The 112,407-nt window shown below is 58.6% G+C and carries 116 protein-coding genes and 5 pseudogenes (1 of these 121 only partly in view); 60 read left to right on the top strand and 61 right to left on the bottom strand.

Features of this window, described 5'->3' with window-relative positions:
• The 4 genes from VWY34_RS03360 to VWY34_RS03345 all read left to right on the top strand — a co-directional run.
• Positions 1–636, top strand: the 3' portion of a protein-coding gene (locus VWY34_RS03360; RefSeq protein WP_024099315.1) for an ATP-dependent nuclease. It extends 1,596 nt beyond the left edge of the window; 636 of the gene's 2,232 nt are visible here — the last part of the coding sequence; its start codon lies off the left edge, out of view; the stop codon is at positions 634–636.
• Positions 633–2,477, top strand: a complete 1,845-nt coding sequence (locus VWY34_RS03355; protein WP_024099314.1) for a UvrD-helicase domain-containing protein — start codon at positions 633–635, stop codon at positions 2,475–2,477. Before VWY34_RS03360 ends, VWY34_RS03355 begins: the two co-directional genes overlap by 4 nt.
• A gap of 67 nt (positions 2,478–2,544) precedes the next feature.
• Complete coding sequence (locus VWY34_RS03350) at positions 2,545–3,723, top strand: metallophosphoesterase family protein (RefSeq protein WP_096873515.1); 1,179 nt, start codon at positions 2,545–2,547, stop codon at positions 3,721–3,723.
• Positions 3,720–7,124, top strand: a complete 3,405-nt coding sequence (locus tag VWY34_RS03345) for an AAA family ATPase (RefSeq protein ID WP_024099312.1) — start codon at positions 3,720–3,722, stop codon at positions 7,122–7,124. The genes VWY34_RS03350 and VWY34_RS03345 overlap by 4 nt, the downstream gene beginning before the upstream one ends.
• A 159-nt stretch (positions 7,125–7,283) precedes the next feature.
• Here the strand turns inward: VWY34_RS03345 and VWY34_RS03340 are convergent, their stop codons facing one another.
• From VWY34_RS03340 to VWY34_RS03270, 15 genes are all read right to left on the bottom strand, one after another.
• Positions 7,284–7,820 (bottom strand): hypothetical protein, encoded by a 537-nt coding sequence (locus VWY34_RS03340; protein ID WP_024099311.1) that lies wholly within the window; start codon positions 7,818–7,820, stop codon positions 7,284–7,286.
• Positions 7,821–7,976: 156 nt separating this feature from the next.
• Positions 7,977–8,705 carry a DUF736 family protein gene (locus VWY34_RS03335; protein ID WP_024099310.1) on the bottom strand — a complete coding sequence of 243 codons (729 nt, stop codon included), beginning with the start codon at positions 8,703–8,705 and terminating at the stop codon, positions 7,977–7,979.
• A gap of 124 nt (positions 8,706–8,829) precedes the next feature.
• The gene (locus VWY34_RS03330) at positions 8,830–9,135 is read right to left on the bottom strand and encodes a hypothetical protein (protein WP_024099309.1); all 306 of its coding nucleotides are present in this window, start codon (positions 9,133–9,135) and stop codon (positions 8,830–8,832) included.
• An 18-nt stretch (positions 9,136–9,153) separates the two neighbouring features.
• The gene (locus tag VWY34_RS03325) at positions 9,154–13,422 is read right to left on the bottom strand and encodes a strawberry notch family protein (RefSeq protein WP_096873514.1); all 4,269 of its coding nucleotides are present in this window, start codon (positions 13,420–13,422) and stop codon (positions 9,154–9,156) included.
• Between the two features lie 102 nt (positions 13,423–13,524).
• The gene (locus VWY34_RS03320) at positions 13,525–13,677 is read right to left on the bottom strand and encodes a hypothetical protein (RefSeq protein WP_024099307.1); all 153 of its coding nucleotides are present in this window, start codon (positions 13,675–13,677) and stop codon (positions 13,525–13,527) included.
• Positions 13,667–13,831 carry a hypothetical protein gene (locus VWY34_RS03315; RefSeq protein WP_009819683.1) on the bottom strand — a complete coding sequence of 55 codons (165 nt, stop codon included), beginning with the start codon at positions 13,829–13,831 and terminating at the stop codon, positions 13,667–13,669. Before VWY34_RS03315 ends, VWY34_RS03320 begins: the two co-directional genes overlap by 11 nt.
• Before the next feature lie 94 nt (positions 13,832–13,925).
• Complete coding sequence (locus VWY34_RS03310) at positions 13,926–14,444, bottom strand: type II toxin-antitoxin system YhaV family toxin (protein WP_024099306.1); 519 nt, start codon at positions 14,442–14,444, stop codon at positions 13,926–13,928.
• Entirely contained in the window at positions 14,441–14,767 is a 327-nt protein-coding gene (locus tag VWY34_RS03305) for a type II toxin-antitoxin system PrlF family antitoxin (RefSeq protein WP_005668772.1), read from the bottom strand. The genes VWY34_RS03310 and VWY34_RS03305 overlap by 4 nt, the downstream gene beginning before the upstream one ends.
• A 124-nt stretch (positions 14,768–14,891) precedes the next feature.
• Complete coding sequence (locus tag VWY34_RS03300; RefSeq protein ID WP_024099305.1) at positions 14,892–15,545, bottom strand: DUF6927 domain-containing protein; 654 nt, start codon at positions 15,543–15,545, stop codon at positions 14,892–14,894.
• Complete coding sequence (locus VWY34_RS03295) at positions 15,545–16,138, bottom strand: hypothetical protein (protein WP_024099304.1); 594 nt, start codon at positions 16,136–16,138, stop codon at positions 15,545–15,547. The genes VWY34_RS03300 and VWY34_RS03295 overlap by 1 nt, the downstream gene beginning before the upstream one ends.
• 72 nt (positions 16,139–16,210) lie before the next feature.
• Positions 16,211–18,193 (bottom strand): ParB/RepB/Spo0J family partition protein, encoded by a 1,983-nt coding sequence (locus tag VWY34_RS03290; RefSeq protein WP_024099303.1) that lies wholly within the window; start codon positions 18,191–18,193, stop codon positions 16,211–16,213.
• A 156-nt stretch (positions 18,194–18,349) separates the two neighbouring features.
• Positions 18,350–18,739 carry a DUF3768 domain-containing protein gene (locus tag VWY34_RS03285; protein ID WP_024099302.1) on the bottom strand — a complete coding sequence of 130 codons (390 nt, stop codon included), beginning with the start codon at positions 18,737–18,739 and terminating at the stop codon, positions 18,350–18,352.
• Positions 18,740–18,825: 86 nt separating this feature from the next.
• Positions 18,826–19,035, bottom strand: a complete 210-nt coding sequence (locus tag VWY34_RS03280) for a DUF6330 family protein (RefSeq protein WP_040182663.1) — start codon at positions 19,033–19,035, stop codon at positions 18,826–18,828.
• A gap of 23 nt (positions 19,036–19,058) precedes the next feature.
• Entirely contained in the window at positions 19,059–20,000 is a 942-nt protein-coding gene (locus tag VWY34_RS03275; RefSeq protein ID WP_096705139.1) for an ArdC family protein, read from the bottom strand.
• 40 nt (positions 20,001–20,040) lie between these two features.
• Complete coding sequence (locus VWY34_RS03270) at positions 20,041–20,526, bottom strand: hypothetical protein (RefSeq protein ID WP_040104442.1); 486 nt, start codon at positions 20,524–20,526, stop codon at positions 20,041–20,043.
• 277 nt (positions 20,527–20,803) lie between these two features.
• On the opposite strand from VWY34_RS03270, the gene VWY34_RS03265 reads away from it, so the two are divergent.
• Positions 20,804–22,006 carry a Fic family protein gene (locus tag VWY34_RS03265; RefSeq protein WP_024099297.1) on the top strand — a complete coding sequence of 401 codons (1,203 nt, stop codon included), beginning with the start codon at positions 20,804–20,806 and terminating at the stop codon, positions 22,004–22,006.
• Positions 22,007–22,218: 212 nt separating this feature from the next.
• Here VWY34_RS03265 and repC read toward each other — a convergent pair whose 3' ends face one another.
• The 4 genes from repC to VWY34_RS03245 all read right to left on the bottom strand — a co-directional run bounded on the left by repC (position 22,219) and on the right by VWY34_RS03245 (position 26,930).
• Positions 22,219–23,274, bottom strand: a complete 1,056-nt coding sequence (gene repC / locus VWY34_RS03260; RefSeq protein WP_024099296.1) for a plasmid replication protein RepC — start codon at positions 23,272–23,274, stop codon at positions 22,219–22,221.
• A gap of 238 nt (positions 23,275–23,512) precedes the next feature.
• Positions 23,513–24,481: a plasmid partitioning protein RepB gene (gene repB, locus VWY34_RS03255; protein ID WP_024099295.1), complete on the bottom strand. Its 969-nt coding sequence runs from the start codon at positions 24,479–24,481 to the stop codon at positions 23,513–23,515.
• Positions 24,481–25,680 (bottom strand): plasmid partitioning protein RepA, encoded by a 1,200-nt coding sequence (gene repA, locus VWY34_RS03250; protein WP_024099294.1) that lies wholly within the window; start codon positions 25,678–25,680, stop codon positions 24,481–24,483. Before repA ends, repB begins: the two co-directional genes overlap by 1 nt.
• A gap of 341 nt (positions 25,681–26,021) precedes the next feature.
• Positions 26,022–26,930, bottom strand: coding sequence for a recombinase family protein (locus tag VWY34_RS03245; protein ID WP_416548786.1), 909 nt, complete (start codon positions 26,928–26,930; stop codon positions 26,022–26,024).
• A 226-nt stretch (positions 26,931–27,156) separates the two neighbouring features.
• Between VWY34_RS03245 and VWY34_RS03240 the strand changes: the two genes are divergently transcribed.
• Entirely contained in the window at positions 27,157–28,236 is a 1,080-nt protein-coding gene (locus VWY34_RS03240; RefSeq protein ID WP_092465192.1) for a hypothetical protein, read from the top strand.
• Between the two features lie 280 nt (positions 28,237–28,516).
• Here the strand turns inward: VWY34_RS03240 and VWY34_RS03235 are convergent, their stop codons facing one another.
• Positions 28,517–28,711 (bottom strand): hypothetical protein, encoded by a 195-nt coding sequence (locus tag VWY34_RS03235; RefSeq protein WP_123618725.1) that lies wholly within the window; start codon positions 28,709–28,711, stop codon positions 28,517–28,519.
• 103 nt (positions 28,712–28,814) lie between these two features.
• Here VWY34_RS03235 and VWY34_RS03230 point away from each other — a divergent pair, with 103 nt between their 5' ends.
• Positions 28,815–29,477 carry a L,D-transpeptidase gene (locus tag VWY34_RS03230; protein ID WP_092465193.1) on the top strand — a complete coding sequence of 221 codons (663 nt, stop codon included), beginning with the start codon at positions 28,815–28,817 and terminating at the stop codon, positions 29,475–29,477.
• Positions 29,478–29,525: 48 nt separating this feature from the next.
• Here VWY34_RS03230 and VWY34_RS03225 read toward each other — a convergent pair whose 3' ends face one another.
• Positions 29,526–29,810 (bottom strand): hypothetical protein, encoded by a 285-nt coding sequence (locus VWY34_RS03225; RefSeq protein WP_092465194.1) that lies wholly within the window; start codon positions 29,808–29,810, stop codon positions 29,526–29,528.
• 182 nt (positions 29,811–29,992) lie between these two features.
• On the opposite strand from VWY34_RS03225, the gene VWY34_RS03220 reads away from it, so the two are divergent.
• Complete coding sequence (locus VWY34_RS03220) at positions 29,993–32,347, top strand: heavy metal translocating P-type ATPase (protein ID WP_092465195.1); 2,355 nt, start codon at positions 29,993–29,995, stop codon at positions 32,345–32,347.
• Positions 32,348–32,410: 63 nt separating this feature from the next.
• A complete protein-coding gene (locus tag VWY34_RS03215) occupies positions 32,411–32,923 on the top strand; it encodes a L,D-transpeptidase family protein (RefSeq protein WP_009807972.1) in 513 nt (170 codons plus the stop codon).
• On the opposite strand, the gene lnt is transcribed toward VWY34_RS03215, so the two are convergent.
• The 10 genes from lnt to VWY34_RS03165 are packed head-to-tail and all read right to left on the bottom strand — an operon-like array spanning position 32,904 to position 40,356.
• Complete coding sequence (lnt, locus tag VWY34_RS03210; RefSeq protein ID WP_102856007.1) at positions 32,904–34,511, bottom strand: apolipoprotein N-acyltransferase; 1,608 nt, start codon at positions 34,509–34,511, stop codon at positions 32,904–32,906. The genes VWY34_RS03215 and lnt overlap by 20 nt on opposite strands.
• Positions 34,478–34,981, bottom strand: coding sequence for a signal peptidase II (lspA, locus tag VWY34_RS03205; RefSeq protein ID WP_211003343.1), 504 nt, complete (start codon positions 34,979–34,981; stop codon positions 34,478–34,480). Before lspA ends, lnt begins: the two co-directional genes overlap by 34 nt.
• On the bottom strand, positions 34,965–35,747 hold the full coding sequence (locus tag VWY34_RS03200) for a ZIP family metal transporter (protein ID WP_027238629.1): 783 nt from the start codon (positions 35,745–35,747) through the stop codon (positions 34,965–34,967). Before VWY34_RS03200 ends, lspA begins: the two co-directional genes overlap by 17 nt.
• A 12-nt stretch (positions 35,748–35,759) precedes the next feature.
• Positions 35,760–36,215 (bottom strand): DUF411 domain-containing protein, encoded by a 456-nt coding sequence (locus VWY34_RS03195; protein WP_009807976.1) that lies wholly within the window; start codon positions 36,213–36,215, stop codon positions 35,760–35,762.
• 3 nt (positions 36,216–36,218) lie between these two features.
• On the bottom strand, positions 36,219–37,592 hold the full coding sequence (locus tag VWY34_RS03190) for a M23 family metallopeptidase (RefSeq protein ID WP_009807977.1): 1,374 nt from the start codon (positions 37,590–37,592) through the stop codon (positions 36,219–36,221).
• Positions 37,589–38,215, bottom strand: a complete 627-nt coding sequence (locus VWY34_RS03185; protein WP_009807978.1) for an SCO family protein — start codon at positions 38,213–38,215, stop codon at positions 37,589–37,591. Before VWY34_RS03185 ends, VWY34_RS03190 begins: the two co-directional genes overlap by 4 nt.
• Positions 38,215–38,682 carry a copper chaperone PCu(A)C gene (locus tag VWY34_RS03180; RefSeq protein ID WP_009807979.1) on the bottom strand — a complete coding sequence of 156 codons (468 nt, stop codon included), beginning with the start codon at positions 38,680–38,682 and terminating at the stop codon, positions 38,215–38,217. The genes VWY34_RS03185 and VWY34_RS03180 overlap by 1 nt, the downstream gene beginning before the upstream one ends.
• 23 nt (positions 38,683–38,705) lie before the next feature.
• Positions 38,706–39,365 carry a DsbA family protein gene (locus tag VWY34_RS03175; protein WP_009807980.1) on the bottom strand — a complete coding sequence of 220 codons (660 nt, stop codon included), beginning with the start codon at positions 39,363–39,365 and terminating at the stop codon, positions 38,706–38,708.
• On the bottom strand, positions 39,362–39,784 hold the full coding sequence (locus VWY34_RS03170) for a disulfide bond formation protein B (protein ID WP_009807981.1): 423 nt from the start codon (positions 39,782–39,784) through the stop codon (positions 39,362–39,364). Before VWY34_RS03170 ends, VWY34_RS03175 begins: the two co-directional genes overlap by 4 nt.
• A 5-nt stretch (positions 39,785–39,789) precedes the next feature.
• On the bottom strand, positions 39,790–40,356 hold the full coding sequence (locus tag VWY34_RS03165; protein ID WP_040182672.1) for an SCO family protein: 567 nt from the start codon (positions 40,354–40,356) through the stop codon (positions 39,790–39,792).
• A gap of 208 nt (positions 40,357–40,564) precedes the next feature.
• Between VWY34_RS03165 and VWY34_RS03160 the strand changes: the two genes are divergently transcribed.
• The 7 genes and pseudogenes from VWY34_RS03160 to VWY34_RS03130 all read left to right on the top strand — a co-directional run.
• The gene (locus VWY34_RS03160) at positions 40,565–40,993 is read left to right on the top strand and encodes a MerR family transcriptional regulator (RefSeq protein ID WP_039965742.1); all 429 of its coding nucleotides are present in this window, start codon (positions 40,565–40,567) and stop codon (positions 40,991–40,993) included.
• Position 40,994: 1 nt separating this feature from the next.
• Complete coding sequence (locus tag VWY34_RS03155) at positions 40,995–41,321, top strand: YnfA family protein (protein ID WP_009807984.1); 327 nt, start codon at positions 40,995–40,997, stop codon at positions 41,319–41,321.
• Between the two features lie 198 nt (positions 41,322–41,519).
• Positions 41,520–42,116 carry a cation transporter gene (locus tag VWY34_RS03150; RefSeq protein WP_009807985.1) on the top strand — a complete coding sequence of 199 codons (597 nt, stop codon included), beginning with the start codon at positions 41,520–41,522 and terminating at the stop codon, positions 42,114–42,116.
• A 95-nt stretch (positions 42,117–42,211) separates the two neighbouring features.
• Positions 42,212–42,967: a transglutaminase-like domain-containing protein gene (locus VWY34_RS03145; protein WP_092465208.1), complete on the top strand. Its 756-nt coding sequence runs from the start codon at positions 42,212–42,214 to the stop codon at positions 42,965–42,967.
• A complete protein-coding gene (locus VWY34_RS03140; RefSeq protein ID WP_009807987.1) occupies positions 42,957–43,874 on the top strand; it encodes a cation diffusion facilitator family transporter in 918 nt (305 codons plus the stop codon). The genes VWY34_RS03145 and VWY34_RS03140 overlap by 11 nt, the downstream gene beginning before the upstream one ends.
• Positions 43,871–44,428: a methyltransferase family protein gene (locus VWY34_RS03135; protein WP_009807988.1), complete on the top strand. Its 558-nt coding sequence runs from the start codon at positions 43,871–43,873 to the stop codon at positions 44,426–44,428. Before VWY34_RS03140 ends, VWY34_RS03135 begins: the two co-directional genes overlap by 4 nt.
• Before the next feature lie 140 nt (positions 44,429–44,568).
• Positions 44,569–45,022, top strand: a pseudogene (locus tag VWY34_RS03130) (L,D-transpeptidase); the annotation flags it as partial.
• 25 nt (positions 45,023–45,047) lie between these two features.
• On the opposite strand, the pseudogene VWY34_RS03125 reads toward VWY34_RS03130, so the two are convergent.
• From VWY34_RS03125 to VWY34_RS03115, 3 genes and pseudogenes are all read right to left on the bottom strand, one after another.
• Positions 45,048–46,664: pseudogene (locus tag VWY34_RS03125) on the bottom strand (ISL3 family transposase).
• Between the two features lie 77 nt (positions 46,665–46,741).
• Positions 46,742–47,065: pseudogene (petA, locus tag VWY34_RS03120) on the bottom strand (ubiquinol-cytochrome c reductase iron-sulfur subunit); the annotation flags it as partial.
• Between the two features lie 106 nt (positions 47,066–47,171).
• Entirely contained in the window at positions 47,172–47,696 is a 525-nt protein-coding gene (locus VWY34_RS03115; protein WP_038008363.1) for a hypothetical protein, read from the bottom strand.
• 27 nt (positions 47,697–47,723) lie between these two features.
• Here VWY34_RS03115 and VWY34_RS03110 point away from each other — a divergent pair, with 27 nt between their 5' ends.
• On the top strand, positions 47,724–48,338 hold the full coding sequence (locus VWY34_RS03110; RefSeq protein WP_052068523.1) for a Crp/Fnr family transcriptional regulator: 615 nt from the start codon (positions 47,724–47,726) through the stop codon (positions 48,336–48,338).
• Between the two features lie 5 nt (positions 48,339–48,343).
• Here the strand turns inward: VWY34_RS03110 and VWY34_RS03105 are convergent, their stop codons facing one another.
• From VWY34_RS03105 to VWY34_RS03075, 7 genes are all read right to left on the bottom strand, one after another.
• Positions 48,344–48,796, bottom strand: a complete 453-nt coding sequence (locus VWY34_RS03105) for a DUF411 domain-containing protein (RefSeq protein ID WP_009807995.1) — start codon at positions 48,794–48,796, stop codon at positions 48,344–48,346.
• Positions 48,793–49,704, bottom strand: coding sequence for a sterol desaturase family protein (locus VWY34_RS03100; protein ID WP_009807996.1), 912 nt, complete (start codon positions 49,702–49,704; stop codon positions 48,793–48,795). The genes VWY34_RS03105 and VWY34_RS03100 overlap by 4 nt, the downstream gene beginning before the upstream one ends.
• Positions 49,705–49,710: 6 nt before the next feature.
• Positions 49,711–50,697, bottom strand: a complete 987-nt coding sequence (locus VWY34_RS03095) for a cation diffusion facilitator family transporter (protein ID WP_038008366.1) — start codon at positions 50,695–50,697, stop codon at positions 49,711–49,713.
• A gap of 1 nt (position 50,698) precedes the next feature.
• On the bottom strand, positions 50,699–51,361 hold the full coding sequence (locus VWY34_RS03090; RefSeq protein ID WP_038008367.1) for a TVP38/TMEM64 family protein: 663 nt from the start codon (positions 51,359–51,361) through the stop codon (positions 50,699–50,701).
• Between the two features lie 3 nt (positions 51,362–51,364).
• Complete coding sequence (locus tag VWY34_RS03085) at positions 51,365–51,814, bottom strand: DUF6010 family protein (RefSeq protein ID WP_024099407.1); 450 nt, start codon at positions 51,812–51,814, stop codon at positions 51,365–51,367.
• A 161-nt stretch (positions 51,815–51,975) separates the two neighbouring features.
• The gene (locus VWY34_RS03080) at positions 51,976–52,413 is read right to left on the bottom strand and encodes an ion channel (RefSeq protein ID WP_040104431.1); all 438 of its coding nucleotides are present in this window, start codon (positions 52,411–52,413) and stop codon (positions 51,976–51,978) included.
• Positions 52,414–52,502: 89 nt separating this feature from the next.
• Positions 52,503–52,976 carry a rhodanese-like domain-containing protein gene (locus VWY34_RS03075; protein WP_024099405.1) on the bottom strand — a complete coding sequence of 158 codons (474 nt, stop codon included), beginning with the start codon at positions 52,974–52,976 and terminating at the stop codon, positions 52,503–52,505.
• 188 nt (positions 52,977–53,164) lie between these two features.
• Between VWY34_RS03075 and VWY34_RS03070 the strand changes: the two genes are divergently transcribed.
• The 7 genes from VWY34_RS03070 to ccmI all read left to right on the top strand — a co-directional run bounded on the left by VWY34_RS03070 (position 53,165) and on the right by ccmI (position 59,853).
• Positions 53,165–53,887, top strand: coding sequence for a response regulator (locus VWY34_RS03070; RefSeq protein WP_058123704.1), 723 nt, complete (start codon positions 53,165–53,167; stop codon positions 53,885–53,887).
• Positions 53,887–55,353: an ATP-binding protein gene (locus VWY34_RS03065; protein WP_024099404.1), complete on the top strand. Its 1,467-nt coding sequence runs from the start codon at positions 53,887–53,889 to the stop codon at positions 55,351–55,353. Before VWY34_RS03070 ends, VWY34_RS03065 begins: the two co-directional genes overlap by 1 nt.
• Positions 55,289–55,594 (top strand): SHOCT domain-containing protein, encoded by a 306-nt coding sequence (locus VWY34_RS03060; protein WP_233486461.1) that lies wholly within the window; start codon positions 55,289–55,291, stop codon positions 55,592–55,594. The genes VWY34_RS03065 and VWY34_RS03060 overlap by 65 nt, the downstream gene beginning before the upstream one ends.
• A 65-nt stretch (positions 55,595–55,659) precedes the next feature.
• Positions 55,660–57,660, top strand: coding sequence for a heme lyase CcmF/NrfE family subunit (locus VWY34_RS03055; RefSeq protein WP_096873523.1), 2,001 nt, complete (start codon positions 55,660–55,662; stop codon positions 57,658–57,660).
• An 8-nt stretch (positions 57,661–57,668) separates the two neighbouring features.
• Positions 57,669–58,235 carry a DsbE family thiol:disulfide interchange protein gene (locus tag VWY34_RS03050; protein WP_024099401.1) on the top strand — a complete coding sequence of 189 codons (567 nt, stop codon included), beginning with the start codon at positions 57,669–57,671 and terminating at the stop codon, positions 58,233–58,235.
• Entirely contained in the window at positions 58,232–58,705 is a 474-nt protein-coding gene (locus VWY34_RS03045; RefSeq protein ID WP_024099400.1) for a cytochrome c-type biogenesis protein, read from the top strand. Before VWY34_RS03050 ends, VWY34_RS03045 begins: the two co-directional genes overlap by 4 nt.
• Positions 58,702–59,853: a c-type cytochrome biogenesis protein CcmI gene (ccmI, locus tag VWY34_RS03040; protein ID WP_096873522.1), complete on the top strand. Its 1,152-nt coding sequence runs from the start codon at positions 58,702–58,704 to the stop codon at positions 59,851–59,853. Before VWY34_RS03045 ends, ccmI begins: the two co-directional genes overlap by 4 nt.
• Before the next feature lie 28 nt (positions 59,854–59,881).
• Here ccmI and VWY34_RS03035 read toward each other — a convergent pair whose 3' ends face one another.
• On the bottom strand, positions 59,882–62,104 hold the full coding sequence (locus VWY34_RS03035; protein ID WP_254684024.1) for a protein-disulfide reductase DsbD family protein: 2,223 nt from the start codon (positions 62,102–62,104) through the stop codon (positions 59,882–59,884).
• A 191-nt stretch (positions 62,105–62,295) separates the two neighbouring features.
• On the bottom strand, positions 62,296–62,598 hold the full coding sequence (locus VWY34_RS03030; protein WP_058123700.1) for a DUF2933 domain-containing protein: 303 nt from the start codon (positions 62,596–62,598) through the stop codon (positions 62,296–62,298).
• A 156-nt stretch (positions 62,599–62,754) separates the two neighbouring features.
• Here VWY34_RS03030 and VWY34_RS03025 point away from each other — a divergent pair, with 156 nt between their 5' ends.
• From VWY34_RS03025 to VWY34_RS02995, 7 genes are all read left to right on the top strand, one after another.
• Positions 62,755–63,315 (top strand): L,D-transpeptidase, encoded by a 561-nt coding sequence (locus VWY34_RS03025; RefSeq protein WP_058123699.1) that lies wholly within the window; start codon positions 62,755–62,757, stop codon positions 63,313–63,315.
• Between the two features lie 28 nt (positions 63,316–63,343).
• Positions 63,344–63,802, top strand: coding sequence for a c-type cytochrome (locus tag VWY34_RS03020; RefSeq protein WP_058123698.1), 459 nt, complete (start codon positions 63,344–63,346; stop codon positions 63,800–63,802).
• Between the two features lie 372 nt (positions 63,803–64,174).
• The gene (locus VWY34_RS03015) at positions 64,175–64,768 is read left to right on the top strand and encodes a c-type cytochrome (RefSeq protein WP_058123696.1); all 594 of its coding nucleotides are present in this window, start codon (positions 64,175–64,177) and stop codon (positions 64,766–64,768) included.
• Positions 64,769–64,770: 2 nt separating this feature from the next.
• Positions 64,771–65,688, top strand: coding sequence for a c-type cytochrome (locus tag VWY34_RS03010; protein WP_058123695.1), 918 nt, complete (start codon positions 64,771–64,773; stop codon positions 65,686–65,688).
• A 43-nt stretch (positions 65,689–65,731) separates the two neighbouring features.
• Positions 65,732–67,126: a multicopper oxidase family protein gene (locus VWY34_RS03005; RefSeq protein WP_096873521.1), complete on the top strand. Its 1,395-nt coding sequence runs from the start codon at positions 65,732–65,734 to the stop codon at positions 67,124–67,126.
• The gene (locus VWY34_RS03000; protein ID WP_058123693.1) at positions 67,123–67,605 is read left to right on the top strand and encodes a c-type cytochrome; all 483 of its coding nucleotides are present in this window, start codon (positions 67,123–67,125) and stop codon (positions 67,603–67,605) included. The genes VWY34_RS03005 and VWY34_RS03000 overlap by 4 nt, the downstream gene beginning before the upstream one ends.
• 1 nt (position 67,606) lies before the next feature.
• Positions 67,607–68,338 carry a DsbA family protein gene (locus VWY34_RS02995; RefSeq protein WP_058123692.1) on the top strand — a complete coding sequence of 244 codons (732 nt, stop codon included), beginning with the start codon at positions 67,607–67,609 and terminating at the stop codon, positions 68,336–68,338.
• 42 nt (positions 68,339–68,380) lie between these two features.
• Here VWY34_RS02995 and VWY34_RS02990 read toward each other — a convergent pair whose 3' ends face one another.
• Positions 68,381–68,581, bottom strand: a complete 201-nt coding sequence (locus tag VWY34_RS02990) for a heavy-metal-associated domain-containing protein (RefSeq protein ID WP_024099389.1) — start codon at positions 68,579–68,581, stop codon at positions 68,381–68,383.
• A 152-nt stretch (positions 68,582–68,733) separates the two neighbouring features.
• Between VWY34_RS02990 and VWY34_RS02985 the strand changes: the two genes are divergently transcribed.
• Entirely contained in the window at positions 68,734–71,244 is a 2,511-nt protein-coding gene (locus VWY34_RS02985) for a heavy metal translocating P-type ATPase (RefSeq protein WP_416549004.1), read from the top strand.
• A 12-nt stretch (positions 71,245–71,256) separates the two neighbouring features.
• Positions 71,257–71,656, top strand: a pseudogene (gene cueR, locus VWY34_RS02980) (Cu(I)-responsive transcriptional regulator).
• 21 nt (positions 71,657–71,677) lie between these two features.
• Here the strand turns inward: cueR and VWY34_RS02975 are convergent.
• Positions 71,678–72,442 (bottom strand): MauE/DoxX family redox-associated membrane protein, encoded by a 765-nt coding sequence (locus VWY34_RS02975; RefSeq protein WP_012187037.1) that lies wholly within the window; start codon positions 72,440–72,442, stop codon positions 71,678–71,680.
• A gap of 12 nt (positions 72,443–72,454) precedes the next feature.
• Positions 72,455–73,291, bottom strand: a complete 837-nt coding sequence (locus VWY34_RS02970) for a DUF305 domain-containing protein (protein WP_416549005.1) — start codon at positions 73,289–73,291, stop codon at positions 72,455–72,457.
• A 179-nt stretch (positions 73,292–73,470) separates the two neighbouring features.
• On the opposite strand from VWY34_RS02970, the gene VWY34_RS02965 reads away from it, so the two are divergent.
• The 4 genes from VWY34_RS02965 to VWY34_RS02950 all read left to right on the top strand — a co-directional run bounded on the left by VWY34_RS02965 (position 73,471) and on the right by VWY34_RS02950 (position 76,774).
• Entirely contained in the window at positions 73,471–74,052 is a 582-nt protein-coding gene (locus tag VWY34_RS02965) for a L,D-transpeptidase (protein WP_416549006.1), read from the top strand.
• Between the two features lie 125 nt (positions 74,053–74,177).
• Positions 74,178–75,440, top strand: coding sequence for a multicopper oxidase family protein (locus VWY34_RS02960; RefSeq protein WP_092465203.1), 1,263 nt, complete (start codon positions 74,178–74,180; stop codon positions 75,438–75,440).
• Between the two features lie 140 nt (positions 75,441–75,580).
• Positions 75,581–76,066, top strand: coding sequence for a disulfide bond formation protein B (locus tag VWY34_RS02955; RefSeq protein ID WP_040104428.1), 486 nt, complete (start codon positions 75,581–75,583; stop codon positions 76,064–76,066).
• Between the two features lie 42 nt (positions 76,067–76,108).
• A complete protein-coding gene (locus VWY34_RS02950) occupies positions 76,109–76,774 on the top strand; it encodes a L,D-transpeptidase (protein ID WP_024099381.1) in 666 nt (221 codons plus the stop codon).
• Positions 76,775–76,861: 87 nt separating this feature from the next.
• Here VWY34_RS02950 and VWY34_RS02945 read toward each other — a convergent pair whose 3' ends face one another.
• Positions 76,862–77,419 (bottom strand): hypothetical protein, encoded by a 558-nt coding sequence (locus VWY34_RS02945; protein WP_233486466.1) that lies wholly within the window; start codon positions 77,417–77,419, stop codon positions 76,862–76,864.
• A gap of 397 nt (positions 77,420–77,816) precedes the next feature.
• Here VWY34_RS02945 and VWY34_RS02940 point away from each other — a divergent pair, with 397 nt between their 5' ends.
• From VWY34_RS02940 to VWY34_RS02920, 5 genes are all read left to right on the top strand, one after another.
• A complete protein-coding gene (locus tag VWY34_RS02940; RefSeq protein WP_237455013.1) occupies positions 77,817–78,425 on the top strand; it encodes an EF-hand domain-containing protein in 609 nt (202 codons plus the stop codon).
• A gap of 141 nt (positions 78,426–78,566) precedes the next feature.
• The gene (locus VWY34_RS02935) at positions 78,567–78,953 is read left to right on the top strand and encodes a DUF302 domain-containing protein (protein WP_046212135.1); all 387 of its coding nucleotides are present in this window, start codon (positions 78,567–78,569) and stop codon (positions 78,951–78,953) included.
• 105 nt (positions 78,954–79,058) lie between these two features.
• Positions 79,059–79,979, top strand: coding sequence for a prolipoprotein diacylglyceryl transferase (gene lgt / locus VWY34_RS02930; protein WP_058123688.1), 921 nt, complete (start codon positions 79,059–79,061; stop codon positions 79,977–79,979).
• Positions 79,980–80,114: 135 nt separating this feature from the next.
• Positions 80,115–82,403: a copper-transporting P-type ATPase gene (locus VWY34_RS02925; protein WP_394379490.1), complete on the top strand. Its 2,289-nt coding sequence runs from the start codon at positions 80,115–80,117 to the stop codon at positions 82,401–82,403.
• Between the two features lie 48 nt (positions 82,404–82,451).
• On the top strand, positions 82,452–83,777 hold the full coding sequence (locus tag VWY34_RS02920; protein WP_096873520.1) for an APC family permease: 1,326 nt from the start codon (positions 82,452–82,454) through the stop codon (positions 83,775–83,777).
• 11 nt (positions 83,778–83,788) lie between these two features.
• On the opposite strand, the gene VWY34_RS02915 is transcribed toward VWY34_RS02920, so the two are convergent.
• Entirely contained in the window at positions 83,789–84,493 is a 705-nt protein-coding gene (locus tag VWY34_RS02915) for a hypothetical protein (protein WP_237455014.1), read from the bottom strand.
• Between the two features lie 128 nt (positions 84,494–84,621).
• Here VWY34_RS02915 and VWY34_RS02910 point away from each other — a divergent pair, with 128 nt between their 5' ends.
• The 12 genes from VWY34_RS02910 (at position 84,622) to VWY34_RS02855 (ending at position 94,956) form a co-directional block, all read left to right on the top strand.
• Positions 84,622–84,924 (top strand): hypothetical protein, encoded by a 303-nt coding sequence (locus VWY34_RS02910; protein WP_123618724.1) that lies wholly within the window; start codon positions 84,622–84,624, stop codon positions 84,922–84,924.
• Between the two features lie 178 nt (positions 84,925–85,102).
• A complete protein-coding gene (locus VWY34_RS02905) occupies positions 85,103–85,519 on the top strand; it encodes a hypothetical protein (RefSeq protein WP_027238590.1) in 417 nt (138 codons plus the stop codon).
• A 73-nt stretch (positions 85,520–85,592) separates the two neighbouring features.
• Positions 85,593–85,814 carry a hypothetical protein gene (locus VWY34_RS02900; RefSeq protein WP_226892491.1) on the top strand — a complete coding sequence of 74 codons (222 nt, stop codon included), beginning with the start codon at positions 85,593–85,595 and terminating at the stop codon, positions 85,812–85,814.
• Positions 85,814–87,277 (top strand): TolC family protein, encoded by a 1,464-nt coding sequence (locus tag VWY34_RS02895; protein WP_027238592.1) that lies wholly within the window; start codon positions 85,814–85,816, stop codon positions 87,275–87,277. Before VWY34_RS02900 ends, VWY34_RS02895 begins: the two co-directional genes overlap by 1 nt.
• Before the next feature lie 11 nt (positions 87,278–87,288).
• The gene (locus tag VWY34_RS02890; protein WP_027238593.1) at positions 87,289–88,647 is read left to right on the top strand and encodes a multicopper oxidase family protein; all 1,359 of its coding nucleotides are present in this window, start codon (positions 87,289–87,291) and stop codon (positions 88,645–88,647) included.
• 46 nt (positions 88,648–88,693) lie between these two features.
• Entirely contained in the window at positions 88,694–89,410 is a 717-nt protein-coding gene (locus tag VWY34_RS02885) for a copper-binding protein (protein WP_027238594.1), read from the top strand.
• Between the two features lie 109 nt (positions 89,411–89,519).
• Entirely contained in the window at positions 89,520–90,053 is a 534-nt protein-coding gene (locus VWY34_RS02880) for a cupredoxin domain-containing protein (RefSeq protein WP_027238595.1), read from the top strand.
• A gap of 9 nt (positions 90,054–90,062) precedes the next feature.
• On the top strand, positions 90,063–91,367 hold the full coding sequence (locus tag VWY34_RS02875; protein WP_027238596.1) for an ABC transporter transmembrane domain-containing protein: 1,305 nt from the start codon (positions 90,063–90,065) through the stop codon (positions 91,365–91,367).
• On the top strand, positions 91,364–91,822 hold the full coding sequence (locus tag VWY34_RS02870) for a c-type cytochrome (RefSeq protein ID WP_036783961.1): 459 nt from the start codon (positions 91,364–91,366) through the stop codon (positions 91,820–91,822). Before VWY34_RS02875 ends, VWY34_RS02870 begins: the two co-directional genes overlap by 4 nt.
• Positions 91,823–91,898: 76 nt before the next feature.
• Positions 91,899–92,351: a c-type cytochrome gene (locus VWY34_RS02865; protein WP_027238598.1), complete on the top strand. Its 453-nt coding sequence runs from the start codon at positions 91,899–91,901 to the stop codon at positions 92,349–92,351.
• 154 nt (positions 92,352–92,505) lie between these two features.
• The gene (locus VWY34_RS02860) at positions 92,506–93,576 is read left to right on the top strand and encodes a sialidase family protein (RefSeq protein WP_096708181.1); all 1,071 of its coding nucleotides are present in this window, start codon (positions 92,506–92,508) and stop codon (positions 93,574–93,576) included.
• A 633-nt stretch (positions 93,577–94,209) separates the two neighbouring features.
• Positions 94,210–94,956, top strand: a complete 747-nt coding sequence (locus tag VWY34_RS02855; RefSeq protein ID WP_416549008.1) for a hypothetical protein — start codon at positions 94,210–94,212, stop codon at positions 94,954–94,956.
• Positions 94,957–95,098: 142 nt separating this feature from the next.
• Here VWY34_RS02855 and VWY34_RS02850 read toward each other — a convergent pair.
• The 7 genes and pseudogenes from VWY34_RS02850 to VWY34_RS02820 all read right to left on the bottom strand — a co-directional run.
• A pseudogene (locus VWY34_RS02850) lies at positions 95,099–95,308 on the bottom strand (cysteine hydrolase family protein); the annotation flags it as partial.
• Positions 95,309–96,471: 1,163 nt separating this feature from the next.
• Positions 96,472–97,317, bottom strand: coding sequence for an energy transducer TonB family protein (locus VWY34_RS02845; protein ID WP_416549009.1), 846 nt, complete (start codon positions 97,315–97,317; stop codon positions 96,472–96,474).
• Positions 97,314–97,703 carry an ExbD/TolR family protein gene (locus VWY34_RS02840; RefSeq protein WP_260113478.1) on the bottom strand — a complete coding sequence of 130 codons (390 nt, stop codon included), beginning with the start codon at positions 97,701–97,703 and terminating at the stop codon, positions 97,314–97,316. The genes VWY34_RS02845 and VWY34_RS02840 overlap by 4 nt, the downstream gene beginning before the upstream one ends.
• A complete protein-coding gene (locus tag VWY34_RS02835) occupies positions 97,703–98,086 on the bottom strand; it encodes an ExbD/TolR family protein (protein WP_416549010.1) in 384 nt (127 codons plus the stop codon). The genes VWY34_RS02840 and VWY34_RS02835 overlap by 1 nt, the downstream gene beginning before the upstream one ends.
• On the bottom strand, positions 98,076–98,732 hold the full coding sequence (locus tag VWY34_RS02830; protein WP_102884541.1) for a MotA/TolQ/ExbB proton channel family protein: 657 nt from the start codon (positions 98,730–98,732) through the stop codon (positions 98,076–98,078). The genes VWY34_RS02835 and VWY34_RS02830 overlap by 11 nt, the downstream gene beginning before the upstream one ends.
• Positions 98,729–99,160: a hypothetical protein gene (locus VWY34_RS02825; protein WP_260113476.1), complete on the bottom strand. Its 432-nt coding sequence runs from the start codon at positions 99,158–99,160 to the stop codon at positions 98,729–98,731. Before VWY34_RS02825 ends, VWY34_RS02830 begins: the two co-directional genes overlap by 4 nt.
• 28 nt (positions 99,161–99,188) lie before the next feature.
• The gene (locus VWY34_RS02820; protein WP_416558525.1) at positions 99,189–101,210 is read right to left on the bottom strand and encodes a TonB-dependent receptor domain-containing protein; all 2,022 of its coding nucleotides are present in this window, start codon (positions 101,208–101,210) and stop codon (positions 99,189–99,191) included.
• A gap of 278 nt (positions 101,211–101,488) precedes the next feature.
• Here VWY34_RS02820 and VWY34_RS02815 point away from each other — a divergent pair, with 278 nt between their 5' ends.
• Genes VWY34_RS02815 through VWY34_RS02800 form a run of 4 tightly spaced genes read left to right on the top strand, consistent with a single transcriptional unit; the run spans position 101,489 to position 105,286 of the window.
• Positions 101,489–102,541 (top strand): hemin-degrading factor, encoded by a 1,053-nt coding sequence (locus VWY34_RS02815; protein ID WP_416549012.1) that lies wholly within the window; start codon positions 101,489–101,491, stop codon positions 102,539–102,541.
• The gene (locus VWY34_RS02810; protein ID WP_416549013.1) at positions 102,541–103,410 is read left to right on the top strand and encodes a heme/hemin ABC transporter substrate-binding protein; all 870 of its coding nucleotides are present in this window, start codon (positions 102,541–102,543) and stop codon (positions 103,408–103,410) included. The genes VWY34_RS02815 and VWY34_RS02810 overlap by 1 nt, the downstream gene beginning before the upstream one ends.
• 1 nt (position 103,411) lies before the next feature.
• A complete protein-coding gene (locus tag VWY34_RS02805) occupies positions 103,412–104,497 on the top strand; it encodes a FecCD family ABC transporter permease (RefSeq protein WP_416549014.1) in 1,086 nt (361 codons plus the stop codon).
• Between the two features lie 12 nt (positions 104,498–104,509).
• Positions 104,510–105,286 carry a heme ABC transporter ATP-binding protein gene (locus VWY34_RS02800; protein ID WP_416549015.1) on the top strand — a complete coding sequence of 259 codons (777 nt, stop codon included), beginning with the start codon at positions 104,510–104,512 and terminating at the stop codon, positions 105,284–105,286.
• Positions 105,287–105,799: 513 nt separating this feature from the next.
• Here the strand turns inward: VWY34_RS02800 and VWY34_RS02795 are convergent.
• Positions 105,800–106,894: an ATP-binding protein gene (locus VWY34_RS02795; RefSeq protein WP_416549016.1), complete on the bottom strand. Its 1,095-nt coding sequence runs from the start codon at positions 106,892–106,894 to the stop codon at positions 105,800–105,802.
• A 7-nt stretch (positions 106,895–106,901) separates the two neighbouring features.
• Entirely contained in the window at positions 106,902–107,636 is a 735-nt protein-coding gene (locus VWY34_RS02790) for an alpha/beta fold hydrolase (RefSeq protein WP_416558524.1), read from the bottom strand.
• Positions 107,637–108,163: 527 nt separating this feature from the next.
• Here VWY34_RS02790 and VWY34_RS02785 point away from each other — a divergent pair.
• Positions 108,164–108,346: a hypothetical protein gene (locus VWY34_RS02785; protein ID WP_102891922.1), complete on the top strand. Its 183-nt coding sequence runs from the start codon at positions 108,164–108,166 to the stop codon at positions 108,344–108,346.
• Between the two features lie 395 nt (positions 108,347–108,741).
• On the opposite strand, the gene VWY34_RS02780 is transcribed toward VWY34_RS02785, so the two are convergent.
• The 4 genes from VWY34_RS02780 to VWY34_RS02765 all read right to left on the bottom strand — a co-directional run bounded on the left by VWY34_RS02780 (position 108,742) and on the right by VWY34_RS02765 (position 111,186).
• A complete protein-coding gene (locus VWY34_RS02780; RefSeq protein ID WP_014873323.1) occupies positions 108,742–109,017 on the bottom strand; it encodes a hypothetical protein in 276 nt (91 codons plus the stop codon).
• 415 nt (positions 109,018–109,432) lie between these two features.
• A complete protein-coding gene (locus VWY34_RS02775) occupies positions 109,433–109,732 on the bottom strand; it encodes a DUF6966 domain-containing protein (protein WP_168155298.1) in 300 nt (99 codons plus the stop codon).
• Between the two features lie 430 nt (positions 109,733–110,162).
• Entirely contained in the window at positions 110,163–110,558 is a 396-nt protein-coding gene (locus VWY34_RS02770) for a hypothetical protein (protein ID WP_416549018.1), read from the bottom strand.
• Between the two features lie 499 nt (positions 110,559–111,057).
• Entirely contained in the window at positions 111,058–111,186 is a 129-nt protein-coding gene (locus VWY34_RS02765; RefSeq protein WP_416549019.1) for a hypothetical protein, read from the bottom strand.
• Between the two features lie 129 nt (positions 111,187–111,315).
• Between VWY34_RS02765 and VWY34_RS02760 the strand changes: the two genes are divergently transcribed.
• Positions 111,316–112,407, top strand: a 1,092-nt coding sequence (locus VWY34_RS02760) for a hypothetical protein (RefSeq protein ID WP_416549020.1), incomplete at its 3' end; no start/stop codon positions are given.

The following is a 112,407-nucleotide window of genomic DNA, read 5'->3' as shown; positions in this document are numbered from 1 at the left end:
CTGAACAAAAAGTATCTGACCATTCTGGAGGTAGGTGGCGCTTATGGGATGCGCTTCGCCGGATTGTTGGAATTCCTCGAAATTCCCTATTTGGTCATCACCGATATCGACTCCGTTGATCCCGCGAGAAACCGGGCGAGTTGCGTCGCTACCCATCCGGGAGCCGTTTCGTCGAATGCGACTCTGGGGTATTTCTTTGGAGAGACGAGAGTCGCCGAACTCTCCGGCAACACCTTTGACGATTGTCTGCAAGCTGAAGGGATGCGTTTTGTCGCCTATCAAAAGCCAGTAGAAGTTAACCGTCAGGACAATGCTCAAACCTTCCACGGGCGAACCCTTGAAGAAGCCTTTGTCTTCGAAAACCTCGACCACTTCCATGCCGATGGACTCAGTATCGGCATTGACTTGCCGGATGGTCGAGCCGAATTGCAAGAGGCCGTCTGGCGACGCATTAAAAGCGATACTTTCAAAAAAACAGAATTTGCTATGGATGTCCTTGCCTTCGAAATACCGGCAGGCGGGGACGAAGAAGCGAATGCGGGAGAGAACCGGGACTGGAATGTTCCCCACTACATCGACGAAGGCCTAAAATGGCTGGAGACACGTCTCTCCCAAAACCTGGGAGCCGGCGAATGACGGCAGAACTCAAGCCAACTGAGGCCGATAAGAAAATTGCTGAGTGCATCGCCAAGGACGTTTCATTTTCGGTTATCGCAGGCGCTGGTTCAGGCAAAACCACATCGCTCGTTGAAGCTCTGAAAGGAATCCAGAGGTCCCGTGGAAACGAGCTTCGGAAAAACGGTCAGCGCGTGGTGTGTATCACATACACAAACCGTGCCGTTGGAGTGATTTCGTCGCGTCTAGGTTTCGATGACCTCTTTTACGTTTCCACTCTGCACGGGTTCCTTTGGGCGGAAATCGCGCGCTTCCAGGATGCTATTCGGGAGACCCTTCGTGATGCGATCGTCCCGCAACATATGGAAAAGGCCCGCGAGAAAGACAACGGGGGGACGTCTCAGGCCGCTCAAAAAGCGAGGAAAGACCTTGAGCGCCTGACTGCCCAACTTGCTGCGCTAAACGCGCATAAACCGCCGATATGCTACGAAGAAACCGTTATCAGCGACTATTCCAAATGTGTCCTGAACCATGATGATGTTATTGACGTCGCGGCCTATCTAATCACGAACAAACCACTCTTGCGCAAAGGCCTCGGGTTCAAATACCCCTACATCTTTGTCGATGAAGCTCAAGACACCTTCCCGCAGGTCGTCGAGGCGCTCAATGCTGTGTGCGCGGACGAAGGTTTACCAATCGTCGGATATTTCGGCGATCCGATGCAGCAGATTTACGATAAGCGTGCCGGAGGTTTTGCCGGTCCAAAAGGCTCCGAAAAGATTCCGAAGGAAGAGAATTTTCGAAGCTCAACCTCGGTGATCGACCTTCTCAACAACTTCAGAACCGATCTGAAGCAGGTTCCGGGTGGGAAGAACTCCGACGTTAAGGGCAGCGTCTTGATTACGATCGCGCAGGCTCCCGACCCTGCCGGTCCACGGAAAACCTATACCTCTGAACAACTCGATGAGGTAACGGCGAAGTTCGAGGAAGCCGTTGAACAATGGGGATGGACCGATATTACTCCTGTAAAGAACCTTTTTCTGGCACGCCAGATGATCGCCCGGAGGCTCGGATTCGTTACACTGCACAAGCTCTTTACAGGTGACTATTCGTCGTCCAGATCCCAATCCGACTATGAAGACGGCACGCACTATCTTCTCAAGCCCTTTGTGGACGGCATTTTTTCTTTGGTCGATGCATCCCGCAACAACTATCCTAAGAAGCTGATTGAAACACTCCGAAGAATAAGCCCTGCTTTTGACGACACTGGAGCGAACAAGAGCAAAACCCTCAAACAGATGCTCGAGGAAGCCTCAAAACACGCCGCTGCTTTGGCAGAAAAATGGGAAGGCAATACGGTCAAAGAAATTCTGGAATACTGTAGCGCGAACGCGCTTTATCCAATTTCGGACCGCCTTGCAGGTCAGTTGGCTCGCGCTCCCCGCCAAGCTTATGACTCCGGCAATGAGGATCACCAAAGGGAAAAAGGAGATTGGCTGGCTGATGAATTCTTCAAGCTGAAGGCTGACGAACTCGAAAAGTACATCGAATTTCTGGATGAGAATTCTCCTTTCAGTACGCAGCACGGCTCGAAAGGCGAAGAGTATGAAAACGTGCTGGTCATGATCGACGATATCGAGGCAGCCTGGAATACCTACAGCTTTTCGAAAGTTCTGACCCCTGGTGTCGCGGGCAATCCGACCGACCGGCAGCAAGAACTTACTCAAAAGCTGGCTTATGTCTGTTTTTCACGGGCGGAAGTGAACCTTAGGATTTTGATGTTTTCGAAAGCCGCGGAAGCGGCCAAAAAAGAACTGGTTGAGCGCGGTTTGTTCCAGGACAGCCAGGTTTCAATTTTATAGGTACCGGACAGATCCTTATGCAGATTCATTTTTTCACATCGATCGTTTTCAGGAAGATTTAAAATCTATGCGTGTCCTCGTTTCAGCCGACATTCATCTCGGGTCGCCGATTCGCTCGACCGCGATGCGCAATCCGGATCTGGGTGACCATCTGAAACAGGCAAGTCGGGACACGTTCATTCGCATTGTTGATCTGGCAATCTCGGAAAGTGTCGATGCACTGGTTCTCGCTGGCGACATCTTTGATAATGACCAACCAGACCTGAAGTCCCGGGCATTTCTGATCTCGCAATTGGCACGCGCCGCTGACGCGGGTGTTCCCACAGTACTGATCCGTGGCAACCACGATGCCCTTCTCGATCACCGAGCCCACGGTAACCTGGGTCCGAATATTCATTTGCTGCACAAGAACGAGCCCAGCGTGGAAATCGGTGGCGTGTGGTTCCACGGACTGTCTTTCGACACGGCGCATGTCTCAAAAAGCTTCCTGCCCGACTACCCGGCGCCGGTGGCTGGCCGGAAAAACGTCGGACTGATGCATACGTCGCTGGATGGCTCGCCAGGTCACGATCCCTATGCTCCCTGCTCCGAGCAGGATCTGCTGGCACATGGCTATGACCTTTGGTGCCTCGGCCACATCCATGCCCCCTTTGAGCGCACATCAGGCCCAGTTCTCGCTGTCATGCCGGGCATTCCGCAACCACGCCACTTCGGAGAACTTACCGGCGGTACGGTCGCGATTGTCGAGCTTGATGATGACACTCCGAATATCGAACGGCATCGGGTTGGACATCTGAGATTCACCGAATGCGCTTTGGATCTCAGTAAATCTTCAGATGTTCAGGAAGTTTTGAGCGCGCTTCGGTGTGCACTCCAAGGGGTGCAGCATCCAGAACACCGCATAGCGGTGCGTCTGCAGGTGGCCACAGGCCACCATACTGCTGAGACACTGACGGCCCTTGCGAACGAATTGTTCGATGACATCGAGCGCGTGTTTATCGACAAAATCAAAGTGGTTGCCCCCAAACAACTGATCGACGCAAAGGCGGATGACCTAGTGCGCCTGATGCGGGCCGAGCTCACCGAACCGGGCTTCCAGCTGGCCACCAAAGAGATCCTCGAAGAACTCAGAAACGCAATGCCCCGTGAAATTGCCGACGAATTATCTGAAGACGCCTTGGATGACCTTTTGGAGGAGGCCGTTACTGAAGTTACGCTGTCTCTGCACTCAGGAGCCGCGGAATGAGACTGAACCGGCTTGATCTCATTCGCTATGGCCGTTTTGACGGCGCCGAGATCGTGCTCCCGGCACCAGCCGAGGGCAAACCTGATGTCACCGTAATCTATGGACCGAATGAATCGGGAAAATCCACGGCCTTTAACGGGTTTCTGGAACTTCTCTTTGGTATGAAAGCAGGAACCCACCCGTACGCTTTCAGGTTTGAACGCAATGACCTTTTGGTCGGAGCGGAGCTGGGTATCCCCGGACGCGGGGTGACAGTTTTGCGCCGAAATGGCAAACGCACCCAGTCCCTGCTTGATCATCAGGACCGCCCGGTCGACGAAGCCATTCTTTCAAGTGCGCTCCATGGCCTTTCCATGGAGGGTTATGTCGAAAGGTTCTCACTCAACGACGAAGGACTCCGCAAAGGCGGTGAACGGATTGCCGAGGCAAAAGGCGACCTGGGCCAGCTTCTGCATGCGGGTGTATCAGGCCTGACCAGTATGGCGACGACACTGGAAGACATGACAGCCCGCGCCGAAAAGTTTCACAAGAAGAGCGGCCGAGGTACGGCGCTCAAAACCGGCAAAGACCACTTGAAAGAGATCCATCAGGCACTTCGAACGGAACGTCTCACGCCGGATCGGGAACGCACTCTTCGGAAAGACAGAGAGACCGCGCAAAAGGCTTTCGAACAGGCGGACACCGACCTCACGCGTGCCCGAAAACGGCAGGCAGCAGGAGCGGCGGCGCAGACCTGGTATGACAAATCGGAGGAAATTCGGAAAATCGACGAATTTTCTGCCGATTTTCCGGAAGGTCCGAATTTGAAGAAGGGCACGGATGGGCAAGTCGCCACACTCGTGACAACCCTATCGGAGAAAGCAGAAAGTATCGCAGGCGCCGATGACAGAATTGCGCGCCATGAAGCGGTCATTTCAGAAAATGAGGCTGACCCGGCTGCCGGACATCTCGAAGCGGAACTCACAGAGCTGGATCAAATCAGAATCGATGGGGCGTCCCTCACCTCCCGAGCGGACACGGCCAGATCGGATCTGGAAAAGCGCGCAGGTGAGCGCGATGACGCGGGCCGCCAGATAAAACAGATTCTGACAGCGTTGGCGGTAAGTGACGAGCCTGTAGAGGCCTTGGTCCTGACGACCGAAGAACTGGAGACACTCGCGGATGCGGTACAGGCCTGTCAAACCAGCGAGGGCGAGCTGCGAGCGGCTTCAAACGTGTTGAAGACCGCACGCGATCAGCTGGGGGATACTCCAACCGAACCAAAGGACTTGTCTCACCTGCAGATCGCGTTTGACGCATGGCAGAAAGTTTCGGACGTGTCAGGTCTTGAACATAACCTCGCATCGGAACTCGCCCGGCTAGCCAAAGCAGTTTCGGGTCTACCTGCTTCTTGGCAGACACTTATCGAGAACGGCCTGCCTGCACGTGAAAGTCTCGATGAAATCCTCAGGGAATGGAACACCCTGAATGCCAACATCGTTTCCGCCACAGAAGATTTGGAAGGTCGCGAAGCGGACTACAAGGCCGCGCGCGCAAAACGCGAAGCCGACGAAAGCGCGCCGGATTCGATTGACGCTGCAGCGACGGAAGAAACCCGTCGTCAGCGTGACACAGCCTGGCAATCCCATCGTGGCAGTCTCTCCGACAAAACCGCGGAGCGTTTTGAGGAGGCCATGCATGCAGATGATGGCGCCCGAACGAGCTATCTGATGGGCACGGAGGCGCGCAAACAGCTTGCAAACTCGCGCGCACAGGAAAGCACCGCAAAAGCCGCACGTGACACGGCAAAAGACAAACTCGAAGCACTCACCGGAAAACACGAAGCTTTGACCAAGCGGGGCGGCTCACTCGCGACTGCCCTGGGCTTTCCCGTCGATACGGGGCCGGCTGCGTTTGCTGCTAGACTTACCAGCCTGACGGCGGCGGCTGAGATCGCAACTGAGGTCACTATTGCGGAGAATGCCTTTGAGGACCGCGCCAAGCGCCGCAAGGCAGCCTTTGACGAACTGCTGGCAGCAGCCCGCCTAGTCGCCCTTGAAGGTGAAGATAGTGACCTCCCTGAGCGGGTTGGCAAGGCTCTCACACTTCAGGAAAGTGTCCGTAAGACATGGGAGAACTGGCGTCGCGGGGAACGTAGCATTGCCGACTACCAGAAAGCTGTATCCCAAGCCGAGACAGATCATAAGGCAGCCTTGAACCGACTGGAAACGCTGACCTCGGCGCGACCTCTTCCTGATCGCTCGGCCACGGGCGTGAAAGCAGCGCTGCCGCACCTGCGCACGCTGCAACAGGTTCACAGTAATCACAGAAGCCTGGCGGGACGTGTTGAAGCCCTGGAACGCGCCGTTGCCACCCTGGCAAGGAGTGCCGCACGATTGGCGGAGATCCTGGAGGAGCCTTACAATCCGAAAGACGATCCACTTCCCATCATCAACCGCGCTCGTGCGCGTGTAACCAAAACCGCTGAGGCGGATCGTGTGAGAAAACGAGAAGAAGACCTTCTCGACAAGGAGGTCAAAGGCCGAAAGCGTGCGATAGTTGCCCGGGACGAAGCGCAAACCCAGCTGGAAAACTTGTTTGAAGGACAAGGTGGTGAGGATCTTTCGCCGACGGAGCGCGTGGGGATTCTAGCTGAACGCGACGAGTTGCGCGAAGACCGGGCCAATGCGGACACGAGCCGCAATAAGGCGCGCGACGGCGTGGATCGTACGCTCTTTGACGAAGAGCTGACGCGATTGCCCGATGTAACGCGAGAAGCGGAACTGCAGCAAAAACTTGACGATGCGCAAACGGCACGGGATGCCGCTTTGAAGGAAATGAATGAAAAAGAACGCCTTTACGAGGAAGCTTTTCATGCCGCTGACAACAGCGATCTGATCACCGAACAGGCCACGATCCTCGAAGAGTTACGAAACGGTGCAAGGCATGCGGCTGTCGCAAGGCTCGGGATATTGGCTGCGCGGGGTGCCTTAAAGCGCCTGGCTGCCGAACGAAGCAGCGCAATGCTGAAAGACGTGGAAGAAGCTTTTGTCACCATGACATCTAAGGAATGGGAAAAAGTCGTTGTCTGGAGTGAATCCGAGGGCGAAAAGCTGGTCGGCATCAAACCCGGCGGCGGCCCCGTGAAGGTCGAAAACATGTCCACTGGAACCATGGGCCAATTATATTTTGCCCTGCGCCTGGCCGGTTACCGCAGCTTCGCGCGTGATCCGGGCCCCCTGCCCATGGTTCTCGACGATATTATGGAAACCTTCGACGATACCCGTGCATCTGCCGCATTGAATCTCTGTGCCGAGATCGGACGGAGCGGTCAGGCAATCATTTTCACGCACCATGCGCACCTGTTGGAGCTTGCACGCAAGAACATTCCAGGAGTTTCCGTCGTGGAGATGCCGCATTAGCATCCCGCTGTTCACTCTTTCACCTGAAGTTTGATGACTATGGAACAGCTCTTCAAAAAATATGGACCGCTTTCGCGCGCTACCGGCGATACGCCTAAGGGACCGGTGGCCAAGGCGGCAAATCCGATCACAGCCTGAGCCAGGGGAGCGGCCTCGATTTTACAGGGTGTTCCCAGGCCGCAGCGGCATGATTTCACGCTCGGGGCGCTTCAGGGCTTCGGCGTATTTGCGGGCGTTGTCGTCAATCGTGCCGTGCCAAAGCTTCGAGACGAACGCGCGGGCGTCTTGGACTTTCATGTCTTTCAGCGAAGAGGACAGCGCCATGAAAAGCTCATCCTCGCTGATCGCAGCGGCGCTGTGCATGGCGCCAGCGTAAAATGACGGGTCGTTGAGAACCTGCTCGCTCAGCGGCATCCGCGCGAGGTTCTCTTCCGGGATCGCCATGAAAATCGTGTCCTGCAGGTCGGTCAGATACGCACGCCGCGATGTGGACACCGGCTTTCTCGCCGCCTTGTCCTCCAGATGTGCCTGCCTTGTCCTGTCGAGATTTGCCCTTGCATGGGTCATGATGACTTCACGCTTTCGGGCGGGTAGCGCGAATCCGGTGCAGCGCTCGATATGGGCGAGGAGATCTGCAACCTCTGCCTCAACATCAAAGTTGTCAAACCATGGAACCGTCCCTGATCTAGCCGCCACGTGCCCGCCCTCGATGTATCGATAATATATTATTGTATCACATTTGCACCTGATCGCAAGCGGGGGACGTCCTTCACGCAAACGGACATGGAAAAAGGGGAACCGTGATCCCACGGCTCCCCTTTCGGTTCAGATCGTCTCCCCCCCGCGCGCCGATTAGGCGACCAAGGAGAGCCCCGCGCCCGCGTCCTGCGGCTGCTCACCGCTGTCGATGAACGGGATGATCGAGAAGGTCTTTCCGCCGCGCTGTTCTTCGTTCTGCACGGCGTTGACGCGCAAGTCGCCATCAGGCGTGTTGATCAGCAGCGACAGGTAGTCATTGCCCGTGCGGCTGCTTTTGGCCATCCACGCCGAGCCGACGCGGATCGGTTTACCCCGGGGCGAGCTGACCTCGATGCGGTAATCGGGGTGGGTCTCCTCGGATTTGTAGCTGTTCTCGATCAGCATAAACTCCAGATCGAACATCATGTTGGCGATGTAGCCCGTGAAGGCGTTGTCAGCGTCCATGGCGGTGAGCTCGCCCGAGATCGAGCCGGATTTCATCAGGCCGTTCGAGACCAGCGGGATGATCTCGAATTCGCCGCTCTGGGCCGCGCGCGCCTCTTTCGTCTGCACCGCGTTGACCCGGAACGGGCCGAGGCCGACATCGATCTGCATCGAGATGTAGGGGTTGCCGCTGGTATTGCCGGTCTCGTTCCAGGCCGTGCCGATACGCACCTTGCGGCCTGATTTGTTGACTGCCGTCACGTCGTAATCCGGGCTGCGAGCGGACATCTTGGCCCGTGCCTCGATCTGGATGGCGATGTCAAAGCGCGTCGAATGGATCATGCCGGTGTACTCGGCGGCTGCGGTCTCGACATTGCGGGTGAGGGTTCCTGCGAACATGGGATGGTTCCTTTTGGATTGGCCGGTGCCTGACGTTTTTGCCAACGCAACCGGGATTGCTTTCTCGACCCCTTGAGGGATCACAAACCAGAAAGCTCGCTTTCCTTTCTTCCCAACCTTCAGTTCAGCGCTGACGCCTGAAAGACTGTGCCACCTTCCCGCCGGGTACGACGCCCCTCCCCTGTTCGTCTGGCCTCGGATGGCTGTCCTGGGTATTCTCGTCGACCTCCTCCGATCCCGCGATGAAGAACTCTGCTTCCTCCCCGTTCAACCGCTGCCCGCTCCGGTCGGTCAGCCCGATGGTGCTGCCGTTCGGCTCAAACGTGATCAGGTATTGGCCGAGGCTGTCCTTGTGAACAACGTAGCCGGTATTGGCCCAGTGCACGGTCTGGCCTGCATCGATGGCGGTTTTGATCTCTCCGAGTGTCATGATCTTTCCCCCCATTGCCTATTCTGCTGCCACTGAAGCGGCATCTGGTGCATGCCCCAAGATCCGAGTCAGAATGCGGCCCGTGTCGATCCCGTCCCCATGCGGCAGAAACACCCGCAACTGAAAGGCGATGATCTCCGTGAAGCAGCCGAGCGCCTTGAGGCCTTCGATCATGCCCTTGTCCGCACCGCCCAGCTCAAGGCGCATCTCGCCTGCGACCCGGCGACGGGTCAGGGTGAGACCCCGGCCCAGATCGACAGGCGCGGTGGTGCCGAGGGCGGCGGTCAGCATCTCCTGTGGCGTTTGCGGGTTGGAGACGAGGAAGCTGGCGCGCAGCGCGGCCGCCCCTTCCTCGCTCAGCGTGCGCCCGATCATGGCGGTCGCCCCGTCCGGCGTGACGCGGTAGATGCGTTCATTCGTGGTCGGGATGTCCTTCCAGATCGGCAACAGCAGCCCGGTCAGCAGGTAGAGCTTGGTTGTGGTGGTTTTTGGCAAGGACGCTGCCTCGGCATCCCAAAGCCGTGCAAACTCGGGCCTGTCGATCTCTTCCCAAGCCGAGGACTCGAAGCGCGTCTCTTCGAGGTAGCTGGAGCCATTGGGCCGCACCGCCTTGCGCATGAGCGTGACGATATCCTCGTCATACATCTGCATGGGGCGCGCCGAGATGAGCGCCGCGCGACCGGAGGCGCGATTGACCATCGGTAACTTGTCGGGATTGCGCGACATGGCCTCTTCGGCGTCCAGCACATACACTGGGTCGGTGACCTCCAGCCCGATAATCCGCGTCACGGCGCCGGATTTCGGGCAGGTCCAGAGATCCTCGGTGGAGACCTGTTCTATCTTGTCGCCGCGTAGGGTTTCCACGCCGAGATCGAGCGTGCCCGCCGCGCGCGCCCGTTCCGTCTGATCGGCAATCCGGCGCATGAACTCGGCAAAGAGTGCGTTCTGCATGTGGATGGGAAGGGCAAGCACCCGGTTGAGAAACCGCTGGATCGGGGGAAGCTCCTCAAGGAGCACCCCGTCCTTGTCGATCAGCCGCAGGGCGGTCCAGTCGGTGAAGCTCTCGTAGCTCATCGCCTCGGCCCGCCCGGCGGCAAGATCGGCGAAATACCCACGTAGTGCGGCCCGCGCGATCGGGCTTTCGAGATTGTCCTCCTCCCGGAACATGCCTTGCGAGCCGGTCTCGCGCTGACCCTTCGTCAGGGCCCCCAGCTGGTCGAGGCGTTTGGCTATAGTCGAGGTGAAACGCTTTTCGCCATGCACATCCGAGGTGCAGACCCGGAAGAAGGGCGCGCTGACTTGGGCAGAGCGATGCGTGCGGCCGAGCCCCTGGATGGCCGCATCGGCGCGCCAGCCGGGCTCCAGCAGGTAGTGCCGCCGCCGTTTCTGGTTCTTCGCCGTTTGCGCCGCATGATACGACCGGCCCGTACCGCCCGCATCGGAGAAGATAAGGATATCCTTATCACCGTCCATGAAGGCTTGGGTTTCGGATGAATTGCTGCTGGCGGCGCGCTTTTCGATGAAGAGATGACCATCCTCGGCCTTGAGGGGCCGGATGGACCGCCCCGTGACTTCTGCCACGGCCTCGTCGCCAAAGGCCCAGAGGATCTGATCCAGCGCCGAGGGGATCGGCGCCAGCGTCATCAACTCCATCATGGCCGCGTCACGCAGAGCGAGCGCCTCGCGCGAGACGACCAGCGCGCCAGTTTCATCCCGAAGCGGCTCAGCCACCATGTTGCCGTCGATCTCCACGAGCTTTTGGGCATGGATCGGAAAAGTCTGTTCGAGGTAGGCGAGAACATAGTCGCGTGGCGTCAAGGCACCCTCGACGAGTTCATCCTCCGGGTCCATCGTCTCAAGCCGACGCTTCAACAGGCTCTCACCCGTCGAGACCACCTGGATGACGCAAGCCTTGCCTGCCGCCAGATCGTCCGCGATGGCGTGGATGATGGTCGGGGCCTTCATGCCCATCAGCAGATGATTGAAGAAACGCTGCTTTGTGCTCTCGAAGCGGGACTTGGCCGAGGCGCGTGCTGCCGAGGCATTGGTCTCGCCCGAGGCACCGTTGACGCCAGTCGCGGTCAGCGCGGCCTCGAGATTGTGGTGGATCGTCCGAAAAGAAGCCGCGTATGCGTCGTAGATCTCGATCTGGGCCGAAGTGAGCGCGTGTTCGAGCACGTCATACTCCACGCCGTCGAAGCTGAGGGCGCGCGCCGTGTAGAGGCCGAGCGTCTTGAGATCGCGCGCGACCACCTCCATGGCGGCGACACCGCCGGCTTCCATCGCCGAGACGAAACTCTCGCGGCTCGGAAAGGGGTATTCGGGGCCCTGCCCCCAGAGCCCCAGCCGCGCGGCATAGGCCAGGTTGTGCACACTCGTGGCACCCGTGGCCGAGATGTAGAAGACGCGAGCGCGGGGTGCTGCCAGTTGCAGCCGCAGGCCCGCAAGGCCCTGCTGGGAGGGTTTGACCCCCCTGCCCTGCTCAGACCCGGCCGCGTTCTGCATGGCATGGGCCTCATCGAAGGCAAGAACGCCGTCAAAGTCTGCGCCCATCCAGTCGAGGATCTGGCTCAGTCGCGTGGTGCCGCATTTGCCCGCAGACCGCAGCGTGGCGTAGGTGACGAAGAGGATGCCACAGGTCACGGTGATCGGCTGGTCCGGTTTCCATTTGGAGAGCGGCTGGATGTCGGCGGGCGAGCCGCCGAGATCGGTCCAGTCGCGGATCGCGTCCTCGATAAGCGTGGCGGATTTGGAGACCCAGATCGCCTTCCTGCGCCCGGAAAGCCAGTTCAAAAGGATCAGCCCCGCGCATTCGCGTCCCTTACCGCAACCGGTGCCGTCGCCGTCGCCGAGGAAATAGCCGAGGCGATAGGCCCATGCGTCCGGGTCATCATCAGCACGCGTCAGCTTGGTTTGGTCGTCATCGATCATAAACCGCCCCGGCAGATCACGCCCATGGGCATCATGTGCCATGATGATGGTTTCCAGCTGCGCCTCGGAGACGTGACCCTCCTCGATCAGCTTCGCGGGCAGGCGCAATTCCGCACTGGCCGCGCCTGAGGGCACCGGCGGCGCGACAGAGGCCATGGCGATGCTCTCGACGAGCGGCGTGGGATGTTCCTGCGCACCCGCGATCTCGATCCGCTGCGGCCGGTAGCGCGCATAGATGTCAGAGATGGGCGTGTTGTCGCGCGGGGTCTGAAGGCTTGTGAAGCTGAGCGGACGGACGGTATTGGGCCGTGGTTTGGAGGCGGCGACAGGCGAAGCGGCGGTCTTGCGCGGGGCAGATGATCGAACGGTCGGTCGCGCTTGAGGGATCGCTTCAGCCCGCTGGGCGGGGCGCATCTCGATCCGGGTTGCGGCCACGGCATCGACATATGCCAAGGCTTCCTCCAGATCCTGAACCGCGGCGCGGATGAGTTCGCCATCGTCCTGCACCTTGTCGAAGACCATCAGCTGGGTTTCGACAGAGGTGCCGAGCTTGCGGTAGACCTGCCCCGGCATCGTCAGCGCCAAGCGCGGCGTCAGAAGACCGCAGGCCCGCGACCAATGCGCGGCATCGCGTTCGGGCGTGAATCCTGGCGGCATGATCGCCACCAGCCGCCCGCCGGGTGCCAGACGCTTCGCAGACGCGATGAGATGCTTGGCGGCGATGTGTTTGTCCCGGGAACGATCGACCGAGGAGGCGAAGGGCGGGTTCATCACCACGACGTCGGGTAGAACCGGCGTTTGCAGCAGATCATCGATATGCTCGCCGTCATGGCCCGTCACCTCGCCGCCGAAAACCGCGCGCAGGAGGCGCTGGCGAAAGGGGTCGATCTCGTTGAGCAAAAGCGTGGCACCGGCCCGGGCGGCAAAAGCGGCCAGTGCACCGGTGCCCGCCGAGGGCTCCAGAACGGTCTCGCCCTTGCGGATCGCCGCGGCCCGCACCGCCGTGGTCGCGAATGCCAGCGGCGTGGAAAACTGCTGCAGACGGATCTGCTGCTCTGACCGGCGGGTTTCCGTAAGGAGACGTGAGGCGAGGAGTTTTGCGTTGGCGATGTCTGCTGTGGCACCGGCCCCACGCAGAAGCACCTGGATGGCCGCTGCCTGCATCATGTCATAGGCCATGCGCCAGTCCCAGGCGCCACCGGCATCGCTGCCATGAAACGTCTCGCGCATGATACGCGCGAGCGCTGAACTGCGCAGGGGCTGGTCATCGACCTCCGTGCCGATTTGCGCGAGGGCAGAGGCGAGATCGGCTTCGGAGATTGCGAGAGCCGGGTTGGCCGTTCTGGGTTTGGACATGGGGATTTTCCTTTGGATCAGGGTCTGAGTTCCAAAGGACAAAAAGCCCGCTTTCGCTTTTCAGGGTGACGTAGTCAGACCGCGCTGACCTCCAAGGCTTGGTCAGGACTTGGGTTCGACCTGCCGCTTCGCATCAATCAATGCCTGTGCGGCCTGCATCACCTGAACCTGAGATGTTCCCGAGCGTGCATCCTCCAGCGTGGCCTGCACCTGCGCGCAAAACCACGTGTCATAAGAATTCGCTTCAGCGGCCACGGAAATGCTCCTCGAGCCCGATATCCAGCAGCTTGCCGAGGTCATCGGGCATGTCTGCAACGCGCACAGCAATTGGGAAACGGTGCCCCGTCAGGTCAGGCGCGCATTGCTCCTCTAGACCGAGGTGCTGCCTATCCTTTTCCGTCTCATTCATTGTGCTTTCTCCGACCGCATTATCAGCCGATGCTACATCTTCGAGCGTGGCGTCGTAAATGATGTTGCCAAAGGGTCATAGCAAGCTGGCCCACTTACCGATCGGGCACCGCTTCAAGGGATTTCTCGAACCGCTTGCCTGCCGCTGCAGCTTCTTTCAAGAGCGCGTCGAAATTGTCAGGTGGGTTGCCATCTTCCAGCATCCCTTTGAACGTCGCATAGGCATCCGTCTTGCTGCCATAGGCGCGCAGGGTCTTGTCGTCGTTCACCCATGCCACCACGATGACCTTCGCATCGCTGTTGAACCGGTAGAACAACCGATACTGCTGGAAGAATTTCGCCCGGAACCAGTGCTTGCGGTGATCGCCTAGTGTGCCGCCTTGCCGGAAAGCGGCGGCACCCGGATCTGCAGGTATGGCCTCGGTGACCAGCTTGAAGATGGCGGCCAGCCGTTTCGTTGGGTTTTTCTTGTGCCAGGTCTTGGGATCGCGAGCCTTACGCGCCTCTACCTCCTCGACCAGCCCTTCGAGCTGGTCCAGAAAGAGTGGGTGCGCATAAATCGACCATCCATTCACGACAAGGGGCGCTTGGGCGGGCACGCTATCGCCGCTCATTCATCCTCGAGCGATAGCGGCGCATCGAGATCGACATCAACGTCTCCGACCAGTGCTGCAAGACGGTCATGCAAAGCCCCATCGAAAGCCCGAATGCGGTCCGGATGCGCCTTGATATCGGCCTCGACAAAATCGAGAAAGGCTCCGAGCACGGGATCTTCCTCGTCGCTGCGCACGGGCTCGATATAGACCCTGCCACTCGGCTCGGTGCAGTAACGAATCTGGTCGCCCTTGCCCAGCTTGAGCTGTTTGCGCACACCCGCCGGCACGGTCGTCTGATACCGATCCGTGAGTTTCGAGACATCTTGTGCGAGGGCTGTCATGGCAGTCTCCTGAAGAAAAGGGGCTTTGCTGCCCGCGATAGGTAATGCATTTGCATTGCCTTGTCAAGACAAGCCGCAGCATCTGCTGTCGCCGGGCAGGTCGATGAACCGTCCGGCGCAGGACCTAATTTCGCCCCGCCAGGAACTCCGCCAGCACCGGGCTAGCCGCACCTTTCGTGGAGCTGAGCAGCTCCGAGCCCGCAAGCGAGGCCTTCGACAGGCGTACGAGCCCACCAGTTTCCTCGATGCGGTAGCAGCGGCGCTTTTGCCGCCCGCGCCTGTAGTGGGTCGCGGTGACAATCTGGCAGGTACTGCCATCGGTGAGCGTCACAGGGGTGGCGAGCTTGATCTTGTCGCCTTCCTCGTAGTCCGGGATCGCAGCCCAGTCCTGGCAGCGCTGGCGCCAGGCATGAGCATAGCTGTCTGGGTCTTTCAGCTCGGACAGCAGGGCCAATAGGCTCAGTGGCGCGCGGGATTCGACCGGTCCCGCGCTTTCCTCCATGTCCTTGTAGCCCCAGCAGCCGTCATCATATCGGGTAAGGAATACGGCGGCGAAAGTGATGGAGCCATCCGCATCGGTGACATAGGTCGTGTCTTCGACAGGGGTGCCGTCGATATTTGTGACCTTTGCCGCCGCGTACCAAGTCGAACCCACCTTGCAGGCTTTGACCAGTTCCGTCTTGCGCCTTTCGCCCTCGAAGGTGCACAGCCGAGCAATCTCCGCTTTCTCATCCGCGTAGGTCTGGACGCGGCCGTCGGTGTAGAAGAGCCAACCCATCACGCCGCCCTCCGGTCATCGATTTCCATCAGCGCATCGAGCGGCACGCGGTAGGGCTGCATGGCGTCAAAATCCTCGCAATTGCCGCAGTTCTGTACGATCGCGAAGGTGTCGCAGGCATCCTTGAGGATGACCCGGAAGGTGCCGCCGAGGCCTGACGGCACCTCGTAGGTCCCGCCGATGAGATAATCCGAGGCCCGGCGCACGAAGACGCGGATGCTGTGGCCATCGGTGGCGAGCCGGATCGCCCCCCGCCCCCGGTCGATGAGCACCTGCACGTCATCCAGGATGTCGGTATAGAACTGGCCGGTCAGATCGCGAAACGCCATGCGGCGCTGCGCCATCCAGTCGGTGTCCCGAAACGGGTTCATGCCGTCGGCGAAAGCGAAGGAGGGATCGGCCTGTTCGGTGGTGACGATACGGGTGGTCGTGCCATCGATGCCGTTTGAGCGCAGATGCACACCATTGCCGACGATGAGGATCAGGGCGGGCCTGTCCACGGGCCCGTTCCAGTTGGGCAAGAAGGTTTTGCAGGCGCGCGCATGGGCGATCTGTTCCGCAACAGCGGACGCAGAGAACTTGAGAATAGCCATGAGGATGTCTTTCGGTTGGGTGTGGGAGGGTCGACCCGCGCGGGGAATGCCTCGCGCGAGTCGCGTGAGGACTCAGGCCGCTTGCGCGACCTCGCTGTCAGGCTCGGGGGTTTCCGCAGCGGGCTCCGCCTCATCACAGGCGACACCGGCGGTCTGCATCATGGGCGGGCACCAGGTGGCCACGGCAGCGCGCTGCGCGTCCGTGAGTGTGGCGAAAGGCTCGGCGAAGAGCTTGTCGCAGAAGGCGACGATCTCTTTCTTGCTCGACGAGGCGAGCGTCACCGCCTCTTGGGCGAGACCCAGATCCTCGCCGAGAATCTTCAGGAGCCAGGCCTTCTTGAAGCGGTTGAAGAGCGCCGCATTCGGCGTCCAATATGCGCGAATGTCGGGCATGATCTCGATCTCGAACGCATGCATCAGGCTGTCGCGCCGAGGATCCCGCGCGAAGCAGGACTGCGTGGTGCTGGCGGTGGCATAGGCCACGAGCTTGGCCTTCTCGCCTGCCTCCAGCGCGCGAAACGCCGCGAACTGATCGGCGGGCGCGCGGGTGTCATCGAGCCAGGAGAGATCAAGCGCATCATGCGCCGCCGCCACCTGCTCGAGCGAGGTCTCGTCGATCTCGTCCATCTTGGCATGGCTGCGGTATTCCTTGCGGGCATCGATCTTGATCGCCTGCGTGACACTCATTCCGCTGGCCAGAACGTCACTGACCAGCTTGAAGAGCGTCAGATCGAGCGTGGCTTCCGGATGCAGCGCCATCGCGGCGCCAAGGGCCATGGCCCGCTCGGTCTTGAGGTCCTCAGCCAGCGAGGCTGGATAGGTGATTTCGCCGGCGTCCGGTGCCTCCTCCCCCGTCGGGTTGACCGACGAGCCGCGCGCGCCTTCCACTTTCACGGTGTCCTCGGGGCGGACGAGGCCAACATGGAGCGTGACCTGCCCACCCTGCCACGACGCGATCACCCCGGACCGCGCGAGGTCCTCGGCGCTGTAGGCCTCCTGCAGATCGCGCACTTCTTCTTCCAAGGCGTCCACGCGCTCGTAAAGGGCATTGTAGGCACCGTCCTCGAGCCCCTCATCCTCCATCTCGAGCTGCAGCTTCTCGAGTTCTGCGGTGATCTCATCGATGCGCTTCTGGGCCGCTTCATCCGGCTCAATCGGGCCGGGATAGACGCGGCCATAGTCCGCCATGGTCGCGTAATCATAGCGGACCATCGCATCGGCCCAGGCAAAGCCCAGCCTCATACGGGCCTCTTCGGCGGCGGCACCGAGCTTCTCGAGCAGGATGGTCTCGACCAGTGCTGCATCCTCAAGCACGGAATGCTCTTCCAGAAGGTCAGCCGCGACAGCACCGCCCCGCGCCTCGTAGTCCGCGCGCACAAAGGCCCCAATATCATCGCTGACCTGCACGCCGCGGGATTTGAGGGCCTGACGGACGGTGTAGGCCTGCAGATAGCCGCCGTCTTTCGTGAGCGCCTCGAAGACCTCGCGCTGCGCCTCCTGGCTCGGGTGCTCGGCGAAGGCCTTCATCGTGTCGAGCGTGATCACCTTGCCCCGGGCTGCGGCGCGGATGTCGGGGTGGATAAGGCCATAACGCAACCGGCCTTTCACGGCCGCCACCGTGGCGCCGAAGGTCTTTGCGATCGTCTCGGGCGTCTGGCTGTCGACCTCCATCATCCGGGCGAAAGCCTCGAACTCGTCGATGGCATTCATCGGTGCCTGGGTGATGTTCTCGGCGAGCGACAGCGCCGTGGTGACGTCGCAGTCGTCTGGGACAAGGCGACAGTCGACCTTGGTTTTCGCCATGAACCCCTTGGTGGCCTTGTCGGCGACCAGCTCCTTCAGCGCAGCATGGCGTCGGCCACCGGCGAGGACAGCATATTTGCCGTCAAGCTTCTGGACCAAGAGCGGCTGGAGCAGGCCCAGCACAGCGATGCTGGCCTTCAGATGCGCGATGTTCTCGGGGTCATAGGTTTCCGGCGCGTTGCTGCGCACATTGGCGGGATGCGGGATCAGATCGCCGATGGCGACGGTAAGGGGAGCAAAGCTTGTGGTCATGGGATATCCTTCCAGGAGGGTGAGGTGTGGCCCGCGCGCTCACGCGCGTGACCAATCCCCGGCTTCAGGGATCACCAAGACAAAAGGCCCACTTTCCCTTTGAGGGGTCAGTGGGCCTTGAGTTTTCAGATCGACACTTTGGGAAGCCCTCCTACCCTACCAGTCACGCGCCAGCATGATGGTCAGCACGCGCATGGTTGTGGCAGGATTGTCCGGGGTCTCGGCCCCGTAGCGGAAATCCGAATCTGCCTCATAGAGATCGATTTTCCAGAACACGGTCTCGCCCCGGATCTCGACCGCGCCAAAATCGTGCCATCCCTCGGGATCATTCTCAGGCTCGAATGTATCGAACGCACCGGTGGCCTTCACCGCCTCGGCCATGAAGCCGTCACCGGCCTCCATAAGCGAGCGGGTGACATGCATTCGGCCCTGGGTGGGCTGCGCGGGCGCCACTCCAAGGCACGCGAGCTTGCGAAACGCGTCGTTTTGCGCCGCGATCACGGTCGGATCCGGACGGTCTGGCTGGGATTGAACGGTCATGGACATGGGATCTCCTTTGAGAAGTTGAAACACCCTTCCCAAAGCCCGCTTTCACTTTTCTGCTTGGCGGAAGGACCGAAGCAGAAGGCGCCTTACCCGAACAGCCCTCTGGCTCTGTAGTTCGGGTTGGGGATGGTTTCGATCCAGCCGCCCTGTTCCTTGATGCTCTCGAGTGCCGCCGAGAGCGGGTAAGCGCCCTCGGACGGGCTCCACCAATAGGCACCGCGTTTGAAGGTGATGATCTTGCGGCGGCCGTCTTCGAAGCAGGCCACCCGCAGCGTCTTGGGTTCCTTGCGTGACATGCGAGTCTCCGTTCTCCGTGTGGTCAGGCGGCCTCGGCACTGCGCCCTGCCCTACCCGCCTCAGATTGTGCGATCAGATAGTCACAGGCGCGCTGCGCATCCGCGGCGTGCTTGAAGATCGCACCCTTGTCCGACCGAAGAACGCGCAACCAGTTGTGGAGGTAGGCGGCATTCATCTCGAGCGTATGCGCCGTGAAGCCGAGCGTCTGACCCAGGAACACCGAGGTCAATTCCGCGACGATCTCCTCGCGCGCATAGGACGTGTTGCCAAACTTCGAGAACCCGAAATCACGGTTCAGCCGATGCGGGGCTTTCGTGGCATGGGCCAGCTCATGGGCCCAGACCCCGTAGAAATTGCGCGGGTCCTGGAACCGCGTGATGGACGGCATGTAGACCTTGTCCACGGGCGGCAAATAGTACGCCTCCGTGCCCGTGAAGACGGTTGTGATGTCGATCGCATCAAAGAAGGTCTGCATGTGCGGGATGGGCTCGGACGGCGCATGCTCGGGCACGGGCTCCGGGTCGGGGAAGAAACTGTCGGGCAGGCCATCGATTTGGCAGGCATTGAACACGCGGTAGGATTTCTGGAAGCGGAAGATGCGGGCTTCCTCGGAGTGATCATCCCCGTCGCTGCGGTCATGCTCATCTGCGCCCGCATCTTTCCGGCTTTGACCGTAATAAACGACGACAGAGGATTTTTCGCCCTTGCGGACCTTTGCGTCCAAGGCATTGGCTTGCGGCAGCGTCATCCAGAAAGGTGAGCTGTGGCCCGCCATCACGGTCCGCATCGTCAGCAGGAAGTTGTTCACTCCCTGGTAGGGTTCTCCGCCCACGCGCAGGGGACGAGAGCTGCCACCTGCGGTCCATGGCTTGCGCCACGGCAGGACGCCGCGCTCGATGATGCGGATGATTTCGTTTGTGATGACCTCGGAGGCATCGAATTTGGGCGTGCGGGATCGGGCCATGGCTGGCCTCCTTTCGAGTTTTGGTGAGAGTAAGTGGTGATCAGGCTGACTGATGGGACCGCGGATCGTTGAGGATCCTCGCGCCGAGCCCTTCGACCATGTCGATGTAGGTGGTCAGCGAGACGGACTTGCCGGAACCCGAAGGTTCAGGGTCAACCGATCCGTCCCGCGCCACGCACGGCAAGTTCGCGAAGGCGATGACGTCACTGATGGGTCGGATATCGATGAACGGGGTTCCTCGTGCGACCGCAAGAGTGGCCAAGGGAAAGCGCTCGATCAGCGCGAAGGTCGAAACGGTGGTCCAGCCGAGATGGATGAATGTCCCGCCCTCTCCGCAGATCACATGCGCGTTTGGTAATGACGCGGCCTGCTTCAGATAGCCGAGATCACGCAGGACGGTCTGGCGTTCGAGCCGCTGTGCCAGCAACGTCTGGCCAGTTCGGCGCAACTCTCTATGCCGCCACCACGAGGCAGCGGTTGCGCGGAGCACGCGCAAGACACCTGTTTGCATGGGAATGCCCTTCATCAGGAAAGACAGACCGGAATCCGGCCCGGACCCATCTGAGGGACCCCAAAGGTCCTCATCCGTCAGTCACAAAACCCGAAGAACACTTTCTCTTTTTTCGGCCCCTTTGGGCACACAACAAAACCGAAAAGCCCGGCACATCTGCCGAAGCCATTGATTTCATGCAGCAATTCTAGATCGGCAACCAAGATCGGCAACGCATATCGGCAAAACCTTGCTTAAAAGTACAAAATGTGTTTATTTTTCAATTACTTTGCAAACATGGAAGATCGGCAAAATGCTGGAAACACCCGCCAGGATCGAACCCTGCTTCTTCGAGGAGCATATTCCGACAGAACTGGCAGACCTTTCGGTCGACATCCAGAGGGAAGCCACCGGGCTGGGACAAGGGTTGCATCCTGACAGCGCAGCCGAACTTGCCGATCTCGTCCGTGTGATGAACTGCTACTACTCCAACCTGATCGAAGGACACAACACGCGCCCCCGCGACATCGAAAGGGCGCTGGCTGGCGCCGAGCTTGAGGAAGAAACCCGTCCCCTCGCCCTTGAGGCCCGGGCGCACGTCATCGTTCAACGGGCCATCGACGAGATGCATCGCAAGGGCACCCTGCCCCGCCCCACATCCGTCGAATTCCTGACTTGGGTCCATAAGAGCTTCTACGACGAGATGCCGGATGAGTTTCGGGTCATCGAACATCCCGACGGCACACAAGAGCCCATCGTTCCGGGACGCATGCGCCAGGATGATGATCGGGAAGTTGCGGTCGGGCGCCACCTACCTCCTTCATCGTCGCGCGTCGCGGCATTCATGGACCATTTCGACAAACGATTTCAGATTGCGGCGCGGTCTTCGAGCGGACGGATCATCGCGATCGCCTCTGCGCATCACCGGCTCAACTACATCCACCCTTTCCCGGATGGTAACGGCCGTGTCAGCAGACTGATGTCTCATGCCATGGCCCTCACAGCGGGGATTGGTGGCCAAGGGCTCTGGTCCGTATCACGTGGGCTGGCCCGCGGGCTAACCGATCGGGGCGAGTACAAACGGATGATGGATCTGGCCGACAGTCCACGCCGCGGAGACCGCGACGGACGGGGGAACCTGTCAGAAGCGGCACTGAAGACGTTTAGTGAATGGTTCCTAAAGGTGACGCTCGACCAGATCACCTTCTCAGCAAGATTGTTCGATCTCGGCGGACTAGACCAACGGTATCGTCGTCTTGTTGCAGATACCATCGATGACAAGCGAGCGCCGGAACTAATCTCGGCGGTTCTTCGGCATGGGGCACTGGAACGAGGCGATGCGCAGATTGTGCTCAAGACGTCCGAGCGTACTGCTCGCAACACGCTGAGTAAACTGACCGCCGCCGGATACCTGAGGTCCGCCTCGCCGAAGACGCCGGTTCGGTTGGCGTTTCCGTTGGATTATCGAGAGCGGCTCTTTCCAAACCTCTTTGGAGACGGTGACCTCCCACAATAACTTTAGGCATTTAGGGTGTAATGCCTGGCCGCCGATTTCTTCCATGGGCGGCCAGATTTTCATCAAGGCTTGCTCATGTGTCACTTGTCCACCGCGGTGGACATCTGCTGGTCTGAGATAAACTGAAGAACCACCACGCGCCGCTATGTGCGTTTGGACAGTTTTGGTTGCCACAAGCGCCGATTCTCGTTCGAAGTCCACCGCGGTGGACATTAGACAGTTCGCTCATTGTTTTCGGACAGTCGCTTGATCAAAGCTAATGGATCAAATTGGTTTTGCCTTTGACCCAGGGTGATACTGTGAAAATACGCTGCAAAATCCCTGATGCGTTTTCCAAGCTGTAGCATGATGAAGATCGCGCATGACGCTTTCTGAGCTCCTACAGCATTCTTGGCTTTCTCGAAAGTCTCTGGGTGAATGCCCATCATGGGTGCAAGTGTTCGAGCATGGTTTTCAATGTCCAACCAGTTTCTAAGTCTCTCTGTGGAGAACGATGTCGCCTGATCGCAGACTGAGGTCAGCAAGTCTGGTTTCAGGGCCTCAAGGCCTATGTTGCTATCTAAATCTTTTTTTTCTTCTTCAGACTTAGATTGATGCCGGACAGTTTGTCCGTCATTGGCGGGCAATTCCATAGTTTCAGGCGGGTCATCCGGGGTAGACAAACTCTGGCATTCTGCATCTGTATTGGCGAGCAGAGCGTGGTATTCGGGGAGGCTCAGCTTCCTGCGTAGAGCTTTCCGTGCGTGGTTGATGAATGCGTTGCTAGGATCGTGCTCTTCCAAATGGGCGAGCTTTGTAAGGATCTGTTTGCGGACAAATATCCGATCTCGCCGGTTATTCTCCATCTCTTGCGCGATGGCTATAAGCTCGCTCGCACGTTGGAGCAGGGGGGTGAGAGACAATCCATAACTGATGCACTCCCCGCCGGATGAGCGAACGCGGTAGCGCTTTCGGTTCGAGCTGTCATTGCGCTTGATGAATCCGAGTTCAACGAAGCGGTTGATGTGCCTCCGGAGTGTCCGTTCGTCGATTCCGCCAACGCGCTGGCAAAGTGAATCGTTAGACGCAAAAACCGTTTCGCCATGGCCAGGTTTCAGAAAACTGAGCATTGCTTGAAGTGTCTGTATGTGGCCAGGACGTAGACCAAACACGCTGCGTGCATCTCTCAGGGCTCTGAAGATGGTCCAGACGTCGGTTTCAGATGGGGGAAATGAGCCGCGGGTTGCATCAGCACCTGCGGCTTCGATCGAGAGTTTTGTAAATGCCATGGCTTGTTCACGACGACCGTTCGGCCCACAACTTCCCCGTCTCTTTCCTCGAATTTTCGCGGAAAAAGGCAAAAAATATCAGTCCACCGAATCGGTGACTCTTGACCGGTATGCTGGAGGTTGCTACATCAAAGATGCTAATCAGATGATGAGGGCTCTCCAGGGGAAACTTTGGGGGGCTCTTTTCTTTCGGGTCTTCGCTTTTCTCCTCTGCTCGTGTTGCTCTGTGTGGCCTGGGTTAGGACCCAGAGCCTCTCTCATTCCGCCACTGTACGAAGAGTTGCAAAAGCGTAGCTTCCGCGTGCTCTTCGAGCCATTGGCCGAATTCTGGATTGTCCTTCTTGGTGACCTTGAGCGCGATCGCCTTCTCATCGATTGTCAGCGTGCCCAATGAACTGCCGTTCTCATCATTGATGACCGAAGTCAGCCCACGATTGGGCGGCTTCTTGTCGCTACGTGCTTTGCTCGAGCAAGCCGAATAGACCGCTTGGAACTTTTCGGAACTAGGAGTGTCGTCGGGCAGGGCGGCGAGCGCCTCTTTGGCGATGTCCACCAAATCTACCTTCACCGACAAGGCAGCTAGATCACCCCACTGCCGTCGTCCGATCCCATGTGCTGGCCCGATGAGTTGAACAAGACCGTCTGGCAGTTGTTCTATGACGACCCTGTGGTTGGATACGCCTTGCCGGGTCAGACCTAGAGCATCTTGAATGACACCGGGTTTGTACCCGGATTCTTGCATCTCTTTGATAAAAAGAGACTTTTCTATAAAAGACGGATCAAGCCTGAGGTTGTTCTCCTGGCCTTGAGCGATCAGAGATGCGTCATCGTCCAAGGTTCGAACAATTGCCTTGACCGTTCCACCGACCTTACGGATCGCCGCAAGCCTGCGGCGGCCGTAGATGATGCGGTATCTGTCCGGTTGGGCTGATGGACGGACCATGATGGGCACTTGTTGGCCATGCTTGCGAATGCTCTCGGCCAACTCATCGATACTGGAATCTTCCAGCACCAACCGATCGCGCAGCCCATCCATGTCAATCTGATCGGGTTCGATATCGCGAATCGAGTTTGCTGTGATCTCGCGCAAAGAGTCGCGCAATCCTCCAACAGATCCCGGCAGCTTTGCCGCTTTTGGCGGGGTAGGGGAGGGGGCTCCGCTCTCCGTCTCATTCCTTGGAGGCTGGTTGAAGATGTTTCGGGCCATCAGCGACGCCCCCATGCCATTTGGATCGTCTGCTCTAGCTCATCGCCAACGCCATTCACGCTGGTCAGGGCGCGATCAATTGTCTTTCTGATGAATTGGCTTGGATCGACTTCGTAGACGGTCTGCTGGGTCATCCCCGCGTCGGAGATCGCCGTAGACTTCAGCATTGGCTCTGTCATGACCTGACCTGCCAGAATTGATCTCAGGTAGCCTGCCATTTGGGTCTGCGGACCGTCCGACGGTTCATATCTGGTAATCAGGAACTTGACAAAATCCCATGTGACACGCCGACCGATGGCTTCCTCCACGGCCTTGACCGTTTCTGAAGCAAGCTTCAGGAATTGGCTCATGGATGCGATGTCAAGCATGCCAGGTACCACGGTAACCAAAAGCCCCGTCGACGCTGCCAGCGCAGTCAGGGTTAGAAACCCAAGCTGAGGCGGGCAGTCGATCAGGACGATGTCGTAGTTTGCCTCAACCTCTTCAAGCGCCAAGGCGAGGCGCTCTGCAAAGATGGGCTGTACGCGACGGGCGAGAGCGTTTGCGGTCTCGGTTTCGTACTCCGAGAGCATCAAACCGGCGGGCACCATGTCGAGCTTATGGAAGTAGGTCTTTTGGATGACGTTCGAGAGAGGAACTTGGTCCTCATATCTCAAAGCATCATAGATTGTGCCGCCATCGGCGAACTCAAGCTCGGGCCGAAAGCCGAAAAACGTGGTCAAACTTGCTTGCGGATCGAGGTCTAGGACCAGCACGCGGTAACCGCGCAAGGCATACCTTTGCGCAAGATGAATCGTTGTAGTAGTCTTTGATGAGCCGCCTTTGAAGTTGACGACGGATATCACCTGGAGACGATCGCCATCACGTCGACCTGGGCGGTAGCTTTCTGCGTTCTTTCCAGTGCGTCCAAGAACATCGCGCAACTCATCAATCTCTTGGGCTGTGTAGAACCGGTGTCCGCGGTTGTCTGTATGCACTTCCGGGAAGCTGCCGTCCTTGTGCCGGTTGCGCAGGTTAGATGTGCTTACGCGCAGGAGGCCGGCGACTTCGGTGGAACTGAAGCGACGTAGGGACTTTCGTTCTTCGGGTTCGAAAGCGATCTTCATCTGGCGATCCAAAGACTCAGCCAGATTGTTGGCAAATGCTCCGATATCGGAAGAGCCTATGCCTTGCGTGTATCCAATGTTACGATCATCCATGTCCTGCCGCCCACTCTCGGCCTCTGTTGAGGCTCTTAGTCATTCTGACGGTGTACAGCGTGTCTGACGCGTTTTGCCGTCAGAATGGGAATGCCACGATCCAGTGAGTCCGGCAAGAAGAATCTAAATGTAGTGTGAAAGTTATCCACAACACCTATAGGTGTTGTCGTGTAAAAAACTCAGCAAGTCATTGATATAGATATATTAAATGCAGATCTAACCAAATCGAGCCGCTACTCTGTTGAGTTGGCATATTAGCAGCTAACCCCAAGCAACTAATGGCACTTTCTGCCTCCTGCGGAGTTTTCTCCCGGTGAAATTTTTTGGATTCGGGTCAGAAGCTACATCTGATTTTGGCTCGATTCGTACGGCATGAGGCCAAGTCGTTCCGCCCGCTCCAACAGCATTTTCACCGAAGACGGCTGCCATCTTGTTCGGCCACGAGGCGTGCGTTCGCGCATCGCTTCCAGCCGGGTGCAGATCGCCTGAAGCGTGATGTCGGGGTCCGCGCCCTTGATGCCGGCGACGATGGCGGGCAGACGGTCGCCGGTTTCGCGGCGCCCGGCGCGGGCTAGCACCTCGGCCGGCAGGAAGCCGTCGCCGACATAGGCCTTCACAGCGCGCAAGAGACGGCTTTGGGTCCAGCGACGCGCCTCGGGCAAGGGGCCGTTGATGATGCGCACCACGTCTTCCCAGGCCAAGTCGGGTCGCAACCGGCGCACATGGGGCACCCAATCTTGTGCCGTCTCGTTCAGACGCTCCATGTAGCCGTCTTGTCGCGCCAGCCGTACTTTGCGAAGAGCAGCAGGGTCTTTGGCCCGCAGTCCAGGGTTCCCGCCGACCCGGCCCTTGGTACGGGCGCTCGCCAGCCCTGCTTTGGTACGTTCCCGGATCAGCGCCCGCTCGAACTCGGCCGCGGCGCCCAGAACCTGCAGCGTGAACTTGCCTTGCGGGGATCCGGTGTCGATCGGGTCCTGAATGGAACGAAAGAACGCCCCCTTGGCCTCCAACCGTTCGATCACCTCGAGAAGGTGCGACAGAGACCGTGCGAGCCGGTCGATCCGTACGACAACCAGCGTGTCGCCCTTGCTAATGCGCTCCAGCAAGCGGGCAAGCACCGGCCGGGCACGATTGCCGCCTGAGGCGTGCTCTTCGAAGATCTCGACGCATCCCGCAGTTTGCAGGGCCTCAGACTGGGGCAGGGGGGTCTGATCCTCTGTGGATACGCGCGCATAGCCTATCAGGGGCATGAAAATCGGCCGTTTGCAATTTCATATACCGTTACTAAACGACCGTTTGTAAACGAATGCAACCGCTCTCTCTGTGGTGCTGCTCATCAAAAACCCCTTGGATTCCATACGCTGAGCGTGATCAGAGAGATCTCGCAGACCACCGCGCGCACGTGCTATATAAGGTGTGTGGGCGCACCCTGACAAAACACTTGGGTAAAATGCAAAAGTGCCGTATTTTGCACATATGAAGCCTCAAGTATCTACACATTATGATAGTTTTGACGATCCTCTAGTGGATTCGGAGGGGCTTGAAGAGACGTCTGAGGACGACCTGTGGTTCCTGCCCGGTCCGATGGAAGTGGAGCCGGATTATCTGCTGCCCGGACCGAGAGCAGAGCTGCGTGAAACCGCAGTCCTCGACGATTGGCGGAAGGCAGAGGCGGTTAATGCCGCGCGTCTCGCCCGTGTGGCTGGTCGGATCGGCGCGTTGGATGACCGGCTGCGCCGTGGCCCGAAAGGCTGGCGGCACAGGCTCGCGCTGATGGAGGCGGCAGACCTCAGCTGGTTTGTGGGTGACCGTATTGGCCCGGATCGGCTGGCGCTCTGGATATCCATGCGCCTGTCCGGCGTGCAGGACAACACTGCAGCGCTCGCGCGTGTCGGATGGGCAGTGCGGCGTCTAACAGGCGGTCCCGGCCCAGAGGTGGACCTGTCCGCCTTCCTCGATCGCCGTGACCCCGAAAACATAGCAGGTGAAGCCGAAACCTTTGCGGATCGCGCGGGCGGTTGGCTTGACCTGATGGCGCAAGCCGTCGACCTGCACCCGATCACACGCGCCTGCATGGGGCTTCACCTCTGGAGCCTTGCGGGCCTCGGGCAACAGGGCGACCGGATGGAAGCGGCGGTTACCGCCGCACGCATTGCCGCCAGCGAAGGCCCGAATTCGAATGGAGGGGCCATCTTTGCGCCTCTGGCTATGCGCGGGGCAGGGGGGCTGCGCGCCAGTGGCCCACCAGCTGAGCGCTTGGAGCGTTGGCTCGAGGGAATGGAAACAGCATGCCTGACCGCGATGCGGCACCTCGACGATATCCAGGCATGGTCAGCGCGGGCGGAAACCATGATGGCCCCGCTCTCTGGCAAGACACCACCAGCATTGCGCGCCGTGCTGGCCGAATGGCCCCTCGTCTCCGCCCCAATGGCCGAGACCCTGACCGGTGCCAGCCGCGCCGCCGTCCAGCGCAACCTCGTCTGGATGGAAGCGCGGGGTTTGATCTGCGAAGTGACCGGGCAGGGCCGGTTCCGGATGTGGCGCACCACGACCTAAGAGATGAGCGTCATCGCTCGGTATCCTGACGGGTGCGTGCCAGTCGGCCAAAGTTCCGGTAGGAGGAGGCAAAGCCCGCCGGAACCTTGGCAATCAAGGTGCTCGAATTTGGAGATACTCCTCGCCAGTGCGCAAGGCCGCTGTGGCCGGCGCTTCCGTGCGGTTGTGCCTTCACCATCTATGATGACTGGTGAAGGCGGCGAGCAAGACGCCCGGTATTTTGGACACTGCGCGGCCCTGTTTGTCGTTGCTGCTTTGCCTGCCCCCGTCACCGTGCAAGTCAAAGTTCACCACACTGCCGTTCGCTGCTCAGGCGAAGCGGGCGATATGGCCTTCCTCCATAGCCAGCTTCGACAGGATCTGACTCTGCAGCAACCGTGGTCTCGGGAACAGGCCGGGTCAGGCTGGGCGGCGCGCCGATCTTTTCGTAGTAGCGGATGGTAAATTGCGGATCACAAGGATCGTGTGTTTTCACGAAAATATGTCCTTGAACCTCTAGCCACTAGAAGTCCTATCTAATCAAAGTGAACAGATACCGTTCTTGCCATAGATTCTGGTGGGAACCGAAAGGGTACGACATGCTGACAAGACGACACTTCATTCAAACAACAACGGCGCTATTCTCCGCGTCTGTTTCCAGCCCCCTGTTGGCCGATACCTGGCCCACCGAGGCACAGAAGGCTGAATGGGACGCGCAAGTCACGCCGCCCGGATTCGATCCGGCCGCGTCAAACCCTTGGGGCCTACACCCGCGCTTTTTGCCCCAACGCGTGATTGCGAAACCCGGGCTCGTGCCAGGAGACATCCATGTCGATGCGGTCGCGCGGTATCTCTATCATATCGAGGAGAGCGGGACCGCAATGCGCTACGGTGTGGCCATTGCCCGGGGCAACCTATACGAGCCTGGGGTCTACACGATCAAACGCAAGGTGAGGTGGCCGCATTGGACACCGACCCAGAACATGATCGAGCGGGATCCGGAAAACGCACGATGGGCCGACGGGATGGAACCCGGCCCCGAAAACGCTTTGGGATCACGAGCCATCTATCTGTACGTCGGAGGCCGCGACACTTATCTTCGAATACACGGCACGCCCTATCCGAGAAGTATCGGCGGTCGAGCCAGTTCGGGTTGCGTGCGGATGGTCATGGCTCACATTAACGAACTTTATCCCAACGTTGAGATCGAATCGACGGCACATTTGTACTCAGCGGAGGACAGTGTCACCGCGCGAAGTTGAGTGTGGTGCGTAGGTCTGAGGCGCGTTGATGCAACGTCTGACGCGTCCTCAAGCTTCGCGTGCCACGCAGATCGGATTACCGTTCGCCGTGCGCAACGGCAGCAGCGTCGTTTCGACCGGCCCGCTGTGTTCGTACCAATAGCAGCCGTCTTCCGGCACGAGGCGCGCGGTTGCAACATCCTGATCCGGAGCAGCCATCGCAACCACGGCTTCGGGAACGTTGCCCGTCTGGTCTGCCGTGTCGTCCGGCCCTGTCGGCTGGATGGCGCATCCTGTCGTGAGCAAAAGCGCCACCGCAACCATCATTTTTTGCTTCAGCATCAAAACCTGCATCGAGTTTCCTTTCTTTTCTGTTTTTCTTCGTATCGGCTTTTTATGCCTCACGCCGTGATTGAGGCTGTCGTCGGACCGTCTAGCAAGAAAACAAACGGAAATACCACCGAACTTTTCTCTTGAAGCTCTAGCTACTGTAGGGGCTATGTCATGACAAAGCACCCGAATCCAGAGGTCCGTTCATGCCGTCCGACACCCACCGCCACGATCACGATCACGCCGAAGACGCCCAGGCAAGCGGCGGCAGTTGCTGTGGTAGCGCCGGAAAGTGCGGCGACATCGCACCGACGACTCCCGCGCCAACCGGCGGGCGCAGTTTTCAGGTGTCTGGCCTCGATTGCGCCGAGGAGGTCGCGATCTTGAATAAGGTAATCGGCCCGCAGATCGGCGGGGCCGAGCATCTCGCGTTCGATGTAATCAACGGGAGGATGACCATTCTCGACAGCGCAAAGAGTGTATCGGACGACGAAGTTGCGGAACTTGTCGCGAGCACCGGCATGACGGCGAAGCCGTGGAATGCCGAGAACGCGTCGGTCGACCAAGCGGCCCATCTTGCACGACAGCGGCTGTTTACGGCTCTCAGCGGCGGCTTCTGGGCGGCGGGTTTTCTCTGGCACATCGTCGAGACCGGTATGGGGGGGGCGCTCGGCCTCTTCGCGGGGCACGGCGAAGCGCCGATGCCGCTGGCCGAGGCAGGGCTTTTTGCAGTTGCTATCCTATTCGGCGTTTGGCTTGTGGCACCGAAGGCATGGTCGTCCGCACGTCGGCTGTCGCCCGACATGAACCTGCTGATGGTTGTCGCAGTCGCCGGAGCCATCGGGCTCGGTGAATTCTTCGAGGCAGCGACAGTGGCTTTTTTCTTTTCGCTGTCCCTCTTTCTCGAAAGCTGGAGCGTTGGGCGCGCGCGGAACGCTGTGTCGGCGCTCCTGGATCTTGCGCCACCTACGGCGCGCGTGATCCACGATGACGGAAGCGAGACCGACATGCCGGCGGTGCAAGTCGCCGTAGGCTCAAGCTTTATTGTACGCGGTGGCGACCGTATCCCGCTCGACGGCGAGGTGACGGGTGGCGCGGGCGCGGTCGACCAGGCGCCGATCACCGGCGAAAGTGCCTTGATACCCAAAGAGGCCGGAGACGAGGTCTATGCGGGCACGATCAACGGCGAAGGTACACTAACTGTGCGCGCCACGAAGGTCGCCTCGGATACCGTCTTGGCCAAGATCATCCGCATGGTCGGCGACGCCCATGCCCGCCGCGCGCCGGTGGAACAGTGGGTGGCAAAGTTCGCCCGCATCTACACGCCTATCGTCATGGCTCTCGCCGTCGCAATTGCGCTACTGCCGCCGCTTATCTTCGGCGGAGCCTGGGATTACTGGTTCTACAATGCCCTCGTGCTGCTGGTGATCGCTTGCCCATGCGCTCTGGTCATCTCGACCCCTGTCTCCATCGTCGCAGCGCTCACCGCTTCGGCGCGGGCGGGCGTCCTCATCAAGGGCGGTGCCTATGTAGAGGCGCCGGGCAGGACCACGGCGCTGGCCATGGACAAGACCGGCACAATCACCATGGGTCAGCCGGAAGTGGCGGCGGTGCACCCGCTGGGCGGGGCTTCAGCACAAGATCTGATGACCCTCGCCGCAGGGCTGGAGGCACGTTCGTCGCACCCTTTGGCGCGTGCCATTCTCGCGCGGGCGGAGGCCGACGGCGTCAAGGTGTCCGCCGCAGAGGATACCCGCACCATTCCCGGCAGGGGACTTGAAGGACGCACCGACGGACGGTCCATCTGGCTGGGGTCGGACCGGTTTGCCGAGGAGAAGGGTTTCGGCGACGCCATTCCGAAGGATCTGCGGGAGCGGATCGAAGGCGCCGGCAGCACCCTTGTCGCTGTCGGCGATGAATCCGGCGTGACGGGCATTCTTGAACTGCGCGATCGCATCCGCCCTGATGCCAAGGGCATCGTGGCGCAACTTCACGCGCAAGGCGTGAAAACCATCGTTATGCTGACCGGTGACAACGAGCGAACAGCGCGCGCCGTTGCCGCCGAGGTCGGTATCGACGAGGTGCGCGCTGAGCTTCTGCCCGAAGACAAGGTGACAGCCATCGAAGAACTGGTCAAAACTCATGACATGGTTGCCATGATCGGCGACGGGGTGAACGATGCACCCGCAATGGCGCGCGCGCATTATGCCATCGCGATGGGTGCGGTTGGTTCTGACGCGGCAATCGAGACGGCGGACATTGCCCTTATGACCGACGACCTCGGCAAGGTGCCTTGGCTGATCGGTCATTCGCGCCGGACAATGTCGATTATCCATCAGAACATCGGTATTTCCTTGGCGACCAAGGGAGTTTTCGTTGTCGCTACCGCGTTCGGAATGGCATCGATGTGGGGCGCTATTGCAGCCGACGTGGGTGTGTCATTGCTGGTGGTGGCGAACGCCCTGCGCCTGCTCAACAGCCAAGAGGCCAAGGCACCGCCGTCCGGTGGCGAGCAGGTTGGGCCACAGATCGCAAAGGCCGCGCTTGCCCACGGACATTGATCACGCGGCATTTGCAAGGTAACATTATTTCCATATCAGACCTCACGAAAGAGGCATCGAGCAGTGAAAACCATCCGATTTCCCCGCCGCGCCGTCCTGTTGGGTGGCTTAGCGGCCTTTTTGTCGGGCTGTGCCGGCAAGTTCCGCAGCTATGACGGACCCGAAGTGACGCGACTTCGGCTCTACAAGGGACAGCGTTTGCTTGTTCTCGACGGATCCGATCGCGTGCTGCAAACCTATCCGATCGGGCTGGGCTTCGCTCCTCAGGGTCACAAGCAATTCGAGGGAGACGGTCGGACCCCGGAGGGCACCTACATAGTCGATAAGCGCAACCCTGAAAGTACGTATCATCTTTCAGTTGGCATCTCTTATCCAAATGAGGCCGACATCGCCTTTGCCGCAGCGCAGGGCCTTTCCCCCGGCGGCGACATCTTCATCCATGGTGGTCCACGCCCCGGCATCGACCCGACGGACATCCGCGACTGGACAGCTGGCTGCATCGCAGTCACAGATCGGCAGATCGAGGACATCTATGCAATGGTGAAGGACGGAACGCCTATCCACATCTTTGCATGACGGTCTTTCTCATGCGGCGGTAGTTAGCCGTCGCATTGGCCGCCAGAGCCCAGCTCCACGAAGCCAAGATGAGCGCCAGCAACATCCAGTCCCCGAAAAGCGCATATGGCGTAGGCGGCTGCGCTGAGGGAAGATCAGCGTCGATGATGCCCCTTTCCCCTGTATCGAGCCGCGCAATGATCTCTCCGTTCGCGTCGATGACCGCAGAGATGCCCGTATTCGCGGCTCGGATGACAGGAAGGCCTTCCTCTACGGCGCGCATACGTGCGGAAGCCAGATGCTGCTCGGGTCCGATGCTGGTTCCAAACCAGGAATCGTTCGTCGCGTTAAAAATCCAGTCGGGTCGGAACATGTCGTCGACCACATGGCCCGGGAAAATGATCTCATAGCAGATCGCCACGGCGACCAGCGGCATACCCGGAAGCGCAAGGGTGCGCGGACCCGGTCCGGGCGTAAAATCGCCCAGCCCCGCCGTCAGCCGCTCGATCGGCAACCAGCCGCGGAATGGCACGTATTCGCCAAAGGGCACGAGATGGTGTTTCGCGTATCCGGTCAGGATCTCATTGGTATCGTCAAAAGCCTGGACGGTGTTGAAATATCGGGTGCCATCCTCGCTCAGTACACGGTCCGGCACTCCGGTTAGCAGCACGCTGCCGTCCGGTAGCGCAGCGGCAATGCGGGCCCGCGCCTGGGCATCCTCATCGAGGAACCCGGGAAAGGCGGTTTCCGGCCAGAGAAGAACGTCGAAATCGCCGGGCTGGGTTGAAAGCTCGAGATAGAGCGCGAAGGTCGCCTCGCGGTTCTCGGGCGCCCATTTCTCCTCTTGGGGAACGTTGCCCTGAACGATGCGCAGGTCGACATCCGGTGGCTGTGGTGCATCCGACTGGAGGCGAAGCGTGCCGACGGCCCACATCGTCACGATGCCGGCCAGCGGCATTAGCGAGATGATCAATCGTTGTCGCCCGACCGCCATGAGAGCCGCGCCGGGGAGTGCCGCTACGAACACGGTGAGAAAGCTTAGCCCATAACTTCCCACCCAGGCGGCGGGCTGGCGAAGGGCGGCGTAATCGACCAGAGCGTAGCCGGCGAGGTTCCACGGAAAACCTGTCAGAACGTGACCGCGCAACCACTCGGCCGCGGTCCAGGAGGTCGCGAACAGGAGGCAGGCCAGGAGACTGCCCATGGCTCCGCGCCGCGCGATTTCGACGAAGAGCACGGCGGCAATGGCCGGGAAAATCGCGAGACCTGCGGACAATCCCGCGACGGCCGGGGTCGCCAGCGCCCCGAAACGCTCGGGTTCGACGTAGAAACTTTCCGCGATCCACGAAATCCCGAAACCGAACTGGCCGAGACCAAACGCCCAGCCGACGAGAAAAGCACGCCCGAAGGAGAGGTCGCGAAGACCGACAAACAACGCAGAATAGGCAACGGGAACAAGAAGGAGAATCGAGAAAGGCGGGAAGGTTAGAACGGTCAGCGGCCCGGCGGCGAAACCAAGCGTCATCCGCGAGAGCAGACGTTTGCGCAGAGCGAAGCAGTTCAGAATTGCCGGCTTCACGACTTGATCGGACGCCGCGCACTGATCCAGGGTGCGGCGAGCAAGAGCCCCACGCCACTGACGACAAACACATCGGCCATGTTGAAGGCAGGCCAATGCGTTGAGTTGATGTAGAAATCCAGGAAGTCCGTTACAGCCCGATACCGCACACGATCAATGACATTGCCCGAGGCTCCACCGATGATCGCTCCGTAAGCGAGCGTTTCAACCGCATTTTCGGCGCGAAACAGCATAACCCCCAGCCAGCCGCAGATGGCAAGAGCGAGAGCTATGAGGCTCCACCATGGTGCGCCGCCAAGTAATCCGAAAGTGACGCCATCATTGCGATAAAAGACAAGGTTAAAACCTGGAAACACGGCGATTCCAGTGCTTAAAGAGGCCGCATTCGCCACAACAATGGCTTTTGTGATCTGATCGATTACGAAAGCGGCAAGCGCCGCAAAAATGCCGATCACCGGAGATAGTTTATGCACTGGCATTGCGTCACCCCAACCAAACATCGAGAAAAAGCATCAAAACGAGCCCGACGGCCAAGCCGAGCGTTGCCTTGTTCTGATGGCCGCTGCGATGGGTTTCGGGGATGATTTCGTGGCTGATGACATAAAGCATGGCGCCTGCGGCAAAGGCCAAGCCCCATGGCAGCAGCGGTTCCGACAGTGTGATGATGCCGGCCCCGAGCAAACCGCCAATCGGCTCGACCATTCCCGTTAGCGCGGCGATGCCCCAGGCGCGCAGCTTCGGATATCCTTCGCCCAACAGGGATACCGCAACGGCCAGCCCTTCAGGCGCATTCTGAAGCCCGATGCCGATGGCGAGTGGCAGACCGCCTTCCATACCTCCGGAACCGAAGCCAACTCCGACCGCGAGGCCTTCCGGGAAGTTGTGGATCGTGATTGCGATGATGAACAGCCAGACCCGCCGTAAGGACGCCGCTTCGGGCCCTTCGCGTCCCGTTCTGAAATGCTCGTGCGGCAGCCTTTCATTCATCAATGCAACGGCCCCCATGCCCAAAAGGATCGAGACGCAAACGATGGCCGCAGGCATCGCGCCGTTCTCGAACATCGGCTCCGCCGCATCCAACGCCGGGATGATCAGAGAAAAGAACGAGGCTGAGAGCATGACGCCGGCAGCGAAGCCGAGCGACAGATCGCGCGTCGCCCGCGACGGGATGCGCCCGAACAGCACGGGAATTGCTCCGACTGCCGTGAGCGATCCGGCGGCAAGGCTTCCGAGAAAGCCGAGCATTATCGGAGACAGGTTTTCCATAAGCGGGCCAGATTATCCTTCGGCGTAGCTTGAAAAGACTTCGGTCGACCCGTCCTCGCGGATGAGGAAGACATCATAAGCTTCACGGTTTTCTTCCGGCCCCATGCCGGGCGAGCCATAGGGCATTCCCGGAACGGCGAGGCCGACGGCGTCCGGGCGTTCCTCAAGAAGGCGGCGGATATCAGCGGCCGGGACATGGCCTTCAATCACGTAGCCCTCTATGAGCGCGGTATGGCAGGAGACCATGCGCTGCGGCACGCCGTTGTCGAGCTTGAAACGAACCAGCGACCCGCCAAACATGTTCTCGCCCGTCGGCGCGAATCCGTTTTCCTCGAGATGGTTCATCCAGGACAGGCAGCAGCCGCATCCGTTGGTCTTGCGGACGTCTATCGCTGTTGCCTCTGCGAGGGCCTGGGCCGCCGGGAACAGGGCGAGCGCGATGGTCAGAGCTTGGGTCATGCGTTTCATGGGTCAGAGCCTTTCGGTTGTCGTCTGGGCAATTTCGCTGTCAAGGTTTTCAGTCAGAAGCGCGCGCGCCTCGGTCAGACGCAACAGCGCGGCGGTATCATCCACCTCGTTCTCTGCGGCTTCGGCGAGCCTGTCGTCAGAGAGAGGGTCAGTCGGACGCCCATCTACGAGGACTTCGTAGTGCAGGTTGGGACCTGTCGCTGTGCCGGTTGCGCCAACGCGGCCGATCACATCTCCCGCCGCCACGCGTTGGCCCTGTGTTAGGCCCTCCGACACGGCGCTGAGATGCGCGTAGCGCGTCATGGTCTCGGAGCCATGGGAGATTTCGACCACGCGTCCATAACCGCCTCGCCAGCCGATGAAGCTGACCCGGCCCGGTGCCGTCGTCCGTACCGGCGTCCCGCTTGCCGCGGCAAAATCGACGCCGGTGTGCATCCGGACGTTTCCGTAGACAGGATGTGTGCGGCGCCCGAACACCGAGCTGAGGCGCGCGCCCTCGACTGGCTGTGCAAAGACGCGAAGCACCTCGCCATCGACGTAGATCGTCGCCTGACCGCTGCCGTCGTCCGGCCAAACGATCTCGTAAAGCGAATCGCCGATTTCCAGTGCGGCGAAGGCGAGGTCCGGCTGTCCGATCTTGTCATCGCCGACGCGCGTCTCGCGCCAGAGAAGCCTTAGTGTCTCGCCTCCAGCCATCTCACGGCGGAAATCCACGGTTCCACCCAGCATTTGCGCAAGGTCCACGGCAAATCGGGCGGGGATGCCGGCATTGTCGAGTGCCGCGAAGATCGAGGTGTCGATCACGGCCTCCCCAGCAAGGGTTACGATCTCCGGATCCGGCGCCACGACCTGCGTGGACACCTGCTCGCCAAAAAGCACCTCGATCCGCACCCCGTCCTCGACGGCGAGCGAGACGGTGCGGGGGCTGCCATCCATAGTCGAAACAACAGTGACCGAATTCCCCGGCCGCAACCGTCGCAGATCGTATTCCGCGCCAAGTGCAAGGGCGACTTCCGCCCTGTCGGCTCCCGCAAGACCGGCTTCGGAAAGCAAGGAGTCGAGCGTTTCACCAGAAGAGATGTCGCGAGACCAAGTCAACAGGGGCGGTTCGATGGCCTGCATCGGCCTGTCAACAACAGCGGCCTGCAGCAGGGGCAAGGGGCCGAAGCCGGGTGTATCTTCCACCCACGCCGTAGCTGGCAGCGACAACGGAATATCCAGGCTCCGGGGAGCTTCAGGACGCTGGGGCATCCAGCTACCTGCCTGGGCAAGTTCTGGCGGCACGGGTTCTTTCGACAGAACATCGAAGAATGCGATAGCCGCCCCCGAAACGGTCCCCGCAAGCGCGACACCTGCCGCAAAAGTTCTGAGCCTCATGTCGCTCCCTCCGTTTCTTCTTCCAACGCGCGGCGGATCTTCGGTACCGCGAATTCCCTCGGTTCATGATAGTCAATCATGGTGACGAACCGTCCAGCGGCACCGAACAGGAAGACGCTGGCCGTGTGGTTCATCGTGTAGTCGCCGCCTTCCGTGGGCACCCGCTCGTAGGCAGCGCGGAAGCCGTCCGCGATGCGCGCAATCTGCCCCTCCGGTCCCGTCCAGCCGCGGATCGCTGGGTGGAAATAACTGACATATTCTGCCATCGCCTCGACGGTATCGCGCTCGGGATCGACCGTGATGAAAACCACGTTCAACTGTTTGGCTTCGTCTCCTAAATCGTCGAGCCAACCTGAAATGTCCGAGAGCGTGGTCGGGCAGACATCGGGGCAGTAAGTGAAACCGAAGAACGCCATCGTCGGTCGCCCGATCAGGGTTTCCGGCCCGACCTCGTTGCCTTCATGGTCAGTCAGGCGGAAATCCATCTCGGTCAGAGCCATAGGCCGCTGCTCGATAGGTTCGGGCGCACCGGGTCCGTCGACCCGCCACCAACCGACGAAGAGCGTCAAGGCAATTGCACCGGCACCGGCCGCGCCGTATCCTGCGATCGTCCTTCGTCGCATTAGTCTTCCGGTCCGCGTGCGGCGATGCCAAGGATCGGCACCTCGACTGTCACCTCGCCCCCGTCGACAAAAAGTAGGGTCAGCGGAAAGGTTTCCCCTTCCGTCATGGGTTGTTGTAGCCGCATCAACATCGCGTGGAGGCCGCCCGGCTCAAGCGCGACGCTCTCGCCCGGGGCGATCGCGATCTCACCTGCCGCGCTCATGGAACTCACACCTTCGGCATTGGTCTTCGTCTCGTGGATCTCGGGCATCATCGCGAGGGGTGTTGAAAGACCAATCAGCGTCACCGGCTCGTCGCCAGTGTTGCGGATCGTCATGTAGGCGGCCCCGGGGCGGTTCATCCCTATGGAGGCGCGGGACCAGGCGCTTTCGACGACGACATCCACGGGTCCGGCCAGTGCGGGTACTGAGAGCCCTCCAAAGGTCAAGAGCGCGGCCAGTGTGCCCGTCATAATAATCTTTTTCATCGTTTTGGTCCTGCCTTTTCCATTCAGCTTTGCACGGCAGCAACTTCCGCGGCCACTAATCGACGCAGTTCTGCCTCCCCGAATGGATCGAGCGACTTGCCGTTTACAAAGAAAGTAGGAGTCTGGCGAACTCCCACGGTTTCGACGTCCGCACGATCCTGATTCAGGATCGCAACGACATCCGGTGCCAGCATTTGCGTGCGCGCGGCCTCTGCATCGAGTCCGGCAGTGGCGGCGATCTGGAGGATCAGACCGGGCTCAGGCGCGCCGTGCGACGCCCATCTCGGCTGATCCCGCAGAACGGCTTCGAGCACCGGCTCGTAAACGCCTTGCATGCGTGCTGCCTCGAGCACGCGGATCGCTTCCTCGGATGCCTCGCCATGAAACGCGGTGTAGCGGATAACGACGCGGACGGCATCTCCATGCTGTGCCATGATGTCCTTCACGATCGGATGGAAGGCGCGGCAAGCCTCGCAGGCCGGGTCAAAGAATTCGACAATCGTGACGGGCGCGTCGGCAGGTCCGAGGATGGGCGAGTAAGAGCGGATCATCGCGTCCGCGAGTTCCGGCGCAACGGTTTTTGCTTCGGCCGCGGGGCCGGGGCGAGTCGCGTACCAAGTGGCTCCGCCGAAACCGGCAACGCCGAGGGCGAGAACGGACAGGATTAAGCCGCGTCGATTCATGTTTGTGTTTCCTTCAATGAAAGTGCCGACAGGAACCCGATCAGTGCGAAGGCGACCAGCGCCATCAGCGGGATCGGAATGCCGAAGACCAATTGGTTATCATCGGTGCAAGAGGGGCCGGTGGCCGTGCAGGGCTGGATGCGTTCGGGGATCAGGCCCGCGTAGAGGCCCATGTGCCACAGGGCGACCACGCCACCACCAAGCGCCAGAGCGATGCCATAGCGCCCGACGCTGCCGTCTCGCCACCAAAGGCCGAGGCCGAGAATGATCGCGAGCGGGAACATGAAGGCGCGCTGGAACCAGCACAGCACGCAGGGTGTCTGCCCCATCACTTCGCCGATGAAAAGTACAGCAAGCGAGGCGACGAGGGCAACGATCCATGCCAGCCCGAGGGCGGTTTCTGCGGGTACGCGGTTCATGTCGGTCAGATCCTCTCTTCCAGATCGGCGAGAATCTCTTCAGCGGACGTGCCATAGGGCCATGAGTCTGCAAAGCCTGCCTCGGGGTCGAATAGAAACAGATGTGACGTGTGGCCCATTGTGTAGCCATCCGGAGCTGTAGCCTCTTCGATGCGTTCAAAGAAGATCGGAAACGTTTCGGATGTAGCGGCGATCTGTTCGGGCGTACCTGTCAGCCCGATGATGTTCGCATCGAACAGCGGAACGAATTCGGCGAGTGCCATGGGCGTGTCCCGTTCGGGGTCGATGGTTATGAAAATCGGCTGGACCCTCGCGGCATTGTCGCCCAGACCGTCCATCACCGCCGCGACCTCAGACAGTGTCGTCGGGCAGACATCGGGGCAGTTGCTGAAGCCGAAAAATACCAACATCCAACGCCCCGAAAAGTCTTCTTCCGTGCGAACCACACCTTGGTGGTCCGTCAATTCGAATGCAGCGACAAACGCTGGATCGTTGTCGGTTCGGGCGCGGTCAGCGCGATAGTCCGACCAGAGCAAAAGCCATACGAAGGCAAGCGACGCGACGCCTGCCAAAACCCAAAGAAATTTCTGTGCCGATGTAAGGGACAAACCTGCGCGCCTGATTTTGGTTCTTGATTATTGTCGCGTTTACATCCTCTAGCTACTAGAGGTTCAAGCGCGAAATCACGTTGTGGCTTAAACTCACGCGTCTGTGAATCCGGCACTTGTCTATTGGGGCGGCAAAACCTACAAAGACTGTAACTTTTTCATGGAGGCGAAGATGCTCACGATCGGCACTCTGTCAAAGAAGACCGGCACAAAGGTGCAGACCATTCGGTACTACGAGCAGATCGGGCTCATGCCCGAACCTGGCCGGACTGAAGGCGGACAGAGGCGCTATGACAACGCACAGCTCGACCGACTGTCCTTCATCCGCCATTCGCGACAACTCGGCTTCTCGCTTGATGCGATCCGCGAGCTGCTCGACCTCAGCGACCAGCCCAATCGGCCCTGCGAAGAAGCCGACGCGATTGCGCGTCGCCAGCTAAAGCAGGTGGAGCAGCGCATGGCCCGTCTGAAGGCGCTGCGCACCGAACTGAAACGCATGGTTCACGAATGCAGCGGTGGACGTACTGCCGATTGCAAGGTGCTTGAGGTGTTGCGGGATCATTCCGAATGTTTGACCGAACATGACGAGATCGGCGCCTGAGATGCCTGCCGCGCTTGCATACCCGCTTGCGGCCTTGGCCGAGATCGCCGGGTGTTTCGCGATCTGGAGCTGGTGGCGCCTCGGCGCATCCGCGGCTTGGCTCGTACCCGGTATTGTAGCCTTGGTGGTATTCGGGTGGCTTCTGGCGCAAGTCGAAACGGTTGCTGCGGGCCGCGCCTTTGCCGCCTATGGCGGAGTCTACATTGCGGCTTCGGTACTGTGGATGTGGCTTGCAGAGGGTCACAGACCGGACAGGTGGGATGCGCTTGGCACAGCCGTTTGCTTGCTCGGCGCAGCTATAATACTGGCCGCGCCACGAACCAATTGAACTTTATGGTTTGAACTTGAAACCGTCTCAAATCGCGATCTCATCGCCCCATAAAAAGGGCTATGCTCTGCATTGGTTGGGGCGCCTGCCTGAAAGCTCCCGACGGTCGTACGTGGAACTGACCATCAATAATCAATCCGGAACCCTGATCTGCCAGAGAGGTTGAAAGATCATAGTTCACAAATTGGAATGGGAAGTATGGCGGCAGAAAAACGAGCAGAAAGACGCACACTTTGGATCGTTCTCGGTCTCAATATCAGTCTTGCTGCGGCCTTTTTCGCAACTGGGACCTTCGGGGATTCCAGTGCCCTGATCGCCAACGGGCTCGACAACCTTTCAGACAGCTTGGTCTACGCAATCAGTCTGTTTGCATTGTCGCGGTCTGCGAAATGGAAACGTGGCGCGGCGAATGTCTCGGGCGGCCTGCTGATCGTGTTCGCCATCGGGATCCTTTATGATGCTTGGCGCCGCTATGTCGGTGGGTCGGATCCCCTTGGCACCGTTATGATCGTCATGGCGCTGATCGCGGCGGCCATCAACTCAGTTTGTGTCTGGTTGCTCGCTCGGCTCAAAGATCCGGACGTCAACATCCGCGCGGCCAATACTTTCAGCTGGAACGACTTTGCGGCAAACCTCGGAATCGTAGTCGCAGGTGGCCTCGTTGCCTGGCTGGGAACGAACTGGCCCGACCTAGTCGTCGGTGTGATTATCGCCGGGATCGCGGCCTGGGGCGGTGTCAATATCCTACGCGACGCACACGGTGAACACCACAAAGCAGTTCACACGGACAAGTAGTTGCGAGAGATCGTTTCTAAAAGAAGGGGTTGAAGCTACAGTAACTATAGAGACTAGTCTGTTCCAAGACGATTCGAGGAGCGACTCCGTTGCAGATAACCAACCCCCTACTTGCACCCACCAAACTACTGGATTTTGATGCCGCGCCTCTTGCGCATCTAATAGAGAGCCGCAGCTGGCGCGACTTATCCGAATACGATCGGATCGGAGCTGCCTATGATTTCGTTCGAAATGAAATTGCGTTCGGATACAATCGAGCTGACGACATCCCCGCATCCGAGGTACTTTCCGACGGCTACGGGCAGTGCAATACGAAAGGCACGCTCTTAATGGCGCTGCTGCGTGGTGTTGGCGTTCGTTGCCGGTTGCATGGGTTTACGATCCACAAAGGCTTGCAGCGCGGTGTTGTCCCAGAGTTGGTGTATCCGCTTGCTCCAGAGGAAATTCTCCACTCGTGGGTAGAGATCGAATTTCAAGGGGCCTGGATCAACCTTGAAGGCTTCATCCTGGATGACGCTTTCTTCGAAGTCCTGCAAAGATCGTTCTCGGACACGGACAGTCTCTGCGGTTATGGCGCGGGCACGGATTGCCTTGGCGCGCCTCCCGTCGCCTGGAACGGAGAAGATACCTACATTCAGAAAACCGGCATCGTGCAAGATTTCGGCGTGTACGATACGCCCGACGCCTTCTATTTGTCCCATGAGCAATCCTTTGGAAGGCTGCGTGGTGCCCTTTACCGTCATATAATACGCCACTGGATGAATGCGCGCGTACGTGGTTTCCGCAGCGGCCGCCTGAAGACTGACCGACGCGCGACACACGCGCATGAGGAGCCTGCCAATGCCGCATGATCACGGGCACGCGAATATCGATCCGAATTCTGGGGATCGACGGGTTGCGATCGCGATCTGGGCGAATGGGCTACTTACTGTTGCGCAAATCGTCGGGGGCATATTGTCGGGCAGTCTAGCACTTATCGCCGATGCGCTGCACAACTTTTCCGATATGGCCTCGCTTGTCATTGCCTTCGCCGCGCGCAAGATCGCGCGCCGCCCGGCCGATGAGCGCATGACTTTCGGCTATGGCCGGGTCGAAATCGTCGCTGCCCTGATCAACTACACCACCCTGATCGTGATCGGCTTCTACCTGATCTACGAAGGTGGCATGCGCATGATTGATCCACCCGAAGTCATGGGGTGGACCGTCGTCATTCTCGGTGGAATTGCGCTTGTGGTCGACACGCTGACCGCAATGCTGACCTATTCGATGCAGAAGGGGAGCGTGAACATCCGCGCGCTGTTTCTCCACAACCTTTCGGACGCGTTGGCTTCAGTGGCCGTCATAGTCGGCGGGACGCTCATTATACTTTATGATATGCGTTGGGTGGATCCGGCCATCACCATCGGCATCGCGCTCTACATCCTGTATCTGTCCTTCACCGAAATAGGGGCCCCAATTCGAACCCTGATGCTTGGGAGCCCACCAGATATTGATGGAAATGACGTGGTCAGAGCGATCCAGATTGTCGATGGCGTTGTGGACGTGCATCATGTCCACCTGTGGCAAATGCAGGAGAACGCTGCGGCATTGGACTGCCATATTGTTGTCGAACGCGACCGGATGGGTGAGGCCGACAAAATTAAAGAAAACGTCAAATCGGTGCTGCATGAACGTTTCTCAATCGAGCATTCCACGCTTGAATTCGAAGCGACCGACAATGCGCATCAGGAGGCGCAGGTGTTCGGACACCGCTCATGACGATTGCCCAAGGCATACTAGTGGTCGTAGGCCTGCTGTCCGGTCTGGTTTTGATTGGTGCGCTCCTTTGGTCGATCGTCCGCCCGTCCAAGCGCATCTGGCCTCCAAACAGAGAGCATTCAGTCATACCAATCATTGCATGGGGCCTCACATTGGCCGTGTTTGGGGCGGTGATCGGTTTGGGCATCGTGGATTGGAAATCCGCTTCTATGCCCAACGCGCTCCGTTGGGCAGTCGGGCCGTTCTTGATCGCAATCGGAAATCTGATCGCCTGGTGGGGGGCATTCATCATTGGACTGAAAGCCACCAGTGGGGTGAGAGACGAGCTGATCACTTCGGGTCTCTACCGTTTCTCTCGGAATCCGCAGTATCTTGCCGACATGGCCATCCTAATAGGTTTGGGTCTTCTCTTCGCCTCACCTTGGGTTTGGCCTGTCGTCATCGTTGGAGTTGCCGCGCTGGCCCTTGCCCCGCTCGCAGAAGAGCCATGGCTGTGCGAACAATACGGCACCAAGTATCGCAACTATTGCGCTGAAACACGTAGATATCTCTAGTCTCGCCGCCTCACGAGAACGTCATCAATTTTCGGTTGAAGCTCTAGCAGCTAGAGGTCGTATCCGTTCATCAACAAAAGGGCGAGGCAAAGTATATTACTGATTCAAAGAAAACACGGTGCCAGTTCGTCTCGACAACTATGATCGGACTTCTGGGAACACCTTCCCTTCTCCGTGCTCAGGAGCAGGAGCCCTCGGCGGTACGCAGAAATATTTCTGTCCTTCAGTGCGGATCCCTGGCAAGACCACTTCGATAACCTTCAGCACGGTGCAATTATGTGCGACATTGACTCGCGTGCAGTCCAGTACTGGTCGGAAGACGAAAGTGTTTACAAACTCTACCCTTCAAGTGTCCCCGCCTCGGAAGAGCTGACCCGCCGAGGATATACAGAGGTTATAAGGAAGGTGGAGAGGCCCAGTTGGCGGCCCACTCCATCAATGAAAGAGCGCAACCCCGAATGGCCTGACTATTGGCCGCCGGGTCCTGACAACCCGCTTGGAACCCACGTGCTTTATTTGTCGTGGCTGTATTACCGGGTGCACGGGACCGGGGACACACGCAAGATCGGGCGCCAGTCATCAAACGGTTGTGTCGCGTAGCCTTTAATTGGGCTCTGCCTCAATCTGTGTGGCGGAACGGTAGCATTCTCGCCCGCAACAATTCTGGACCGGCTCGGCCGTACATGGCGCGCTTGAGGGTTTTCAGGCGGTTGATCTGACCTTCCGCCTGGCCGTTGTTACAGGGCATCTCGATCGCCTTTTTGACCACATTGAAGTCCCGGTTCAAGGTGCGGGCGAAGCGCACAATGGGCGTCAGGCCGGTTTCGATGGCGTCGTCGATCCATGCAGGGAGCGGACCCGCTTGGCGGCCACGCATGATACCGTTGAAACGCATGGCGAGGCTGCGCATCGTTGTGAAGGCGGGAGAACCGGCTTTGAGCGTGTCGACTTTCCGCGCCTGATCCGAGGTGAGCTTTCCGCTGGGTTTGATGCACAGCGCGGCCGCAATGACCGGAGAGATCGCATGCCCCGTTTCCGGGCCCCGGACCGGCTCCAGGATCTGGTGCTCCACGGCGGGGCCCTTCGTTTGCTTTTCGGCTCTGCGCCCGCCCGCCCCCAGCCGCTTTTAATGCGACTGACTCCCCTCGTAACCACGCTCTTGGATCATACGGTACAGGGCGCTGCCTGTTCGAATGCCGTCCTTCCAGCTTTGGCTCAGGAATTCTTCAAAGTACCACGGCGAAGTCGGTTTCAAAGCGGCCTGTTTGCGGTCCGGTGGCGTCTCGAACTGCAGCCATTTCGCGATGCTGCGGCGCGGGAACCCTGTTCGTCGCCCGATCTCGCTACAGTTAAGCCCCTGATTTCGGAGCGCATGGATGGTGGTGAAAATCTCTTCCCGAGATGTCCTGTGCGCAAGGCGTGACTTCAGAAGGCTGCCGGCTGCGGTGATATTGTCGGCGTCGGCCAGCAGCGCTCTGCCGGTCTCAGGGCCGTGGAGGTTCATTTGCTCCTCAATGGCCTGCCGCAGGTTTTGCACGATATGGAACCGATCAGCGACCTGCTTCGCCTGCGGTGCCCCTTGCCGTGCAGTCTAGGCGTAGAGACCACACCGATCTCTGCTAATCACTTTCACCTCGGGGTGTCGCTTGAGCCAGTTGGTGCAGGTGACGACATCTCGATCCTCAAGAATGTCGATCACCACGCGACGCTCCAGATCCACAATGATCGTGCCGTAGGTTTGCGACTTCCGCCAGCTCCAGTCGTCAATCCCGATGACCGTCGGCGGCTTGGCGGTGCCCTGAGCACGCTTTTTCAACTGCCTGAGCACCGTGTAATCGCTGACCCCAAGGCCCAAACGGTGCAAGAGCCGTTCGGCAGGCCGTCCGCCGGTTGCATGCCCAAGATGACTGACAATCTCCCCGACACGCGAAGTGCTACGTGCAAACGGATGCGCAATCGAGGTGAGTTGGTCTGCGAAAGTCCGGCGTGGGCAAGCGGGTGCCAAACATCGCCAACGGCAAATCGCGAGATCAACCGTTACCTCCTCTCCATGGGCGGGATAATCCTGCAACCGCCGACGCCGCCAGCCGTGACGTCGGCGTGAATGCAATCCACAGTCTGGGCAGATGCCGCTTGGTGTCAGACTGCCCGATACGATCCACCCGCCGAAATCACTTCGCTCAACGCATTGAACCGAAACTTCGGCCCCGGGCGACCAATGCTTCTTCGAGCTCACAACCATCCCTCCTGAATTTTCCTGTTTCAGGATAGTTGCGCCACACAAAGTGAGGCAGAGCCCAATTAAGGGCTACGCGACGCCAGCGCATCGGCGGGCAGATTGGGGTTGCGCGCCTTGCCGTCAGGCTGGTCAGAGACCGCCTCTGCCCGAGCCTGAGCCATTTCTGCCTCTGTGCGATGACGGATAAAGACAGGTTTTCCGCGCCAGTTGACGGTCAATTGCGTTCCAGGCGCGAGATCGGAAATGTCGACAGTGATCTGTGCCAAGGCGCGGACATCGGCGGAAGGGTTCATCTGGTTCACCAGTGGCCAGAGCGCGGCCCCTGCGGCCACGACCCCCGCCCCGGCCGTTGCGTAATACAGGAAATCCCTGCGCGCGGTATCCTCTGACGCTTCCATCACGGGACATGTGTCCATGTCTCCCGCGCGGGAAGGTCAACACGCGAGATGTAACGTTTTGTCAGTGCACCTCTCTACGGATCAACAAACAAGCCGTGTCGGCGCGTCAATGGTGCGGGGCTGCGCCTTTTGCCATCATGAGGTGGTGCTCCTGGTGATGCGCCCCGATGGTCATCAGGCCAAAGAAACCAAGTCCCTGAATCTGAGCGGCATCGCCATCGACACTGAGCGCCACGCCATCTTCGAGTTCCTCCGTGACAACGTCCCAGCCGGTTTCAGCCGCAAGAAAGGGCGCATGGGCGGGCACCATGGCGCGGATGGCTTCGAGAACACGGGGGGTGCCCCGAATCTCGAACCGGGCCCCTTCCGGCCGCAGGGTGCGGGTGACCACGGCCTCTTGGGTCAGAAGATCCATATCGACCAGATGGCGGCGCAATCCGTCGATATCGACCCGCTCCCAATCTGTCTCGGGATCGGCCTGCAGGATCGCAACGATCTCCGCCAGGGCGGCAAAGGCCGATTGCCCGGTTTCCTGCGGTCCACCCATGTCATGGCCAGTCGCGGAATGGGCGTGCTGAGCGGCCACGGGTGCGGCCATCAGTATGGCAAGGAGGAGGGAAATGAGACGCATGGACGGGTCCTTCAATGGGATGCTGTCATGTTTACGCTAGCAGGGGCGGGCGTATCGCAATATGATTGCAATCATATGTTGCCAGCCCCCTATGATCTTATCCCGAGTTCAGCCCTGCGCCCTTTTTCCGGCGCGGTTGGCGACATCATGTTTCACCAAGGCGGTCCCACCCACGGTCTCTATGTCGTGCAAACCGGGCGCGTGTATCTCGAGCGGGTCGGCCCAGATGGCGAGCGGTTCATCATTCACCGTGCCCAAGCCGGAACAAGCTTTGCCGAAGCTTCCGTGTTTTCAGAGGTCTATCATTGCGATGCTGTTTTCGTTCAGGCAGGGACGCTGATCCGGATCGAAAAGGATGCCGTTTTGGACGCCTTCGCCGACCCTGAGTTTGCGCGCGCTTTTGGTCGCCAGGCGGCTCAGCAGATACAGGCACAAAGACAGATGCTTGAGATCGTGGGTATCCGGCGTGCAGAAGACCGGGTGTTGGCGGGGTTGGTCGCGGGCCTGCTCGACGGCTCCGTGATCGAGTTCGCCGCCCGATTACAGCTGAGCCATGAGGCGACCTACAGGGCCTTGCGAAAGCTTGTGCAGGACGGGCGGGTCAAAAACCCCGCCCGCGGGATTTATCACCTGCGCCCATGACCCGATCAGCTGTGGCTCGCGAAGACCGAGGTCACCCCGTCGGAGCCGACAAGCAAGGTATCAAAAGTGTCACCAGCCCCGGGACCGCCCATGCCGGGCGAACTCATCGGCATGCCGGGAACCGTCAACCCGCGCGCCACCGGTTGTTCTGCCAGCAGCCGCGTGATGTCCGCGGCAGGCACGTGGCCCTCGATAAAATAGTCACTTATGATCGCCGTGTGACATCCAGCAAGTTCCGGAGCGATTTGTAGCCGGTCTTTGAACGCATAAAGCGCATCCTGATCGACATCCTGCGCCTCGACCGTGAAGCCCGCTTGCCGGACATGATCGACCCAGGCGGTACAGCACCCGCAGGTGGGGGTTTTCAGGACTTTAATGACCGGTTCTGTGTTGGCCAGTGCTCGCAGGGGGAGTGTGGCAGCCGCTCCGGCCAGCAAAAATGTGCGTCTTTTCATCATGTGTTCCTTTTTGAAGTATCCGAGACCGTAGAACTGTGTGTTTGAGAGTCCAGAGGCTGTTCCTGCTCTGTCGGCGAGAGGGCGGGTGCATCCAGGGCGTGCCCGCTTGCCGGCCCGCGAAGGGGCTGGATCAACATCTTGTCGACCCAGAGGTCGCGCGTCGTGCGAAACTGCTCGATGCCGATCGTCATTCCCTCGTGGCCCTTCGCGGGCTGGGCAACGTAAGTACCCATGAGGCGGTCCCACCACGGCAGGTTGAAGCCGTAGTTTGAGTTGGTTTCGCGCGGATCGACAGAATGATGCACGCGGTGCATGTCGGGTGTGACGACGATCCATCTGAGCCACCGGTCGACTGGTCTCGGCAGGTTGATGTTGGCATGGTTGAAGAGTGCCGTGGCGTTGAGGATGATCTCGAACAACAAAACCGCGACGGCGGGCGGACCAAGCGCTGCGACCAAGCTTAGCTTGATCGCCATCGAGATAAGGATCTCAATCGGGTGAAAGCGCAATCCCGTTGTGGCGTCGAACTCGAGGTCCGCGTGGTGCATCCGGTGCAGACGCCACAACGTAGGGACGGCATGGAACATGACGTGTTGCAAATAGATGGCCAGATCGAGAAGCAGCATGGACAGGACAACGGCCAACCAATACGGCGCGCCGATAGTGTTGAATAAACCCCAACCCCGCTCCTCGCCCATGACCGCCAGACCAACGGCCAGGATTGGGAAAGACAACCGCAGGATCGCCGTATCGATCACGACAAGAGCCAGATTGTTCGACCAACGGATGACACGCGGAATGTCACGCCGCCGACGCGGGGCGGCGAGTTCCCAAAGCGCCATGGCGGCCAGCACACTCAAAAACGCCGTCAGACGAATCTCCGGCTCTGCGGCAAGTATCGTGTCCATCACAGTCTATGGCCCTTCTGTGTTAGGGCTTGGGTGCGGATGCGCATCTCGCACATCAGTCTTTTCTTGCGCAGCCTTTGCAGCCGCTATCTGGACTATATCAACATCCAGCGCGTGGCGCTCGTCGAGACACTCGGTTTCGAGCTGCAGCGTGACCATGTGAAACCCATGCTGCTCCGTCAGCCGTCGATAGGCCCTGTTCAGCAAGTGCGCGGCCTCGGCGGGTGCCCTATGGCGGATATGGGCGGAAAACGCGTGTTTGCCGCTGGTCAGCGTCCAAGCATGCACGTGGTGAACATCCACAACCCCGTCCTGGTGGTTCAGATCCGCCATCACAGCGTCGAGATCCGTTCCCTCGGGCGTGCCTTCCATGAGAATGTGGACCGCTTCTTTGATTACGCCGACGGAGGCCCAGAGGAGAACCACCCCGAACGCCATGCCGAGGATCGGGTCGATCGCGAGAAAGCCGGTGAACTCGATCACGAGAGCGGTCACGATGATCAGGAGGCTGCCGACAAAGGTCTGGATGATGTGCCAGAGCGCGCCGCGGGCATTCAGATCGTCTTTGCTCGATTGCCACATCAGCCCCAGCGAGATGACCTCTGTGACCAGGCCACCGAAGGCGACCCAAAGCATTGGGCCCGTGGCCAGGTGGATCGGATTTCCGAGCCGAATCGCGCCCATCCAGATCACCAGAAGCGCCATGCCGAGAAGAAAGCTGCCATTCACCAGCGCGCCGATGATCTCGGCGCGGTACCATCCGAAACTGCGCGCCGAATCCGCTGGACGGCGCGCAATCCGCTTCGCGATGATGGCCACGAGAACACCGCCAACCGCCGACAGGGTGTGAAACGCATCCGACAGGACGGCGATCGAGCCGGTCCAGAGCCCGACGGCGAGTTCAATCATGAAATAGACGCCGGTGAGCCAGGCAGAAATCACAAGGGCCTTGCCGGAACTCGGCATGTGTCCAGCGTGAGAATGATTGGCCATATCAGCTCTCCTCCCGTTGCGTACCGGTCTTTCGCGTCGCGGCAAAGAGAACCGACAGGCCCGTAAAGCCACCGAGCGCAAGCGCGGTCCATGTGGCGGTGCGGGCATCTCCGTTCATCGCCTGGCTGCCCATGTGAGCGAGCAAAAAACTTGCGGGAATAATCCCGGCCATCGTGGCCAGCGCGAACCTCCAAAGATGCAGCTTGCTCAGACCTGCGGCGTAACTGATCATATCGAAGGACAGAAACGGCAGCAGGCGACTGCCGAAGACCAGGAAGGTCAGAGTGTTCTGGGACCCGAACAGGCCTGCGTTAATCTTCTGACCGAGATGACGCTCAACGAAGGGACGACCCAGGCCGCGGGCCAGACCAAAGGCGGCAAGCGCACCGAGTTCCGCACCTAGAACGACGAAGAGCGTCCCGTACGTGTGTCCATAAGCCGCTCCGGCGGCGAGTGCGATCGGCGCCGAGGGCAGGGGGCTTGCCACGATAGCGATTGTCATAAGCGCCACGATGACAATTGGTCCGGCAAGACCTGCCGCCTCGATCCAGCGGTCAATTTCCGCGCGATCCGGCAGGCGAATGTCAACGCCAAGGACGTCCGGGAAGGCCAATGCGACGACTCCCATCAGGAACACCGCAATAAGAAGAACGCGCATCATCATGGATCAAAACACGGCATAGAGCAGAACGAAGAACGTCGCAGCCAAAAGGTCAAAGGCCACGCAGAATGGAATATACCAGTTCGGAATCCGGGCGAGACGATAAGAATTGTGGTGTGACATGTCCCAAAGGGCGTGCAGGGCCAAGCCCAAGGGGAGGAAGGCCCAATGCCATATCAGCCCCAGGAAGGCTGCCGAGCCGAACAAAAGGGCCACGGCGAGCTCTGCCCAGAACACGCGCGCTCTGCCGTCCGCGGCGCCAAAGCCGATATAGGCACCGCCAATCAAAGCAAGCGTGATCGAAGCAAGAGCTATCGAGCTCTTTTCATCCAAAAACAAGTGAGCCGGCATTGAGAGCAAGACAATCAACACGCCAACCCATACGGGAAATTTCAAGATATCCCCGTGTCGATGGTGCGATAAGTGATCGCCTGTCTTTTTGAAAATCTGTGCCATGGCTTGGTACCTAGGGATTCCAGCAACTGGAAGGTCAAGGGTTATTCATCCACGCGCGCAACGCGGCGCTCACTCAACCGTTCCACGGGGAGGTCAAAGGACCGATATCAGGACGCATTTGACGCTGACGCCCGGTTCATGTCCGACGCGCGTGGCGATTTTCAGTCATCTTTCGCCTTCTGCCAGACTTGCTGGCAGGCTGAGTAAAGAAACGTCGCTGACCAGGTCAGCAACATGAAGCCCAAAAGCGATTGCAGCATCAGCAACAGTCGAAAGGGCCCGACCACCTCTATGGACGAATAGCCAAGGGTCGAGAACGAGATGCCCGTAACATAGAGAACATCCTGAAACATCGGCGGGCTGTTGCTGAACGATTGCGGCAGAACGCTTGCCACCACCATCGTGTTGAACACGGCGAGCGTCACAAGTTCCAATACGTGCAGCAACAGCAACGCGGAAAACGTCAGGATGATCCGAAAGCCGGAGCCATCCGACCGCTGCGGGGAAAACTTCAGAATGCCCGACAACGCATAATGATGGACAATTCCCATCAGGATCGCCGCGCATATTCCGACAAACATGGCCATCAACTCGGTCATACCCCCAAACCCGTCTTCCTATTCAAACAGGTCAATCTGACCATACATCAGGCTTTTTAGCACAACTGGACCGATTGATTCTTCACAGGTCAGGCCAACGCGGGGGGCAACCCGTTCAGGGCGACATCCACCGGAACGGTCGGCAAGTTCGATGCGATCCAGCCAGGCCCTTCGCCTGATCCCAACATCCCTTCCGAGATATCGGCGTAGCCCGAATAACCAGCTTGTCTTAACGCTCGAAGCAGCGATGCGGAGCGTCCGCCAGTGGCGCAGATCAGTCCAACGGTGCGATCACCGCTCAGTTCCTTCGCCCTGAACAATCGGTCCGGAAAACCGGACGCGTGCATGCTTATCGGCCATACACCAGCACCTACGCCGGTTTCTTGCCACTCTTCGCGCGTTCTGACATCGATGATCCGCGCCGTATCCGATAGAAGCGCGTCAAAGGCATTCTCTGCCGACCAGACAGATCGGCTCTGCGCCAGCAGCGGTGACGCCGTGACGGTCAGCACCGTCATATGAGCACCCAGAATGAAACGGCGCCGGTTCAAATCAAGAGCCATATTCGAAAACCTCATCCTTTGATCGGTTGCGATCCCAAAGGTCACATAACATGCCAGCAACGCTACCCGGGAGCACGACACGGTGCAGGCACAGATTTGTATCCATCTGTAGCAAGGGACTGACCTGATACAAATGGCTACAATTCTGCCCATGAAACACGATGCAACGATGATTTAGGAAAGACACCATGGGACCGCCACCTCATATCCTTATCGTGGATGACCACGCACAGATACGTGAAAGCGTCGCGCGCTTTCTGGAGAAGAACGGAATGCGCACGACCGTCGCCAGGGATGCCGTGGAGATGGATGCCAAGCTGGCCACCGGTCACTTCGACCTGCTCGTGCTCGATGTCATGATGCCGGGCGAGGACGGTTTGTCGGTTTGCCGCAGACTTGCGCCAGAAGGTGATCTTCCGATCATCATGCTAACGGCGCTTGGTGAGGAAACGGATCGGATCGTGGGGCTGGAAATCGGTGCGGACGATTATCTCGCCAAGCCATTCAATCCACGAGAACTGCTCGCCCGCATCAAGTCGGTTCTTCGGAGAAGCAACCGCGACGAACCCGTGGCCGGAACCCTGGCTGGGAGGAAGATTTGTTTTGCGCACTGGATACTGGATACCGACCGGCAGGTGCTGATTGACGAGGCCGCAACCGAAACGCCATTGACGACCTCCGAGTTCAAATTGCTGGCGGTCCTGCTGGAACGCGCGAGGATGGTGCTCAGCCGTGACCAGTTGCTTGACCTGACCGCTGGTCGGACGGCAGGCCCGATGGATCGCACCATCGACAATCAGATCAGCCGCCTCCGTCGCAAAATCGAGCCGGATGTATTGCGACCGAGTGTCATCAAGACTGTGCGGAACGGCGGATACTGCCTGGCTGCCGATGTCGAGGATGCGCCGTGATGCGCCGTGCGATGAGATCTCTGAGCGGCCAGTTGATCCTGCTTGTGGTCGCGGCACTTGTCGTGGCCCAGGCGATCAGCCTGTTCCTGTTCGCTGACGAGCGCAGCCTGGCCATCCGTGCTGCTTTGGGGTTCGAGGCTGCTGGACGCGCAGCGAATGTGGCGCGGTTGATCGAAGAGGCCCCGTTGGACCTGCAGAATTCCATCCTTCGCGCGGCAAATTCACCACTTATCCGGTTTGATCTGTCAGACGCTCCGAGTGTGGAACACACCAGTCATTCGCATGGCGACCTTGTTGAAGGGCGTATCCGTGCGCTAATGGACGATAGCTACAGCCGCGATATTCGCGTTGAACTGCACGAGATCGAGGGCGAATTGAGGCCCTTGCCCAATCTTTCTGACGAAATGACGGAAATGCATCTCGCGATGATGCGCGGAGAGTTGACAGCGGTTGAAATGAACCTGTCGATCGCCATTAAGGGAGCGCGTTGGCTGAATGTCGGAACGCGGTTCGAGCGTCCACCAATCCAATGGCCTTTCTATTCGATGCTGACCTTTGGAATTTCCGCCGGACTGCTTTTGGTGGCGATTTTCTGGTTTGTCATGACGCGCCTGACGCGTCCTTTGCGGCACCTGTCGAAGGCCTCGGACCATCTTGGCCGGGGCGAGGATGTGCCTGAATTGACCGTCGCAGGGCCGACCGAGGTCAGGGATCTGACCGTCGCCTTCAACCGCATGCAACGACGGCTGACCCGGTTTGTCAGTGATCGGACACGGATGCTCGCAGCGCTTGGTCACGATTTACGCTCGCCGTTGACTGCTATGCGTGTCCGCGCGGAGCTGGTTGACGAAGAAGAGACGCGGGACAGCCTCATCGCATCGGTCGAAGAGATGCAGAGTATGGTCGAAGCGACGCTCACCTTTGCACGGGGCCTTACCGGATCAGAAGGCTCCGAAGTGGTCGATCTGCGCAATTTTCTGGACAGCTTGTGCAGCGATATGGCGGCACACTGCACCTTTGCCCCGAGTGATGATGTTGCCGTGCGGCTTCGACCCAACGCGTTCCGAAGGGCACTGAGGAACTTGCTTGAGAACGCCGTTCGCTACGGTGGTGCCGCAAAAGTCAGCTGGGCGACCCACGGTTCGAACCTCGTACTCAACATCGATGACAATGGGCCCGGCATTCCCGTCGACCAGTTGGAAAAGGTCTTCGATCCCTTCTATCGCCTCGAGCAATCGAGGTCTCTGGAAACGGGCGGTTATGGGCTTGGGCTCTCAATCGCGAGGACAATCGTCCAATCCCATGGCGGCGATATCCAGCTGGTCAACCATAACAGCGCGGGTTTGCGCGCTGTTGTCACCATCCCACTGGATGAAAGCGAACTAATCGAAGGAGAAACAGATGAAACTGAAAACGCTCATTCCAACGTTGCTGGCCAGCTTGCCCGCCAGCATGGCGCGAGCTGATGGTCCAGGCTCCTGGACAGGTCACATATGGGGCGGAGGCTATGGCTTTATGGGCGGCTTCATGATGCTCGCCTTCTGGGGCGCCGTGATCGCATTGATCGTGTTTCTGGTACTCAGGCTGCGGGACAATGGCACCCGTCCCCCGGACTCGGACGCGCAGGAAGCGCTCCGGCGCCGCTTTGCGAATGGGGAAATCGACGAAGAAGAGTTCCGTCACCGCAAAGCAACGCTCGACGAATAGACCCCGCCGCGGACGCCAAAGCCGTCCGACGCGACGCCCACCGACACTGGATAGGAAAGAACGCCATGTTCCCGGAAATTGGTCACTTCGCACTGGCCCTCGCGCTGGCCCTCGCACTTGTTCAAAGCGTTCTGCCGATTGCAGGTGCATCGCGTGGAAACGCCGTCTGGATGAAATCCGCCCAGGCGACGGCAATAGGACAAGTGCTGTTTGTGGCCATAGCCTTCGCAGCGCTGATGCAGGCCTTCATCGCCAGCGACTTCACCGTCAGGAACGTCGTCGAGAATTCCCATTCGCTCAAGCCGATGCTCTACAAGGTGGCCGGGACCTGGGGCAGCCATGAGGGTTCGCTGCTGCTCTGGATCCTGATACTCGCGGTGTTCGGCGCGGGCGTCGCCTGGTTCGGATCGAACATCCCCGCCGAGACCAAGGCGCGCACCTTGTCGGTGCAGGCGTGGATCAGCGTCGGCTTCCTGTCCTTCCTGCTGCTGACGTCGAACCCCTTCGAGCGGGTGTTTCCGCCGCCGCTCGACGGCAATGACCTCAACCCGTTGCTTCAGGACATGGGTCTCGCCATGCACCCGCCGCTTTTGTATTTCGGGTATGTCGGCTACTCCATCGTATTTTCCTTTGCCGTTGCGGCTCTTCTGGAAGGGCGCGTCGATCCAGCCTGGGCCAGATGGGTCCGCCCGTGGACATTGGCCGCGTGGGTCAGCCTTACGGCAGGTATCGCTCTTGGATCTTGGTGGGCCTATTATGAACTGGGCTGGGGCGGCTGGTGGTTCTGGGACCCGGTCGAGAACGTGAGCTTCATGCCCTGGCTTCTGGGCACGGCGCTGCTGCATTCCGCCATCGTCACCGAAAAGCGCGACGCGTTCAAAAGCTGGACCATCCTGCTTGCCATCCTGACTTTCTCGCTTTCACTTCTCGGCACGTTCATTGTCCGATCCGGCCTGCTTACCTCCGTGCATGCCTTCGCCGTCGATCCAGAGCGCGGGCTTTACATTCTGGGTCTGCTGGCCGTGTCCATCGGTGGGTCGCTGGCGCTCTACGCCTGGCGGGCGCCCGAAATGGAGCCGGGTGGTCTGTTTCGCCCGATCAGCCGCGAAGCCGGGCTGCTCGTGAACAACCTCATTCTGGCCGCCGCTACGGGAACGGTCCTGTTCGGGACGCTTTATCCGCTGATCCTCGAAGCTGTCACCGGGGACAAGATCTCGGTGGGTCCACCTTTCTTCAACGCGGCCTTCATTCCGATGATGCTGGCGCTGGTCGTGTTCATGGGTCTTGGTCCATTCCTGTCGTGGAAGCGGGCTGATATCGCCGGTTTGCTCGATCGCATTCGGTTCGTGGCCGTGCTGGCGGTCATCGCAGCTTTGGCCGCATGGTATCTTCTGAACGGTGGGCCGATCATGGCCTATCTTGCCATCCTCGGTGCAGCGTGGCTGCTTTTTGCAACCCTACGGGAATGGGCGCTACGCATCCGCCTGTTCGAGGTTCCCCTTGCGGAGAGCGCGAGACGCGCGCGCAACCTCCCACGTGCGTCACACGGCATGACGCTTGCCCATGCCGGGGTCGCCGTTTTGATGATGGGGATGATCGGCTCGACCGGATGGAAAAGTGAGGAGATCGTCTTTGCCGGCCCCGGGACCGAAGTCACGATCGCCGGGTTCGACATCACCTTCGAAGGGGCCGCAAAGGTTCAAGGGCCGAACTACATCGCGGATCGCGGCACCCTTGTGGTGCGTCGGGATGGCGAACTGGTCACGAAGCTGTTCCCGGAACGGCGGTATTACCCGGTCGCGGAAAGTCAGACGACGGAGTCGGCCATCCGGTCCACATTGGCGGGTGATCTCTATACGTCGATTGCAACGCCGGCCTCCGATCAAGTGAACAACGCCGGAGCCTGGACCCTTCGGATCCTCTATGAACCGCTCGTCAACCTGATCTGGATCGGCTCGATCTTGCTGGTGATCGGTGGCTGTTTGTCCTTGTCGGATCGCCGTTTGAGGGTCGGGGCGCCGCGCCGCGCCAAACAGCCAGCCAGCGATGCTGTTCCTGCGGAGTAGGAGAGAAGATGAAACGTCTCACTGCCGGGCTGCCGTTTATTGCGGCGGTCATATTCGGGGGGTTTTTTCTCTGGGGGCTCAATCCCGACCGGGATCCCAATGAGATCCCTTCCGTCCTGATCTCGCAACCGGCCCCGGCGTTCGATCTCGATCCCGTGCCGGGGTTGGAGACACCCGGCCTGGCCCGAAGCGATCTTGTCGGCAACGAACGACCGGTCGTGGTCAATGTCTTTGCGTCCTGGTGCGTGCCCTGCCGCGCGGAACATGCCGTGTTGACACGCTTTGTCGAACGCGGGGGCATGCGGTTGTTCGGCATCAACTACAAAGACAAACCAGAGGATGCCGTGAAGTGGCTCAATGACCTCGGCAATCCCTACGAGCGGATCGGGTCCGACCTGTCGGGCCGCACCGGGATCGAATGGGGCCTGTCAGGCGTGCCGGAAACCTTCATCGTCGATGGCGGTGGTACCGTTTTGTTTCGCTATGTCGGGCCGGTCGTCGGTCCGGACGCCGTCGAACGGTTCACGCAAGCCCTGAAGCAAGCAGGCGCACTGCCAAATGGAGCAGCATTATGAGACAGTTGATTTTCGCGTTTTGCATCGGGCTCTTTCCCTTTGCCGCCAATGCGGTCGAACCGGACGAAATGCTGAGCGACCCGGTATTGGAACAGCGTGCGCGGGAGATTTCCAAGGATCTACGATGCGTCGTCTGTCAAAACCAGGACATCGACAGCTCGAACGCGGGTGTGGCGCGGGACTTGCGTCTGCTCGTACGCGAGCGACTGGTCACCGGAGACGCTGACACCGAGGTGATCGAATACATTCGGGCGCGGTACGGGGATTACGTGCTGCTGAAGCCGCCTCTGGAGCCTGCGACCTACGCGCTTTGGTTTGCGCCGATCGCTTTCGTCCTCATCGGGGTTTTCGTTGGTGGTGGGGTACTGATGAGTCGGCGAAAGCAAGAGGCATTTGAAGATTTGGGCTCGGAGGATGAAAACACCGTGTCCGAAATTCTCAGACGAAACGAAGCGGGGGATGCGTCATGATCTGGGGTATTTTCGGTCTTCTGACGCTGCTCGCAGTCGGAATTGTCCTCTACCCGCTGCTGCTGTCCAAATCGAACACTCTCACCAGAGGAGATGCGGTACCGGCGATCCTTGCCGATCAGATGCGGGAAATTCAACGAGACATGGACCGCGGTTTGATTTCTGAACAGGAAGCTCAAGCAGCCAGACTCGAAATCAAGAAACGGATCCTCGCGACGACCCGCAATTCGGGAGAAAAAACCGGATCATCCCGCAATGGCGGCAGAGTCACTCTCGTTGTCGCGGCGGTCCTCGCGCCGGTTATTGCCGCGGGCTACTATCTGACAATGGGATCGCCTGAGGTGCCTTCAATGGCCTTCGCTGCCCGTGCAGAGGAGCGCGCACAGACTGATGAAGTGATGGCGCTTGCAATACAACTTCGCGAAAGGCTTGTATCCGATCCGACCGGCGGCCCCAGCGAAGGGTGGATGCTGTTGGGCCAGACCTATCAGCGCATGGGCAGAACAGTTGATGCTGTCGAAGCATTTGAAGTTGTCGCCAAACGGGAGGATGCCACCTCCGCGACATTCTCTATGCTGGCGGAGGCTGTCGCGGTTGCCAATGATGGCGTTGTTATTCCACGGGCGAAATTGGCCATTGATCGCGCTTTGGAACTTGACCCATCCAATCCTGCGGCAACCTATTTCGAGTCTCTCTACCATCTTCAAAAAGAAGAGACGCGTAAGGCCTACGATCTGCTCGTTTCCCGGCTGAACCAGGAAAAGACGTTCGTGCCCTGGATGGAAACATACGTTTTGCAGATCAACCGGATTGCAGCGGCCGCCGACCTCCCGGTCGTCGATCTACCCAGCGGGCCGACATCACAACCCGGCCCGAGTGCGGCAGATGTTGCGGCGGCGTCAGAGATGAATGACGCGGACCGCGCGGAGTTCATCCGCTCGATGGTCTCGCGGCTGGCTGGGCGTCTTGAGGATGAACCGGAAGATCTGGATGGTTGGATGCGGCTGGCAAACGCCTATACCGTCCTTCAGGAGCAGGATCGCGCCATTGAGGCCTACCGTAAGGCTGAAGCGCTGTTGGAGCAGCAGCCCGCCAATGATCCTCGGCGTGCGGCGGTCCGCGCTGCGCTCGAGCGGCTCGGCGGCTGACTGCTGGTCGGTGTCCCGCCCGGGCAGATCACTCCTGTCCGGCAACCTTTGCGGAAACATCTCGACCGCTGGCTTGCGCCAAGGCGTCCATCACGTCTTCGGTCGTAAGCAATTCGGACAGCACAATGCCGTTTGGTGCCGACGGTCCATAGACGGCATTGAAAGGGATGCCATATCTGCCGAAACTCTCAAGGTAACGGGAAATGCGCGCGTCCGGGCGTGTCCAATCTGCCTGCATCGGCGTGACGCCTGGCGCGTCCAGCGTACTGCGGACCGGCTCCCGGTCGATGACAAGTGTCTTGTTCGCTTTGCAAGTCAGGCACCAGTCAGCTGTTACATCGACAAAGACGACCTCTCCTGCGGACACGCGTTTCGCTATGTCCGAACGGTCAAATGCGACCCAAGCCAACGCCGATTGCGACCCTGCACGGGCAGGCGCTGATTGCTGCAGGAGAGGACCCGCGGCAAGAGCCAGAACAAGACTGGCCGTGGCAATAGACCATCTGAATTGGGACTGCACATTCGGGAGGGACAAGATCAGAACGGCGAGACCGGAAGACGCCGCGACCGCGATGACGGAGGCCAGCCCGGCGACACCGTCGAGCACCCAGAACAGCCAAACGGCGGTTGCAAGCAGCAAGATCCCCATCAAGCTCTTGACGATCAGCATCCACCGGCCAGGTTTGGGCATGAACGCGACCAGACGCGGGAACGCGGCGATGACGAGATAGGGCAGGGCGAGGCCGAGCCCGAGGCTCGTAAAGACGATGAGAATGTCCACGCCACGCCCGGCCAAAGCAAAGGCCACCGCGGTGCCGAGGAACGGTGCCGAACAAGGCGTCGCCATGACGGCACCGAACATGCCGGTGAAAAAGTCGGCGGAATATCCGCTCCGCCCTCCGGTATCTGCAAGCCTTGTCTGCATGCCTTGTGGAAGGGCGAACTCGAACGCTCCGAACAGATTTGCCGAAAAGACGAGCAGGGCTGCGATCATCACCGCAAGAAATAGCGGACTTTGAAATTGCAGCCCCCACCCGACGCTGAGCCCTGCCGTCTGGAGCGCCCAAAGGATGAGCGCCAGACCCCACATGAACGTCATGATGCCAGCGGCGGCTGCGACGAAACCGAACCGGACACGGGTTGTGTCGTGATCTGTGTGTTTGAGCACAGACGACACCTTGATGGACAGCACCGGCAGCACGCAGGGCATCACGTTCAGGATCAATCCACCCAGCAGCGCGATCACGGCAATCCAGAGCAGTTCCATCATGTCCGGTGTCGTGGCGGCCAGTTCGAAGGGCGGTGCCGTACGTCGCGCCACGCGATCCGCAATCACGGTGAAGGCCCGGTTCTCGCCATCGGTGACGGTAATCGACGGCGCCACCGTCACATCCGTATTCGACGAGAGGATCGGCAAGCGCGCCCAAAGCAAATGATCCTCTTCTCCCAAACGTATATCGGGTTTGCCAAGCGCAACACCGATACCCAGTTCGGGAAACACATCCGGCGACTGGAGTGGTTCATCGACGCGCAGATTGACGATCAACTCCGTGAGGTCTTCGTCGATGAAGGCATTTGCCTCGCTGACGCCACCCGCCTCGGCTCCTTCGGGGACGCGCTCGGAAAACGTGCCAATCAGCCCAGCCGCAGTGCTGTCGATGTCGTTGCCGCGTCCGAGGCGAAGTGACAGGTCAAACTCTTCCGGGACACAGACATTGGAGCACACCAGCAGTTTGACTTGCGCGGAAAGAGTCACAGGTGCGCCGGGATCTTTGAGCGTTATGCGCAGCGGAAAGACGACTTCACCCGCATAACCAAAATTTTCGATGCCGAAGGCGGTGAAGCGTGTCGGGGAAGGCCACATGAATTCGACATCTGCGACGTTTTCGGAACCGCTCCATTCGACCGAAGGCGGTATTCCCACCTCTCCTGGCGACCGCCAATAGGTCTTCCAGTTTTCGTTCAGTTGGAGATGAAGTCCGGCGGAAAGAGTCTGCGTGTTCTTGGAAACACCGTCCTGTGCCGTGATGAGATGCGCCTTCAGCGGAGAGCTTTGATACGCGGCTGATGTCTCCGCCGAGCCACTGCCAGAGGAAAGCGCCAGGATCAGTGCGGGCAAAATCAGAACCCGGCGCAGTGTCGACAGGGTTTTCGCCAAGGATCCGCTTCCTTCCCTTAAAGCCGGCTCGGGTTGAATCTGCACCCGGAACTTTGTCTCAAAGACCGCCGACGGCAAAGCCTTGTCGACCATCAGAACAAACAACACGCGCTACGTCGACAGAGGACGAGGATATCAACCGACACCCGTCGGGGAGGATGATCGATGCCTGCTTGGTGGAAACGATGACCTCCCGCTCGGGACAGTCTTCAAGACTTGCGGCGCATCCGCCAAGCGTTGTAATCGTCAGCAACCATGCGCTTGCTCGCATTTTCCCGCGCAAATTATCGCCTGTTGCGTGCAACCACGGGAATCGCAGAAGGCACGGACACGGGTGTTTCTTCGATACTGCCTTTCTCTTCGTTCGAATGGCACGACTTTCCCATAAATTTGTGCATCACGAGATGCGCACCGACGCAAAGCAGGAGTGGGGCGAAAGCCGCTGCATTGCCCCACATGCCCGCCAATGTGCCGCCGGCAAGAAAAAATCCCGCAATGGGCAGCAGCATGACGACGCAACACGCCATCATTCCGTAATGCATGAGCCTGTCCGTGATCGGCTTTTTTCTGTGGTTTTGGTGGTCCATGACACCCTCATTGTCTCGTTCTTCGCGCCATTTGCGACCCTCCAGCAGGGTAAGGTCAAGGATACAAATGGATACACTTCTCGCGGCCTTGTCAGGTTGCCTGATGCCGGGTCTCCCGTAAAAGAGATGCAACAAACCCGAGGCTAGGAGTGTGTCATGACGACATTGCGAAACAAAAAGATCAATCGACGAAGCCTATTGGGGTATGCGGCTGTCGCTTTGGCTGCACCAAGCGTGGTTCGAGCCGAAACCATTCGCCGCAACATTTCTTCTTTCCGAGTTCATGACTGGCAAGACCACTTCGACGCACTCGGAAAGGGGATCATCATCTCCGATACCGTGACGAAGTCGCTCCAGCATTGGACATCAGATGGCGAGATGCGGATCTACCCAACTTCCGTTCCGCTGACCGACGAACTCACCAAACGCGGTTACACCGAAGTGGTGGAAAAACGCAAAAACCCCAGTTGGGCGCCAACGCCCTCCATGCGGGAACGCAATCCGGAATGGCCGGCTCGTGTCGAGGGGGGTGATCCGGACAACCCCTTGGGCACTCGTGCACTGTACCTGTCGTGGCAGTACTACCGTATTCACGGGACACAGGATACGCGCAAGATCGGCCGTCGGTCGTCAAACGGCTGCATCGGTTTGTTCAACAAACAAATCGAGGAGGTCTATGAGCGCATGCCTGTCGGCACTCAGGTCAAACTCATCTGACACAACGGGCAAGACGGAAGACACAAGCATGGATAAATTGACCGCACTTATCGCAGCCGTAGTTATAGCTGGCGGGGGAGTTGCAACTTGGCAGTTCATTTCTGCGGAAGATACAGCGATGGGTCATTCCATGACGCCTCCTGACACGAGTAAGATAGAAGCAGGCGACCCAATCGTTCAGGTCCAACTGCCGGCAGAATTCTCGGAGCAAGCCACGATTGGGAAAACCATATTCGAGGCTAAGTGTTCCGAGTGCCATGGAGCAAACGCAGCGGGACAAAACGGGATTGCCCCGCCTCTTGTGCACAAGATTTACGAGCCAAGCCACCATTCAGACATGGCCTTTGTTCTGGCCGCTCAAAATGGCGTGCGTGCGCATCACTGGAAATTCGGTAATATGCCAAGGATCGAAGGACTGACACAAGGAGACGTCAAGATGGTTGCCGCCTATGTCCGCGAACTACAGCGGGCCAACGGGATTGACTGATGCGTTGGTCGAAGACAAACCGATGGATTCTGTCGATCGTTTTCGGCCTTTTCCAAGTGGTTCTCGGAGTGCCTGAGGCGCCAGCGTTTCATGGTGAAGCGTCCTTGGCGCAAGAATTTCACGCTCACGAAGATGTAGGGTCATCGACGAACGAGGCCTCTGGCCACTGTCATCCGGGACTCGATTGTTCTGTCACGGCTGTGGTGTTTCTCCAGCCAAACGTGGTTTACGAGCCTCAGTTGCTGACGGCTGTCATGCAAGACGCCGCGACCCAACTAACAGAGTTGCGCTCCACCAGCGATCCTCCACCGCCACGACGGTGGGTCTGATTTCACATCGCTCGAAAAGCAGACCCAAAGAAGGATCCAAGACATGAAGAAGACAACTATCACAGCGGCAGTGTTGATTGCAGGAACCGCGGTTGCGGCATTTGCGCATAGCGGTGCCACGGGCATCGTAAAGGAACGCATGGATGCCATGGCCGCCATGGGAAAGGCAGTCAAAACCGTAGCCCCGATGATGCGGGGTGAAACGGCCTATGACGCAGAAACAGTGGGCGATGCAGCGCGCCTGTTCCAGCAGCACGCCGGCGAGAGCATGACAAAGCTGTTCCCGGAGGGCACGGGGGGCATGCCCTCGGAAGCCAAAGACGAGGTGTGGACCGATTGGGACCGCTTCGCAGCATTGGCAAGTCAGCTGGAGGAATACTCTGAGGGCCTGGAACGCGCAGCCGACAATGGGTTAGGCGGCATGGGTGGCAATACCTCCACGGATGGCGCCTCGATGATGGGCGGCGGATCCATGATGGGAAGCGATACAACCATGATGGGCGGGAGCGCGATGATGGGCAGAGGCGGCATGATGGATGCCGCCGCCATTTCCGAAATGCCCGCCGACGCGGCATTCGCGATGACGACCCAGGTCTGTTCCGCATGCCATGAACGCTTCCGGGCGGAAGAAGACTAACCATGCGCCGGTTTTTGACACTCGTCAGCGGGGTCGCCGTGCTTGGCACGGCCGGCCTCGGCGCTGTTATTGCATGGCCTGTCGGCAGTGCAGTGACTCCGATTGCAACAGAGGGCAATGTCGACCGGGGCGCATATTTGGCGCGCGCCAGTGGGTGCATTGCCTGTCATACCAATTTTGAAGCGGGCGGCGCACCACTTGCCGGAGGGGCGCCGCTCGAAACCCCGTTCGGAACGTTCTATCCGCCCAACCTGACGACCGACCCCAAACATGGCATGGGCGAATGGACGGCAGAACAGTTCGCAAAAGCCGTGCGGCAGGGGATCGGCCCCGATGGAACGCCCTACTATCCATCTTTCCCATATACGTTCTATGCGGATTTTTCTGACCAGGATATCGCTGACCTCTGGGCGGCGTTTCAAACCGTGCCGCCCGTGGACGAACCTGCACCAGAAAACGATGTCAGCTTCCCATTCGATCAACGATGGGGGCTGAAGCTCTGGCGAGCGGCGTTCTTCTACGATCCGGATACCGAACCGGTTGAAGGGCGAAGCGGCGCATGGAACCGCGGACGGGAATTGGTGCGCGGTGCGGCACATTGCGGAGCCTGCCATACGCCGCGCAATCTTGCAGGAGGTCGCGATATCGGTGCTTCCTTTGCAGGCAACGCCCAGCTTCCCGGTGGCAGCAAGGCACCCGCGATACGGCCAAAAGACCTGGCCAAAAACGACTGGACGGTTTCAAACCTCGCTTATGCGCTCCAGACCGGCATCACCCCTTCGGGCGATGCTTTCGGCGGCAGCATGGCGGAAGTGGTTCGCGAGGGAACTCGGTTTCTGACACCTGCCGATCGCGAAGCGATGGCGCTTTTCCTGCTGAACAAGGACACGGTCGAGGCGGAGAACCCCGCTTCGAACTAACATCACGCGGGGGCAACAAGCCCTCGCTTTATCGAGGATCGAAATGAAACAAACACGTCGGGATTTCTTGCGCCATGCGACACTGGCGGCCTGCGCGGCGGCCATCCCGCGGTCGGCTTATGCCGCAACCCCGTTCGAGGACGTGGTTGCCAAGGTTGCGCGTCAACAGCTTCTTCCGGACACCTACCCGGGAACAGAGATCTGGGGCTATGACGGCCTCGTTCCGGCTCCGGAAATTCGGGTCGCTCAAGGCGATCGGGTGCGCCGCAGGTTCCGCAACGAGGTTCCTGACCCCAGTTCGGTTCACTGGCACGGAATCCGGATCGACAACGCGATGGATGGCGTTTCAGGGCTGACCCAGGAGCCCGTGGCACCGGGTGAAACCTTTGACTACGACTTCGTCGTACCAGACGCGGGCACCTATTGGTATCACGCGCATAATCGCTCATACGAGCAAGTCGCGCGTGGTTTGCGCGGTGCCTTGATCGTCGAAGAGGCCGATGGGCCGGACATCGACAGCGAGGAAGTCATCGTTCTGGAGGACTGGTTGCTCGACCCTGAGAGCGGGCAGCTGTTCGACAATTTCGAACAGCCTATGATGATGAGCCATAGTGGACGTACCGGCAACTTCATCACGACCAATGGGCGCTATGACCTGACCTTGCCCGCGAAGCGTAACGAACGCATTCGCTTGCGCATCATCAACGCAGCTAGCGCGCGGATTTTCCCGCTGAGGCTATCGGGGGTGAGTGGCTGGACGATGGCCCTGGATGGGATGCCTATCGGCCAACCCCAGCCGGTTGACGGTGAATTGATCCTCGGTCCCGCACAGCGCGTGGACCTGATCGTCGATGTGACCGCAGACGAAGGCGGAACCGCAGAGGTGCTGCGCATCGGCGATGATGATCAACTGACCCCGCTGGTGACTTTTTCCGTCGATGGCACAACCAGTTCAGTACCGAGAGACAAGCCGCTGCCGCTGCCGCCGAATCCCGCGGCACACGCGCCGGACCTTGCCGAAGCGCGTGATTTGCGACTGGTCATGTCCGGTGGAGCAATGGGGCGGATGCAGTCTGCCATGCTCGGAGGGGAACGCCTTGGGTTTCGTCAGCTTGCCCAGGCGGGCAAGTTCTGGGCCCTGAATGATGTCGCCGAAATGACCGACACGCCATTGGCCGATCTATCCCTGAACGAGCCGGTGCGCTTGAAGATCGAGAACCAGACCGTGTTCCCACATGCGATGCACCTGCACGGAATGCATTTCCGTGAGCTGCGCCCCGACGGCGCGTTCGGACCGATGCGCGACACGATCCTGTTGGCTGGCAACGAGTCCCGCGAGATCGCCTTTACGGCGGACAATCCCGGCAAGTGGCTGTTCCATTGCCACATGCTCAGCCACGCCGCGTCCGGCATGACAACCTGGATGCGGGTCACATGAGGTATCTCGTTTGGTCCGTTCCGATCACTGTTGTCGCAGCCGCTTTCACCTATTGGCTCTCGACCAGTGCATCCTCGGATGTCGGCAGCGCGTCCAAGGCGGAGAGCTCCGACATCCAAGAAGGCGCGTTGCTCTACGCAGACAACTGCGCGTCTTGTCATGGCGCAAATCTGGAAGGCCAGCCGGAATGGCGAACGCCCGGCGCGGATGGGCGCCTGCCAGCACCACCGCATGATGAGACGGGTCACACCTGGCATCATCCTGACAGCCTGCTCTTCGATTACACAAAACTGGGGGGTGCGGCGCTTCTGGCGCGTCAGGGTGTCGAATACGACAGCGGAATGCCGGGTTTCGCAGACGTGCTGACCGACCAGCAAATTCACAACATCCTGGCCTTCATCCGGTCCACCTGGCCAGACCGCGTTCGCGAAGTCCAGGCCGCGCGGACAGAAGCCGACGAACAACGGGGAGATAATTAAAATGCGTTTCAGACAAGCCTTCACGACTGTCGCGATAGCTGCCTTGCTTCCGATACCGGTACTCGCCGACGAACTGTCAGAGTCCCGGGTCAAGGAACTTGTGCTCGAGGCAATCCGCGAGAACCCGGAGATTGTCATGGAGGCCGTGGCGATCCTCGAACAGAGGCAGGCGCAAGCGCAGGAGCTCAGTCAGGCCCAAGTTCTGAATGACCAGCGCGATCTGATCGAGAACGATCCGAATGCGCCGGTTCTCGGCAACCCGGAAGGGGACGTCACCGTTGTGGAATTTTTCGACTACAACTGTCCCTATTGTCGGCGGGTCAAACCCGAGGTGCGGGCTTTGATCGAAGAGGATCCAAACATTCGCCTCGTCTATCGTGAATGGCCCATTCTCGGAGACGGATCGGTGTTCGCCGCGAAAGCGGCCTTGGCAGCGCGCAAGCAGGACAAATACGAAGAGTTTCACTGGGCGATGATGGGGCTGGAAGGCCGCGCGGAAGAGGCCTCCGTGCTGCGCGTTGCCGAGGAGATCGGCCTGGATATCGCGCAGTTGCGCAAGGACATGGAGGCCCCCGAGGTCGAAGAGCACATTGCGACATCCATGCAACTGACCCAAGCTCTGGGCTTCAACGGCACGCCGTCTTTCGTGATCGGTGACGCGCTGGTGCCTGGCTTTGTCGAAAAGGCGCAGCTTGCCGACTTGGTCGAAGAAGCCCGCAAAGACGAAGACTGAAAGTTCTTGCCCGGACCGCCCCTGGGTGGTCCGGGCACTGCATCAAGCGGCCGCAGGTTCCACGTCATAGCCCGCATCCCGAATGATCGCTTGGACCTGATCGGCTGGTAACACGCTGTCGACACGCACTTGTCGGGCAGAAAGGTCACATTCTACGCCTGCATTCGGATCTGCGGTTTTCACTGCGCTTTCGATTGCTGCGGTGCAATGCCCACAGCTCATGTCCGGAACGCTGAACTTCATCGGAACCACTCCTTGATCTGATTTCTGCCGGTGACATGGGGCTTCCCCGCGCTGGAAGGTCAAGAGAAGAAATTTATTTGGCGCCCTCCCATTGACCCTCCAGTTACTGGAAGCCCTACATTCCACCTCGAATGGAAAAACAGGTGAAACATATGCCCGAACCCAAACAGATCAGCCTGCCGATCGAAGGCATGTCATGCGCGTCCTGTGTCGGCAGGGTCGATCGCGCATTGAATGCAATCGACGGCGTAGAGGATGTGTCGGTGAATCTTGCATCCGAAACCGCGCGTATGAGCGTGGACGCGCTCAAGCGCGTTCCGGAAGTCATCGAAACTCTCCGCGAGCTGGGCTACCCTGCGCGGACGGTCAGGGCCGAACTCACGATTGCGGCCATGTCCTGTGCCTCTTGTGTCGGGCGGGTCGACAAGGCGCTTGCCGCGGTGCCCGGGGTGGTCGAGGTGAACGTCAACCTCGCCTCCGAGACGGCGACGGTGGTTTACGTCGAAGGTCTTGTCACGACATCCGATCTGATCGATGCAAGCGGCGCGGCAGGGTATCCGGCCACCGTGGCAACGGCCCAAGCCGGTGACGACAGGGTTGCGCGCAAGGAGGAAGAGGCTCTGGCGCTTGCCAAACGGGTCACCTTTGCAGCCATCCTCGCCTTGCCGGTCTTTTTGATCGAGATGGGTGGCCACGTCATTCCGGCCGTTCATATGCTTATCGAGACCACGATTGGTCAGCAGACGAGTTGGCTTCTTCAATTCGTTCTCACGACAATCGTTCTCTTCGGCCCGGGCCGGACGTTTTACACCAAGGGTTTCCCGGCCCTATTCCGGGGCGCGCCCGACATGAACAGCCTCGTCGCGGTCGGCACCGGGGCGGCTTACTTCTATTCCGTAGTTGCGACATTCGTACCATCGGCCTTGCCTGACACGCTGCGCTCTGTCTACTTCGAGGCGGCAGCGGTCATCGTCGTCCTCATCTTGCTGGGGCGTTTTCTTGAAGCGCGCGCTAAGGGGAGAACGGGCGCGGCCATCCAGAAGCTGCTGGGGCTTCAGGCGCGGACCGCACGCGTGATGCGGGACGGTGAAAGCATAGAGATCGAGATCGATGCGCTAGTTCAGGGTGACATCGTCATCGTGCGCCCTGGTGAACGCATCGCGGTTGATGGCGAGGTCATCGAGGGGACCAGCCGCGTCGACGAAAGCATGCTGACAGGCGAGCCGATTCCCGCTGAAAAAAGTGCCGGAGATCCGGTGACCGGCGGGACGGTCAATGGTGCCGGAAGTCTGCAATTCCGCGCCACCCGGGTCGGCGCCGACACAACCCTGGCGCAAATTATTCGCATGGTCGAAGAGGCCCAGGGCGCCAAGCTGCCGATCCAGGGATTGGTCGACCGGATCACGCTTTGGTTCGTACCTGCCGTCATGGCGATCGCGGCGGCGACCGTGCTGGTCTGGCTGTTTTTCGGGCCTGATCCGGCCCTGACGATGGCGCTGGTCGCCGGTGTGTCGGTGCTCATCATCGCGTGCCCCTGCGCGATGGGGCTTGCGACGCCGACCTCGATCATGGTCGGGACGGGACGTGCTGCGGAAATGGGTGTCCTGTTCCGTAAAGGTGACGCCTTGCAGCAACTTGATTCCGTTGATGTGGTCGCCCTCGACAAAACAGGCACGGTGACCGAGGGGCGACCCGCACTGACTGACCTTGTGCTGGCGGAAGGGTTCGATCGCCCAACAACGCTCTCGAAGATCGCTGCCGTGGAGTCGCTCTCCGAGCATCCTGTCGCGGACGCCATCGTGCGGGCCGCGCGGGCCGAGGGCGCACCTCTTGTGGCGGCCGAAGGCTTTCAATCGGTCACAGGTTACGGCGTGCGCGCCGTGGTCGAAGACGTGGAGGTGTTGGTTGGGGCCGACCGCTACATGGCGCGCGAAGGCATTGACGTCTCGGCATTGGCTCCAGAGGAAACGAAGATCGCAAGCAAGGGTCGCACGGCGCTTTACGCTGCCATAGATGGGCGTGTCGCCGCCGTGATCGGCGTGGCCGATCCGGTCAAACCGGCAAGCCGCGCAGCCATCGCAGCGCTGCACGAAAAGGGTCTTGCGGTTGCGATGATCACCGGCGACAAACGCGAAACCGCCGAAGCCATCGCCCGCGAAACCGGTATCGACCACGTCATCGCCGGCGTCCTGCCGGACGGCAAGGTTGCGGCGCTCGACAGTTTGCGCCAAGGGAACAAGCGCATCGCCTTTGTCGGCGACGGGATCAACGACGCCCCGGCGCTGGCGCATGCCGATGTGGGCATCGCCATTGGAACCGGCACCGATGTGGCCATCGAATCTGCGGATGTCGTCCTGATGTCGGGCGATTTGCGCGGCGTGGTGAACGCCTTCGAAGTATCGCGGCGGACCATGCGCAACATCCGGCAGAACCTGTTCTGGGCCTTTGCCTACAACGTGGCACTTATTCCGGTCGCTGCCGGGGTGCTTTATCCCGCCTTTGGGTTGCTCCTGTCACCAATCCTTGCGGCGGGTGCGATGGCGTTGTCCTCGGTGTTTGTCCTGACCAATGCCCTGCGGCTGCGGCGCATCGCGCCTGCGATGGACGAGCAGCGCGCAATCCCGGCAGAGCTGGCAGCCGCCACTCCTGCTCCAGCAGAATAACGGAGGTTCGACATGAACATCGGAGACGTTGCCCGACAATCGGGTGTGCCCCCAAAAAACAATCCGCTACTACGAGGACATCGGGCTGATCCGCCCGAACCGTAGCGAGAACGGCTACCGCGCGTTCACCGAGAGCCACATTCACAAGCTGGCGTTTCTGGGTCGCGCACGGGCCTTGGGGTTCACCATCGAAGATTGCAGGACGCTCCTGTCGCTCTACGAGGATGAAAACCGCGAAAGCATGCAAGTGAAGGCGGTTGCGGAAGACCATCTGCGCCAGATCGAGGAAAAGATCGCGAAACTGCAATCCATGCGCGCGACGCTCGCCGAACTGGTGGAAAAATGTGCCGGGGATCACCGGCCCGACTGCCCCATCATCGAGGATCTGTCGCCGGAGCGGTTGGCCAAGTGACAGGCAAGAAGGGGCTGTACCTCAGAACCAGATCGCGCGGACCGGCATCCAGATACCCATGAAGATCATCATCAGGTTTTCCGTCAGCGAAATGAACCCCAGCGGGACGGAACTGTCACCGCCGACGCAGGCGCATTTCAGCTCTCTCTTGTCGATATAAACAGCCTTGAACACGCTGACAGCGCCGACCGTGCCGATAAACAGGGCGACAGGCGCCGAGAGCCACAGCAGCGCGCCGGCAGTCATCAGGACACCTGCCAACGCTTCGCCGAACGGGTAGACCTTGCCGTATCGCACCCATTTGCGCGCCAGCAGATCGTAGTTGAGGAACATCGTCGAAAACCCTTCGACATCCTGCAATTTCTGGATCGCGAGAATGGTCATGGACAGCGAAATGAACCATTCGAACCCCCGCAAGGTAAGGACCGACCCGTACTGGTGCCAAGACAGGCCCAATGCCAACAGCGCGGCAACGGAAAAGATCGCGATGACCGGCTGGTAGGTCGTGTCGCTTTGCTCTTCCTCGGGTGGGTCAATGTCGAAAAACACCCTGAGATCATCGTAACCGCCGATCCGTTCGTCCCCGATGAAAGTCTGCGGCGTCGTCTCGACCCCGTGCTTCTCCATGAAAGCATCGGTGTCTTCACGGGTGTCAAGCGGATGGTCTTCCACCTCGAAGCCTTGCCGCTCCAGCAGGTCTTTCGATTTCAGACCGTAGGGGCAGACATGGCCCGGCATGACCATGCGATAAAGCTGCGCGGATTTACTGTCTGTGTCGCGGGGCATGTCCTTTCCTCCTTATCCGCTGCACGTAAGTTGACCACGGAACCCGGCTTCGTAGTCGGTTCCCGCGCTGACGATCAGATCGGTCAGGTCACCGTTCGTCTCTGCGATCTCGGCCGACAGCGGGCCTTCAGAAAATGCATTTTCGCCCTGCGCATTCAGGCGCACCAGATCACCGCTGATCTTCATCGCGGCGGCAGACCCTTCGCCGGTTTCACCAGTCACCAGTACAGCCGGACTGTCCGAGGTGTAAGCAAAGCGGCAATTTCCGCCATTCGGGAACACCGCAGCGATTTCGTCTTCCGTCAGAAACTCAGGATCGATTTTTGACACGACCTCCGTTTGAAGCGCCTGTTGCGCATCCACAACCTGCGCCGGCGTTTCGCTTCGCGTGGCCGATGCTTCGCCGTTTGCTCCAATGTCAGCAATAAGGTAGCGCATTTCGGCGATTTCCTTGTCCTGCGCATAGATAATGTCGTCTGCGAGCCCCCGGACGCGCGGGTCGGTGATCTCGGCACGAGTCGACGTCATGATGGCGATCGAGTGGTGCGGGATCATGGCGCGCATGTAGGACCTGTCCTGTACCGTGAATTGCCCGCGAACCAGCCAGAGGCTCGCCGCGAAAAGGACTATTGCGCCAACGAAAATCGCGATGTTGGCTTTGGTGTTCTGATACATGGACAACATGTACGCCAACATGATCACGGCCATGGTCGCCCCCATCAGGATGGCCATGTAAAGGCGTGTCTCCGAAAAGAAGATATGGCCCCAAAGATAGGTGTTCAGGTACATCAGAACGAACATGACCACGGTCGATGTTCCGATCATCATAAAGAATCGTGAGTAGTGCATTTCCAGTCACCTCCTTGCAGTTCTCTGTAAAACAACAACATTCCAGCGCTGGAGAGTTCCAAAAGCACGAATTTTCGTAGTTTCAAGGCAACAAAGGCGCGTCGTTTGCCCCGGTTCACGGCTTCTTTTCTTTGCCCCTGACGCGCACTGAATTTTCATGGGTCCGAGGAGATCGCGCCATGCAGAATTTCACGAGACGAGAATTGATTTGTGCCGGAGCGATGGGTTGCTTTCTGCCCACAACTGCCTGGGCCCACAAAGTCAAATTGCCCGAACGGTTCGAACCACAATTGGTAAACACCCGTCGTGGTGACTGGGTTAAAGGCGATGTCCACGTCGTTCCCGACGATTTTTTCCTTTATTTCATGCTCGAGGACGGGATGGCGATCCGCTACGGGGTCGGGGTAGGGCGCAAAGGTTTGTACGAACCCGGAGAGTTCACGGTAGCGCGCAAGGCCAAATGGCCATGGTGGCGGCCAACGAACGCCATGATCCGGCGCGAGCCACGCAAATACGCGAAGTACAAGGATGGGCTGAAAGGCGGGCCAAACAACCCGCTCGGGGCCCGCGCGCTGTATCTCTATGATGATGAGGGACGCGATACCTATCTTCGTATTCATGGAACCAACGCTCCGGAAACCATTGGATCGGCCGTGTCGAATGGATGCGCGCGGTTGACGAATGAACACGTAAAAGATTTGTATGATCGCGTAGAAATTGGCGCCCGCGTCTTCCTGTATCCCAAAGTGACAACGGCGTGAGGAGCGTTCTGTCGCCTTGAAGTTCCTCTTCCGGAAATGGCACAAGTGCGGCAGTTGGCGAAAGCCAGTCCATCATTCATGAGGTGACGGAATTGTCTTTGAGCCGGAGGTCTTTCCTTGGCGGGATGACCGTTGCGCTGGCTGGTACCCGCTTGCCAGCAGCGACACGCGAGTTGATCCTCGCGCCCCAATCGATCAAGGCGCGCCTTGCTGGGTACGACGTGTCGATGTTGGGCTTCAACGGTGGTCTGCCGGGCCCAGAAGTCAGAATGCGACAAGGACAAACCGCCCGCATTACCCTCGATAACCGATTGGAGGAGGGCGCTCTTGTTCACTGGCATGGGTTGCGGGTTCCAAATCGGATGGATGGTGTCAACGTTCTCACTCAGGATGTGGTCATTCCGGGCGACACGTATCGTTATCAATTCGGCGTCCCGGATGCCGGCACGTATTGGTATCACTCGCATTACCTGTCTTACGATCAGGTCAGCCGCGGCCTTTTCGGCGCCTTCATCGTCGAGGAGCAAAATGCGCCGGCTGTCGACCATGACATTGTTGTTCAGTTCTTCGATGTCTTGTTGGATCAGTCCGGACAGTACGACGAAGGGTTCAACCCGGCTCATTTCGCGACCGAGGGCCGTATCGGCAATACGGTCACGGCGCTTGTTTCCAATGGAACCAGCAAGAATGTGAGACAAGGCGACCGCCTGCGTTTGCGCCTGATAAATCCCTCTATCGACAGGGTTTACCGTGTCGGGCTGGACGGTCTGGCAGGCAAGATCGTTGCACTGGATGGTATGCCCCTGGCGCAGCCACAGACACTCGAACCCATCCTCCTAGCTCCGGGGCAAAGATGCGATGTGATTGGTGATGCGACCGGGCCTATTAGATTCGACGACAGCTTTGGAGAGTGGACGTTGAGCCTTGGCGAAATCGCTGTTTCCGGCTCTCGTGACCCTGCGAAAGTGCCCATCACCGCGTTGCCCGCCAACCGAATGCCCGCCCCGCAAGACCCCGGCCAAACCGCGGAGCTGGTGCTCCAGGGAGGTGCGGGAAGCGCGTCCCATAACGGCACTGGAACATGGGCGCTCAATGACGTATCTGGACTGCCTCGAACCCCTTTCCTATCCGTCGCGCGGGGGACGACCGTGCGCATTTCAATCCGCAACGAAACCGGGTTTCCACACGTCATGCATCTGCATGGCCACCATTTCTGGGAACTCGATGCGGCGGGGGAAGCCGGTCCATACCGGGACTCGACCTTCCTGGATATCGGCGAGACGCGGGATATTCTCGTCGTCCTGGACAATCCGGGATCCTGGATGCTGCATTGCCACATGTTGAGCCACCAAGCCGACGGTATGGCAACGTGGATCAGAGTCGGCTGAGGGTCGAGACGGATACATACCGTTACAAATCTCTGAATGATAACAGGCCTTTTGCCGTCTACGTAACCTGACAAGCGAGAAACAGGTCCATCGATTGCCAACGGGAGCGTTCATTGACCCTGACACCAAAATCTCTCGGCATGACTGCGGCGGCAGGATCAGCCGCCTTGCTGTTAGGGGCCTTCGTTTTCCAGGCTCTTGGGTACGCGCCGTGCGCAATGTGCATCTGGCAACGCTACCCACACGCAATCGCCATTGGAATGGGCGCTCTGTTGCTCTTTGCTCTGCCGATTTTGCCAATCCTGATAATCGGTGCCCTGTCGGCACTCAGCACATCCGCGTTGGGAATGTTTCATACCGGTGTCGAGCGCGGCTGGTGGGAGGGACCGACTTCTTGCACGGGATCCGGCCTCGATGTTTCCCAAATGTCGGTATCGGAATTGCTGCCCTCTGCGAGTTCAAATGCGTCCACTCTTGTTCTGTGCAATGAGGTTGTCTGGGAATTTCTGACGTTGTCCATGGCGAGTTGGAACGCGATCCTAAGCGGTGTCCTTGCTTGCCTCTGGTTGGTCGCGATCGCAAGACATCAAAAGGGTCGATGGCATGGGGTCGCGGACGTTTCTTGAATCGTCTCGCATTCATCGAAAACAAACAAAGGGCTTCGCTTCATGGTTACAAGACGACACTTCCTTGCACTTTCCGGCTCGCTGTTTTCAGCTTCTCTGAGTTCGCCAGCATTCGCTAAGACCTGGCCGACAACAGCCGAAAAAGCAGCTTGGGATGCGCAGGTCACGCCCGCCAACTATGACCCGGCAACAACCAACCCATGGGGGCTGCATCCCAGGCTGCTGCCGCAACGCGTTTTGGCGAATGACGGTTTGCGCCCGGGTGACATTCACGTCGATGCGATCGCGCGCTATCTGTACCATATCGAGGAAGATGGCACCGCGATGCGCTACGGGGTCGCGATTGCCAAGGGCGATCTCTATGAACCCGGCACCTATACGATCCGCCGAAAGGTCGAATGGCCGCACTGGACGCCAACACAGTCAATGATCGAACGCGATCCGGAGGCTTACGAGCGGTTTGCCGACGGTATGGAGCCCGGCCCCAACAATGCCTTGGGCAGCAGGGCTTTGTATCTATTCGTCGGAGATCGGGATACGTACCTTCGAATTCACGGAACGCCGAGCCCTCGCAGCATTGGCGGCCGGGCCAGTTCGGGATGCGTGCGCATGGTGATGGCCCATATCAATGATCTCTATCCGAATGTCGCTGTCGGATCGACGGCGTTCCTTTACTCGGCCGAAGACAGCGTTACCGCTCGAAGCTGACCTATTCGTAGGACAGAGAATCTTTGGCTCACACGCCGAGTACCGCGTCGTGCAGGGACAACTTGCAACGAATTGTTGGACGAACACTCAAGGCCGCGTCGCAAGTGAATTTTCGAACTGTGCGATCGCTACGGATTTGTCGTCCTCATCGTTCTCGAACAGCTTTGTGGTTCGCACGCCCGGCAACTTGCCAAAATCCGCCATCAGGCGCTTTGGAAAAAATGTGCGTCCAATGGATTCAAATCCTGGTAATTGCCTTAGGATCGCAGAAGTACTGACGCTACAAAAGCCTGAAGCAGCCGGACCGTTTGCCAATGCAAGTTGCAAGGCGCGCTCCGCGACTTCGGGGGACACATCGATCTCTTGTATGACGACATGGTAGGTCTCCCGTGCATGAGCCCGTGCGTAAAAATCGGCCACTTGTGGAGTAATGCCATAAAGCACATCTCCCCGTTCCGGTACCGCGCTCAGCCGGACCGTTCCTGCCGGATCGAAGATAACGCGCTGCGACCCATTGATCATGACGCTGGTATGCGCACCCGCCCCGGACCTGTTATTGATCATAGTGTACAGCGTCAACGCGGCCGGTCCGTCGTGACTGTAGGATGCACTACTGATGACTTCGGCTGAAGCATCAGGGCGCATGTCGTTTCCTGCACCGCACCCCGCCAAAATCACCAAGGCAAGCACCAAGAAAATGCGGTTCAAAAAGAGCAACTTGCAGCCTCCTGCCATGGGTTGAATGACTGAATTTTCGGGAACATCAGGGCCTCTGCCACTCTCGACACCAACTCTTCCGAATTTCACTTCCACCGAAACATGGTTTCGGTGTCAGTTGGTACACGACTCCTCGACAGGTTTTTCTCTGGATATCGCATGTCTTAGATGAAGAGGAGCGTTCGCCCCGAATTGATTTGTCGCAGTTTGTAACAGACCCCGCCTTTGTGACCTCGCGATACAAAACACCGGCTCGCGTGTTATTCCGCATCTGCAGGTGCATCCCATATAGTGGGTATCGCAACACTGACACGAGGTGATCGAAATGAAACGCAACACTTTACTCGCTGCAATGACCCTGGCTGCAACCGCCTTTGGTGGCGCGGCCTTCGCGGATGCCAACCATGGGCACGGTGGGCAGCTTGGTGCCCAAGGTGGGGCAGGCATGATGCAGAACGGTGGTCCGGGCATGATGGCGAACATGGGCGGAATGATGGACATGATGAAGCGCATGCACGGGAACATGATGGGCGGCGGCATGATGGGCGCAGGCATGGGCAGTGGTATGATGGGCCCAGGCATGGGTGCCGGCATGATGCAAATGTTCGACACTGATGGAGACGGCACAACCACGCCGGAAGAAATGCGCACGCGGCTTCAGGCCAAGCTTTCCGAGTTTGACAGCGATGGGGATGGAAACCTCTCGATTACCGAGTTTGAAGCTCTCCACAGCGCAATGATCCGCGAAATGATGGTGGATCGTTTCCAACACCTCGATGCCGATGGCGACGGCGCGGTGACGCCGGAAGAGATGGCCGCTCCTGCCGATAGGATGGAGCGGATGCAGATGATGCGGTCGAATATGGCAGATGCGCCTGCGCGGCCCGGCAACGGTCAGGGCATGGGCAACGGCTCCATGATGCAGGACAACTGAGCCAATGGGTGCCGGTTTATTTTCCGGCACCCGTCCTCACAACGCCAAAACCATTCGCGGTCGGGACATTGAACCGAACCGCGACCTGAACCGTTTAGCCTCGGTATGCCAACAAATAGAGACACTGAAAGGAAAATTCCCATGGCCTATACCTATGATCGCGTCCTGAAAGACACCAAAATCGATGACGCAGAGATGCGTGTTCGGGATGCTTTGGCAGACAAGGGCTTCGGCGTTTTGACTGAGATTGACGTCAAAGCGACGATGAAAAAGAAACTTGATGCGGACATGCCGCCTTACCGCATCTTGGGGGCCTGTAATCCGGGCATGGCGCACAAAGCCATCGAGATCGAGCCTCGCATCGGTGCGATGCTTCCCTGCAATGTTATCCTGCGGCAAGTGGACGGCGACACCGAGGTCAGCGCGGTCGATCCTGTCGCTTCGATGCAGGCGGTGCAGAACCAAGACCTGGACGCGGTCGCCGGCGAAGTCCGCGATCTCCTGCGGGACGCCCTCGACACCGCGTGATGGCGGGATGGGCGTTGGATGCCCTGTCGCAGAGCCAGCGCCATTGGCGGTGCTCGATTAATGCCATCTAATCCCCACGTAAATTCCTGATGAGGAACTGACCCAGTGCTGCCAGCGGGATTGCCATTTCCGGATATTGGAACCGACCTCTTCTCCTTCGACATCGGGGGGGTCACATTCGCACTCCGCTGGTACGCGCTAGCCTATATCTTCGGTATCCTGATTGGCTGGCGCATTTGTTTGAGTGCCATAAGCCGTCCCGCGCTCTGGACATCAGTTGGACCGCCGCTTGACCGGACGCAGATCGAAGATCTTCTGACGTGGATCATCATCGGCGTGATTGCTGGTGGTCGCCTGGGCTTTGTACTGTTCTACCAGCCCGCATATTATCTCGCCAATCCCTTGGAGATTCTGATGGTCTGGCAAGGCGGCATGTCTTTCCACGGGGGCTTCGCGGGCGTTGTCATCGCGGCCTTGTTGTTCTGCCTTCGACAAAACGCGTCATTGCTCAGCACTGGCGACTTGCTGGCTTTGACAACACCACCAGGCTTGTTTCTTGGGAGGCTGGCGAACTTCACCAACAACGAGCTGTGGGGGCGGCCGACGGACGTTCCCTGGGCGGTGATCTTTCCCGGCGAAGTCGCGCAGGCCTGCCCAGGGATTAGCGGCCTCTGCGCCCGACACCCGTCCCAGCTGTACGAGGCGCTATTGGAGGGGCTCATTCTTGGAATGCTGCTCATTTATCTCGCTTGGGGCCGGGGCTGGCTGAAAATGCCCGGTGCCTTGGCTGGCGTGTTTCTGACCGGCTATGGTCTTGCCCGAAGTTTCGTCGAGATGTTCCGGCAACCGGACCAACAGTTTGTGACGGCGGACAACCCGATTGGCCATGCGCTCCATTTTGGTGAGTGGGGTTTGACGATGGGCCAGTTGCTCTCCATGCCGATGGTGTTGGTCGGGCTGGCGTTGATCGTGCTCGCCCGACGGGAACGGGGCCGGACAGCGCCACCCCGCAGATCCGCAATGTAATCACCATACTGATCTCTCTTGACCCTCCTGTGGATGGAAGCCTTAGGCAAGAGAAGCATTCTCGGAAAGGACCGCAAAATGAGCACCCCCGACAGTTCTGAAACCACAGCAGCTTCTTCGGTATTCGTTTGCCCAATGCACCCTGAGGTGCGGCAGGTTGAGCCCGGCAATTGTCCGAAATGCGGGATGCATCTCGTGCCGGAATCGGAGCTCGAGGTCCATTCAGCACATGATCATCACGACCACCAAGCAGGTGCCGCGCCGGCGGATGGACGATATGATCTGGTTCCCCAAGGGCATGATGGTCCCATTTACACTTGCCCGATGCACCCTCAGGTGCGGCAGCCTGATCCGGGCGCGTGCCCGATCTGTGGCATGGGGTTGGAACTGGAATCCGGTGTGCCGGGCGATGAAGGTCCAAATCCCGAACTGGTGGATTTCACACGGCGGTTCTGGGTCGGCACAGTCCTGACGATCCCGCTCCTTGTCCTCACGATGGGGCCATTCGTCGGTTTCCCCGCAGTCCGGACTTTTTTTGGCGAAGGCACCACACAATGGATCGAATTGATCCTGGCAACGCCAGTGGTCTTGTGGTGCGGCTGGCCGTTTCTGGAACGCGGATGGATTTCGTTCCGCACATTGAACCTCAACATGTTCTCCCTGATCGGCATGGGCGTTCTTGCCGCCTGGCTCTTCAGCGTCGTTGCCGTTCTCGCACCGGACATATTCCCTGATGGGTTCCGAGACTCCGAAGGCCATGTCGGCGTCTACTTCGAGGCGGCGGCGGTGATCGTGACGCTCGTGCTGCTCGGTCAGGTGATGGAATTGCGCGCACGTGAAGGAACCGGCAAGGCGATCCGTGCGCTACTCGATATGGCCGCCAAGACCGCGCGGGTCATGCGGGACGATGGCTCCGAAGAGGAGATCCCGCTGGAGGACGTACAGGTCGGCGACCGGCTGCGCGTACGGCCCGGTGACAAGGTTCCTGTCGATGGCGTGGTTCTGGACGGCCGGTCCTCGATCGACGAAAGCATGATCTCCGGTGAACCTGTGCCGGTCGAGAAGACCGAAGGCGACCCGGTAACTGGTGCGACGATCAACGGCACTGGCAGTCTGGTGATGGAGGCGACGCGTGTCGGGTCCGACACGATGCTGGCTCAAATTGTCGAGATGGTGTCGAACGCGCAGCGCTCGCGCGCCCCGATCCAGAAATATGCCGACAAGGTGGCGGGATATTTCGTTCCGGCCGTCATCGGTATCGCGGTCCTGTCCTTCATCGCCTGGGCGATCTGGGGGCCCGCGCCTGCGCTTTCCTACGCATTGATTTCGGCAGTGGCGGTTCTGATCATCGCTTGTCCTTGTGCGCTTGGCCTGGCGACACCGATGTCGATCATGACGGCGACAGGACGGGGCGCTCAGGCAGGGGTCCTAATCAAGAACGCCGAGGCGCTGGAGCGGTTCGAGAAAGTCGATACCCTGATCGTCGACAAGACCGGCACGTTGACCGAAGGCAAGCCGCGGCTTGTCGACGTACTCCCGCAACCCGGCCACGACGAAGCCGAGGTCTTGCGTCTCGCCGCATCGCTTGAGCGCGGATCGGAGCACCCCTTGGCCGAAGCGATCGTCAGGGGTGCGGAGGAGCGAGATGTCAAAATGGACAATGCTCGGGACTTCGAGGCGATCACTGGCAAGGGCGTCAAGGGTGTTGTGGGCGGCAAAGCGGTGGCGCTCGGCAATCTGGCGATGATCCGCGAACTAGGGCTCGAGGCAGGCGCGTTGACCGCCAAGGCCAATGCCCGCCGCGACGAAGGTGAGACGGTAATGTTCGTGGTGCTGGATGGCGACATTGCAGGTCTTGTCGCTGTCGCCGATCCGGTGAAGAAGAGCACACCTGCGGCCATCAAGGACCTGCATGAACTGGGGTTCCGCGTCATCATGGCGACCGGAGACAACGAACGCACTGCCAACGCCATCGGCGCACGGCTCGGCATCGATGAGATCCGGGCCGACGTGCTGCCGGAGGACAAGGCGCGGATCATCCGTGAATTGCAAGAGGCGGGTCACAGGGTCGCGATGGCCGGGGATGGCGTCAACGACGCGCCGGCCTTGGCACAAGCCGATGTCGGCATCGCCATGGGCACTGGCGCCGATGTGGCCATCGAAAGCGCGGGCATCACGCTGGTCAAGGGCAACCTCGACGGTATCGTGCGTGCGCGGCGGCTCGCCCGGGCCACTATGCGCAACATCCGCCAGAACCTGTTCTTCGCGCTGATCTACAACGCCTCCGGCGTGCCGGTCGCGGCGGGAGTTCTGTTTCCCTTCTTTGGCATCCTCATCAGTCCGATGTTTGCTGCCTTCGCCATGAGCGCGTCGTCAATCTCGGTGGTGCTCAATTCGCTGCGCCTTCGCGGCGTTCGTATCTAGAAGCGCGCAACAGCATTCGGACGAACCAAAATTAAAAGGGGACCATTTATGCAGAGCGAAAAAGAAACGTACCGCGAAGATTCCATCAGTCTGGGCGGAGCCATTGCGATGGGAACAGGCGTGATGATCGGCGCCGGAATCTTTGCGTTGACGGGGCAAATCGCGCAGCTCGCCGGCCCGCTTTTCCCGCTTGCATTCATCGCCGGCGCGGTCGTCACAAGCTTCAGCGCCTACAGCTACATCAGGATGTCGAACAAATGGCCGTCCTCGGGTGGCATCGCCATGATCCTGCAGAAGTGCTATGGCCCCGGAGCCATCGCGGGCGGTGCCGCGCTGCTGATGGCGCTCAGCATGGTGATCGCGGAAAGCCTCGTCGCGCGAACCTTCGCCACCTATGTCTTGCGCCCTTTCGATATCGAAGGCGGCCCACTGGTCCCCGCCCTGGCCGTGGCCGTGATCGTTTTCGCCTTTCTGGTGAACATCGCCGGAAATCGCTCGGTCGGGCTGTTCTCGCTGATCATGGCAGCGATCAAGATTGGAGGCATAGCTCTGTTTGGCATCGCGGCCCTGTGGTCTAGTGGTTTTGCGTTCGCCGCTGCGTCCGAGACCTCTCAATCCTACGGGCTCACGGGGTTCATCGCCTCTACGGCGCTGGCCATCCTCGCGTTCAAGGGGTTCACCACGATCACCAACAGCGGGGCCGAGATCACTGAACCAAATCGCAATGTTGGCCGAGCGATCATGTTCTCGATCGGAATCTGCGTCGTCGTCTACCTGTTGGTCGCCTACGGGGTCGGTTCGAGTCTCACGATCGAGGAGATCATCTCAGCGCGTGACTATTCGCTGGCACAGGCGGCGCAGCCCGCCCTTGGACAAACCGGCTTCATACTCACGGTGATCCTGGCCGCTGTCGCAACGGCGTCCGGCGTTCTGGCCAGCGTCTTCGCGGTGTCGCGTATGCTGGCGATGCTGACCGACATGGAAATGATCCCGCACAGCCACTTCGGTATGCCAGGTCCCATCCAACGCCACACCCTGGTCTATACTGTCGTCATCGCAGCGACGTTGGCCGTGCTCTTTGATTTAGGCCGGATCGCATCCCTCGGTGCCTTCTTTTACCTCGTCATGGACATGATCATACATTGGGGCGTGTTCCACTATCGTCGAGCAGACGTCGGCGCCTCAGGTATCGTGCTTTTGACTGCCCTGGCGCTCGATGTAGTTGTACTGGCAGCTTTCACCGTGATGAAGCTTCAAAGCGACCCGATGATCGTTCTGTATGCGGCTGTCGGAATGATCGCTGTCTTCGCTTTCGAGCGCGTTTACTTGTCGCGATGGTTGGCACCTCAGGCCGCGCATTCCCACGGTGAATAGCCAGCCATCATTTAGCCCTGAAGGAATGCGATGCCTTGTGCACCGATTGCGATCAATCCGACCGACAGGGCAAACGCAAACAAGGCGAGCAGCATCAAGCCCGCTTTTATTGGCAAGCGACGAACGGTCGGTCCAAGAAATTCCGACTGCCCGAAAGCTGAAACATATAGCGGCAGCGCGCTGATCATTGTCGCATAAAGATAAACTCCGGAGATGTTCTCAAAAAACGCCGAACGCGCAAGGGTTGGGGCAACGACCGACAACGCGGTTGCACGACTGCCCCCGAATGACTCGAACCAGTCGGCAGACAAAACGTAGATCAGTGCGTGGAGGCTTGGAAAGAGAATGGCTCTGAGCAAGATATCCACCAGCACGAAAAACGCCGTATCTCGGCGGGCGACCTTTGGTTTCTGTATCACCGCGAAAAGAAAAAAACTGACATAGTTTATGGCAAAAACTACGGGCAGACCGTTGGTCGTAACTTGCCTCAGAAAGCGGGCCAGCGATGGCCCGCCGGCGGCAAGAGCCGCTGCAAAGCCCGGCGAAAGCAAGATATAAAGGCAGAGGACCGCCAGTAACGCTGCGAGGCTGAATGCCAAGACAATGCTCACAAATTGAACACCGGGCATGTCGACGGAGAAAAACCTCTGCATGTTAGAACGTTGGCACATATACGGCTTGAGATCGAGGATGTTGAACCTGCGTTTGGGAACCAAGCATTCGCTCCAGGTCTTTGGGACGAATGAAATTTAAGTTTCGAAATCTCCTGAACCGCGTTCCATGTCTCGACTGCAGGCCGAGCGACATAACAAATGGTAGGTTACTGCCGGACCTAGTTGCGGAAATGTTGATAGCATTGGAAAGTAGCTTTTCTGCATGTCTTACGCTGGCGGTAATTTTCAGAACGGAATATTCCTATCCGAGTGGGCGGACTCCTTTCAGGGTCTATTGCAATCTGCGCGGAGATCGCGGCCATCGTGCCGCTTCCATGCAAAAGCCCATCATGGCTGCCGACCCAGATGCAAAAGTTTCGTGCGATCTGACTGCACCTATCGTCGGCGTCGACAGCACTCTGGATGAAACTGCATTGGCGGTAGCGATCAGCGACGCGGGCTACAGGTCTGAGAAGCTGGCTGAAGTTCGGTAGCACAAGACGCGTCAGCATCGCTCCGCTGACCGGAGGGGAATATTGGCTCTTTATATGTTTCTGATATGCAACATTTTCTGACGGCAGCGGCCGAATCTCGCCTTTTTCACAAAAAAGCGACAAACCTTCCTGCGCAGGACGGATTGACTGGATTGCTTCGGTATCCGATATCTAGAGCATGAGCTTTCGAGTTTTCATATCATGCTGGTTCAAGACGTTTACGTGCATTGCGTTTGCGTTAGCCTTGGTATTTTCACCACCTTCTGCCGCTCACGCGGCGTCCGGCATGCATGACGGACATCAAGCCAAGTCTATTGTTGTCGTTGGTGCCGCCATGACTCATGACACCGGAAGCGATGCGCATCACGCGCATGAGAAGCTTAGGGTCGCAAGCGACATCGCAGCGTCCGACAAGGATGGCAAAGAGCAACAATCCCAAGAGTGTTGCAACGGTATCTGTATTTCTGTCGTCTTCCTCGAAGACACCAAGATCGAAGCAGAGCCGGTTGGTACAAGTGAATATGTCATTCTCGACGGTCAAACGTATTCGGTGGAAACAGCAGGGTTCCTGCGGCCCCCTCGATTCCTGATCTGAACCGACGCCCAAAACGGGTGTGAGCCTTGCGCAGAGTCTGCGTGAGACAACGTTCACCAATCAGGTTACTTTCATGAAAATTCATCTACTTATGGGGGCTTCGGCCCTCGGGCTTGGCGCATGCGCCTATGAGCCCACCCCGTTGCCGTCCGTCGCGACCCAACAGGCCGTCGTCAACACGGCAGTTTCATCGCCGATCAGCTATCAGGACCCCTTGGCGGGCTACACCTATCGCGGCCCTACAGGTCCCCGCGACTGGCGTTCCGTCAATCAAGAACAGACGGAGGGCAACTGATGCGGGTATCGAAGTTTCCGCTGGTTTTCGGCTTTCCGCTAATCCTGGGTGCCTGTGCTACCGCTGTGCCGGGCATCTACACGGAACCAAAAGCTGGCTTCGCCAATATTTCCAGCCAGGTCACACCAGCCCTCGGCAAACGGACAGCCTTCGCCGAAACCCAGGCCGAAAACGAGGCCTTGAAGAAGCAGGTGCACGCAATGGTGCACCGCAAGACCATTTCGGCGGACACCGCCGTTCAGGTCGCGCTTCTGAACAACAAAGGGTTGCAGGCGTCCTATGCAAACGTCGGCCTGTCTGCCGCAGAGGCCTGGCAGCAATCGATGCCGGAAAACCCAATCGTGTCGATTGGTATACTGGGCATCGGTGCGCCCGAACTGGGTGCCTACAGGGCGATCGAGGGACTGATCCGGTCGAACGTGCTCGATGCCACCACTCGCAAGCAGCGTACGGCCATTGCAGACGCAAACTTCCGGCAGGCTCAACTGAGCGCCGTGAACGACACACTCGCACTGGCCAATCAGACGCGGAAGGCATGGGTCGATGCCGTAGCCGCCTTCGAGGCTGTGAGTTATCTCCGCCGTGCGAAAGCGACGTCTGACGCCGGATCGGAATTAGCGATGAGACTGGGCGAGACCGGCGCGCTTAACACAGCCGGGCAGGCCCGTGAACAGGCATTCAATGCCGAACTCGCCGGACAACTTGCCCAGGCACGCTTGAATGCTACCCGGTCCAAAGAGCAGCTGACCAGGCTCATGGGGCTGTGGGGCACCGAAGTCGACTATTATGTGCCCGATGCTCTTCCTGCGCTGCCGCGTTCCGTCGGCCGTGTGACTGACATCGAAGCGAAAGCATTGCGAAATCGGGTTGATCTGCGCGTTGCCAAACTTGGCCTGGAAGCACAGGCCAAGGCGTTTGGTCTGACTGATCAGACTCGCATTATCAGCGATCTCGAATTCATTGCCGGGTTCGAAGCGGAGCGGGAAATTGAGGACGGAGAAACGGAGACCGTGACCACCCCTCAGGTGGAGGTGGAGTTCGCAATCCCGATCTACGACACCGGGAAGGCACGGATGCGCAAGGCGGAATTGTCGTACCTGCAAGCAGCCAACGTGCTGGCAGAAAGAGCCGTCAACGTCCGGTCCGAAGCGCGTGGTGCTGAAGCCTCCTATCACGCCGCGTATAAGATCGCCCGCCACTATCGCGACGTTCTGGTGCCGCTACGCACGACCGTCGAAGAAGAGGGGCTGCTGTCTTATAACGGCATGATCACCAACACTTTCGAGCTGCTGACAGACGTGCGCGAGAAACTGGGCGCATCACTGGAAGCGGCAAACGCAAAACGCGAATTCTACATGGCACAGGCTGATCTGACCGCTGCGATCTATGGCGGCGGCGAAGGCGGTGGCGGTGCTGGTGGAGAAGGCGCGACACTTGCCGCCGGTGGCGGCGCAGGACACTGAAAGGAACTGACATGCTAAATAGACGTCAATTACTCGGAGCCGGCGCGGCAGGTGCAACGCTGGTCTCTTCGAAAGCCTGGGGTCAAACCCTGAACATGGGCCTGCCCGAAGCTGCCCAAATGGATAGCGCAGCAACGGCGATCACGGCGCGTCCTAGTACCGGGCCGGACTACACACCTGTGGTCACATTGAACGGGTGGACCCTGCCGCACCGGATGAACAACGGGGTGAAAGAATTTCACCTCGTGGCCGAACCGGTAGAACGCGAGCTTGCCGACGGCATGATCGCGCATTTGTGGGGCTACAACGGCCAATCCACCGGCCCGACGATCGAAGCAGTCGAAGGCGACCGGGTGCGCATCTACGTCACCAATAAGCTGCCGGAAGGCACAACGGTGCACTGGCACGGGCTCATTCTTCCTTCAGGCATGGATGGGGTCTCCGGATTGAGCCATCCAAGCATCCCGCCGGGCAAAACCTTCGTCTACGAATTCGACTTGGTGAAGTCCGGAACGTTCATGTACCACCCCCACGGCGATGAAATGACCCAGATGGCGATGGGGATGATGGGCATGTTCGTGGTCCACCCCAAGGATCCCACATTCATGCCGGTGGATCGTGATTTCCTGATCATGCTGAATGCTTTCGACATCGATCCGGGTACCTATGTACCCCGCATCATGACGATGACGGATTTCAACCTTTGGACCTGGAACAGCCGGATCTTCCCCGACATCGATCCGCTGGTCGTGAACAAGGGCGACCGGGTGCGAGTACGGGTTGGGAACCTTACGATGACGAACCACCCGATCCATATGCACGGCTATGACTTCAAGGTCACCTGCACGGATGGCGGCTGGGTGCCGCCTGAAGCACAGTGGCCGGAGGTCAGCATCGACATTCCCGTAGGTGCGATGCGCGCCTACGAATTCGTCGCCGATCATCTGGGAGATTGGGCGATCCATTGCCACAAATCGCACCATACGATGAACGCCATGGGCCATGACGTGCCGACGTTCATCGGGGTGAACAAGAAGCCGCTGACCCAGAAGATCCGTCAATTCCAGCCGGAATACATGCCGATGGGCATGTCCGGCATGGGGGACATGGCAAAAATGGAAATGCCGCTACCCGACAATACCATCCCGATGATGACGGGTTGGGGCCCGTACGGACCCATCGAGATGGGCGGCATGTTTTCGGTCGTGAAGGTGCGGGACGGCATCGACGCGGACGATTACTCCGATCCCGGCTGGTACGAGAACCCTCCGGGCGAGATGGCCTACGAATGGACTGGCGAATTACCCGACTTTGCCTCCAACAACAGCCCCAAAACCATTCTCACACCGAAACCAACCTCGAAGGGCTGAGCGGCCCTTCGTCATCTCCAACCGAACCAACCTACAGGACAATAAAATGAGAAATCTTCTTTTGACGACAAGCTTCGCGATCGCGCTATCAGCACCGGCCTTTGCTGCAGGTACACACGACGGCGGACATGGGGAGACCAAGCCAGCCGCAATGATGGTCGGCATGCCGGGTGACGCCGCCAAGGTTGACCGCACAATCGACGTCACTTTGCTCGAAAACGATGAGGGCCAGATGCTGATCGAGAGTGAGCCGATGGATATCAAGGAGGGCGAAACCATCCGCTTCAACATCACCAACAAGGGTGAGCTGGAGCATGAATTCGTCCTCGACACGGTAGAGCGTAATGCCGAGCACAAGATCGAAATGGCCAAGATGGACATGGAACATGACGATCCGAACCGTATCCGTCTCGATGCGGGCGCCTCGGGCGAAGTTGTCTGGACTTTCGCAAATTCTGGCACATTCGAAGCAGCGTGCCTGATCCCGGGCCACTACGAATCGGGAATGCACCGTGAGGTCGCAGTCGGTGACCAGATGGCTCAGGCTGACGTGGAATACACAAGCGGCACCATCAAGAAAATCGACGCAAAGGCCGGCAAGGTCACAATTATCCACGGCCCTCTCGTCAACCTGGATATGCCGGCAATGACCATGGTGTTCCGCGCCGACGAGGCGATGGTGGCCAAGATGGCGGAAGGTCAGGACATCGAGTTCGTTGCCGACCGGGTCAAGGGTAAACTGACCGTCACGCAGATGAAGTAACTACTAACAATGGGGCCGGGGGTAAACACTCCGGCCCCATCGCCTTGATCGCTTAGCCCAAGCAAGCAAGAAGATCCCATAAAATCAAGCGCTACGGAGGTAGCCGAGCATGAAGAATTTCCTGAGAACCTGCACCATCGCCCTTGCGCTTGTCCTTCCGGCTTTTTCAGTGGGCGCTTCCAGTGGCAAGGGCCAGCAGCCTCACGCGCGAGCCTTCGAAGTGCCTGGCCATGATCCGATCGGGAAACCCGGTGATGGCTCCTCGATCGACAGGACGATTGAAATATCCATACGGGAGACGGAAAGCGGCTACATGCTTTTCGAGCCGGACGCGATCCAGATTGAAAGCGGCTCGGTTGTCCAGTTTTCAATCAGAAATACCGGCGCATTGGATCACGAGTTCTTTCTCGGTTCCTTTGACGAGGTCGCAAAACATCAGCAATGGATGCGCGAACATCCCGATATGCAGCATGACAGCGCCAACTCGGTTTCGATCCCTAGTGGGCAAAATGCCGAGTTGATCTGGGATTTCTCCGATATGACCAACCTGGAGTTCGTATGCTTGATTCCCGGCCACCGGGAAGCGGGCATGTGGGGCGTCATCATCGTGCACGATCACCTTGCGCCGAAGTCCAAGGATTAGACATTTTCAATGTCACTCTTGGATAGGTATCACCTGCTTGTACACGACGTAGCTGCCGCCCTTGGGTACGACTACAGCGATGCCACGCCGGACTGGGTTCATCCGTTCATTCATCTCATACTGGTCTTGGCCCCCGCGCTGCTGATCAGTGTTGGCTCATATCTTGCTATTCGCGGCATTCTGAAGCTTTGGAAGTACCGCAGCACGCCTGCGATCCACCCAGAGCCCATACGAGGGCTCGAAGGAAGTCTTTTCAGCACCGTCTTGCGCTATTCAAGAAGGCAGCAAGCGTTGATGATCGTGGTTAGCCTCATCGCGATGCCTATACTCTATCTGACTTTGGAACTGCCAAAACAGATCGTAAACAACGCTCTGGATTCTGGCCGTTTCCCAGTTGCCGTTTTGGGACGAGACGTCGACCAGGTCGTTTTCCTCATGCTTCTTTGCGGTCTCTACCTTTTGGCTATTATCCTGAATGGGCTAAACAAATATAGCCTTAACGTCTTCAAAGGGTATGTCGCCGAGCGTTTTCTGCGGCGCTTCCGCCTGCTGGTCTATCGGCAATGGCGCAGCGATCCAGACTCCGGAAACCAAAGCGAGATCGTCCCTATTCTCGCACAGGAAGTCGAGCCCATCGGTGGCTTCGCGGCAGATGTCCTTACGCTGCCAATCCTGCAAGGCGGTACGCTTCTGACGATCCTGTTTTTCATGTTCGTTCAGGACCCTGTCTTGGGTGCCGCCGCACTGACGGTACTGCCAATTCAGCTCGTGCTGCTGCCCAAGCTGCAACGGCGGGTCAACGCGCTTTCACGCACCAGGATCAAGGAGGTCCGACAGCTTGGCAGGCAGCTCAGCGATCAATTGCGCGAACGGCAGGTCAATCCGGCCGGGCTGCTGCCAGTAAGCGCAAGTTTTAGAGAGCTTGAGCACGTGCGCAGGAAGATTTTCCGTCTGAAGTTCTTCATCAAGGCCCTCAACAATTTTCTGACCGCGCTGACGCCATTCCTGTTCTACTCTCTGGGTGGATATTTCGTCATCGAAGGGCGGATCACACTCGGCGCGCTGGTGGCCGTCCTGGCAGCGCACAAGGACTTCTCGGCACCGCTGAAGGAACTTTTCCGCTACTATCAGACCTTGGAAGACACCCGAATCCGGTATCACGAAATCACGGCTTTTTTTGCCGGGTCAGGCCACTCGTCCGAAGTGGCCCAGGCTGATGACAGTACGCTGGAAAAGGTCAGCCAATTCGAGCAATCGCCGCTCAGAAAAACGACTTTGCCTTTCGAGGGGCATGGAGACCTCGCTTCACAATGAAGGAGTTTGATAGCATGAAATGGGCAGCAATATTTTTTGCTCTGATCGCCGTTTCTGCGGCAGGATGGTACATCCTGCAGCCGACCCACTCCCAGACGAGTACTCAGACGGACGAAAGAATGGCACTTCCCGCAGGTGCGCTTGCAACTGTCAGGCTGCCCCCAAGTTTCACCGAGCAAGAGCAAATCGGCAAGCGTGCCTATGGTGCGGCCTGCGCGACCTGCCACGGCGTCAATGGGCAGGGTCAGGACGGCGTTGCTCCACCGCTGGTGCACAAGATTTATGAGCCGGGCCACCACGGTGACATGGCGTTTGTCCTCGCAGCACAGAATGGTGTTCGGGCGCACCATTGGAAGTTTGGCAACATGCCAGCTGTCGAGGGCGTAACACGAGCAGAAGTATTGAATATCGTGGCATATATACGGGCTCTTCAAAGGGAAAACGGAATTAACTGAGTGACCTGTCGACCTGAGGCAAAAGCATAACAGCCATCCAGTAGATAATAACTGTCATCAACGGGGAGAGAAACGAATGAAACCTAAATTTATCGCAACGCTAGCATTGGCATTGTCCGGAACAGGTGTTCTCGCCGATGGACATGCAACCGGCGACGCATCGGCCGGAGACAAGGTATTTAACAAGTGCAAGGCCTGCCACTCAATCGTCAGGACGGATGGTGACGTTATCCGAAAGGGTGGCGCGGTTGGGCCAAATCTTTATGGTGTGTACAACCGAACAGCAGGGACCGAAGAAATGTTTGGGAATAAATTTCGGGACTCTATTCGTGAAGCGGGCGAGAATGGCTTGGTCTGGAACGAGAGCGATTTCGTAGCCTATATTGCAGATCCGAAGAAGTTCCTCGCGACTTTTCTGAACGACAGCAAGGCGAAATCTGGCATGTCATTCAAATTGAAGAAAGAAACGGATGCCAAGGCAGTCTGGGCTTATCTCGTTTCGGTTGGACCGGAGGTTGAGGCCGATTAGATTTTTATTCGTTTGCACGGCTCTTTTTATGCTCGGTGCGCCCTTTGTAGCGGCTGAAGATGCCCCTCTGTTTCCAGTCAGACCACTGGTTGCACCGGTTGGGGATCACGCACGTGAACCCTCGCTTTCAACACTGCCCGATGGTCGGATCGTGATGAGTTGGACCGAAGGTAACAACGCCGTTCGGATGGCCCTGTTCGATGGCACCTATTGGACGGAGGCGCGTACAATTCATCAATCTGAGACACTGTTTGTGAACTGGGCCGACTTTCCGTCAGTCGTTGGGCTTAGCGATGGGACGCTTGCAGCGCATTGGTTGGAATTGAATGGGCCGGGCAGCTATCAATACGACGTAAAGATCGCTTTCTCCTTCGATGAGGGTTTGAACTGGACAACGCCAATCATACCCCACGATGACCGATCAAAGCGTGAACATGGTTTCGTGTCGCTAATCCCTGATGATAGCGCTGGTTTGACAGCTCTTTGGCTAGATGGTCGTGCATACGATAATCAAGCCGCAGACGACAGCTATGAGAATGCCATGCAGGTCCGCGCACGTCGCATTGCGCCGGACGGTTCAATGGGACCGGAAAGCCTGCTCGACCCACGCGCTTGTACGTGCTGTCAAACATCGGCCGTCCGCAAGGAAGCAGGTAACATCATAGCGGTTTACAGGGACCGAACAGCCGAAGAAATCCGCGATATTTCGGTTGTCAGGTTGGTCGAAGAAGAATGGACCGACCCCGAAACAATCTACGGCGACGGCTGGGAAATCGCAGGATGCCCTGTCAACGGACCTGCCATCGATGCGTTGGGAACGTACGCGGTAGTCGTGTGGTTCACCGGTGCCAATGGCGAGGCAAAGGCTCGAATTGCGTTTTCCAGGGATGGGGGCGCATCCTTTGAAGACCCGTTGCAACTCGATCTCGGCACACCCGCAGGTCGCGTAGATGTCTTGCAGATGGGTGACGGCAAAGCACTTGCTCTTTGGTTGGAGTATGCGAATGGCGGTGAAGCAATAGTCGTGTGTCAGGTGTCGCCGGAGAGCGGGTGTACTTCGCCACAAGCACTCCACATCAATCGTGGGCGAGAGTCGGTAGGATTTCCAAGGATTACGCGATCAGCAGCTGGCGTTGTCGTTGCGTGGACCGGGTCTGCACAGGGCAACTTGGCGGGGACAACCGTGGTTGGTGTCGAAGTAGCGATACCGTCTCCCGCAAGGTAATCTTCAGGACCAAAGCGACAAGTCGGTTCAAGGCTGTTCCATGGCGGTGAAAGTCAATATTCCGTCCTACTCTTAGAACCCCGCAAACGGATTATTCTAGCCTTGGAGGTTTATCGCTGCGCGAGGATCTCGTAGCCAAACAATCTGGTCACTAGAGCTTCGAAATCGTGAAATCTTTAGATCAAGAGCGCAACAATTGGACCGTCGAGGAATCGCTTCAAGATCGTCGGTAAACCATGGATAAAGATCCCGTCATTATTTACGGGACTGGTGTGATTGTTGTAGGTGCTTCAAGTTGTTGTGCGCCTTACTGTTTTCGAAAACATGCTGCGAAGAGACAGCGAAGGTGGAGTTTGGACTTTGTGACATTTAGCCAGATTGAATGACCGCATTGGCAACTTGAGCTGCAACGCAGCGACAAACCTGCCGCATGCGCGAAGCCGTGCTGCGTCAGCGAAATATGAAAAACGAATGACGGCATTGTCCCGCGATGTGCACCTTTACCAAGCATAAGCGAAGGTCGGCATTAGCCGGAGAAGAAATAACATAAACTTCATTATTCATCATCGTATCTAGTGTTGCGATAGTATATTATCGTATGTATACTGAGCCCTGTCACAGCAGGTCCTCAGCATGCGTCATCTAGTTAAGAAACTCCTCCCCTCGGTCGTAGTCGCTTTAACCGTGACAGGCCTTTCGCTACCGATGTCTGCCAGAGCGCAGACATACCCGATCGATTGCGCGATCCTCTTGTGTATTTCTGGCGGTTGGCCCGCTTCCGTCCCTTGCGCCCGAGCCCGAGCCGAGTTCATTCGACGAATTACGCCTTGGCCGGTGGAACCTCCGCTTCAAATCTGGCGCTGTCCCATGGGCGCGTCCTATGAGACCGCTCCTCTACCAAACAGTGTAGACCGCATCTTTGAAGCGTTCTTCCAGAACAACAGCACTGGACCGCGACAATCCTTTCCAGCGCGCAATACCGCCGACCCAATTACGGCTGCTTGGCGCACCCCAGAAGCGCCAGAATACCTTGTTCCCGCCGACCAGGACCTCCGGCTCGTTCAAGATCGGGCAGACATCAATATCAGCGGACCTGAGTTCAACTTCGTACGATCCATCCGAGTCTTTGATGTCCGGTATGCGCGACAACGTGAATCCGGACGTGACGGCGACTGCAATCGTAGCGCCACCGTGGTCCTCGGCACATACGGAACCCAAGGCGACTTCGCCTGGCAGAGGTCTTCCATAGCCGCCCTTCCCTCCGCCCATTTCGGCCTCGAACGCTGGGGCCAGAATTGCCCCAACATCTATCACAGTTCTGTCTTTGTCGACTGGCGTGACTATGAAGGGAACTACGGCTTTGAGCAGGTGAACTACTAGCGCCGATAAAGACAACGTTGGCATTCATCCGTGTCGGCCTAAGTGCTGGGAGCTACTCAATCACCGGCTGATCGCGGCTGTCGATGCCAAGGCCAGCTGAGCGGACTTTGCTGCCATTTGCGCTTGAAAGATCAATGTCCGCTCAGCAAGTGGCCACACCTACTGACGACATCTTCTTTTCAGCGCTTTCCGTCTGTGTAGCTGCGAGCGTCCCCTCTTTCACGACGGTGACTTCATAGCCTCGTTTTCTGGCCGCCAGCGCCGTCTTTTGCACACAGTAATTCATGTCCAAACCAATAAGACGCAGCCTACCAACGTCGTATCTCTTCAAAAGAGCATCCAGCTCGCCCGTTTCGAATGCGTCCTGACCCTAGAGTTCCTGCACCTCGCCATCAGAGACACCACCGGCAACCCAGCGGCGGGTCTCGTCGGTAGTCAGAATACCGGGGAGCGATCTGTGTATGTGCTCGATCTGGGGCAGCGCCGAGGGACGCCATTCTACCCTGCTTCGAGGGTACACAGTCGAGTTGGCACAGCACTCTGACCATTCCTCTCCCCTAGCCGAGCCGGGTCAGGCGCTTGTAGTTCGTTGCGGTAGCACGGCTATAGGGCGCCCCAGCGCCCGCAGTATCGCTTGGGCGGGTTGGCCCGCCGCCGTTAGTTCCGCAGCCCGATTCACGCTGGTTTGAATTGCTTTCACCTTTTCCACTACAATACGGGGGTTTTCGCCCGGCGCAGCAGGAAGCAGGCCCATCAGCCCCAATGTGCGCAGGGCTATAGCCGTCTGTGCTTCAAAAACCCATTCTTGCCATCGATGTGACAAATCGCATCTGTGCTGGGAAGCTCCAAAACATGCTGATCCTTTCGTGGATGGCCGCGAATTTCCTGTTTTTGTGCTATAAACGCACCGGTCCGGCGGATTTTCCGGTAGAACTGAAACCAGCCCAAGGATATTACGTACCTTCAGTCGGCAGGACGGGGCAAGAGGGCACCTTCATCCCGCCTTGAGAGACGCGCCACATGCCATCAGGACCATCCACCGCGCACCGGGGCATCCCGCCGCGGCACGCAAAGTCTCGACCCGTTGCGCCAGAACCTGCCGCAACGAGGTAATGGTGCTTGCTGTGTGGCCTGGCCGCCCATATCCCCTGCATCCAGCCTGGCGGGCATCAAGGACTCGACAAGACCCTGTATTGCACGGTCTACTGTTAGCGCCACCGGCAGCTACGTGTTCGTTCCGTATGGTACGGCTAGCTCTTAGTCCGCTTCGGTACCGACTGAGCATGCCATGCTGCCCACGAAACCCAAGCCCGGTCAACAACCTCGACAAAGCGGCCCAGTAGTTTGGGCCTACCCCAGGAGAAAAGACGTTTGATCTACTGCGACGACCTACAATACAGTTTCTCGACAGCTTGTTGCGATCTGTAGCAGCTGACAAGTCGATCCTGTTGTCTCGCGTCGGTTCTGCTTTCATCGACGCATGGGTAGATGCACCACCCGCCGTTCCATGTACAGCTATTTACCTTTGATTTTGACCGTGTAGGACGGCCTGATACCCTTGGGGGGCGGCGGGAACGGCGCTGCGCGGCGAACCTGCGCCAATGCAATATTGTCTAGCTTTGAAGAGCCCGAACTTTTCGCTATGCGGGCAGAGGCCAAAGCGCCGCTGCCAGTGATAGTGAACCGGACCAGCGCTGCCCCGCGGATGTTTACCCGCTGACGTTTGGCACGCTTCACGCGCCGCAGCACTTTGCCGCGATAATTATCTGCAGTCGCATTACCCTGCTGTTTGGCTGTGCCGGGGGATATTGGGGCCTGCCCGGAATGCTCTGAAGCCCTCCCGGAAGCGGTTCCAGCCTGAGTATTCTGCTCCGCATTGTTCCCACGCTTTTGCACTCTTGTGGGTTTGGGCCGGGGCTTGGGTTCCGGTTTGGCGTCAGGCAGCGGCTCAAGCACCTCAGGTTTTGGTGCCGCTTTTGCCGTTTCGGGCGTACGCGGTTCTGGCGGTTTCTGCAACTGGCCTGGCTCGGCCTCAACAGCCAGTAAGATCGGAGCGAGACCGGGCAGCGGGGTCTGCACAGCGGATTGCACGGCCTCGACCACAACCTTCTCGGCCTGCGGCAATAGTTTAGTTACAGGGGCAGCTGTGGCCATGTCTGCATCCGGCAATTCCTTGGTAACAACCGGCGTATCAACACCCTGAACCAAATCAGAAAACGCAAAGCCCTGGGCCGCGAGGCCGGTATTGCCACCGTCGAGTTCGGCCTTTTCAGGGACACTGAACTGCGCCATGCCTGCATGGCCAGCTGCGGCCAAAAACAGAGCGAACACGCCGATGATCCGGGAGTGCGGCACCGTCATTGCAACGCTCTTTCGGAAACCAGCAGCACCTGTTGCGCCCCGGCAGCGCGCAATGCATTGCCCAGTTTTACCAGATCCCGGGCCGGCAGATTGCGATCCGGGACAATCCGCACCTCGGCGCGTTCATCTTCAGTCAGCATCGCGACATATGTGGCGGCATCCGCCAGCACCTTGCCGCGTAGGGTGAGCTTGCCATCAGCATGCACCACTAGGGCATCTGGTGGTTCCCGTCCCTCCAGATCCCGGGCCTCAATCAGCGTGACAGCTTTATCGAGCGGCACTGCCAAGGTGCCCGCGATCATGAAGAAGATCAGCATCAGAAAAACGATGTTAATTAACGCAATCGTCGGTTCCTTCTGCGTCGCTGTATGCGGCCGGATACGCATCAGCCCAGCACCACGGCTTGGAGGTCTGCCACCTGACGCAACTGTGAGAGCAGATCGACCAGACGTTGTGAGGAGGCCGCCTCGCCCGGGCTGATCAAAACCAGATGGCCGTCGCCAGCCTGCGGCTGCAGGCGGATCAGATCGGCAATGCGGCTAAGGTCGGCCGGTTGTGCGTTCAAGGTCAGGCTGTCTTCCCCCAGCTTGATAAACAGCATTTGCCGCTCAGCTGTGTCAGCTCCGCGCCCCGCCGCCATCAGTTCAATCTCGCCAAACTTTGAAAAAGTAGACGTCAGCATGAAGAACAGAAGCAGCAGAAAAATCACATCGATGAGCGAGGTCATCGAGAGCCTTCCACGACGCGCGCTGTACAGTTTAAGTGCCATGTGCCACCTGAAGAGGCTCTCTTGGCCGGGTCTGGGCTGTCGGCGCAAAGATGGTGCGCAAAGCACGGTTGGCAAAGACCCTCTCGCGCTGCATGCGGGCGGTGAGCCAGCTAAGCACAAGTGAGGTGGGCATTGCGACGGCCAGCCCTGCCGCGGTGGTCAGCAGCGCCACCCAGATACCTCCCGCAAGCAGCGAGGGGTCAACTGACGAGCCTGCCGACTGTAGTTTCTGAAACGCCTCAATCATGCCGATCACCGTGCCGAAAAGTCCCAGCAGCGGTGCCAGCTGTGCCACCATGTCCAATGTTCCCAATCCGCGTTCCAACTGGGAGAAACTTTCTTCTGCTTCGGCGTCGGCACGCTCAGCCAGCATCGTATCCTGCGTAGCTGAGAGGGCCAACCGCATCACTGGGACCAAATAAGACTGGCTTTGGTTCAACGTATTGAGGGCAGCCTCCCCTTCGCCGCGATCCCAGGCTGCGACCGCAGAGGCCAGCGCCGTATGCTGGCCAACGCGAGCAGAGCGGTATTGCCAGATCTTGTAGAGCACCAGCGCCGTGGTCAGGACCGAAACGGCCAACAACAGCAAGACGACCGGTCCACCCAGCTCCAGCACAGCAGCAAGGGCTTCCTGAACAAATGTCATCCTGCCAGCTCCATCACCTTGCTGCTCAGCACAAGCCCGCGGCTGCAGGCCCCATCCGGAAGCCCGTCACCGGTGCAGGTATCAGCACCGTTGATCAGGACCCGGCTGATACCTTCACAGGTGTGCGGAAACTGGAACTGCCGCACGCGCAGGCGCCCGGCAGGCAGATCCTGAAAATCGAGAAGCGTAAGCCGCGCCACTTGCCCCTGATCATCGAACAAGACGGTCTCATAGACCGCCTTGCCGATGTCAGCCTTATGCCCGTTCTGCACGACGAAGGACAGCTTACAGGCCCCGTCTGCCGGTTCGGCGGCACTTAGTTCGATGGCGACCCCGGCTTTGTCAGGCTCTTGGGCTGCAGCGCCGCTTGCCGCTGCCAGCACAGTCGCCAGCAGCAGGAATTTTCCGGTTTTCAATCCACGTGTCATGGAACACCTCTCGGGTTTGCCGTTGGGATCAGAAGGTTTTGGACGCGGTCAGCTTGAAATTTCGCCCGGCTGCGGCACGGGTCGAAAGCTGGGTCTGGTACTGTTTGTCAAAGGCGTTTTCGACGCCAAAGCGGATTTCGGTCCCTTCCAGCAAACCCCTCTGCGGGCGGTAGGTTGCGCGCAGGTTGTTGACCCCGTATCCGGCGATCGGACCACTGCCGTTGATGGCATTGGTGCTTTCGGCGGCAACAAGCTCCCAACTCAGGTCGAAGGTGTTATTGAAGCGCTTGCCCACTGTCAGAGATGCAGAACTCACGGGGGCAAAGGTATAGTCTTCCGTTGGTCGGTCCGGAAAAATCTGGTCGCCTTCACCAACCGTGCCGTTCAAATCGACGTAGAAGCCATTGGCCGCGCCATAGGAGGCCTCGACCTCGATGCCGGACGTCTCGATGTCAGTCAGAACACCGGGTCCCCCGCGCGCAAGACCCGCCATGCGGACGTCGCTCAGGCTGGTGTCATAGTAGTTGACCTTGAAGGCTAGCTGGTCACCGCTGGAAAACACATCGGTGTTCTGATACGAAAACCCGACTTCATAAGTGGTGCCCAATTCCGGCACCCATGTGCTTTGCGCCTTATCCAGACGGTCGATGATGGGGAAGACCTCGGTATAGGCAGCGCTGGCAAACACGGCAAAACCACTGTCGAACTGGTAGCGTGCTGACAGCCCCCCCATCAGCGCATCACTTTTGATTTGGCCGTTGTAGGGATCGGTGGCCCCGGGAGATACGATGTCTGTACCCTTCAGGTCCTGTGTTTCGTACCGCAGGGCTGGCGTCAGGGTGAAACGCTCACCAAACTGGATATCATCCACTGCAAACAGCGCCATTCGGCGATCGGTGCCCCCCGGTGCCGAATTAGCATCCAAGCGTTCCCGTTCACTGAATTCCAGCCCAAAGCGCAGCTCATGCGACGCGCCGCCGGTATCGAAATAGCTGGTATTCTTCAGTTGCAGCTTGGTGGTTTTATAGTTGTGATCCGCGTTCAGAAGATCTGACACTGAGGCGTCACACCCGGGAAAACCAGCGCAGCTGCCAGCAACGTAAGTGCTGTCGATATCCTGTTCCGCATAGGTCAACGTCGCCTCGAAATGGATGAGGTCGTTGTCAACCGCATCGAATTCGTAACGCAATCCGGCGGTCCGGCTATCTGTGATCCGATCCACATCGCCGAAGTAGAACCCACCACCGGAGGACGCGCCCAGAATGTCATAGGGCACGCTGTTGTCGTCCGAATGGGTAACATTATACCAGGCACTCAGGGCGTGTTCGCGGGAATCCCCGAACGTGTAGCGACCCTTCGCCAGATAGGAATAGTTACGGAAGCCACTATTTGCGGTTTCAACACCATTGCCATCGTCATAGGAATCATTGTCGCGGACTGTGTAGTTCAGGAGAAACTCCAGATCCTCTGTTGGTTGCACAGCCAGAATGGAAGATGAGGCCCATCCGGTACCGTTAGACTGTGCTTCCAGAGTTTGCCGGAAGCGCGTGCCAATTTCGCCACCGGTGAAGTCAGACGCATCCTTGGTTTCCAGCTGTACGACACCGCCGACAACGCCGGAACCATACTCATAGCTACCGACCGTTCCGCGGATGACCGAGATTTCCCTGTAGAGTGCGGGATCTGTGAATAGCTGGTTACCAATCCGATAGATCTCTTCGCCGCCAGTGGTCGCCCCATCAATGGTGATCAACACGCGCGGGTTGGATCCATAGGTCCCGTCAGCGCCAAAGCCACGGATCGAAATGCCGGAGGACTGCGGGGTCGTCCCGTTCACCAGCGTCACACCTGGTACGGATTCAACCAATTGGGCAATTGTTGCCGCTTGCCGATCGTCGATCTCCTCTTGGTTGATAACCGTAAGCGGCGTCCCGGTGTCGGTCTGCACCTCGCGCTTGCCTGCGCCCAACTCAATCGTTCCCAGAAAATCGCCGTCTTCAGCAATATCCTGTGCCGCCAAGCTGTTTGCGCTGGCTAGCAGGCCCAACACAGATACGGTGCTCAGCAACCGCCATCCCTTTTGGCATTTCCCCATCTCGCGTCCCTTCGCATTAGTCTAGTTCGGTGAACCAAATGCTTGCGGCGGGGCTGGCCTGGTTGTTTGTCTGGTAGATCTGGCAGAATCTTAAATTCCGCTTGTGTCTGTTATTAAAACTGATAAAAACAGTCAACAAATTTAATGCACCGTAAATTGCGGTGGCCAGCTCTCGTGCGGCTCGTGCCGCCACTGCCAGCCTCTTCTAGGACTTCTTAGTAGAAAGGGCTGCCATGACTGCCTCAACCATGACACCAGCAGCGATCCGTGCGGCGCGCGCAGAGTATGCAAACCTGAGAGATCGCGATTTTGCCGACAAATTCGGCATTGCCGAAGGCCAGCTGGTGGCGGCCTATGTCGGTGAAGGCGTCTCGCGCATTCAGGCCAGCCCGGATGAGATCATGCCGCGACTTGCGCCGATGGGTGAGGTCATGGCCCTGACCCGCAACCCATCCTGTGTGATCGAGAAAGTGGGCGTCTACGAAAACTATCATTCAGGCCAGCACGCATCGATGATCCTCAATAATGCAATCGATCTACGCTTCTTCCCCCGGCATTTCGTCTCGGCTTTTGCGGTGGAACGCGAAACGGACAAGGGCACCAAGCGGTCCATTCAGATCTTTGATGCAGCGGGCGACTCTGTTCATAAGGTGCATCTGCGCGAGACCTCGGATCTGGATGCCTGGAAACGGTTGGTTGAGGAGCTGAAACTGGAGCAACAGAGTCAGGAGCTGACCGTAGAGCCGCGCAAGCCGACGGAACCCGCAAAGGCAAACCCGGAGAAGGCAGACACCCTGCGCGCCGAATGGGCAAAGATGACGGATACCCATCAGTTCATGCGGCTGACATCTAAGCTGAAGATGAACCGGCTGGGCGCCTATCGCATTGCAGGGGAACCGCTGGCCCGCAAGCTTGACCCGGCTGAGGTCAACAAGATGTTGTTTGCGGTGCAGGATCAGGAACTCGACGTTATGTTCTTCGTCGGGAATATGGGATGTATCGAAATCCATGGCGGCCCGATCCGCAATCTGCGTGAAATGGGTCCATGGCAAAATGTCCTCGACCCCGGGTTTGATCTGCATCTGCGCATGGACCACATCGCTGAGGTTTGGGCGGTAACCAAGCCCACCCAGCGCGGGGACGCGGTGTCTGTCGAAGCCTTTGATGCCGAGGGCGGCATTATCTTTCAGGTCTTTGGTCGCCGGACCGAAGCCAAAGATCACCGGCCGGAATGGAATGCCATCGTTGAAAGCCTGACCTCCTTCGCTGTGAAAGAACCGGCGTGATGTCCGCATTCGGCCGTCTGTTCCTGGGGCTCAATCTGCTGATGGCAGGGCTGCTATTCGGCAGCATTGCCCTGGCGGAGGTGCCCAAACGCATCGTCTCCGTCGGTGGCTCGGTGACCGAGATCATCTACGCTCTTGGCCAGCAGGACCGGCTGATCGGCCGCGACCGGACCTCCTCCTACCCTGCGGCAGCATTGGCGTTGCCGGATATCGGATACGCGCGGGCGTTGTCGCCTGAAGGCGTGCTGTCGGTTGCCCCGGACATGATTATTGCGATCGAAGGCGCCGGTCCTCCCGAAACGCTGGACGTCCTCAAAAACGCTCAGGTTGATTATGTACCGGTACCGGAGGTCTTTTCCGCAGACGGCATCACAGAAAAAATTCGCATCGTTGGTGCGGCATTGGGCGAAGAGACCGAAGCCGAAGCATTGGCGCAGAAGGTTGAGCAAGACCTCAGATCCGCAGAAGCAGACGCCGCATCGGTTGCCGGGGAACATCCTAAAAAGGTGCTGTTCATTCTCTCGACACGGGGCGGCAGGATCATGGCGGGCGGCGCAAACTCGGCGGCTGATGGCATCATCCGAATGGCTGGCGCCATAAATGCGGTGACGGAATTCGACGGGTATAAGCCGATGACGGACGAAGCCATCGCGCAGGCTGCACCGGATGTGATCCTGATGATGGACCGCGGCGGCGACCATGGCATCGCGATCGACGCCTTGCTCGCGATGCCCTCCATCGCGCCGACCCCCGCAGCCCAGAACGCCATGGTGGTTCGCATGAACGGGTTACATCTGCTTGGCTTTGGGCCTCGCACCGCATCAGCAATCACTGAACTCAACCAGGCTCTCTACAGCGAGGCAGACTGACATGTCGCTTGCCGTAGATACACCTGACACCGGTGTCACCTCGGGGGGCGTTATCGACCGCCGGGCGCAGGCCCGGAGGCTGACCGTTTTTTTGGGTTTGCTGCTTGCGGTGATGTCCGTTTTGTCTTTGGCCTGGGGAGCGTCAGGCACGTCGCTCTGGGGGGCATTGCGCGACTTGGCTGCCGGCCGCGAACTGTCGCGGCTGGATCAGATTGTCCTGTTCGATATCCGTTTGCCGCGCCTGTTCTTGGGTATTCTGGTTGGATCCGCGCTCGCCGTTTCCGGCGCTGTGATGCAAGGGCTGTTTCGCAACCCTCTTGCGGATCCCGGGATTGTCGGTGTCAGCGCTGGCGCAGGGTTGGCCGCGATCTGTGCAATTGTACTGGGTGCATTTCTACCCGCCGTCCTGCGCGATACGATTGGCAGTTACCTTGTCCCCGTCGCCGCATTTGTTGGCGGCTGGGGGGTTACGCTTATTCTGTACCGTGTCTCGACACGCAGGGGACAGACCTCAGTCGCCACGATGTTGCTGGCAGGTATCGCTCTCGGCGCGCTTTCGGGGGCTCTGTCAGGGATTCTGGTCTACATCGCAGATGACAACCAACTGCGCGATCTTACCTTCTGGGGCATGGGATCGCTGGCTGGCGCAACCTGGTCAAAAGTTCTGGCGGCATCTCCAATCATTGGCTCCGCCCTACTGGCCCTGCCAGCCTTGTCGCGCGGACTGAACGCACTGGCGCTGGGAGAAGCGGCGGCGGGGCATATCGGCATTCCTGTGCAACGGGTCAAAAATATCGCAATCCTCATAGTCGCGAGCGCCACCGGAGCCTCCGTTGCGGTCTCCGGCGGCATCGGATTTATCGGCATCGTAGTCCCACACCTTTTGCGTTTAGCCAGCGGACCGGACCACCACAGCCTGCTGCCGAATGCCGCCCTCTTGGGCGCATCCCTACTGCTGGCGGCAGATATGATCTCGCGAGTGATTATTGCCCCGGCCGAACTTCCGATTGGCATTATCACAGCCGTACTCGGCGCCCCGGTGTTCCTGTGGATCCTGCTGCGCCGCTTCGGCAGCACCGGCCTTTGAGCGGAGAACCTGATGAAAGCTTTTGACATTACGGTCAAACTCGGTCGCCGTACGATTTTGCATAGCATCGACTTTGAAGCACATCCAGGTGAGGTGACCGCAATCGCAGGCCCAAACGGTTCCGGCAAAACCACCCTCCTGAGGGCAATGACCGGCGAGGTTCCCTTTACCGGCCAAGTTTTGATAAACGGCCAAGACACCGCAGCAATGAAACCTTGGGAATTGGCCGCGCTCAGGGCCGTCCAACCGCAATCCGCCGTAATCGCTTTTCCCTTCACAGTGGTCGAAATCGTACGGCTGGGGCTCTCTGCAGGTCTGGCAGCGGCGGATACGGAGTTACCGCTCAGGGCGCTGGAACAGGTCGATCTGGTCGGGTTTGCCAACCGGTTTTATCAGGATCTCTCCGGCGGTGAACAGCAGCGTGTACAGCTGGACCGAGTGATGACCCAAGTTTGGGAGCCGGTGGTACGGGGCGTCCCGCGTTGGCTTATTTTGGATGAACCCGTGGCCAGCCTTGATATCGGTCATCAGTTCACCGTGATGGATCTGGCACGTGACTATGCAGCGCGCGGCGGCGGTGTTGTAGCGGTGATGCACGATCTGAACCTGACCGCAATGTATGCCGACCAGATCACCCTGATCCATGCCGGACACGTCGCCGCCAAAGGCGCACCGCAGGAGGTTCTAACCAGCCAAATCTTGGAACGGGTCTACGGCTGCCCGGTCCCGGTCAACAGTTTGCCCACCTCCGGTGTTCCATTCCTTCTGCCACAGGCACGCCAAATCTGAACGGATGTAGTGAATTCTGGAGAGTTCGTTCAATTTTCACAGTAAGCCCGTCCCACAGCCGTCATTGCCCAGGGGGGGTGGCCTTTCCGTTGGCGAAGCACGTCAGTCACAGCCCAATTCGGACATTCGCACGAGGCCTGCGACGCCCTCGCTGCAGACGCGAAGGATCCCCGCCCGACAATTCCCGAGAGCGGACCTTCAGGCTAGCTCAGCTGGACAGGACGATGCTGCACCCCGCTCGAAGGTTAGAGATGCGCAGATAGCGCCAGCAAACTCGGCCGTTTGAAGCAGCCAAGTGAGGTTGTACGCTGCACCGCGGCCCGCCGTTCCGGTCGTTCGCTGCGACTGCGAGGTTTTGCAGCCGGTGAACTCACACTGTGCCGGACTTTGCTGCCATTTGGCTAACCAATACGAACGACTGCCATACGCAGAACCTAGCGAAGATGTCAGGCAGTTCCGCATTTGGCCGACTGAGTCTTTCACCGCATCAATCCTTTGGCGTGATCAATGGCTCTAGGTGTCTGGGCTGTATGGCATGCGGAATGAAAACTCCGTCGTTCCGCTGTCGCTGGCGACTTGCATTTCTCCCTCATGAGCTTTGGCGATTTCCGACACGATGAACAAGCCAAGACCCAATCCATGCTTCGAACTGGTCTTTGGTCGTTTGAACGGATCAAAAAGCTGCTCCATCATCTCAGGGGGAATAGGTTCTCCCTTGTTTGTGACGCTAATCGTAAGCGCGTCTTCCATACAAGAAACTCGAGCGGAGACAGGTTGCTCTGGGTCTCCGTGACACAAGGCGTTCGCCAATAGGTTCGACAAGAGTTGCCCAATCCTCCAGACATCACACGATGGTTTGTATTGCAAATCCATATCCAAATCGATTTTTCGGTCAGGATTTGCGGAAGAGAGTTCGTGAACGACAAGCTGAATTTGATCGCCAAGCCGAGCGGAACCGCTCAGGTCAAGTTCAAAACCTGCCCCGAGGCGCACACGTGCAAAGTCTAGGGTTGTGTCGGTCAGCCGAGACATTCGCTGGATCGAGTCTTCTGCGTGTGCTGCAATCAAGCGTTCCCTGTCACCGGTCGTTGATTTTGCCAGCATGCGTATCGCTGAACTGAGGGCGGCCAACGGATTACGTAAGTCATGACCAAGTATTGCGACGAACTGTTCGCGCAGTTCGCCTTCCTTTGCCTCGGTCGCCAGCTGCGCTTCCGCGGTCGCACGGGCCTCGGCAAGTTCGCGCTCATAATTGCGCCGACCACCGGCATTGAGGAGCACAAGCTGCGTGACAGCCGTCTCGCCGGTCCCACTTCGTTCACCGCTCAGAAGAATAGGCAGCTTAGTCCCGTCCCGACGCACAAGGTCGAGCGAGACGCCGTCGATTTTCTGGTTCATCTTCAGCAGCGGGGTCAAGCTCGTCTCAAAGACGATCCTGCTCGCCTTGGACAAGATTTCCCTCACGGGTGATCCCAGCAAATCAGCGCGTTCGCGATCCAACCAGTCTGCCAACCGTGCATTGATTTCTAAGATTTTTCCTCTGTCGTCGAATGCAACAAAACCACAAGGGGCGTTTTCGAAAGAAGCTATTTCTACCACCGCATCCATTGAACGCTCACAAAAACGCTCTCATGGAGGCAATGACTTCATCTGGTGCGCTCAGGTTTGGGCAATGGCCTGTCGCCCCAAGCATTGCTAGTGTGGCATCGGGAATTCTGTCACGAACATACATTCCGACCTTCTCGGATGCGATGATGTCTTCCTGACATTGCAGGACAAGTGTCCGCGCACCGATCTTTGGCAGATCATCGCGATTGTCAGACATGAATGTGGCACGTGCGAAATCGACAGCGATCTTTGGGTCCAACCGGCAGAAACTCTCGGTCAGTTCCTGTCCCAGTTCCGGACGCTCTGGCACGCCCATGATGGCCGGTGCCATCGCTTCTGACCAAGCCATGGGATTGGCTTCCAATGATGAAAGAAGATCGGCAATGTCGTCCTCTTCGAACCCGCCATAATAGTCCCCGTCGTTTGTGTACCTAGGGGACGGCCCCACCATGATCAGCTCCGAGAACAGTTCAGGCGCCCTGAGGGATGAAAGCGCGCCAATCATCGCGCTGACCGAATGCCCGACAAAGACGCCATCCTGAATACCAAAAGCTCTGGCCACCTCGACGACATCGTCCGCATAGCCGTCCAATGTCTCATACTTTTGAGCATCATACGCTGATTTATCAGAACCACCGGCTCCAACGTAGTCGAGCGTGACAACCCGAAAGTCCTTTTCAAACTGGGGTGCTACGTGCCGCCACATCGTATGGTCGCAGCCGAAACCGTGCGCGAAAAGCATGAATCTAGATCCTGCTCCTGAGATCATGACGTTGTTTCGGGCAATGGGATTCATAGTGGTCTGTCTTTGTTGCGAGCGTTTACGAATACTTTAGCCGTAGCAGAGTTGGTCAACAATAGTAGCCACCTCGTAACTATACTCACTGTATTTCTACACATAGCCGCCATCCATGCGGCGTCACAGCAGCGTGGTTGCAGCGAAACCTCACCGGCCCCTTCCCGACAGATGGCGCAATCAGCCCAAAGCGGCCGTATGCCTGGTGACCCGTTTGGCGGGCCAGCACATACAGGTTGGGCGAGCAAAACGGACTTTCGATGTGATCGCAAAAGCAGCGCCGTGCTTTCCAAGCCGGACCTTGGTGCATATCGCGCTGTCCTAGTCGGATTAGTTAGGAAGATGTCCACCAAGCATTCGATCTCCTGCCGGATACGCTCGCAGCGCTGTGCCAGATGGGCCGTACGGCTTTTGATAAGGAACTTTGCCTCTCGGAAAGCGTTGGTATATCAAAGCTGCTCAGGAGAGAAGAGATGTCGAACAAACACGCGAACAACGATCCCCAGAAGAATACAGGTGGCTGTCCGGGCATTAACCAAGATAACCCCAAGAACCTACGCCAGAACGCTAAGGATCATTGGAAAGATGTCACTGAGACCATGAACGAGGCACCGGCGGCCAGCCCGAATGCTGAAGAGCAGAGCCGTAAGAGCTGAAATCAAGGATGTCACAATCGCCTAATACGTCCCTGCCGGGCTCACTGCCGACTTGCGGCGATGCGGCGGCAGGGTTGCAGCGAAACTTCACCAGGACGCTTCTGCCAGACGACGCCAGGCAGCCCAAAGCGGACATTCGCACGAGGCCTGCGACGCCCTCGCTGCAGATGCGAAGGATCCCGCCAGACTTCCCGAGAGCCGACCTTCAGGCTAGCTCAGCTGGCCAAGACGATGCTGCACCCCGCTCGAAGGTTAGAGATGCGCAGATAGAGACCTTTGCAAAGTCGACGGATCTGGTGCCATGAGGAGCGATCAATGCCGCAGCCGCACGAGGAAAAGCTGACCTTCGCCGCGAGTGCAGCCGCCAACCATCATCGAATGGAAGGGGGGCGGACTTAGCTGCTGTCTGAAGTCAATTTGAAACTGAAATCCCGCTTTGCTTCCGACAGCGCCGTTCCATCTTCGAACGCTTGAAGTTCTTTTTTTGCGATCTCCAAAATCTCTTGCACACATGCGGCATCCAAAAACTCCGTGAACATTTGGAAACGCAGCTTTCTATCTGAATCTAGCCGCTCAACTATCACCAGGCATTCACCGTCTTCGCTGAGGACTTCGAGGATCAGAGAGTCGTTTTCTACATCTGAAGCAACCTGAGTCGTAAGTGTGTTCATGGATCCAGACTACCAAGTCGACGACCAGTAGCAACGGGCTTCGAGCTGACCTGCGGCGGTGCGGCAGGCGGTCTGCAGCAAGATCACCGAGCCCTCTAGGTATCCGAAGACAACAGGCAGCCCGAAGCGGCCGTAGACAAGGGATGCCGCACCAAGAATGCTGCCGGTGCGAAATTCTATGGTCAGTTTCCCAGAAGCGGACCCTCGGCAGAGCTAAGCTGCCTCACGGGATGCTGCGGGTTGCACCGGTGGCAGCGGAGCGCAGGAAAGCGACATTTGCAAAGTCGGCTAATCTGGGGGCATGACGAGCGATCAATGTCGCAGCCACACGAGGAAGAGCGGACCTTCGCCGCGAGTGCAGCCGCCAACCATCATCGAATGGAAGGGGGCGGACGAAGCAGTCGCTCCGGGATGTTTATTTCAAAGCTTGCGCCAGCTCGTATGCACGTGTTCGTTCTTCCGCAAGCTCGATGTTGGCGGAAGCCGGAGCATCAAGGATCAAGTCGCTTAAGCTTCCCATGCCACCAAATAATCCTTCAAATAATTGTACGTTGTAACCATCAGATTTTTCTGCGACTTGGCGCACTCGTGACAGTTTCTCTGCCCAAAACTCCTGATCGTGCTTTGCAAGAATGGCTTCCAGCTTTCGCAGGCTGGAAATAAATTCAAGTACGTCCGGATGAAGCGGTTTTGGGCCCATACCTTTCCATGTCACACGAAGAAATCAGGCGTGCAAGGCTTTCAAGCAGAAGAGAGTTTTGGCTCACTACCGACTTGCGGCGTTGCAGCACCAAAGTTGCAGTAGATCCCGTACCTACCCCTATCATGGGATCACCGCAGTCAGCCCAATTCGGACATTCGCACGAGGCCTGCGACGCCCTCGCTGCAGACGCGAAGGATCCCGCCAGACTTTCCCGAGAGCGGACCTTCAGGCTAGCTCAGCTGGCCAGGACAATGCTGCACCCCGCTCGAAGGTTAGAGATGCGCAGATAGCGACCTTTGCAAAGTCGGCGGATCTGGTGCCATGACGAGCGATCAATGCCGCAGCCGCACGAGGAAGAGCGGACCTTCGCCGCGAGTGCAGCCGCCAACCATCATCGAATGGAAGGGGGGCGGACTTTTCTGCTGTTCGGTGTTCAACCTTTCTACTCAAGAAACTCAACTTCGACATCTGTTACGATGTCGCTTTTGCTCAATATCTGGTCGCTCACGAAAGTGACCATCCATGTCCAATTTGAGGTGCGCTTCGGCCCAGGCATTCTTACACCCAAAGTGTCAAACCAAGTCTCCCGATGGATAAATGACCAACTGCAAACCAATCCGCTGCAAATAGCACCATCGTCTTCTAAGGTTCCGACTGCTTGTCGATCATCCTGTTCTTTTACCTGCAGAAAAACGGCATCTCGTAAGATTAGCTCGGGTGTGGTCGCACTTGAATTTGCCATCTGACGGCCAACATCTGTTCCGAGAATACCCGACGTGTCTGCACAAGCAGCTAGGAACGCTCCAGCAACGATCACAGTAATCACTTTGGTCTGCATGGCTCGCCTTTTTGCTCAATGAATGTTGCGGCAGCGTGACTTTTCTGGATAACAGTCTGCTTCGTTCATAGCCAGTTTGGATTTACTACTCAGTAGGTTTGGGCTCACTGCCGACTTGCGGCAATGCGGCGGCAGGGTTGCAGCGAAACTTCACCAGGACGCTTCTACCAGACGACGCCAGGCAGCCCAAACACGACATTCATGCAGGTCGCGGCGAAGGCACTGCTGCGAGCGCAAAGGGCTTCCCGTTAGCGGACTTTTAAGATTGCCCAGCTGGACCTGGGGATGCCGCTCTTTGCTTAGAAGTCAGCGAAGCGCAGAAAGTTGCCTCTGCAAAGTTGCGAACAGTATTTGCGCTTCGGAACCTGACCGGCCCAAAGCCGACATTGCAAAAAGTCGCGGCCTATGCCGACTTGGCTGCAAAAGCGGTCATGATCATCCTGCACCGCTTGCTGAGCCTAGGGGGGAATTGCAGTTGAAACCTGTTGGTTGAGGTGCTTCATTCGCGCAAAGCCAACACGGCGGCGAGCCACGCGGCGGTTGCCGCAAATAATGTGACATCCATACCTAACGCCACTGCTACCGACAACGAAGCGGCCACCAGTGACATTTTCTTACTACTTTGCATTTTGACAATCCTTCACCGAAGAGAGACTGTCGACCGGTCGACAAATTTGTTGCGCCACCTAAATTTATGGGGTTTCGCGCTAGCTCAGATGCGGAACACTAGCGCCAGACATGCGGAAAAAATGCGGTTATGAACGAAAACACATTTGGTGCCCTGCTGGGGCAGTTGATTTACGCCAAACGAAAAGCGCTTGGTTTGACGCAACTTCAGCTCGCTGAGGATGCTTTTGGGACAGCGGGAAAAACACGCCGAATTAGCGAACTTGAAAGCGGACAGGTTGCTAATCCTCACGCCAAGACAATCGACCCCATTATTATCACTCTGGGCATTAGTGAGGAGGAAGTGGAGAGATGTGCAAAAATAGCGTTGAGCGAACCAGATGCAAAGATCAATGCGGCTTATTCTGAAGCAGGTGAATTGCTCGACAAGTTGGCCGAGCAGTTCGACCACAGCAATCCGGATGCAAGTTTGTCTGAACTCGGTGAGTTTCTGGACGCAAAGGCCATGGAGTATGCCGATCTCAAAGAAAAGATTGGCGCGTTCGAAAGCACAGATCGCGAGATAGAGGCACTAAAAGAAGCCGCCTTGTCGGCTTTGGAGAAAGGCGATTATTCATCAGTTGATGACTTGCTTCGTCAGGCGGAAGAAGTTCAGCTCAAGTCAAAAACACTTGAACAAGTAGGCAAGCAAGCATTGTTACGTGTGTTGCGCGGTGATGCCCACTTTCTGTCGGGCAACCTACCTGAGTGCTTTGAAATGTACAAAGGTGCAGCTCTATATTTTGAGCCATTTGACGCTGGTGATATGCTAGCCACCTTCGAGGAATTGGCTCGCGTTGTGTATGAGACTGGCAGGCGTTCTCTAGAGCCGACTTATTGGATTGCGGAAAAGTTGCTGGAAGAGGCTCTTTTGCGAACTGATGCAGAAAAAGACCCCGCGGCGTTCGGTGGAGTTCACTATCGATTAAGTCTAATCCTTCGCAATCAACACCTTCAAGAGACAGAAGGTAATCAGGAGAGTACCCTTAAGAAAGCCACAGATCATGCACGATGTGCAGTCGTCGCCTTGTCCAAATCGGAACAGAAATTTGAGCTAGCGTCCTCGCAAATTTCCCTTGGGAATTGCTTGTCCGACACGGTACGACTGAAAAGCGATGCCGAAATTGGGCCCCAAGCAATAGGCGTTTTCGAAGAGGTGAAGAAAGTCATCTCTGCTGATAAT

The organism is Phaeobacter sp. JH20_02, assembly GCF_048056915.1.
Classification (GTDB): Bacteria; Pseudomonadota; Alphaproteobacteria; order Rhodobacterales; family Rhodobacteraceae; genus Phaeobacter; species Phaeobacter bryozoorum.
Note: the sequence above shows the minus strand (reverse complement) of the source record. Positions and strands in the feature narration are given on the sequence as shown.

Excerpts from the sequence above, each read along its gene's own strand:
- VWY34_RS03355 (WP_024099314.1), top strand. The coding sequence starts at position 633 with ATGACGGCAGAACTCAAGCCAACTGAGGCCGATAAGAAAATTGCTGAG.
- VWY34_RS03350 (WP_096873515.1), top strand. The coding sequence starts at position 2,545 with ATGCGTGTCCTCGTTTCAGCCGACATTCATCTCGGGTCGCCGATTCGC.
- VWY34_RS03345 (WP_024099312.1), top strand. The coding sequence starts at position 3,720 with ATGAGACTGAACCGGCTTGATCTCATTCGCTATGGCCGTTTTGACGGC.
- VWY34_RS03335 (WP_024099310.1), bottom strand. The coding sequence starts at position 8,705 with ATGTTCGCAGGAACCCTCACCCGCAATGTCGAGACCGCAGCCGCCGAG.
- VWY34_RS03330 (WP_024099309.1), bottom strand. The coding sequence starts at position 9,135 with ATGACACTCGGAGAGATCAAAACCGCCATCGATGCAGGCCAGACCGTG.
- VWY34_RS03325 (WP_096873514.1), bottom strand. The coding sequence starts at position 13,422 with ATGTCCAAACCCAGAACGGCCAACCCGGCTCTCGCAATCTCCGAAGCC.
- VWY34_RS03315 (WP_009819683.1), bottom strand. The coding sequence starts at position 13,831 with ATGAATGAGACGGAAAAGGATAGGCAGCACCTCGGTCTAGAGGAGCAA.
- VWY34_RS03310 (WP_024099306.1), bottom strand. The coding sequence starts at position 14,444 with ATGAGCGGCGATAGCGTGCCCGCCCAAGCGCCCCTTGTCGTGAATGGA.
- VWY34_RS03305 (WP_005668772.1), bottom strand. The coding sequence starts at position 14,767 with ATGACAGCCCTCGCACAAGATGTCTCGAAACTCACGGATCGGTATCAG.
- VWY34_RS03300 (WP_024099305.1), bottom strand. The coding sequence starts at position 15,545 with ATGGGTTGGCTCTTCTACACCGACGGCCGCGTCCAGACCTACGCGGAT.
- VWY34_RS03295 (WP_024099304.1), bottom strand. The coding sequence starts at position 16,138 with ATGGCTATTCTCAAGTTCTCTGCGTCCGCTGTTGCGGAACAGATCGCC.
- VWY34_RS03290 (WP_024099303.1), bottom strand. The coding sequence starts at position 18,193 with ATGACCACAAGCTTTGCTCCCCTTACCGTCGCCATCGGCGATCTGATC.
- VWY34_RS03285 (WP_024099302.1), bottom strand. The coding sequence starts at position 18,739 with ATGTCCATGACCGTTCAATCCCAGCCAGACCGTCCGGATCCGACCGTG.
- VWY34_RS03280 (WP_040182663.1), bottom strand. The coding sequence starts at position 19,035 with ATGTCACGCAAGGAACCCAAGACGCTGCGGGTGGCCTGCTTCGAAGAC.
- VWY34_RS03275 (WP_096705139.1), bottom strand. The coding sequence starts at position 20,000 with ATGGCCCGATCCCGCACGCCCAAATTCGATGCCTCCGAGGTCATCACA.
- VWY34_RS03270 (WP_040104442.1), bottom strand. The coding sequence starts at position 20,526 with ATGAAGGGCATTCCCATGCAAACAGGTGTCTTGCGCGTGCTCCGCGCA.
- VWY34_RS03265 (WP_024099297.1), top strand. The coding sequence starts at position 20,804 with ATGCTGGAAACACCCGCCAGGATCGAACCCTGCTTCTTCGAGGAGCAT.
- repC (WP_024099296.1), bottom strand. The coding sequence starts at position 23,274 with ATGGCATTTACAAAACTCTCGATCGAAGCCGCAGGTGCTGATGCAACC.
- repB (WP_024099295.1), bottom strand. The coding sequence starts at position 24,481 with ATGGCCCGAAACATCTTCAACCAGCCTCCAAGGAATGAGACGGAGAGC.
- repA (WP_024099294.1), bottom strand. The coding sequence starts at position 25,680 with ATGGATGATCGTAACATTGGATACACGCAAGGCATAGGCTCTTCCGAT.
- VWY34_RS03245 (WP_416548786.1), bottom strand. The coding sequence starts at position 26,930 with ATGCCCCTGATAGGCTATGCGCGCGTATCCACAGAGGATCAGACCCCC.
- VWY34_RS03240 (WP_092465192.1), top strand. The coding sequence starts at position 27,157 with ATGAAGCCTCAAGTATCTACACATTATGATAGTTTTGACGATCCTCTA.
- VWY34_RS03230 (WP_092465193.1), top strand. The coding sequence starts at position 28,815 with ATGCTGACAAGACGACACTTCATTCAAACAACAACGGCGCTATTCTCC.
- VWY34_RS03225 (WP_092465194.1), bottom strand. The coding sequence starts at position 29,810 with ATGCAGGTTTTGATGCTGAAGCAAAAAATGATGGTTGCGGTGGCGCTT.
- VWY34_RS03220 (WP_092465195.1), top strand. The coding sequence starts at position 29,993 with ATGCCGTCCGACACCCACCGCCACGATCACGATCACGCCGAAGACGCC.
- lspA (WP_211003343.1), bottom strand. The coding sequence starts at position 34,981 with ATGTTTGGTTGGGGTGACGCAATGCCAGTGCATAAACTATCTCCGGTG.
- VWY34_RS03200 (WP_027238629.1), bottom strand. The coding sequence starts at position 35,747 with ATGGAAAACCTGTCTCCGATAATGCTCGGCTTTCTCGGAAGCCTTGCC.
- VWY34_RS03195 (WP_009807976.1), bottom strand. The coding sequence starts at position 36,215 with ATGAAACGCATGACCCAAGCTCTGACCATCGCGCTCGCCCTGTTCCCG.
- VWY34_RS03190 (WP_009807977.1), bottom strand. The coding sequence starts at position 37,592 with ATGAGGCTCAGAACTTTTGCGGCAGGTGTCGCGCTTGCGGGGACCGTT.
- VWY34_RS03185 (WP_009807978.1), bottom strand. The coding sequence starts at position 38,215 with ATGCGACGAAGGACGATCGCAGGATACGGCGCGGCCGGTGCCGGTGCA.
- VWY34_RS03180 (WP_009807979.1), bottom strand. The coding sequence starts at position 38,682 with ATGAAAAAGATTATTATGACGGGCACACTGGCCGCGCTCTTGACCTTT.
- VWY34_RS03175 (WP_009807980.1), bottom strand. The coding sequence starts at position 39,365 with ATGAATCGACGCGGCTTAATCCTGTCCGTTCTCGCCCTCGGCGTTGCC.
- VWY34_RS03170 (WP_009807981.1), bottom strand. The coding sequence starts at position 39,784 with ATGAACCGCGTACCCGCAGAAACCGCCCTCGGGCTGGCATGGATCGTT.
- VWY34_RS03160 (WP_039965742.1), top strand. The coding sequence starts at position 40,565 with ATGCTCACGATCGGCACTCTGTCAAAGAAGACCGGCACAAAGGTGCAG.
- VWY34_RS03155 (WP_009807984.1), top strand. The coding sequence starts at position 40,995 with ATGCCTGCCGCGCTTGCATACCCGCTTGCGGCCTTGGCCGAGATCGCC.
- VWY34_RS03150 (WP_009807985.1), top strand. The coding sequence starts at position 41,520 with ATGGCGGCAGAAAAACGAGCAGAAAGACGCACACTTTGGATCGTTCTC.
- VWY34_RS03140 (WP_009807987.1), top strand. The coding sequence starts at position 42,957 with ATGCCGCATGATCACGGGCACGCGAATATCGATCCGAATTCTGGGGAT.
- VWY34_RS03135 (WP_009807988.1), top strand. The coding sequence starts at position 43,871 with ATGACGATTGCCCAAGGCATACTAGTGGTCGTAGGCCTGCTGTCCGGT.
- VWY34_RS03115 (WP_038008363.1), bottom strand. The coding sequence starts at position 47,696 with ATGCGTCTCATTTCCCTCCTCCTTGCCATACTGATGGCCGCACCCGTG.
- VWY34_RS03110 (WP_052068523.1), top strand. The coding sequence starts at position 47,724 with ATGTTTACGCTAGCAGGGGCGGGCGTATCGCAATATGATTGCAATCAT.
- VWY34_RS03105 (WP_009807995.1), bottom strand. The coding sequence starts at position 48,796 with ATGATGAAAAGACGCACATTTTTGCTGGCCGGAGCGGCTGCCACACTC.
- VWY34_RS03100 (WP_009807996.1), bottom strand. The coding sequence starts at position 49,704 with ATGGACACGATACTTGCCGCAGAGCCGGAGATTCGTCTGACGGCGTTT.
- VWY34_RS03095 (WP_038008366.1), bottom strand. The coding sequence starts at position 50,697 with ATGGCCAATCATTCTCACGCTGGACACATGCCGAGTTCCGGCAAGGCC.
- VWY34_RS03090 (WP_038008367.1), bottom strand. The coding sequence starts at position 51,361 with ATGATGATGCGCGTTCTTCTTATTGCGGTGTTCCTGATGGGAGTCGTC.
- VWY34_RS03085 (WP_024099407.1), bottom strand. The coding sequence starts at position 51,814 with ATGGCACAGATTTTCAAAAAGACAGGCGATCACTTATCGCACCATCGA.
- VWY34_RS03080 (WP_040104431.1), bottom strand. The coding sequence starts at position 52,413 with ATGACCGAGTTGATGGCCATGTTTGTCGGAATATGCGCGGCGATCCTG.
- VWY34_RS03075 (WP_024099405.1), bottom strand. The coding sequence starts at position 52,976 with ATGGCTCTTGATTTGAACCGGCGCCGTTTCATTCTGGGTGCTCATATG.
- VWY34_RS03070 (WP_058123704.1), top strand. The coding sequence starts at position 53,165 with ATGGGACCGCCACCTCATATCCTTATCGTGGATGACCACGCACAGATA.
- VWY34_RS03065 (WP_024099404.1), top strand. The coding sequence starts at position 53,887 with ATGCGCCGTGCGATGAGATCTCTGAGCGGCCAGTTGATCCTGCTTGTG.
- VWY34_RS03060 (WP_233486461.1), top strand. The coding sequence starts at position 55,289 with ATGAAACTGAAAACGCTCATTCCAACGTTGCTGGCCAGCTTGCCCGCC.
- VWY34_RS03055 (WP_096873523.1), top strand. The coding sequence starts at position 55,660 with ATGTTCCCGGAAATTGGTCACTTCGCACTGGCCCTCGCGCTGGCCCTC.
- VWY34_RS03050 (WP_024099401.1), top strand. The coding sequence starts at position 57,669 with ATGAAACGTCTCACTGCCGGGCTGCCGTTTATTGCGGCGGTCATATTC.
- VWY34_RS03045 (WP_024099400.1), top strand. The coding sequence starts at position 58,232 with ATGAGACAGTTGATTTTCGCGTTTTGCATCGGGCTCTTTCCCTTTGCC.
- ccmI (WP_096873522.1), top strand. The coding sequence starts at position 58,702 with ATGATCTGGGGTATTTTCGGTCTTCTGACGCTGCTCGCAGTCGGAATT.
- VWY34_RS03035 (WP_254684024.1), bottom strand. The coding sequence starts at position 62,104 with ATGGTCGACAAGGCTTTGCCGTCGGCGGTCTTTGAGACAAAGTTCCGG.
- VWY34_RS03030 (WP_058123700.1), bottom strand. The coding sequence starts at position 62,598 with ATGGACCACCAAAACCACAGAAAAAAGCCGATCACGGACAGGCTCATG.
- VWY34_RS03025 (WP_058123699.1), top strand. The coding sequence starts at position 62,755 with ATGACGACATTGCGAAACAAAAAGATCAATCGACGAAGCCTATTGGGG.
- VWY34_RS03020 (WP_058123698.1), top strand. The coding sequence starts at position 63,344 with ATGGATAAATTGACCGCACTTATCGCAGCCGTAGTTATAGCTGGCGGG.
- VWY34_RS03015 (WP_058123696.1), top strand. The coding sequence starts at position 64,175 with ATGAAGAAGACAACTATCACAGCGGCAGTGTTGATTGCAGGAACCGCG.
- VWY34_RS03010 (WP_058123695.1), top strand. The coding sequence starts at position 64,771 with ATGCGCCGGTTTTTGACACTCGTCAGCGGGGTCGCCGTGCTTGGCACG.
- VWY34_RS03005 (WP_096873521.1), top strand. The coding sequence starts at position 65,732 with ATGAAACAAACACGTCGGGATTTCTTGCGCCATGCGACACTGGCGGCC.
- VWY34_RS03000 (WP_058123693.1), top strand. The coding sequence starts at position 67,123 with ATGAGGTATCTCGTTTGGTCCGTTCCGATCACTGTTGTCGCAGCCGCT.
- VWY34_RS02995 (WP_058123692.1), top strand. The coding sequence starts at position 67,607 with ATGCGTTTCAGACAAGCCTTCACGACTGTCGCGATAGCTGCCTTGCTT.
- VWY34_RS02990 (WP_024099389.1), bottom strand. The coding sequence starts at position 68,581 with ATGAAGTTCAGCGTTCCGGACATGAGCTGTGGGCATTGCACCGCAGCA.
- VWY34_RS02985 (WP_416549004.1), top strand. The coding sequence starts at position 68,734 with ATGCCCGAACCCAAACAGATCAGCCTGCCGATCGAAGGCATGTCATGC.
- VWY34_RS02975 (WP_012187037.1), bottom strand. The coding sequence starts at position 72,442 with ATGCCCCGCGACACAGACAGTAAATCCGCGCAGCTTTATCGCATGGTC.
- VWY34_RS02970 (WP_416549005.1), bottom strand. The coding sequence starts at position 73,291 with ATGCACTACTCACGATTCTTTATGATGATCGGAACATCGACCGTGGTC.
- VWY34_RS02965 (WP_416549006.1), top strand. The coding sequence starts at position 73,471 with ATGCAGAATTTCACGAGACGAGAATTGATTTGTGCCGGAGCGATGGGT.
- VWY34_RS02960 (WP_092465203.1), top strand. The coding sequence starts at position 74,178 with ATGACCGTTGCGCTGGCTGGTACCCGCTTGCCAGCAGCGACACGCGAG.
- VWY34_RS02955 (WP_040104428.1), top strand. The coding sequence starts at position 75,581 with ATGACTGCGGCGGCAGGATCAGCCGCCTTGCTGTTAGGGGCCTTCGTT.
- VWY34_RS02950 (WP_024099381.1), top strand. The coding sequence starts at position 76,109 with ATGGTTACAAGACGACACTTCCTTGCACTTTCCGGCTCGCTGTTTTCA.
- VWY34_RS02945 (WP_233486466.1), bottom strand. The coding sequence starts at position 77,419 with ATGCGCCCTGATGCTTCAGCCGAAGTCATCAGTAGTGCATCCTACAGT.
- VWY34_RS02940 (WP_237455013.1), top strand. The coding sequence starts at position 77,817 with ATGAAACGCAACACTTTACTCGCTGCAATGACCCTGGCTGCAACCGCC.
- VWY34_RS02935 (WP_046212135.1), top strand. The coding sequence starts at position 78,567 with ATGGCCTATACCTATGATCGCGTCCTGAAAGACACCAAAATCGATGAC.
- VWY34_RS02925 (WP_394379490.1), top strand. The coding sequence starts at position 80,115 with ATGCACCCTGAGGTGCGGCAGGTTGAGCCCGGCAATTGTCCGAAATGC.
- VWY34_RS02920 (WP_096873520.1), top strand. The coding sequence starts at position 82,452 with ATGCAGAGCGAAAAAGAAACGTACCGCGAAGATTCCATCAGTCTGGGC.
- VWY34_RS02910 (WP_123618724.1), top strand. The coding sequence starts at position 84,622 with ATGTTGATAGCATTGGAAAGTAGCTTTTCTGCATGTCTTACGCTGGCG.
- VWY34_RS02905 (WP_027238590.1), top strand. The coding sequence starts at position 85,103 with ATGAGCTTTCGAGTTTTCATATCATGCTGGTTCAAGACGTTTACGTGC.
- VWY34_RS02900 (WP_226892491.1), top strand. The coding sequence starts at position 85,593 with ATGAAAATTCATCTACTTATGGGGGCTTCGGCCCTCGGGCTTGGCGCA.
- VWY34_RS02895 (WP_027238592.1), top strand. The coding sequence starts at position 85,814 with ATGCGGGTATCGAAGTTTCCGCTGGTTTTCGGCTTTCCGCTAATCCTG.
- VWY34_RS02890 (WP_027238593.1), top strand. The coding sequence starts at position 87,289 with ATGCTAAATAGACGTCAATTACTCGGAGCCGGCGCGGCAGGTGCAACG.
- VWY34_RS02885 (WP_027238594.1), top strand. The coding sequence starts at position 88,694 with ATGAGAAATCTTCTTTTGACGACAAGCTTCGCGATCGCGCTATCAGCA.
- VWY34_RS02880 (WP_027238595.1), top strand. The coding sequence starts at position 89,520 with ATGAAGAATTTCCTGAGAACCTGCACCATCGCCCTTGCGCTTGTCCTT.
- VWY34_RS02875 (WP_027238596.1), top strand. The coding sequence starts at position 90,063 with ATGTCACTCTTGGATAGGTATCACCTGCTTGTACACGACGTAGCTGCC.
- VWY34_RS02870 (WP_036783961.1), top strand. The coding sequence starts at position 91,364 with ATGAAGGAGTTTGATAGCATGAAATGGGCAGCAATATTTTTTGCTCTG.
- VWY34_RS02865 (WP_027238598.1), top strand. The coding sequence starts at position 91,899 with ATGAAACCTAAATTTATCGCAACGCTAGCATTGGCATTGTCCGGAACA.
- VWY34_RS02860 (WP_096708181.1), top strand. The coding sequence starts at position 92,506 with ATGAGTTGGACCGAAGGTAACAACGCCGTTCGGATGGCCCTGTTCGAT.
- VWY34_RS02855 (WP_416549008.1), top strand. The coding sequence starts at position 94,210 with ATGCGTCATCTAGTTAAGAAACTCCTCCCCTCGGTCGTAGTCGCTTTA.
- VWY34_RS02845 (WP_416549009.1), bottom strand. The coding sequence starts at position 97,317 with ATGACGGTGCCGCACTCCCGGATCATCGGCGTGTTCGCTCTGTTTTTG.
- VWY34_RS02840 (WP_260113478.1), bottom strand. The coding sequence starts at position 97,703 with ATGCGTATCCGGCCGCATACAGCGACGCAGAAGGAACCGACGATTGCG.
- VWY34_RS02835 (WP_416549010.1), bottom strand. The coding sequence starts at position 98,086 with ATGGCACTTAAACTGTACAGCGCGCGTCGTGGAAGGCTCTCGATGACC.
- VWY34_RS02830 (WP_102884541.1), bottom strand. The coding sequence starts at position 98,732 with ATGACATTTGTTCAGGAAGCCCTTGCTGCTGTGCTGGAGCTGGGTGGA.
- VWY34_RS02825 (WP_260113476.1), bottom strand. The coding sequence starts at position 99,160 with ATGACACGTGGATTGAAAACCGGAAAATTCCTGCTGCTGGCGACTGTG.
- VWY34_RS02815 (WP_416549012.1), top strand. The coding sequence starts at position 101,489 with ATGACTGCCTCAACCATGACACCAGCAGCGATCCGTGCGGCGCGCGCA.
- VWY34_RS02810 (WP_416549013.1), top strand. The coding sequence starts at position 102,541 with ATGTCCGCATTCGGCCGTCTGTTCCTGGGGCTCAATCTGCTGATGGCA.
- VWY34_RS02805 (WP_416549014.1), top strand. The coding sequence starts at position 103,412 with ATGTCGCTTGCCGTAGATACACCTGACACCGGTGTCACCTCGGGGGGC.
- VWY34_RS02800 (WP_416549015.1), top strand. The coding sequence starts at position 104,510 with ATGAAAGCTTTTGACATTACGGTCAAACTCGGTCGCCGTACGATTTTG.
- VWY34_RS02795 (WP_416549016.1), bottom strand. The coding sequence starts at position 106,894 with ATGGATGCGGTGGTAGAAATAGCTTCTTTCGAAAACGCCCCTTGTGGT.
- VWY34_RS02790 (WP_416558524.1), bottom strand. The coding sequence starts at position 107,636 with ATGCTTTTCGCGCACGGTTTCGGCTGCGACCATACGATGTGGCGGCAC.
- VWY34_RS02785 (WP_102891922.1), top strand. The coding sequence starts at position 108,164 with ATGTCGAACAAACACGCGAACAACGATCCCCAGAAGAATACAGGTGGC.
- VWY34_RS02780 (WP_014873323.1), bottom strand. The coding sequence starts at position 109,017 with ATGAACACACTTACGACTCAGGTTGCTTCAGATGTAGAAAACGACTCT.
- VWY34_RS02770 (WP_416549018.1), bottom strand. The coding sequence starts at position 110,558 with ATGCAGACCAAAGTGATTACTGTGATCGTTGCTGGAGCGTTCCTAGCT.
- VWY34_RS02765 (WP_416549019.1), bottom strand. The coding sequence starts at position 111,186 with ATGCAAAGTAGTAAGAAAATGTCACTGGTGGCCGCTTCGTTGTCGGTA.